Origin of the sequence: Gottfriedia sp. NPDC056225, assembly GCF_042267765.1 — a bacterium.
Classification (GTDB): Bacteria; Bacillota; Bacilli; order Bacillales; family Bacillaceae_G; genus Gottfriedia.
This window is the reverse complement of the sequence record NZ_JBHJTJ010000005.1, coordinates 57,672-171,498: the sequence shown is the minus strand read 5'-3', so window position 1 is coordinate 171,498 and position 113,827 is coordinate 57,672. Positions and strand designations below refer to the sequence as shown.

The following is a 113,827-nucleotide window of genomic DNA, read 5'->3' as shown; positions in this document are numbered from 1 at the left end:
ATATAAATTGTCATGCAATTTTTGAATAAAAATGCTTTAAATCAAATAATATGGTTAAATATTAATATTAACATCTTTAAAAATACATATTTTGGAAATGGAGTGTTTTTACTTGAAAAATAAAGGTATGTGGATTGCTTTAATTATTGTAGTAGTTCTTGTCCTTATGGGTGTTGGTAGCTATAATGGCTTTGTTACAAAAGAAGAGACTGTAACAAATAAAATGTCTCAAGTCGATAATCAACTTAAACGTCGTTCAGATTTAATACCAAACTTAGTAAATACAGTAAAAGGATATGCAACACAAGAAAAAGATGTGATTGCTTCTGTAACGGATGCACGTGCAAAATTAGCTGGCGCACAAACGACAGCTGAAAAAAGTAAAGCTGACCAAGAATTGTCTGGAGCTCTTAGTAGATTATTAGTAGTTGTAGAAAACTATCCTGATTTAAAATCAAATCAAAATTTCCAAGCTTTAATGGATAGCTTAGAAGGAACAGAAAATCGATTAGCTGTTGCTCGTAAAGACTATAATGATGCTGTAACTGATTACAATCAAAAAATTAAAAAATTCCCAGGTGTACTTGTAGCTGGAATGTTTGGTTTTGAGAAGAAGGATTACTTTGAAGTATCTGAAAAAGATAAAGCTACACCAGAAGTTGATTTTAGTGGCGATGGTAATAAATGAGAAAATTTCTCTCATCAATCTTCCTAATAGGATTTCTATTTTCCTTTGCAACTGGAGCGAGTGCTGAAATTAAAATACCCTCTCAAGTAGGTGACATTTATGTACAAGATTATGCAAATGTTCTTAACAGAGAAGATACACAAACGCTCATTCAATTAGGAAGAAAATTAGAAGATACTACTTCCGCTCAACTGGCAGTTTTAACAATTCCAAGTTTAGAGGGAAATGATATTAAAGAATATGCTAATACAGCATTTCGCAAATACGGATTAGGTAATAAAAAGAAAAACAACGGTGTTCTTCTGCTTTATGCCAAAAAAGACAGAGAAATAAGAATTGAAGTTGGGTATGGTTTAGAAGGCGTTGTAACAGATATCCGCACTGGCAAAATACTCGACCAAAGTGCCATTCCATATTTAAAAAAAGGTGAGGAGTCTCTCGCAATAACGAACACATACAAATCATTGTATACTGTTATTTTAAATGGCTCTGATCAAACTGGTCATTCTAAAACTAGTACGTTATGGGATAATTTAAAAGTTTTCATTATCATTGCGGTTGTGATCGTAATCATCATCATTGATATGATGTTTTTCAATGGAGTACTTACTTACTTCATCATAAATTTATTACCGGCTCTTTTAAATTCATCAGGCGGTGGCGGCAACAGAGGCGGTGGCGGCGGAAGTTCCGGTGGCGGTGGCTCCGACCGGAAATTTTAAGCAACAAAAAACCATTGGAAAATTTTCCAATGGTTTTTTTGCACATTAAGAAAGTATAAATTGGCAGCGGAGAAGAAAAAACGACGTAGTTTCCAATTTTAGAAATTAAGTATAAGTGCAACTACCCCTCTGTCTTCGCCTAAAGGCTCGCCAATCGGCGAGTTTTCTTTATTAATCTTCCATAGTTGATAAGTCACCTGTTGGAAGATCTAACTCCCAAGCTTTCAATACTCTTCGCATAATTTTTCCGCTTCGAGTTTTTGGTAATTTATCTCGGAATTCAATTTGTCTAGGTGCCGCATGTGCTGCTAATCCTAACTTTACAAAATTACGGATTTCTTCCTTCAGTTCGTCTGAAGCAACATAACCATCCCTTAAAGCAACAAATGCTTTAATGATTTCACCACGTACAGGGTCTGGAATGCCGATTACACCTGCTTCTGCAATTGCAGGATGCTCAACAAGCTTACTTTCTACTTCAAATGGACCTACTCGCTCACCAGAAGTCATAATTACATCATCCACTCGTCCTTGGAACCAGAAATATCCATCCTCATCCATATAAGCTGAATCACCTGAAACATACCACTCATCATTCAAGAAATACGACTGGAATTTAGCTTCATTATTCCAAATTGTATTCATCATCGATGGCCAACCTTTTTTAATCGCTAGATTCCCCATTGTATAAGGAGCAACTTCATTACCATTATTATCGACAATAGCTGCTTCAATGCCAGGGAATGGTTTACCCATTGAACCTGGGCGAATTGGCATACATGGATAGTTACAGATTAGTGAAGCTCCAGTTTCTGTCATCCACCAGTTATCATGAATGCGTAAATTAAATACTTTCGCACCCCAACGTACTACCTCAGGATTTAAAGGCTCACCAACGCTTAAAATATGACGAAGAGAGCTTAAATCATATTTCTTAATAGAATCTTCTCCTGCACCCATAAGCATGCGGAAAGCTGTAGGTGCGCTGTACCAAACCGTTACGCCAAATTCTTGAATTGTTTCATACCAAGCGTCTGGACTGAAACGACCACCTAATATGACGTTAGAAGCACCATTTAACCATGGCCCAAAAATACCATATGAAGTACCAGTTACCCAACCTGGATCCGCTGTACACCAATAAACATCATCTTTTTGTAGATCCGTCACCCATTTACCAGTTTGATAGTGTTGGATCATTGCTTGTTGAACATGAAGAACTCCCTTTGGTTTGCCAGTTGAACCAGAAGTATAATGTAAAATTAAACCATCATGACGGTTTAACCAAGTAATCTCAAAATCCGTTTTTGCCTCTTTATAACGAGTTTTGAAATCTACAAATTTACCACCTTCTTCAATATCATCACCGATAAGGAAGATTGTTTTTAAAGCAGGTAAATCATTAACTGGTACACGTGATAATAATTCAGGCGTTGTTACTAATACCTTAGCTTCACTATCTTCTAAACGATCCTTTACTGCACCTTCCATAAATGCTTCAAACAAAGGTCCAACAATAGCACCTAATTTTAAAGCTCCTAAAAGAGCAAAATATAATTCAGGTTGACGAGGCATAAAGATAAATACTCGGTCACCTTTTTCAACATCACCGAATTGCTTTAACACATTAGCAGCTTTGTTTGAATTATTTTTCATTTCTTCAAAAGTATATTTTTCATTTCTCTTATCATCTTTGTAATACAATGCAACTTTATCTTTACGATCAGAATTTGCATGACGATCAATCGCCTCGAAAGCTACATTATACTTTTGTGTTGTATACCAAGAAAACTCTTTTTCAACATCTTCCCATTTAAAATTTTTATAAGTTTCCTCATAGTTTTTTAAATTAAATTGCCCGTTTTTCACAGGAAGCGCTTCCACTTTCATATAAATCCCTCCTTGATATTCTCTACTATCATTATACATTGATAAGATTAAATTTTCAGTATTTTTAATAAATTAGACATTATTTACTATTAGACATCTACTGATTTTTTTCCTGTATGTCTTTTCTGCATTTTTTAGTATGATATAAAAAAAGGTGTATTCTACAGGGAGTGAGATACATTGGATCACCCAAAAAAATATTTTTCAAAAACGATTCAAACTGAGCATGGTGAGTTAGTTATAGAAGGACCAGTCGAGTCTGCCTTACTTAAAACATACCATTTTCATGAAAACTTAACTTCTTTTAGACAACCCGAACAACAACATAAAGCAGTTGTTGAAATTGCTAGTTTACCTGAAGCAAGAATAATCATTGCTAGACTTAATCAAACAATCGTAGGATACGTAACATATTTATATCCAGACCCACTAGAAAGATGGTCGAAAACTACATTAAAAAATTTAATTGAGCTTGGTGCAATTGAGGTAATACCTGAATTCCGAGGTTTTTCGGTTGCCAAAAACATGCTTATTCTATCGATGCTAGATGATGCAATGGAAGATTATATTATTATCACAACTGAGTATTATTGGCATTGGGATTTAAAAGGCACAGGATTAAATGTATGGGAATATCGAAAAATGATGGAAAAAATGATGAATGCGGGTGGACTGATTCAATTTGCAACTGATGATCCTGAAATCTGTTCACATCCAGCAAACTGTTTAATGGTTAGAATTGGAAAACGAGTAACAACTGAACAAATTCAAGCGTTTGACGCTTTACGCTTTTTACAAAGATATATGTACTAATTGAACTTTAATCTCGAAAGGTAGGATTTAATCGAATGCTTATTCAAGATATCATGCGCAGTTCAAACATTACGTTAAAAAAGGAAAATACAATCGGTGATGCAGTTACGATTTTTCGTACAGGAGAAGTTCGTCATATTCCAATTATTAATGACGACAAACAAGTAGTTGGAATCATTTCTGATCGTGATGTCCGAGATGCTTTACCTTCGACATTATTTCAACAAGCCAGTTCGACTGTTCTTGAAGTACAAGTTGAAAAAATTATGACGACTAATGTCATAACTTGCAGTCCAATAGACTTTGTAGAAGAGGTAGCAACCTATTTCTATCAATATAAAATAGGCTGTTTACCAGTGGTATCTAGCGGAAAATTAATAGGAGTCGTTACTGAAATCGATGTATTACATACATTAGTAACGTTAACAGGAGCATATCAGCCTAGCTCCCAAATTGAAATCTTAGTCCACGACCATCCAGGTATTTTAAGTGATGTAGTAAACGTATTTTCAAGAGAAAATATTAATATCGTAAGTGTCTTAGTTTATCCTGCAAAGGAAACTAATCATAAAGTTCTTGTATTTAGAATACAGACAATGAACCCCATCACAATCATTCAAACTTTAAAAACTGAAGGATATAAAATCCTTTGGCCAAATGAAGAGAGTGAATCATGATGAAAAAGGATGCCTATTTAGTTTATAGCGAAGAATACCATGCATATCAGTTCAACGAAAAACATCCATTTAACCCGATTCGCTCACAATTAGTTTATGAATTATTAAAATCTAGTAATCTATTAAATGAATACGATATTATTCCACCAAGATTAGCAACAGATGAAGAACTTCTTCTTTTTCATGATTTACAATTTATTGAACAAGTAAAAAAAGCAAGCCGCGAACCGGTTAATGCTAATATCGCTGAACAATTTGGATTAGGCACTGAAGATACACCAATTTTTAAAAATATGCACGAAGCTAGCTCATTAATTGTTGGTGGAACACTAACTGCCGTTGACGCAGTTTTAGAAGGTAAATCTAATCATGCTTTTAATTTGGGTGGTGGGCTCCATCACGGTTTTAAACGAAAAGCCTCTGGTTTTTGCGTTTATAACGATTGTGCCATCGCGATCAAATACATACAAAAAAAGTACGGCTTAAAAGTTCTATATGTAGATACAGACGCACACCATGGCGATGGAGTTCAATGGGCATTTTACGATGATCCAACTGTTTGCACATTGTCCATCCATGAAACCGGTAGATATTTGTTCCCTGGGACAGGTGCTGTAACCGAAAGAGGACAAGGCAAAGGATTTGGTTACTCATTTAATCTCCCAATTGACGCATTCACTGAAGACGATTCATTCCTATCAAGCTATAAAAAAGCTTTATCTGATATAGCACAATACTTTAAACCAGATGTTATTCTCACACAAAATGGCTCTGATTCACACTGTTACGATCCATTAACACATCTCTGTACAACAATGAAAACATTTGAAGAAATCCCAAAAATAGCACACGAAATCGCCCATAAATATTGCAACGGAAGATGGATTGCAGTTGCTGGCGGAGGATACGATTACTGGAGAGTAGTACCAAGAGCCTGGTCACAAGTATGGCTAGCGATGACAAATCAGCAACCAACTTCCGAACTAATACCGGATAATTGGCTTGAAAAATGGCAGAAAATTGCTAATGTTAAGTTACCCACAACATGGTCAGACGACCCATCAATCGTAAAACCCATCCCAAGAAAAAAGGAAATCGAAGAATATAACGAACAAATATTGTACCGTGCACTTGAGCCATTACACATTCAACAAAAGAAACCATTTATTTAAATGTTACACGCTGTCAGAGGGAGTAACTCGACGGCGTGTTTTGTTTTAAGAAGGATTTTTCTCCTTCATTACTAGATTTTAATTCAAATCTGGAGTGATTTTAGGTGGAATGAGAGCAAATTCGCTAGTTTTAATTTTATAAAGACCATCTTTTGGATAAAACCGTCTAGAAATGCCTTAACCGTATTCTTCTCCTTATTTACGATTCTGATCGTCATAATTGCAGTTTCTTCAATTTTATTTGCGATTCTCAGATTTTATTGCACACCTTTGTTAGATCGCAATTACTCTTCCTTTATTTCCAACCAACTTCAATTATTCCAAACTACTCTATCCTCATTAAAATAGCTCAAGCTAAATTCCCCCACCAAAATTAAGATTTCAATAAAAACAAAAAAAGCCCAGGACCATTTAATCCTAAGCTTTTCAATATTTTACTTTGTTGATTGGCGAATTTGAAGATGATGAGGAAGGATAACTGTATTGTCTTCCACCGTCTCTTTATTCATATACTTCGTCAATAATCTCATTGCAACTGCACCAATATCATACATTGGTTGTGCAACAGATGATAATTTTGGTCGAACCATTAGTGCAAGTCTTGTATTATCAAAACCGATTACCTCTAGGTTATTTGGAACTAGAATACCGTGGTCTTGAGCACTGTGGATTACACCAATTGCCATTTCATCAGATGCGACGAAAATTGCGCTTGGAATTATGTTACGTTCATGGAATGATTCAAATGCTTCACTTCCAGATTCATATGAGTTATCACCATACGTAACTAAATTCTCATCGAATTCAATTCCATTTTCTTGTAAGGCACGTTTGTATCCTTCTAACTTACTTTGTCCGATAATATTGGTTTCTGTTGGACCGTTTACGAATGCTACTTTTTGATGACCTTTTTTAATTAAATAATCTACTGCATCAAAAGCACCTTGTGCATAGTCAATATTTACTGATGGAATTTTACTCGATTCATCGAATGTAGTTGCTAATACGATTGGAACGCCAGCTTTTTCGTACTCTTCTTTATGAATATCGGTAATTGTACCACCAATAAATAAAATTCCGTCAACTTGCTTTGCTAACATATTATTGATTAATGTAATTTCTTTTTCTATATTCTCATCTGAGTTACTTAAAATAATATTGTATTTGTACATTGTTGCGATATCTTCAATACCTCGAGCAAGTTCTGCATAAAACGTATTTGAAATATCCGGAATAATTACTCCTACTGTTGTTGTTTTTTTACTTGCTAGCCCTCTTGCTACTGCATTTGGTCTATATCCTAAACGACTGATCGCTTCATTTACTTTTTTGCGTGTTGTAGGCTTAACATTTGGATTGCCATTAACTACTCGTGAAACTGTAGCCATGGAAACGTTTGCCTCACGTGCCACGTCATAAATGGTAACCGTCATTTTCATCACTCCTCTATTTTATTCTATCTATTATGTAGTTTGTTTTTATTTAAGTAAAATAGTCATAAAACGTAATATTCCACAAAAATAGTGCTTCATTCTATCTTATAGTGAAACGAATATTCGTTCAATAGACCTATTAGTAAAAAATGTAAATTATTCGTAGTTTATCACTATATACTGCTAATTTAAAACAAACGTTCACAAATTATTCAAAAAGCGCCGACTGATTTTGTTCAGCCAGCGCTTTTATGTTGATTATCGATTTATGAATGAATTAACTTCAGACATAAATTGGTCAAATTGATCAAAATTCATTTGCTGCGATGAGTCACTTAAAGCAGTAGCAGGATCAGGATGAACCTCTGCCATAATACCATCAGCACCAATCGCTAGTCCCGCTTTCGCTGCAGGTATTAGTAAGTCTCTTCTTCCAGTTGAATGAGTTACATCCACTAAAACTGGTAAATGTGTTTCTTGTTTTAAAATTGGAACAGCTGTTATATCTAATGTATTTCTAGTAGCTTTTTCATAAGTTCTTATGCCACGCTCGCATAGAATTATTTCTTGATTGCCTTCTGACATAATATACTCAGCCGCATAAATGAATTCTTCTATTGTCGCTGATAAACCTCTTTTTAATAAAATTGGTTTATTTACAGAACCTGCTGCTTTTAACAATTCAAAGTTCTGCATATTTCTTGCGCCGATTTGAATGATATCAACATAATCTAATGCCATTTCAATATGCTCTGGGCTTACTATTTCACTAATAATTGCTAAACTATGGTTTTGGCCAACCTCTTTTAAAATCTTCAGGCCCTCTTCTCCGAGTCCTTGGAAATCATAAGGAGAAGTTCGCGGTTTAAATGCTCCACCGCGCATAATTTTTATGCCTTGCTCTTTTAATACTTTAGCAACAGAATCAACTTGTTCATAGCTTTCAACTGCGCATGGACCTGCGATGATAATTGGACTTCCATCACCAATATTAACACCATTTACATTTACAATAGTGTTTTCTGATTTTCTTTTTCTTGAAACAAGTAGTACTTTTTTGTCATCTTCTTCTTGAAGCTCCAAACTACTTTTAAAAATTTCTTTAAATATGTGCTGGAGTGTTGCTGTACTAAAAGGACCCTCATTAATTTCTGCTATATGATCAAGCATTTTTCGTTCCCTAACTGGGTCATAGCGCTTAACGCCTTGATCTATTTTTGCAACTCCAATTTTCTTAGCAATTTCGCCTCTTTTATTTAATAACTCAAATATTTGATGATTAATCTCGTCGATTTCACTTCTTAATAGTTCTAAATCATTGTTATTCAATTTAAATCCTCCTTGCAAATACCAATATCTCATTTGTTATTATGACACTTTATTGAAAGCTAATCAAAACATGAGCATTATTTTGATAAAATGTTTTTTTAATGAATATTTTGTATTTTAATTGAGAATACTTGCAATCCAAATAAAAAAGGAAGAGTTATCTAGTTAACCCTTCCTAAAAGTATGTTCAAATTAATCCTTTATAATAATAGGTCCTTCTATGTTTAGCACTCTATCTAACCATTCATTGATCAATGAGTTAAATAAATTTTCTTGCTCAATTTGAAGATTATGACCAGCTTTATCTAAGACCACAAATGTTGCTCTAGGATAATTTTCTAGTATGTTCAATGCGTCTTTAAATCCAACAACTGAATCTTGTCGTCCTAATAAAAATAAACTAGGCGCATTTAACTTAAACTTATCGATTTCGTAAGAAAAACCGTAATGATTCTTTATTTTAGATAAGAATTCCTGATCCGCAATTGAACACCCACTCACAATCTCGTTTTTATAACGCTCCCAAGTTTTTTCATCTAAAACAACATTGTTTGAACGAAATTCCTCTACTTCATATTCATTTAATTGCTCTATAAAATTTTTATCTTCTACTATTATTTCATGACTAGGAAGCGACCTTTTTTCAAATTCTGGAATAATCATCGGACAAATAAATGCAGCACCTTCAATTCTTTCCGGTCTATTAGCAATAATTCCTCGCGCTAAATAGCCCCCGTAAGACTCTCCGGCTAATAAAAACGATTGACCCGGAATTATAGTGTCAATGAACTCTAATACAATGTTCAGCATATCATCTGTCGTATTAACGTTTACTCCGCCCTTTGTTTTTCCCATACCCGGAAGATTAAAGTAAATCCTTTTATAACCATTTCTTTTCGTAAAAATAGGTTCCATACAGCCTTCCATTAATCTTAAGTCTGGTGTAAACCCATGAATCATTACTATTGGTTTACCTTCTCCTTTAATTTCATAGTTAATGTCTATATTATTTATAGTACAAAAAGGCATTTTACTAACCTCCAATTTAACTATTCGTATTTTTTTATTGCAGTGATATTAATATTATGAGGTAATACGGCATGAACACCCTTCACATGATTTACAATTTGAGTAATTCTCAAATCAACACATACACTTGCTAATGCAACTGCCTCGGTCTTTTCGATTCCGTAAAGCTCTTGAATTAACATGGCCATCCCATTTAATGCTGTTACGGTTGCTTTATTTAAATCTTCATCAAATCCAAAAGTAATCCAACCTGCTGGTGTATTAGCGCGTGGCATCGTAATATTCAAATCTTCCCTAACTGTAAGAGTAAGATTTACTTTTTCAAAAGGTGCTTCGATTGCCTGGCCTGATACCTCTCCATCACCCTGTGCTGCGTGACCATCACCTGCGGAAAAAAGTGCTCCTTCTACAGCGATTGGTAAGTAAAGTGTACTTCCTTCTACCAACTCCTTGCAGTCAATATTTCCACCACAATATCTAGGTGGAATTGTTGAATGAACTCCAGTTTCAGAAGGTGCAGTGCCAAGAACACCTAAAAATGGAACTAATGGTACTGTAACTTCTAGGTCTTTAATTTTTGTCTTTGCTATATTGTTTTCATTATTAATTAACCAATTAAGTGTTACTTCGGGCACTCCAGAAATACCTAATGCATCGTTTTGCCAACTTCCTTTTCCACCGGCACAATTCCATCCGTACCAATCAGCTTTTAATTCATTTATTTTAATTTCAAGTGTCATCCCTGGCTTTGCACCTTCTACATAAAAAGGCCCAATCATAGGGTGACCCCAGTCTTTCTCATTCTCCCTTGACTCGAATCTTACTCTTTCACCATTTTGATTCGTAAACCCCCATCCGATATCAATAGTGTCAAACTCGATTGAATCAACAGAACGAATGATTTGTATAGGCTCATACTCGTTACTATAAGAAGCATGCAAAAGCTGATTAGATGATTTAAATTTATATGTTTCTGGCATCAATATTCCTTCTTTCAACTTTCTAATTAAATATGTAAAAATAATTTAACTATAACTATTTCTGCAAATAACTTAATTTCCCTTGTTTTGAATTACCTTTCTCTTTTCAATCTCATCTTTGCAATTCGTATAATCCGCTCCCTCAATTTGAATTACACATCCTTTTCATTGTATTGTATAGTTGAGATTTCCAATTTTAGGAATATCCAATTTATTATACTGGAGGAATAAAAATGGCAATTACTTTTAAACAAATGGTTTCAGAAGCACGTGAGAATGTACAAGGAATTAGTTCAGCTGATGCTCGTGAAAAAATTAATTCGAATCCAGAGACATTTGTCATTGATGTACAAGATGCTGCCGATGCAGGTGCATGTGGTTTAATTCCAAGTAGCATGAATATCTCACTTGGTATGTTACCAATCCGTGCGGACCTAGAGTTACCAGAACACTTACGCGAACCTAAATTAGCAGATCGAAATCGCCCAGTTCTTGTAACATGTGGTGCAGGAGGTCAAGCAGCATTAGGAGCATATTTACTTAAAAAAATGGGTTTCACTGATGTGGCTTATATCGATGGTGGAACTGCAGCGTGGAAAGCTGCTGGTTTTGATGTAGAGTAATTTCAAGTTATCCAATCGGTAAAAGTACTTGAGAATTTGTCTAAACTACATAGTAAGAAAGATTTATAATCTCTAGTTCTATTTATAAATAAAAACTGCACCTTAAATTAAAATTTAAGGTGCAGTTTTTTGTTATTTTTTTAATAATGCTTTTTCAATTTCATCCTTCTTAATCGAAAAATGAGATGTATTGTAAACTACTTTTCCATTTTCAAAAATAAATAATTGAGGTGACTCATGTTTTAAAGCAGTCTTCTCAGCTATATAATTTGATAGCTCTCTGTCATCTTGAACTTGTAAATAGTATAGTGGTACACTTTCATACGCTGAAGCAAATGCTAAAAATTCAGTATAAGCTGCATGACTAATCGGGCAAGTTGTACTATGCTTTAAAAACACAAATTTTTCTTCGTTGTTCACTAGCTCATCAAATTGTTGAATCGTTGATATTCGATTTACCATTTTTCTTTTTTCCCTCACGCTTCGTTTTATACTTTTCCCATAAATCCAATGCTGTTGTTCCCCAGTTCATAACTTGGGACATTTTTTCTGTACTAACTTTTACAGTATTTGATACATTATTGGCAGTATCTCGTACTCTTTCGTTCATTTCTGAAATTGTAACTCCAACTTCTTCAACTGACTTAGCTAATACATCAAGGGATTTTGCACGTTCACGCATATCTTTCGTAAGTTCATTAGAATTATTCACAAAAATTTTCGCTTTATTCGCTAAATGATTCGAAGTATGTACTAACTGAACGGCTTCTACACATACATTATGTAAATCTTTTTGTGTCTCAGCAATAGTTGATTCTACTCCTCTAAACACTTTTTCAAGTCGGAATAAAGTACGACTAATAAAAACAACTAAGATCACAAATGCAATCGCTGCAATTAATGCACTAACTGAAATTATACTCATTCGAAAAACCCCTTTCCATCATGGACTTCCATAAATTTCATCACTTATTTCGTATTATACTACAAATTTTACCAAACACTAAACTAGTCGATAAACAAGTTTTCAAATTCTTTTGTAAAAAAAGAATACTATAGTAAACAAAACTGACTAAATAGTTTACAATAGGTATATAGTTATAATTATTGGAGGGAATTTTCAATGAAAGATCCACGTATTTCAAAATTAGCTAAAAACTTAATCAATTACTCAGTAAAATTACAACCAGGAGAAAAAATCTTAATTGAAAACTTTAAGCTTGAAACTGAATTAGTTACAGCTTTAGTTAAAGAAGCATATGCTGCTGGCGGCTTTCCTTTCGTATCAATTAAAGATCATAAAGTAGATCGCGCATTATTAATGGGTGCTACTGAAGAGCACTTTAATAAAGTTGCAGAATACGAAGCAAATGTAATGAAGGATATGGATGCTTATATCGGATTACGTTCAGGTGTTAATATTAACGAACTTTCTGATGTGCCTAGTGAAAAAACTAAAATCCATGGTAAAACTGTAGGTCAAAAAGTACATAGAGAAATTCGAGTTCCAAAAACGAGATGGGTAGTACTACGTTTCCCAACTGATTCAATGGCTCAATCTGCAAAAATGAGCACTGAAGCGTTTGAAGATTTCTATTTCAACGTATGTAATTTAGATTACGGTAAAATGGACAAAGCAATGGATGCTCTAGTTGATTTAATGAACCGTACTGATAAAGTACAACTTAAAGGTCCTGGAACTGACCTTACATTCTCAATCAAAGATATCCCAGCTATTAAATGTGCTGGTGAAATGAATATTCCTGATGGTGAAGTATTTACAGCACCAGTTCGTGATTCAGTAAATGGTACACTTTCTTATAACACGCCATCTCCTCAAAATGGTTTTACATTTGAAAATGTTCAACTTAAATTCAAAGATGGTAAAATTGTTGAAGCAACAGCTAATGATACTGAGCGTATCAACAAAATCTTTGATACAGATGAAGGTGCACGTTTTATCGGTGAATTCGCAATTGGTGTAAACCCATACATCTTACACCCAATGGGAGACATTTTATTCGATGAAAAAATCGATGGAAGTTTCCACTTTACGCCAGGTCAAGCTTATGATGAAGCATACAATGGCAACAACTCAAATATCCACTGGGATATGGTTTGTATCCAACGTCCTGAATACGGCGGAGGAGAAATTTATTTCGACGACGTATTAATCCGTAAAGACGGTCTATTCGTAATCGATGAATTAAAAGGATTAAACCCTGAAAATTTAAAATAAGAATTAGCGGCGATCTTAAAAAGCCTCTTAATATGCAGAAAATCCACAAGGTTATTTACGTCCTTGTGGATTTTTGTATTTTTATTTGAATCAAATTCCTTCTAACTTATCGAAATATACACTAGACGAATAAACTTAGTAATAAAGTAAAGCCTAATCCGCATACCGAAATGATTGTTTCTAATAATGTCCACGTTGCGAACGTTTCTTTCATACTTAATCCGAAATATTCTTTAAACATCCAGAAACCTGCATCGTTAACATGTGATGCAATTAAGCTACCTGCTCCTGTAGCAAGTACAACTAACGCAAGATTTACATCAGTTGTTCCTAACATTGGAATCACTAATCCAGAAGTAGTTAATGCCGCAACAGTTGCCGATCCTAATGAAATTCGTAAAATTGCTGCAATAAGCCAAGCTAGGATAATTGGTGACAAAGATGTTCCTTTAAATAATTCAGCTACATAGTCACCTACGCCACCACTAATTAGAACTTGTTTGAAGGCACCGCCACCTCCAATAATTAAAAGCATCATACCAATATGTGAAATTGCTGTAGAACAAGAATCCATCACTTCTTTAATTGGTATTTTCCTTGCCAATCCCATTGTATAAATTGCCACTAATAATGAAATCACCATTGCAGGAGATGCATTACCAATAAAGCGAATAATTGCTAGTGCTTTATTATCTTCAAATCCAATTGTTTTTTGAAGTAAAGTAATAATTGTAGCAATTGACATTAAAATTACTGGAAGCATTGCAGTAAATACACTAATTCCGAATCCTGGAGTATCTTCAAGTTTAAAGACTTTTTGTTCACCTAAAGAAGCAATATTCCCTGTTTTCTCAAATGATGCTGGAACCAATTTTTTAGCAATTTTTGTGAATAAAGGACCAGCGATAAAAACAGTTGGAATCGAAATGATTATTCCGTAAAGTAATACTTCACCAATATTTGCTTTATATTCTCCAGCAATTACAGTCGGACCCGGGTGTGGAGGTAAAAAACCGTGCGTAACAGATAGAGCTGCAGCCATCGGTATTCCAAGATACAAAATAGAAACTTTTAATTGTTTTGAAATTGCAAATACGATTGGAATTAATAGTACTAACCCTACTTCGAAAAATAAAGCGATACCAATTATGAATGAAGCAGCAACTACTGCCCACTGAATATTTTTTTCACCAAATTTATCTACAAGAGTCATTGCAATACGTTGGGCTCCCCCAGAATCTGCAATCAACTTACCAAGCATCGCTCCTAGTCCGAAGATTAATGCTAAATGTCCAAGTGTTCCACCTAATCCAGTTTCAATTGTCGTAACAACATCATCTAACTTCATCCCAAGGGCTAGAGCTACGCCAAATGAAACAATGATTAATGAAACAAATGTATTTAATCTTAAACCCATGATTAAGATCAGTAATGCTACAATTCCTATCCCTACTATAACTAGTGGCATTGTTATTCCCCCAATTACTCTAATTTTTTTTATTAATTAATCCTCTTTGATAATTAGCAATTTTGCTATAATCTTTTTCTAACACTCTCGATAAACTAATGAAAATTGGCAATAACTCTCTATATTCTTTCACTGCATCTTCATTAGGTGTGTGTCTGTGGGTATTACCAACCATCTCAGAAACGATTTCAAATGATTCAATCTTGCCTGTTGCATATAGACCTAAAATACAAGCTCCTAGACATGAACTTTCATAGCTTTCTGGTACTAGCACTTCTAAGTCAAAAATATCGGACATCATTTGACGCCATTCATTGGACCTTGCGAATCCACCAGTTGCTTGGATTTTTGACACTGGTCCATCCATGCATTCAATTAAAGCTAAAAATACTGTGTATAAATTGTATATAACACCTTCAAGTGCCGCTCGAATCATGTGTTCCTTCTTATGTGCCATCGTTAATCCGAAGAAAGAGCCTCGAACGTCAGGATTCCATAATGGTGCACGTTCACCCGCTAAGTATGGATGGAATAACAAACCATCAGCTCCTGGCCTTACACCCTCAGCAATTTTTGTTAATACTTCATATGGATCAATGCCTAGTCTTTTCGCTGTTTCAACCTCTGAAGCCGCAAACTCATCACGAATCCAGCGTAAAACCATTCCACCATTGTTAACTGGTCCACCAATTACCCAATGTTTTTCCGTTAATGCGTAGCAAAATATTCGACCTTTTTCATCAGTTTGTGGACGATCAATAATCGTTCGAATCGCTCCACTCGTCCCAATTGTGACTGCAATTTCTCCTTTTCGAATCGCATTCACACCAAGATTCGAAAGAACTCCATCACTTGCCCCAATTACAAATGGTGTTTGTGGATCAATCCCCATTTGTTTAGCTAGATTAGGATTACAGTTTGTAAAGATCTCTGTAGTAGGTACTAGTCTAGATAATTGGTCAGGTGTGATTCCTGCGATTTGTAACGCTTCATCATCCCAATCCAGTGTTTTAAGATTCATCATTCCCATAGCTGAGGCAAGAGAATGATCTACAACATATTGGTCAAAGAATTTTTTAAATATATATTCTTTAATCCCAATATATTTTTTCGCTTTGTTAGCAATCTCTGGTCGATCATTTACAATCCACGTAATCTTGCTTAAAGGGGACATCGGATGAATTGGAGTTCCTGTTCGTTTATAAACTTCTAAACCATTTAATTCTTCATTAATTTTCCGTGTCCAAGACTCACTTCGATTATCAGCCCATGTAATACAAGCCGTTAATGGTTGATCATTTTCATCCATAGCTATTAAGCTATGCATTGCACTACTAAAAGATATAAATAAAATCTCTTTTTGAGGCTGTTGCTTCACTATTCTCGTAATCCCCTGCACGACAGCGGAAAAGATTTCTTCCGGGTCTTGTTCTGCTGTTGAAATATCAGGTGTGTAGAGTGGGTATCCTATATTCTCTTGCTGTATAACTTCGCCAGTTTCACTAAATAAAACGGCTTTTGTGCTTGTGGTACCAATATCTAAACCTAACATATAGTTTGTCATTATTCTTGTACTCCTTTTGAAAACATTTGTTGAGATTTCCAAAGATCCTCTACTTTTCCTTGAACATCATCAAAGTTTTGATGTAAGGATTGGATCATAAGATCTCTATTCTTTGTATCAATCGCATCAATATATAGCTGATGATTTTCAACGATTCGTGGAAAGTCTTCGTACTGTTCCTGGAAACGTACTCTCATTGATAATAGAATAAACGCTTCCATTACCGGTTTTGCATTATTCCAGATCATCATGATATATGAATGATTAATTGCTCGAATGATTGTTTCATGGAATATAACATCTTGAAGTGAAAACTCATCAGCATCTTGAAATTTAATGGCGATTTTCATCATTTCAAGAATTTTCCTCAGTTCCTTAACCAATTCTTTCGTATCTAATTTTACTAACCGTTCAAATACAAACGTTTCAATAAGTAAACGGACATCATAAATTTCTTCTATTTCTTTTTCAGTTAATCCAACAACAACTGCACCCATTCTTTCTAATCGAATCAAGTTTTCAGTTGCTAGTGTTTTTAAAGCTTCTCTAATTGGAGAACGGCTCACATTAAAATCAGCAGCCAATTTATTTTCCGATAACTTGGTACCGCTTTCAATCAGTCCAGAAATTATCTGCATTCTTAATTCATACGTTACACGATCACCAGCTGAAGCTTTTGATAGCCATTTTGCAGGATATAAACTTTGCTCTAAATCTTTCATTTTTTTACCCTCATTCTATACTAGTGTACTTGTATACAAGTATTATATTTTTTTTGAAATAAAAATGCAAGCGCTTTATATTATCTTGAAACTTGTTAAAACCATTTTTACCAAAATTTAGTAAAAATCTAATAAATTATTTTGGAAAAGCAAACTGTATTTAAAAGGTCACTTGCACTAATTTTTATCTTATCCAAAATAGGAATTTTGTTTTGTGAAACGAAAAAAAGCAACTCCCTATATTCAGTGAGTTGCCAAAAATAAGTTGTACCTTCTACTTCCCTTACATCCTTTGTAAATAAAGGTACACCCGTTGTTTTTCTAACCTGATAAAAAGAAAAAAAGATAATAAGGACATTAACCTTACTATCTTTTCATTGAAACATTATGCGGCTTTTTTGCCGTTAGTTAATCTCTCAATTAACATACTAACAGATAAATCACCTGTTGCATTTAACATAGTTGCAGGTGGATCAATTAGCGCACTTATTGCGGCAAGAATTGGTAAAGATTCGATTGGCAATCCAAATAATGAAAGAATTAACATTTCTCCAATCATTCCACCATTCGGGATTGCTCCCATTACCATACCAACTAATAATGCAATACCGATCGTTACAAGATAAATATTTAAGCCTGAAAAATTCATACCAAATACGCCAAAGGCAAAGGCAATTTTTACTACGCCACCCATAACTGAGCCATCTTTGTGAAGTGCACTAGCTATAGGAATGACAGCTTCACTTACATTTTTAGATACACCCATTTTTTCAGCATTTTCAAAATTTGTTGGAATCGTTGCTGCACTACTACAAGTTCCTAACGACGTAAATGTTGATGGCCATACATTTTTCCAATAAATTTTAAATCCTTTACTACCACCGGCCATATAAGCAACAATACTATAAAAAATAAAAAAGAATAGAATAGCAGTTACATAATATAAAATAAATACTCGTTTATATGAACCTAGTAATTGCTCACCATATGTTGGAACAAGATATGCAAAATATGATCCAAGTCCTAAAGGTGCAAGATACATAATGTAGTTAACCATATTCATGATCACTGTATTACCGCTTGATAATAATTTCTTTACAATATCAGCTTTATCGCCAGCTTTATTTGTAGCTAGTCCAACTAATACAGCAAATACGATAATTGCTAACATATTACTTCTTGAAAATAAACCAGAGAAATCATTAACTGTAAATGTATTTACAATTTGCTCTGCTACAGATACTTTTTCAGTTGAATCTGGCTTAACTAATGGAATATGAACACCATGTGCAGGTGGATAAATTTTCAATACTACCAGCATGATGATCGCAGCAACAATACCAGTAAATAAAAATACCCCTGACATATTACGAATAATCTTACCGAATCTTTCTCCTCCACCATTTGCAAAACTTGATGCAACTGAGAAAAATACAAGCGGTACAACGACTACGAATAGTAAGTTTAAAAAGAAATCGCCAATTGGTTTAAGGGCAACTCCTGCGCTTGGAAATTTATAACCGATGACTGAACCAATGATGATACAACTTAGTAAAATCAAAGGGAAAGCGTAATTTTTAAATGAAAATCTCATAACTTCCTCCTAAAATAATTGCTATAGCCTAGTATACCGAAAAATTGATAGTTTGTACTCCATAATTTTAATAAATCCTACAAATTATTACATAAACATACAAAAAAAGAACACTTAGTATGATTCTACAAGTGTTCTTTTTTATAGGGTTTAGGAATTTTAGCGTATTATTCCAAACGAAAAGCAATACAAAATTCACATTCATGTGAATTTAAGTAATTGCCCCCTAATCATGCCCTTATTATCTTAAAACTTCATCAAAAGCAGCAGAAACTTTTTCAAACTCTTCTTCTGTTTCAATGTCATAAAACTCTCCGTCTTCTGCAACTCTTAAAAAGTAAACGTCCATTGCCTCTTCACTTGCTTGTTCAACATCCTCTAATAATCCTACAGCTATGTATTCTGATTCCTCAATCGTAATTGAACCTAATACTTCGTAATCTTGCTCGTCTCCTTCTTCATAACTAAGTGTTAGAATTTGACCAACTTCAACTTTTTCCATAATATCTTTACCTCTCTTATTTCAAATTCATTTTGCATAAAGGAAATCTTTATGTGTCATAAGTGTATCAGAATGACGCATAACGTTAAACTTTAAATACACTTAAAGCTTTTCTAAATCCTCTCACTTTTAAACCAAGTAATTTTCTTTTACATCATTTCATTGAAAAAAACAAAAAAATTTAAGAATATTTTTACCAAAACAGTAATATGATTTAGAACAAGCTAATGTGATGTTTCTTTAAATTTTATTAAGTTGGACAAGCTCTATGTCTTCAAATAATAGATATTTTCTATATTTAGGGAGGATAACTGAATGTCAAAATTAATAATGATTCAAGAACAAAAAACAACTAAAAAAAATAATGTGAAATTGAAATCATTCTTTCAACTTTTTACGAAAAACAAATTAATTGATGAAACACCTTCTCAACTTTTACATAATGAATTACGAAGCTTACAAAGACTATTAGAACTGAAAGAAACTAATTTTATTTATGCCGAAACCGAATACATTGATGTCGCAATTATGGAATTAGAGGCTATTCGTACAAAATATAGCATTACTGTTAGACAATTAAAGGAATTAAATGCGACTAATGCAATATAAAAAAAGAGGCCGTCCTACTAGTCAGCATAACTGACAAATAGGCGGCTTTTTTTAGATCAAGAAGCAATTTTAGATGTATGTATAAGTGTCATCAATTTAAATTAGGGGTATATTAGTGGTATTTTTCAATTCGCGTTGAAGTTACGGTCACCATTTATAGAGATTTAGTAGATTGCCTCACTTTTTTAGTTGGTATAGAAAGAAATAGAGTAAATATATTAAATTCCTATATTTGTGCAGATGCTTTTGAATAATTATTTCGGCTAAATACCATAACCGGTATAGGTATTATCCCATCTAATTTCGTATTCTAGGTAATTTAATTGCAGTTTTACCAATTTTATTTGCAGACTCTCTATTTTTATTTGCAGTTCGGCCATTATTTGCAGTTTCTGACTGCTTATTTGCACGTTTTACAATCTTAATTGCACATCCATCCCCCTTATTTGCACTCCAACTTTTTTATAAACGTCTCTTCTTTCAATTACACTCTATAAAAAAAAATGAGGATGCCCAAAATTGGGACATCCTATTTTTAATCTTTTTATCAAGAACTAGCTTCATACTTAGTTTCATATGTCTTTACTTTTTTAAATAAATTGGTGAAGATCGTTAGACATGGTAAGAGCCATAAAAAGATTGCATATGGTAAATACTGATGTAATTTCATATTAATGACAGTACCGCTCATGATCGCAAGAACATTCCAAGGAATCATCGCTGGAAATAATAGAGTCGTGTCTGCCATTAGCCGTGCCAATTCTTCTTTATTATATTTATTTGACCAATGGACTAAAAAAGATCGACCCGTTAATATAATTGGCATCGTTTGGTTTCCTGCAATGACACATATGACGGCTGTTGCGCCAATCGTTTTCAGTGAATCAGATATCATTGAAGTTGAGGTTTGAAGCCATTTATCTAGCATCGGCTGAATAATATTGAGTTCCTCCAATAAAGCATTATAAACCCCTGCTATGGCAATAAATAGTAATAAACTATACATATGACTTAGTCCTCCACCAAGCCCTTCGATCCCTTGCCAAAAAGAATTTACAATTTTACTAAACGAAATTCCATTAAATAATGCTATTAAACTACCTGATAATATACTAATCACGTAAGAATAAATAATATTAATTCTAAATAAAACGAGTACAACTAATAATACTGGTGGTATAAATTGTATGAACGATACATTCTTATTGCTCACGATTGCATGATGAGCTTCTGTAATGTCTTTAGCAAATTGTAAATCCATTATGCTAAAAAATAGGATTGTGACAATCACGGCAGTAATTGATGTAAAGAGCATAGCTTTACCTTGTTTTTTTACAGTCGTTTCAAGAATATTAGCTAAAAGTTGATGTGCACTTGAAAATGGTGAAGTTCGATCACCTACAAATGCCCCTGAAATAACCGCCCCTGCAGAAATTTCAACTGGAATATGTAGTAATATCGCACTACTAATAAGTGGCACCCCTAAAGCACTTAATGTTCCAATCGATGATCCTAAAATCATTGAAAAAATCATCGTCGTTAGAAAACAAAACACAAAAAAATGATGTGGATTAATTGCTTGCAATGTAATAGAAACCATTGAAGTAATCGTCCCTGATAAATACCAAGAAGGAAGCAAAAAACTAATTAAGAATAAAATAAAAAGTACTATTTTAACTTTACCGACTCCTTGATAGCTTAACCTCATTATACGTCTAACTTTATATCCCCTTTTTAAACTTAAAATGAGTAAAAAAATTAGCCCAGGTAAAATTCCAAATACTAGAGAAATATGTAATACAACGGAACTAATAATTCCAGCTAAAGTTACTAATATTAAAAAACTTGCCTGTTTAACCGAATATTGATCCATTCTTATCCTTCTTTCAAATAAATTTAATACGCACTGTTTACATATGATTTATTAATTATATAAGCATTCGAATAATAATACACTAAAAAGCACTACTTCATTTTTAAAAGTAATGCTTCAAAACTTATTAAACTATTTAACTAAAATGAATATCCGTTCCATAATGTACTAATTTTAATTTTCTTGCGACTGCTTGTGATGCGTAATTATCCCACGATGTACTATATAATGCTGTTCGTCCCTGACTTTGAATGTCCGCAGCCCATGCTTTTGAAACGATTACCCCATATTCTTTTCCACGAAAATCCGCAAGTGTATATACACTTGCCTCGGAAGCTTCGCCAGTTTGCCTTGCACTGCAACAAATTGAAACGGCAATATTATTCTCAATAATGGCATAACAAGGTTCCTTTAATTCTAACTCTTCATATGTATAAGGGAAGTTTGGAAGTAAACATTGTTTATTTGAATTGTTAATTTTTACTGCCTTTGGTGATACTGCACTAACTCGTTCAAATACATATGCTGGCCCAATCCATAGATCGTCTATCTGATTATTTTTACTTAAAATTTGTAGGATATTTACGAAAGGTATACTTGAATTTTCATTTAAGACATTCTCCAATATACTTAGGTCCTCTTTGTTTAGACTATCTAAATACTTGATCACATTTCCTTCCCTTGTACTTCCTATATAAAATCTTGGCGCTATGTCATATGGTGGTTCATTAATATGTGTTATTTTACCTTTTTCATTGTGTTTAAATAATACTTTACTATGCATTTCCATAAGATGTAGCTCAGATTTCAATAGAATTCCCCCTAATTTATCAATTAGTTACTTTATCTGTTTAACTTTTACGAAAGTACCCTTTGCCGATTTTTCAATGGCTTTTCTATTCATTTTTGCAATTTTAATAGATAAAAGAGAGGATTGTTGGACAGTTTTCCCGTCTAGCGAAACAGATAGATCAATTATCCTTTTTTTCCCTTTTCTATGAACGTCATAATCTTGTTCATTCTCTTCAAGCTCAACTTTTGCATTTAAACGATTAATTAACGCTAAAATTTCACGATCATTGCTCCCTTGAATTAATTTTATAAACTGCATATCGTCTAATAATAAATCATCCAAACTAATAACCGCTTTATTTAATGCAAGTTTTATAATCTTTGCAAGTGAATCGTAAGAATAGATACTGATTGGACCTAAAAAATAATCGATAGCGAGCTTATAGTAAATTTCTGTAAACCACTCTGCCATTTCAATCGAGTTTACACAGATTTCTCCATTTACAATAATTAAAGAATTTAAAAATGCTTCTATTTCATTTTTAGGTGTTCCGAAATAATGATACATATCTCTTAGTGTGTAATCTATTCGATCTGCACATAGCTTTGGTAGCTCTTTTTCAAGTAGTTCCCATCTGTCTATGTCAAAAATCACTTGAATATCAATAGCATATTTTTGAAGTATGGAAGGGATTTCAGAGTTTAAAATGACTTTTTCAAAAATTGTTTCATGATAATTTTCTTCATTTATATCGAAAACAAAATCAATAACATGAGAAAATGCCGTATGGGATACGTCATGTAATAAACCAGCTATTTGTTCCTCTACAGAACCTCCTAGCCTCTTTATTAGCAGCATCACCCCGATTGAATGATCGTAACGAGTACCATTAAAACGATTATCCACTAAATAAGTAGCGCCAGCTTGATGTATATTCTTTAATCGTTGAATAGGTTTCGTATTTATTAATTCCACAAGTACTTGATCTATTTTGTATTGCCCATAAAATTCATCATTTAATAACATTCTATTCTCCCTTTCTTGGTTATATTTGAAATTGCATCTCTTTCACGTAAACAGCATCTCCAGTAATTTCTACTTCATAATTCGAATTAACTTTTTTAACTTTTACTTTTACACGTCCGTCTTTCTCGATTTCTGTACCTTGTTCAACAACTAATTCAATTTCATCATTTACACCTTTATTAATATATTTAGCATAATACGCTCCCATAATGCCAGAGGCAGTTCCTGTAACTGGATCTTCCATTGTACCTGAAAATCCCGAAGAAAAATGACGTGCATGGAAATCTGCATTTGAATCATATGTTTCTAAACAAAAAGGATGTACAGACGCTTTCGGAATTTCACTTAATATACTAGGAAATAATCGATTATTAGGCTTCATTTTATCAAACGAAGACAATTTTTTAATTGGTAAAAGTAGGTTCCAAGCACCAGTGCTTCCATATAAAACTGGTAAGCTTAAATCAATTTCCTCTACACTAATACCGATTGAAGATGCTAACTCATCTAAAGATCCATTGAATTCTTCAAACTCTGGAGCTTTTTGTTGCATTGTAATAGAAATTTCACTATTAGACTGACAAATCGTAATTGGTAAAATTCCAGCTCTTGTTTCAATTGTTAATGCATTTTTAAATTCAATTATTCCTTTTGTAACTAACGCATATATTACAGCCATTGTTCCGTGCCCACATAAATCCATTTCATGGCCCGGTGTAAAATAACGTATTTTAAAATCAGCAACATCGGATTTTAAGAGAAAAGAAGTTTCATTAAATCCTACTTGTTTTGCAATATCTTGCATTTCGCTCTCCGTCAGAAAATCTCCATCTAAAACAACCCCAGCTGGATTTCCTTTATTAGGTATTTTACTAAAGGCATCATAGTGATATACAGTAATGTTTTTCATTTTTCCACCTCAATTAATTACTATTATTCATTAATTATATATTTTCTGACATCAATCGAAAAATAGAAAGTCCTTGTAAAGAAATATTAGTTGCATGTATGACCTTCGTTTAGTTCAACAAAATTACAATTTCGTAAATCTATGATTATAAATTTTCCCAATATTTTTAATGTTAATATTTTGATAAAATGTAATTAATCTTACAACTTTTGGAGGAATATATGTCATTATTCATTACAGCTTTCGGTATAAAGTTTCTAGTATGTATTTTGTTTACGCTAATCTGCTTCTTAATTGCATGGCCTGTAGGATTGTATTTTAAATACAAAGATGCACAAAAAATGAAAGAAGTATTACGCGATCAGCCACTTAATAGACGGAAATACTGGTTAAAGCAATTTTTAAAGTTAAGTTTATCGATTTTGGCTTTTTATGTTATCTCTTTTATCATTGCAATTTATTTTAAAATGTCTTTCTCATCAACAGCACCATTTGTTGGACTTTTCTCTCTATTAATCATGCTGTATATTAAATTCGCCCCACGCACAACTGGTGAAGCGACACCTGATGTTGACGGTTGGTATAAAACATCTATTATCATCGACCCTGATGAATATTTTACTTCAACAGGTGCAACAATTATTTTTGGATCATTTATTTTTACTGCTTTTGAATTTATAAATGTTCTTTATTAAAAACTTTAAATGATTAATCTGAAAGAAGAGCATTGCTGCTCTTCTTTTTTAGATTGGTGAAAAATGAGTTTGAAATTAAAGTCCAACATTTCATAGTTAAGAAAAGTGGTTATGGTGGAATTAAATTAAGGCCTGATATGAGTGTGTAATTTTCATATTCACGCATTTTGCGATTGAATGAACCCTTCATAAGTATCTTCAATTTATTTTTAAAAATAAACTAGGTTTGATTTCAACACTCTGGAAAGAAGAGCATTACGGCTCTTCTTTTCCTTCATATAGTAGATTCATTTATTAATCGCTCTAGTTCTTCATCTATTCTGCTAATATCAATTCTTTCAAATAGAGGTTTCACATCGTTTAATTTTACTAAATTAGAAGATATTTCATTCCATTCAAAGCTTGGTATATTTAACATTTCTTTTATTTCATTACTAGAAAACGGTAGAAATGGATGTAAAATTTGCGCTAAATTGGAAATTGCATAAATACAACTTGCCATTGTATTATGACACTCTACGGGACTCTCTTTGACTTGCTTCCAAGGCTGAGCTTCATCAAAGTATTTGTTTGCAGATCGGATAAACTCAAAAATTTCCTCTAATGCTTTTTTGAAATTAGTCGCTTCAATATGTGAGCCTACAATCTTGTAAAGTCTTGTAATCCCTAAACGAATTGTTTTGTCTATTTCTCCCTCTAGGACCTCTCCATTATAGTATTTTTCAATGAACTTTAATGTGCGGTTTATAAAATTACCGTATGCTCCAAGCAATTCACTATTATGACTGTATATAAATTCCCTCCAAGAAAAATCAGTGTCACGATTTTCCGGTGCATTCATTGTTAAAAAATAACGGATTGAATCTGGGTGATATTTTTTGATTATATCCGGGACCCACACTGCCCAGTTTTTACTAGTAGATAATTTTTTCTTCTCAAGTGTTAAATATTCATTAGAAACGATATGGGTTGGAAGCGCCTCTTTCTTAAGACCAATTAAAATTGATGGCCAAATGATTGTATGGAATGGAATATTGTCTTTTCCGTGAATATAATAAGATCTTGTTTCTTTATTCCAAAAGTTTGCATCATCTTTATTGGTTATACTTGCCCATTGTTTACTTGCTGAATAATATCCAGACACTGCTTCGATCCATACATAAATTTTCTTCTGTTCATATCCTTTAACTGGTACGCTTACTCCGTTTGGTAAATCTCTCGAAACGGCTCGGTCATGGAGTCCTTCGTTTAAATAACGCTCAGTTAATTGGATCGCATTTGAACGCCAGTTTCCGTTTTCTTTAGAAAAATTATAATATTCCTTTAGTTCATCTTGTAATTTGCTTAATGAAAAATAAAAATGCTCTGTCTTTTTAACAGATGGAGGATTACCACATAGTTTACAAGTTTTATTTAATAAATCTAAAGGATCTAAAATCGCAGAACAAAAATCACACTGATCTCCACGAGCATGCTGACCACAATTTGGACATGTTCCTTCAACATATCGGTCTGGGAGAAACTGTTGATATTCTTCACAATAGCATTGTTCAATCTCCTTTTTATAAATTAATCCATTTTGCAATAAATTTAGAAAAATGTCTTGAACGGTTTTATGATGATGTTCTGCGTCCGTTCTTGTATAACAATCATAGGTAAATCCCAATGCTCTAAAATTATTTTCGAATTCATTGTGGTAACGATCTGCAATTTCTTTATAAGTCACTTTTTCTTGTTTTGCTTTAATTGCAATTGGTGTTCCATTACAATCACTTCCTGAAACATACAACACATTCGCCTTTTTTAATCGATAATATCGAGCTAGAATATCACCGGGCAATAAAGCAGCAATATGACCTAAATGCAAGGAACCATTTGCATAAGGCCAAGCTCCACCAATAAAAATATCCATATATAATTCCTCCTAATGTTTATAAAATACAAAAAAACCTCGCCCCTATCTTTAACAGATAAGGACGAGGTTTAAAATCCACGTGGTACCACCTTAGTTCACAACGTATTTGCATACAATTGTCTTTACAAGTACGAGCATGGTTGCTGATACTGTGACTTTGATAACAAGTGCCAACTCTTGTCGCAGCCTACTAATAATTAGTTTACGTTCAGTACGAAGCTCCGAGGCCATTTTTCAAATGAGTATTCATGCTTCTTTTCAGCTACCAAAGCTCTCTGTAAAAAATAACTCCATTCTACTTTTCCTCTTCATTGCCTATATTTAGATGTTAAAAAGATTTTATATAAATGATATTGGAAAGTCAAACTATTTATGAAGAATGTTAAGTTTCTATCTATATCATATTTGATGCAGATTAAAAGTTGATTCATTTACTAAGTTTTTTGTCGAAACAATCATTATTATGTGTGAAGGGATTTTAAAATGAAAGTTAAATATATTCAATAATCAATGTTTTAGGAGGAGAAATCATGTCTAACTGGAAGACTGCATTATTTGAATTACAAAAAACAGATATGTCATTTTCGACGTTTAAAGAGGTAAAAGCTGAGCACTTAGATTTCAATAATGTAAGCTTGGCTAATTCAAAATTTACAAATGCCAATATGAGAAATTTAGAATTGAATGATGTGAATTTATTTGGTACCCAAATAACTGATGTCAATTTATCTAATTCGAAAATACAAAATGGTAATTTAAGAGATTTAGTCATTGATCACGTTCATTTGGCTGGCACAAGCTTTCGTAACATTGTTGTTCCTGAAGATCTTAATCATGATAATCAATCAAATTCTATTAAATTTGAAAAATGCAATCTAACAAATACCCAGTTTACAGACTGTGATTTGAGTAATATCGAAATTAGTAATTGTAATCTGACGGGGATGAAAGTAAATGGAATCTTAATTGAAGATTTACTAAATAGTTTTAGCGAAAGAAAATAATTTTTTCTATATTAAAAGAGGCTATCTCAAAAGTTCATCAACTTTAGAGATAGCCTTTTTTTTCTTTATTTAATGGTCGTCCAGAACGACATTTCTGTTGGTATTTCCTGTTAACTGCGCCTCAAACATATCAATTATATGCATAAATCGATCCGCTTCTCTAAATACATGATCTGCAAGTAGTGGATGAATAATACTTTTAATTCGGCAAGCTTCAATTAAATCGCGAGCCGTTTTCTTAAACTCTCTAAGCGATTTTACTGAAACACGGTTTTCATTAAGGAATTGATCAAGTATCGGGACGGTTTCCGATTGCGGTCTCATTGATTCTAAGTCTACAGCCTGGTATAAAAGTTGGTCGAAATCATGGCTAAATTCTCTGGCTTGATCGACTAATTTTCTTTCTGATGGATCTAAAAGATGTCCAATAAATTTTGCATGGTCTGCCATAATTCTTAAAAAGAAAACATTCTCTTGTATAATTGCAGCTGGTAGCGGCTGAAGTTGACCATTATTCAATTCGGTTAAGCGATTTGCGAAATATGCTGCTTCTCTGCTAGTATGGTCAACTAATAAAGGAAAGTTATTACCCGTTATTTTACAAGTAAGAAGTAAATTAAGAATTTTCCTCTTATATGCCCAAATCATCGAAGCTGACTGATGTACCTCATTATTAAACTGTTTAATTTGCTGAGGATCCGTTTGTACTGAAAATGATTGTGCTTTATTTCCAATCGTATCAAACACATTATAAAAATGGTCTGCCTCTTGAATTAACTCTGTATCATCACAATTGAACCCTAGTTTAAGAAAAAGGGAATGCTCTTTCATGATCCTCGACCAGAACAGTATCTCATCCAAGGACCGCGCTACAAACGCATCTGACATCAGGACCCCTCCTAACTCTATTTCACTTCCCTTTCTAATATATTGATATTACAATTAAATATTACCTTTACATCTTATTAAAGTGGAATTGTCTACTAGATTCCTATAACGATAAAATTTCATAAAAAAAGCATTACTTCAAATCGAAGCAATGCAATATATTTCCATTCATTATGATTTCAAAATATCATGGTCAACGTAACGATTACCATTTAACTGGCTAATGACATTAATCGCAACTTTTGCTCCGTCACCTGCCGTAATAATTGTGTGCACGCTCGAGCCAGCAACAGTACCCGCTGCCCATATTCCATCAATATTTGTTTTACCTGTTGAATCAACATCAAATATAGTCTTAATGCGCGGTTCTGTACCAGACTTTGTATTTAGCCCAATTTTTTCAGCTAATTCAACACTTAAGCCTGTAGCTAAAATAACTTGCTTCCCTTCATAAGTAGCCGTTTCAGTTTCAATAGTGAATGAATTTTCTGTTGGAACTATGTTTTGCACAGTTCCCTGAATAATTTCACCACCAAATTTTCTAACTTGATTTTTTCCTGTTTCGACTAAATCTGGGCCAGTAATTTCTGATACCCCATAGTGATTTTCAATCCATGCTTTTTTCGTGATACTTTTGTCATTATCTAGGACTAAAGTTTTTTTACCAGCTTTTGCTGCAAATAAAGCAGCACTTGCTCCTGCAGGTCCGGCGCCAATAACTACGATCTCATACATTTTCAAATCGCTCCCTTTTACAGATAAGATTGATTTAGTACAGTAATACTAATTCTGCCGGCGCCTTATTTATCCCTGCAAGAATAAATAACAAATTATTTAAATCCTGGGAAATTAGAGAGATCCGAATAATTAATCCATAATAGTACAAATCCAATAATGCCTAATAATAATATTGTAAAAGTTTGTTTAAACGAATCTTTCACTCGAATATGTGCAATTATTCCACCGATTGCTACAACTCCTAATAATAATCCACCAGCTGGGATCCAACTTGCTTCCCAAAATCCAATGATTAATGAAGCTACACCAATCAATTCCACTAATCCAGTAATGACTCTAAACCACTGTGGTAATTTCAGATGATTAAAGCTTTCAACACTTGAACTAGAACCAAAAACTTTACCAAACCCAGCAATCAAAAACATAAGAGCTAATAAAATTTGTAATATAGTTGATAAAATATCCACTTTTTATCACCCCTTTGCTTAATATATATGCAATTTTAAAAAGAACATATTACTTTAAAATACTTATTTCACTTAAAATTTTGATTAGAACGTTTATTAAAATTGTAAAATATTGTTAAAACCATCGATTAAACTTGCTTTCATTTTGATAATTACAAATTGAAAAAGCTCATTTTAAGCAAAATAAAAAAGCAGTTTTACCTGCTTTGTTATTTCATTATTAAATTATTTAACTACGTTTTTAGCCTAAAAAAGTAATAAGCAAATTTAAACGCTAATACTTATCTACAATTATTTAAAGCCCAAAATGCTGTTTCGCTAATTCCTTATATCTTATTTCGTCAATATCCTCTTTTGTCACTACTCCGTTAATCCATTGAGTAAATGAGCTATTCGTTAATGTTTTATTCCCTTCAGCTGTAAGTTGAGTAATTAAAGGATTTTTATTAAATGGAGATTCCTTATGCTCAGCAATGATTGTTTGGATCTCATTAAATTCAGATACATCCGAAATTATGTCATTTGAATCAAAGGCGTAACCAATTCTCCAATTAGAATCTTTATGCTTTAGCTTTAATAACAATACATAATCCCCATATTCAGTGTCCTTTTTCTCGATTCGGAATTCACCATTACTCGAACTGATCATCTCTCCAGTTAAGGGTACTGCTCTTAAAGGGAGATTTGCGCCAAATCCTGTATCGACTAAATACGTTTCTTCATTATGCGTTAAAAGGATTGTGACATGTGTTCTTCCAAATGTAGGATATTTTTGAGTTACATTGTCATACACAACACCTCTTGATAACCTAACGTTAAAACCATTTTCTAGTAAAAATAAATATAATAAAGAATTCAATTCATAGCAAAGTCCGCCCTCATTTTTTACTAATAATTTGATTATTAAATTCTCTCGTGTAATTCCTTGAGTTTTATTTTTCATAATATAAAGATTTTCAAAAGGAATATTTTTTGCTGTCTTTTCGAGAATTAAATCTAAATGACTAAAACTAAGTTCTTCTTGAATTTGTAATCCAATTCTTTTTCGAAACAATAAGTTAAACTCATTCATTAATTGTCCCTCCATCTCATAAATCTCTTTCATTAATATTATCATTTAAGGTAACAAAAAAATAATAAGCCATTTATGCGGCTTATCATTTATAGTCTCTTTTCAAAATAATATTGATTATGTCCGTTTGGATGATCTTCAATCACTCCAAAAACTTTAAATCCATGATTCTTATAAAACTCTGGAGCTTGGAAACTAAAAGTATCTACTTTAATAAGACGGCAATCTTTTTCTATCGCAAATTCTTCCATTTGTTTGATTAACTTGCTACCAAAACCTTCGTGCCTATAATCTTCTGATACCCATAAAAATTCGATCGATAAATGATGCCAGTATATTCTACCAGTAATCCCCCCAACTATATCCTCCTGATCATTTCTAATGACAAAGCTTATATTTTCAGACAGCACATTTTTCTCATCTGGTAGGTTATTAGAATTATATTCAATTACTTTTTTTCTTATAAAATCACTATCTTCTTGCACCCATTGTTTTACTATTTTCATCATTTTTTCTCCTATTATATCTATATACTTTTTGATAAATTACTGACTTAATACTGCATAACCAAGCCATCCTACTAGAAGATAATTTGGTGAAATTAAAAGAAGCAAATATTTTGTTTTATATTTTTTATGCATCTGAAGTGCTGCCAATAAATATAAAAGCGGAAATATTATTCCCCATATAAAAAAAAGCGGTGTTGCTGCTAAATAAAGTGACATTGGTGTGAATAAAATTGTTGTAATAATTAGTAGAGAAGGTTTCTTTACTATTAATGCTACTATCGATAAAAAAATAGAGACAATTGTAAATGGCCAAAATAAGATCAGCATATTTACCTCCTAAAAAGTACTTTCTATAAAGATATCTATATTCCTTTTGAAGTTTAGTCATTCTTAATCAAGAATTGGACATAAAAAAATAAAACCTCCAAAAATTAGAAGGCTTTAATTTTCAAAACATGGTATAATCTTCCAAAAAGGAGTGGGTTAATTATGCATGGTGACGCATTTTATTCTCTTTTTGCACTCATACCACTTATTATTTACGTCGCACCAATCGTTTTTATTATTTGGTTTTTATTAAAATTCCTAAAGCTCCAGCAGGAGAAAAATCAAATTCTTAAAAGTATTTCCGATAAGCTTGATAACTTTACTAACAATCATTCAGAATCTTAAAGAGCATTTTGCTCTTTTTTTTTGCTTTGTAAAAAAAATTTCAAAATGGATGATAGCTGCTTCGGTAGTTTTTTTATGCAAGTAATTGGCATATTAGTTGAAAAAGGAAAAATAGAGGAATATATAAGTATTTCAAGTATTTGTATGTGTATGTGGTGTATTTTCACTGAATAATGGTATTGGAGGATTTTATATGAATCATATTACTACGCCTGACCTTTCATCTAGACCCTTTGGTTTAATCGTTGAACGATTAATGGAATCATCCCCAAATTTACTATATAGAGCGTGGACGAATCAGTTTGATCGTTGGTGTGCAACTCCTGGTACAGTGCTAATGACAGATAAAGTCAATACGGTTTTCTTTTTCGAGACTTATTTTGAAGGAAAACGTCATCCACATTACGGAAGATTTCTAAGACTCGTACCTGATCGTCTTGTAGAGTTGACATGGGTTACTGGAGATGGAGGAACAAAGGGTGTTGAAACTGTTGTAACAGTAGAAATTGAGCCTAATGGCAACGGTACTCGATTGCGACTCACACATAAGGGTTTTCCAGATGAAGAAACAAAAAATGGACACGAAAATGCTTGGGGCTTTGCACTTGAGCACTTGGATAAGAAGATGTTGGAAAAAATAATTTAAACTAGTACTCTTATTGGAATGAAAGGAGTTAATAGTCATGGAATTGACTAATGCACAGCTATCGGCAATAGAATACATTACTAATTATTCTAGGAACTTTAAAAGTGATGCTAAAGCAACAATTAAGCACATTCTTCAAATGTTAAATGTCTCAAGTAATTTATATGAAAATGCAGTCGAAAAGCTAAAGGCTCATGCTAAAGTTGCTCTTCATTTTCATATAGCATTTGAAGATGACAGTGGAGAAACATATTTTTTTATTTTTCATGAAGAATCAAATGAGGATTATTTAATTCATAAAGATAAACTATTATCAATCACAAATAATTAAACCTTATACAACTAATCAGTCCGTTAGTTGTATAAGGTTTAAAATGGCTGTTAATTACCTGTGAATCTTATCAAAAGGTATATAAAGAATATAATAACCACTAATATAATCATAGGAATGCAGCCTATTTTTGATATACCATTTAAGTCTTAGTTACATAAGGATTATTTATTTATTTATGGTTAATATCTAAAACTACTGCCATTTCTTTACCAAATCGGTCTCCATGATCAATGAATCCTAAACTTGAATATAAATTATGTGCTCCTAGGTTTTCAGGATGATAGCCTACAACAATTTTTTTTGCATTTGGTAGTTTAGCAATTTCATCGATCATTAACTGAGTCGCCTTTTTACCTATGCCTTCTTGTTGAAAGTTCTTATCAACCATTATTCTATATATCCAATAGCCATCAAGCTCTTCCTCAGTAGTATTAAACATTAAAAATCCAACTGTATTGCCTTCAAATTGAATAGCAAATGGCTTTAGTGAAGATTCAAATTTCGATTGAGCAATCGAGATTGCAGTTGGTTCGATGTAACTCTTTTGATCTTCAGATACCTCTAATTGACAGCATTTATACCAGTTTTCTGAATTTAACTCCACAAGTTCTATGTTTTTATCCTGCATAATTTCTCCTTCGTTTCAGTTGTTTGAGCAGGACTTGCTCTAATTATAATTTTAACAAATATTCCCAATATTTAGTTGTGACATTTATCCTAGTTCAACTAATCTGCCATATACTAAAACAAAAATAGAGTCACCGAAGCAACTCAAGTAATTGAACTACGCAGTCCTTTAGTTAAATAAGAGTTCCAAAGGTTGTCTAATTAGACAACCTTTTCTAGTTCAAAATCAACAATTTAATTTAAAGCGTCTATTTTTTCGAAATCGGAATCCATATCTCACTTTTAAAGGTTGGTGAAGTTATGTCCTTATGCTCATTCCATAAAATTTCGGGGCCTTCTACTTGTTGGTAATTTGATGAAGGAAACCATTCTGAATAAATTCTTCCCCATACTTCTTGTAATGCTTCTGGGAACTTTCCAACTGCTTCGAATACTGCCCATGTAGATGCAGTTACCTCAAGTTGTATGAATTCGTCCGGACACTTATTTGTTGTGGCAACACCAATATAATGATCAAGTTCTCCATTTTCTTCCATCCTACTTTCAGAAAAATTTGTTGATGCGCTTATAATGCCATTTGGCTCAACGTTTGCGAGTTCTTTTAATTGAGTGATTTTATCCATCGTTAAACCTTTCCACATCGAAGCAATTTCCGGATTAACTCCATTAAAAATAATCGGAACTCGCTTTTTTATACCTACGATTCGAAAAGCTTCCTTTTCTTCAATTCGATAGTTCATTTCATTTCCCCCTTTAATTGATAATTGGAAGGTCATTCGTGGAAATGCTTTAAGTGAACTGCCATTAACTTTCGCTTCTGAAGGAGTTATTCCATGTAGATTTTGAAATGCTCTCGTAAACGAATCCGGAGAATTGTATCCGTATTTTAAAGCAAGATCAATTATTTTTGTGTTATGTTCTTTCAGTTCAAATGCTGCTAGTGTAAGACGGCGACGACGAATATATTCCGACAGTGAAATTCCAGCAAGAAACGAAAACATTCTTTTAAAATGATACTCGGAACAAAAAGCCCTCCTAGAAATTTCTTTATAATCAATAGTACTTGTGAGATTTTCTTCAATATATACTAGTGCATCATTCATATTCTTAAGCAAATCCATTTCACTACCTCCTTTATCAATAGAATAACAGGAACAAAAATAACGTATCCGACATTTCATGCTAAGTTATGTAGGGTCTGAATTTACTAAAAAAGAGAGCTACCTTCCTAAAGTAGCTCCCAAAATAATGTATTACATTGATAATTTATATTCATCGTTAACATTCAACTTCTTATTTACTTTAACGTAAACCAACACTGCATTAAATAATAATAGTGCACTTGTTACAAAGAATACGTATTTTACGCCTAAATATGCTCCAATTTGGCCACCTAAAACCGATCCGACAAATACGCCTAAATAACCAGCTGACATATTTAACCCAAACACCCTACCCGTAATGGCATCTGGTGTGATTCGTTTAACTAATGTATTAACAGAAGGAGTTAACCCTGCCGTTGCTAATCCTAAAATAAATCGTAGCCCCATCAACTGCCAAGCGTTTTTTACAAAAGCTTGCGGAATAACCATCAGACCTGAAACAACCAGTGCAACAAATATAACTTTATGTGGACCAATTCGATCTGAAATCTTCCCTAATCTTGGGGCAGCTATAATACTTGCAAGCCCCGATGCTGAGAATGCCATACCTGCTAATAATGCAACATGGGTAGAATGAGCAGACAACTGAGAAATATAGACTGTAATAACTGGCTCGATTGAATAAAGAGCGATTGTTAAAACAAAAAAGGTAATAAACATTGTGATCATTAAGCCTTTATCGGGAATAATATTCCATATTTCCTTCATTTTAAGCACCTTTTTATCTTGGCGAGTAAAGGATTCTTTTACAAATAATGCTGTTGTAATGAATGCAACCATGATAAGTGCACCTGTCACAAAAAATACATTTTGTAAACCTACAGTCTCTCCAATATATCCACCAATCATAGGTCCAAGTAATGAACCTCCTATACTTGCTGTTGAAAGTGTACCTAAAGCCGATCCAGCATGCTCTTTATCTGTTTGCGTAGCAATTAAAGTAGTACAAGCTGTCCCATAACCAGTGATGACACCTTGTAAAAGTCTTAAACCAATTAATATATAGACATTATGTGCAAAACCCATACAAAAAATAATAATGGACATACCAAGGCTTGCTCTTAGTAGCATTGGTTTTCGACCAAACTTATCAGCTGCCAAACCCCAAATTGGAGAAAATATTGCAGATATAATAAAGGTTACTCCAAACGCAATACCAGAAAATTGACTAATTAAGGCAGAATTATGAACACCTAGTTTATCAATATATAGGGGTAATACTGGACCAAGCTGGCTCATTCCAATACTCGTTACGAACATCCCAAACCAACAGACAATTAGATTTCTTTTCCACAATAACATAATATCCCCCTTTCTTTTTGATAAAAATAAATCAATATAATAAGTCCCGAAAATGAGACTAATAAACAATATCTCTTTAGTTTAACGATACATATAAGACTAAACTATAATTTATAGTTTGTAAATTATATAATATAGTTTACTATTTATTAACTAAAGTGTTAAACTATTTTTAGTAAAAATAAGTGGGAGTGAAAAAATGGTTCAAAAAAGAAATTTAACTAAAGAAAAAATTATTGAAGTAGCTTTTCAATTGGCTAATGAAATTGGTCTTAATCAAGTTACTTTTCCGAAAATTGCAGAGAAACTAGATATTAAATATCCATCGTTATATAACCATTTCGCTAATATGGATGATTTAAAATTAAAGATGACAAATTCACTTTTAAATAAGTTAAATTCGAATTTAATGCAAAGATTAGTTGGTAAAAGCGGTGAACAAGCAATTCGAGAAATTGCTTATGTATACCGTGATTTTGCATTTGAAAATAGAACTGGTTATGGGCTTTTTATGAATATTCCAAGTACAGAAAATGAAGATGTCAAACAGCTTGCTAAAGAAACAACTGGAATTATTCATCAAGTATTAGAGTTTTATATTGCGGACCGCACCTTACTAATTCATCAAGGTCGAGCTTTAAGAAGCATCTTACACGGATTTGTCTCCATGAACTTCCTTGGATATTTTCAGCATCCTGTAAATGTCGATGATAGTTTTGATGTTATGATCGATGACTTTATTACTTCCGTTTCAAAAATTAAAAAATAAATTCAAGTTTTTAAATAGATATAAAAAATGTGAACACTAAGCTAAGAATCTTAAGAAATTAAGATGCCTAGTTTAGTGCTCACATAAAATCAAAGGGAGGTGCGGTAAGAGCCTAGCGCTTTTACCTTACAAATGAAAATAGATAAAGGTATTGAAACAATTGAATTAGTAATGAACTTTATGGGATCAGAAAGAATTATTCACCCAACATTACTTTCGGATGATCATGAAGTAATCTTAGTAGATACAGGAATGCCAGGACAAACTGGAGAAATTCGTGAAGCGATTGAGAAAGCTGGTTTAGAATTTAATAAACTGTCTAAAATCATTCTTACACATCAAGATATTGATCATATCGGAAGCCTTACTGCAATTTTAAAAACTGCAGACCAAAACATTGAATTGTTAGCCCATAATGAAGACAAACCTTATATTGAAGGCGACAAAACGTTTATTAAAATGAATCCTGAACGAATCGCAAAAATGATCGAATCACTTCCTGAAGAACAAGCTCAAAAAATAAAAGCGATGTTCGATATACAACTTACTGCAAAGGTTGATACTACAGTAACTGATGAAGAAGTATTACCATACGCTGGAGGAATTACTGTCATCTATACTCCTGGACATACTCCTGGTCACATTAGTTTATATCATCATCAAAGTAAAACTCTAATTGCAGGAGATGCGCTAACTTCAGAGAATGGTGTAATCATGGGTCCAAGTCCAAGTAATACACCTGATATGGAGACAGCTCTTAAGTCCATTAAGAAATTCACTAAATATGATATCGAAACTGTTATTTGTTACCATGGCGGGGTAGTAAATGAAAATGTAAATGCACAGCTTTTAGCATTAGCTAATTCTAACTAAATTAAAAAATAAAGGGCACCTGTATAGGTGCCCTTTGTCTATTTAATTAAGCTTGTTTTTACCTTTCATAAATGAACATAAAACTAATACGATTAAAATTCCTAAGCATACAAAAATACTTAATCTATTGTCTTTACTAAAAGCAAATGCTATACAACTCACACCTAATGCAAGGACTGTGAAAGAAGTTATATATGGAAATCCCCATACTTTAAAGTGTGGCATTTTAGAATACGTTTTGCGAAGCTTTAGTTGTGCTAAACAAATGCTGATCCATACTATTGATACTGTAAACCCAGGAATCGCCATTAAATAACCAAATACGCGATCTGGAGAGAAATAAGCTACGAATGTGCCTCCAATTAAAATAATTGCACTTACAATAACCGCATAAACTGGTACACCATTTTTTGAAATTTTTGCAAAAGCTTTCGGCGCTTCCCCTTCAGTTGCTAATGAATACATCATACGTGTACAGCCATAAATACCAGAATTGGCTGCAGATAAAACTGCTGTAATTAATACAAAGTTCATAATATGAGCTGAACCGTGAAATCCAACTGTTGATAATACTTGAACAAATGGACTTTCTTGATTACCGATTTCATTCCATGGAATTAAACCGCAAATTATTAAAATTGGAAGAGTGTAGAATAAAACAATTCTCCAAATAACTCCTTTAATAACTTTTGGAATTACTTTTTCAGCGTCCTTTGTTTCTGATAAAGTCAATCCAATTAGTTCTGAACCACCATAAGAAAAAATGACAATTAATAAAGCAGAAAATACACCAGACCAACCGTGTGGTAAAAATCCTTTATGTTGAACATAGTTATGAACATAATTACTATTTCCACTTGGAATTACGCCAAATAAAATTCCTGCGCCTAACGCAATAAATAAAACAATCATTGTAACTTTAATTCCAGCAAACCAGAATTCTATTTCGCCATACCGTTTCACATTCATAAAATTAACAATCACAATAAAAATTGCACTAATAAAACTTAAAGACCATAATGACATTGAAGGAAACCAATATTGTAAAAAGCTTCCAGCTGCTATTACTTCAATCACACAAACAACTAACCACATAAAGCAGTACAACCAACCGATCACAAAAGATACTCTTGTGCCAAACGCTTTATGAATAAATCCTTTCATATTTAGACCTGGAAAAGCAATAGCCATCTCCGCAATTGCACTCATTACAACAAGAAGTAATAATCCAGCAAATATATAAGAAAAAATAACCGCTGGCCCCGCTATCGATACAGTTTCTGAAGTTCCTTTAAAAATACCAGTTCCTATTGCTCCACCAAGTGCCATGAAACGTATATGCCTTGGCAATAAATTTTTTTGTAATTCCATCTCTCTATCTCCTCTTTCTAGCTATATATTTATAAAAAAAAATCGCCCCTGTCACTTATGACAGGGACGATTTACACCGTGGTACCACCCTAATTGCAGATAAATCTGCCTCTTGTTTTAGTTAACGATCAATGACCGTCTTTCTCTAATAAATGTCGACCTTTATTTCGAAAAAGATGCTCCAGGATTGTAATTCATGTTTATTTTTGTACTGATTCGCACCATCCATCAGCTCTCTTAAACAGTGAAACAAACATTACTGTATTCCCTTCATTGCAGTTCATATATTAAATTTTAAATAATAAAAAAGTCCCTACTGATTTACTCAGTAGGGACGAATTGTTCGCGGTACCACCCTAGTTGCAGAATTAATCTGCCTCTTAAAATTTGATAACGATCATAATTGACCGTTTTTCCCTCAGTAAAGATGAAACTTTACCTCGAAAAAAATAGCTCCAGGACCGTAATTCATCCTTATCTTTGTACTGATTTCCACCAACCATCAGCTCTCTATTACAGTGAGATAAGCACTACTTCAATACCCTTCATTGCTTAAAACTATATTAATCTACTATTAGTAACTTGGTTCTTTTTTTAATATGTTTTGTATTATAGAGGTTATTTAACAATTCTGTCAACACCTTTTTTTACTAGTTAATTCTACTTCAATTGAAAAACGTTGCTATATATAAATTGTAACCGTTTAACTTTATTTGGAATTAATCAGTCATTTTCATACCATTCCATAACTTCGGAAAGCTTTTCTCTTATACTTTGTAAAAGTTCTATTGGCTCTTTCACTTTAGCTTCTTTTCCAATTGAAATAAATAGTTGAGCGATAAAAGGTATTTCATTTTGACCAATCCAATCTTCAATAAAACCAGTTCCATCCTCTCGTACTTTTACTTTAAACCTCGAATCAATTATTGTCTCACATCTTTGAACGCCGTCTCTACTTAGCTCAACGTAAAACTTAATTAATCTCTTTTCTTTCATACTTACTAATTTCTTTCCAAGCGAAATGTGTGGCAAATTTAACGATTCATTTTCCACATCATGACAAACTGAAAGAATTTTATCACATCTAAATAGTCGATAATCCTCACTATTAAAACAATATGCCGGACAATACCATAATCCATTGTTCGCATAAATTCCGATTGGCTGAATTTCTCGTTTCGACCTCCCTTTATACGAATCATATTCAATGCTAATCACACTTTGACTAATAGCTGTTTCTAAAAGTATTGAAAGAAATTCGGATTTCGCTTGCTTTGTAGGGATGATAAAGTCAAAACGATTTTTCATTTCATCAATTCGATTTTTCACATCAGATGGTAAATAAGCGTAAAATTTTTTCAATGCTGATTTAGACTCTGCTTCAAATGGAAGCGTAGAAAAATGCCGCAATGCATGACTTGCAAAAAATAATGAAACTGCTTCTTCTTCAGTAAATGTAATAGGTGGCAGAACTCTTTCGTTCAACACTTGATATCCACCATGAGGACCCACTTCCGAATATAAAGGCACCCCTAATTCACTTAACTCTTGCAAATCTCTTAAAATCGTTCTTGATGACACATTAAATTCATAGGCTAATTCCTTAACCGTAAACTTGCGCTTTCGATTGACAAGCATCATTAATTCAATTAATCGTTTTGATTTTGCAGACATATTTTCACCTTTTTTGATAAATATGACAATTTTTGTCACTATTATAATCTATCATATGTCTTAAGCCAAACAAAAAAGGAGAATTAAGCTATGAAAACAATTGAACAAAGTAATAAAGAATTAGTAAAAGAATTTATTGAAGTTTTTTGGAACAAGAATAACCTAGACAGTACAGCCAATTTATTATCACCTGAATACATTGATTACTCTTATGGTTCAACAGAAGGATTAAAGCAATTCGCTAGTGTAATTTTTACAGGCTTCCCAGATAGCCATTACACAATTGAAGAAATCGTCTCTAATGAAGACACTGCTATTACAAGACTGGAATTTACAGGTACACACTCAGGATTATTTAGAGGAACCCCACCAACTGGAAATTCTGTAAAGGTTACTTTATTTAGAGAATTTAAAATCGAAAATGGCAAAATTTTATCTCACCGAGGATTATTTGATACAGCAACACTAATGAGTCAATTAATGACAAAATAATAAAGAAAACTTGCCGATTGGCGAAGACAGAGGGTAGTTGCACTTATACTTATACCTAAAATTGGCATCTACGTCGACTGCTCTTCACCGCCTTCCAATTTATACTTTCTTAATGTGAAATAAAGCTACCAATCATATTTAAATGATCGGTAGCTTTTTATAATCTTCTTTAGCCCAAAACTTTCATTACCTCTTCCGATTATACTTCTCAAAAGAAACTGACTGAACTTCGTATTTTTTTCCATTCCAATCATAAATTAACATCAAATTCCCGATTGCTCCTCCGCCATCCGTTGAAATCATGACAACAGCATCGGCAATTAATTTTTTCTTTTCAACAATATAATCAACTGGAACATGAGTATAAACACTATCGTCGGAAGAAGTATCTTTAAATCCTAACGATTTCAAATTAACTTTATACGTTTTTTTCTTAGTTGTAATCGTAACAATATCGCCTTTTTTCTCCATTTCAACGAGTCGCTTAACTGCCTCAGGTACTGATTCCACTGGTACTTCCTTATATTCTTCGTTCTGACCATCACTACTAATTTGCAATAAATGAATAGGATCATTGAAATTATCCAGCGAAATGATAATTTCATCCTGTCTGTCCTTATTCAAGTCTTCACTAAACATTTTTGTACCGTACTTCCCACTTTTCCAACTTGGAAAATGATATAAAGCTCCCTCATTACCAATTTGGACATCAAAATTTCGATATTCTTTCCAATCAATTCGATCAGCAATAAGATATATATTTTCCTGCCAAACTTCACTCGGAATACTATTCATAACTACACGCTCAGCTGCTTGTGCACTGACTGCTGAACATGAGAATAATGTAAAAATACTAGTAAAAACAATGGCTAAACGTCTGCTCATCGAAACACCACCCTTTTTAATTAAGATGTCCAGATTAGGTAAATATAACCATTTGTTTAACTTGAACACATTCCTAAAAATTGGAGTGAATACTTTTTCTTTCATCGAGGACTTTGCTTATTTTTCGTCTTAAAGTGGGGGGTATCTGTGTAAATTTTTCATAAATTGTTGAATTTATGAGTCTTAATTTATAGAATACAAGGAAATTCCATCAATTTTTGATTCGATTTAGAAAGGGTTAGGGCAAATTTGATTGTTTTAAATTTGAACGGAATACTTTTAGAGGAAAAATTCAGTAGAAATACCCTATCCGGTATGGGTATTTCCTTAACTTAATTGCGGTGCTATGGATTTTAATTGCAGATTTGCTAAATTTAATTGCACTTTCACTATTTTTATTTGCACTTCACCTTTTATTTGCAGTTTCTCACTTCTTATTTGCACACTTTACATTCATATTACTTCGACTAATCTGCAGTTACTGAGCATTCAAAATTATACAATCATAATATAAAAAGGGCTCTCAAAATGAGAACCCTCTTTTCAAATCAAGAATTCACTTCAACTGAACGCCCTTGCTCCTGTAATACTTCTCCTTTAATTCTTCTTTCTAATGCAGGTGTAATTCTTACAAACATAAGAATTCCGATTACACCTAAGCTTGTTAAAAAGATGGATGTAGAAAGTTTTGATAAATACGCGCTTAGCGAAACAGTCATTGAACATATAAACATCGCTAAATTGAACGATAAACCTGCAACTGCCATATATGAACTTCTTGTTTCATCAGCTGGTAAATTAGCCATATAATTTTGTTGTACTGGTACTCTTAAAACTTCGGCAACAGTTGCTACAAACATCGCTATAAATAAAAGCAAAATAGAATTACTATATGAAATTACTGCATAACCACTTACAAAGGCTATACAACTCCAAATTAATGTTTTTTGATCGTCCAATTTACTTACTATTTTAGAAGCAAAAAGTGCCATTACAACTACTAGAATCGTATTTTCTGTACGAAGGAAACCTGTCATCTCGATTCCACCAAATGTCCAGTCGAATAAGTGTTTCGTGTGGAAATCGTTCGCTAATCGAATACTAATATAATTTGTTAATTGAAATTCCATCGAGAGTACTAGTAAACCTGCTAGTACATAAAGGATAAACAGCTTATCTTGAAAAACGTCTCGATAATTAGAAATCATTTTATGAGCGTGATGACCAATCGTCTTCGTTTCTGTCTTTTCAGTGACCAAACTTTCTTCAACAAAAAAGGTAATTAAAATCCATGTAACTAGCGAGGCAAATGAAAGAGCTAATAGTAATTCAAAAAAATACGTTTTATATAAAAATCCGCCAAGCATTCCACCAATTGCAATTGATAAATTATTCGACCAATACATAATCGAATACATAAGCTTTCGTTCTTCCGGTTTACTTACATCAATTAACATCGCTTGATTCGCAGGACCTGCTAGTCCCCAACAGATACTATTTAAAGTCATCATCAAGAATGTAATATGAGGAGATGAATACCAAGGTGAATTACAAAACATCATCGTAATAAACGCTAATAAACGTAATGTTTCAGCAAATACCATTGTCTTTTTTCGACCAAATTGATCTGAAAAATATCCTCCAAAAAAGTTCATTATAATTCCAATAAATACATTTACAAGTAAAAGTAAACCCGCTTGTTTTATACCAAAATGCTTTGATAAATAAATCGCCATAAATGGGAAGATCATACTTCCGATCGATGAACTTAAAAAAGATTCGAGTAATCGAATTTTTATATTTTTGTGAAACTTAAGTATCCCCATACTTATTCAACCTTTCTTTCCCCAATAAAAGAGCTTTTGTTGTACTGCTTTTAGGTCTATATTCAGGCATAAAAATTATTCGCATGAAAATTCCCCCTTTTTAAACTTTTCACTAAATTAGAATATCAGTAATTTTTGAGTATGCCAATATCAAACAATCAAACTTTTCTCCTATAAAAAAAGAGAGTAAACTTCTATACCAGCTATTTATTCAAAAATTGATAGTTGAAATAATAAAGTAATTAGATTATCATCTAATTAGATAATAATAAAAGTAGGTGCTTAATAAGTGCAGTTAAATAAAATTGTAGAATTCCACAAAGCTTTAGGTGACCTTACTCGTGTACGCATTATTGCTTTATTACAACAAGGTCAATTAAACGGGCAAGAAATCGCAAGTAAATTAGGTCTTAAACCCCCAACAATAACTCACCATATGACTAAACTTAGAGAAGTTGGGCTCGTTAAAGAAAGACGTGATAAAAATACAATCTATTTCTCTTTAAATACAAAAATTTTAGAAATGAGTGCTAAAGCTATTTTTACTGTAGGAACAGGGGGAGATTCCAATATGGAAATGTCAGTTACTGAAAGTGAACGAGCAAGCATTATTAATAATTTCTTTACGAAAGAAGGAAAACTTAAAGTTTACCCTGCACAACGAAAGAAAAAACTCGTCGTTTTAGAGCATATGATTAAGGGACTAGAATTTGGAAGGGTTTATCCTGAGAAAGAAATAAACGAGTATTTAAAGGAATTTCATGAAGATTATGCTACGTTAAGACGAGAGCTTATCATGTGTCAGTTTATGTACCGTGAAAATAATCAATATGAATTAAACCCTGTTGAGTTATGGTGGTTGAAGTAAGGACAGGGAATAAAAATGCAAAAGCACCTTGCTAACATCTTAAATAGATGATAACAAAGGTGCTTTTATTTATTATTACTTATGTGATGTTTTAGAAATATATTGCTGAACTACTTCAACTACATACTCTTGGCATGCTTCAGCAGTCGTTGAATTGTATTGACCACCATTTGTTTTGTTGTTTGATAAAACACGAATTCCTAAGAATGGTACATTATAAGCTTGAGCGATTTGAGCTGCAGCAGCACCTTCCATCTCTTCTACAGAAGTACCATAATTAGTATGGAACCATTTAATGCGATCAACTTCATTATTCCATACGTCTGCAGAACCGATTGTACCTTCTACAACTTTACCTTTAGTGTATTTATTTTTCACTGCATTAGCAGCCGCTAATAAATCTTTATTACCATCGTAAAAGCGTGGTTTTTCAGCATTTGGATCTTCACCAGCGCTACCTTCTGAAGCCATTAAGTCCATTGGTTTCCAAAGAGTTGCATCAATCCCTTGGTTTTCGTCTTTCGTTTCAGTTTTTAAAGAACCTATATTAGTTGTTTTTTGACCTAATACAATATCAAAAACATTTAATTTTGGATCGTGGCCACCAGATGTACCTTGGTTAATAATTGCGATTGGTTTATATTTTTCAATAGCAATTGCAGTAGCAGCAGCTGTATTTTCCATACCTTTACCTGTCTTTGCTACGATAACTGGATATTTATCTAAAGTACCTTTGTAAAATACGAAGCTACCTGATTTTTCCACTTTTACATTTTTTAACTTACTTGCAAATTTTTCAGCTTCTATTGGCATTGGACCTTCAATTATAATTGGTCTTAATTCCTTAGTTTTTGCTTCTGCAATATTTGATTTAAAGTTATTACCTACAGATACAGAGATTAATAACGCACTAGCAATTCCTAATAAACCGTACTTTTTTAACATAATTTTTCCCCCTTGATGTATCACACTCGATGCTTTGGCCCAAAAAAAATGGTCTAGAAAATGTAGAACAATCTCTACCTTCTAGACCTACGTAAGTTAAAGTATAGGTAAGCAATTAATAAAACTTAAATGCTTGACACTAATTATCGGCTACATAAAATGATTACCAATATTACTTTAACTCGTAGTCCAGTTCTTCCATTGGGAACCAGGTAGAGACGCTCAGACCATATTACTGAGCATATACGAGTAATGTTTTATGAATGATTACACTGCTAATATATCAAACTAGAAATATATTTTCAAGATAAAATATGAACTTTTAAAACTTTTTTTAATAAATTGTTCGTATTTTAGCGAATGTATAAGGGTAAAACAGAAAAAACGGTTAAAAAAATAACAATTTTATACAATCTCTTAAAATCCACGAAATAAAATTTCACTTTATTGGAATTCGAATTTTAATGGTCTTAAAAATAATTCTTCTAAAGTTTCTTTAGCGTTTTTATGTTCAAAAATTATATCAAACAATGCGTTACAGATTGGCAGTTCAACATCATACTGATCAGAAAGTTGTTTTAGTGCATTAATTGTAGAAACTCCTTCCGCTAATTTATCAAACGGTTTTCCTTCGACAAATGCTTGCCCAAACTTTCGATTATGACTGTGCATTGAAAATAATGTTGCTTCATAATCTCCTAAATGACTTAAGCCGTAAATTGTTAAATCATTTCCTCCCATTGCTCTTATTAAACGTGAAATCTCTCTAGTCCCTCTTGCCATCAAAGAACCTTTTAAACTACTATAATTCAATCCATCAAGCATTCCTGCTGCTATTCCCATCGCATTTTTAGTTGCTGCTCCAACTTCATTACCAATTAGATCTTGCCCGTAATAAAATCGTATTAGCTCACTGTTAAATGCTTTAGTAATCTGTTTTGTGACTTCTATATTTTCAGAACCAATAACCATACAATTTGGTATATTCCTTACAAAATCTTGTACATGACCAGGTCCAACCCAAACGGCTACATTACAGTTTCTCCCCACTTCTTCGCTAAAGACTTTTGTCAGTCTTTTTCCTGTAGCAGATTCTAAACCCTTCATACAAAGTATAAAAGTTTTTCCGTGTATTTCATTATTTTGACTTAAACGCTTTGCAAATGTTCTTAGCTCTTGGGCACTAATTGAAATAATAATAATTTCTCCAAATGATATTGCACCTTCCAATGAACTCGTTAATTCAATTTCATCCGGTAAGCTTAAATAATCATTTTTTCTTGTCTGTTTTAAGCCTATATAATTACTAGAGTTTTCTCTTCCCCATATAACTACTTCGTGACCAGTACGATTAGCATACCAAGCTAAAAAACTTCCCCATCGTCCGCAGCCTAGGACAGATACATTCATACATTTCTCTTCCTTCCAAAATAAAGAGTAACAAATTGATCCACTTACGATTCTTTTATGAGTTAGATTTTTTCTTTTTGGGCTTTTTTGCTTACTCATGAACCCTCTATGTGTAACATATTTTCTCTTTTTGGCTCTATTGCTTACTCATGAACTTTTATGAGTATGAAATTTCATCTTATTATTAAAATCCTTATTTTATATAGTCCATTTAATTAGCAATCCAGCGTGTGTTAATCCACCACCAAAACCATATAATAAAACCTTATCTCCATATTTAAGCTTGCCATCATTCACTCCTTTAGTTAAAGATAAAGGAATTGTTGCTGATGATGTATTTCCGCAATCTACTAAACTATGCAATGTTTTTTCAATAGGGAATTCACTTCTTTCACAGATTGATTCAATCATTCTTAGATTGGCACTATGCGGGACAAACCAATCAACTTCATTTATTAAAGTCGAACCGTTATTAAGTACAGTTTGCATGCCTTTTGGTACAGTTGTAACGGCCCATTTATATACCTCGCGTCCATTTTGAACAATATAATTGGTGTTCATAATATCTTCACCAAACATTTGATTCGATAAGTTTGAGCAGTATAAGTGTTTACCTTTTTCACCTTCTGAACCTAAATATGAAGAAATAAAACTAGGTTGCTCTTCATCGTACTCTACTAGAGCTGCACCGGCACCATCTCCAAATAAAATGCACGTAGTTCGATCTTCGAAATCCGTTATTTTAGATAAAGTCTCTGCTCCAACAACTAAGATTTTTTTATTTAATCCAGATGTTATTAATCCATTTGCCATATACAACCCATAAGTAAATCCCGCGCAAGCAGCGTTTAAATCGATTGCCCCAGCATTTTTTATCCCTAGCTTTGCCTGAACGATTGAAGCAACACTTGGCGTTTTAAAATCTGGTGTTAATGTACAAACGATAATCATATCAACATCTTCAACTGACTTATTGTATTTTTCCATTAAGTTTTTTATTGCCAGAAAGCTTAAATCACTTGTATGCTCATCTTCTTTTGTCATTCTTCTCTCTTTAATTCCAGTACGTTTTACAATCCACTCATCATTTGTTTCTACTATTTTTTCTAAGTCCTTATTTGTTACTATTTTTTCTGGTACATAAGATCCAATTGCTGTGATACGTGCTTTCGATTTGTGCATTAATGTCACCTCATTCAAATTTATTTATAGATTACCAAGATTATAACACCAGATATTAATACTAGATACTAATTTTATTTAAAATTTTTTTATTCTTAAGGCTCTGTTAAATTAGAGAGTCGATTATCTTAATCTAAAAAGCATTGAAATTTTGGCTCGGAGGCAACCATTTTTTGAAAAAACTAAGTTGGTAGTCTTACAATAAGCCTGTCTAAAAACAGATAAAACCCTATTTTTAAAACCATTTGGGTACGGTGATTTGACGGTTTCGTTCATATCATTTGAATAACGTTAAATGGTAAAAAAAGGTAATTTTGATATTTTTGTCGAATATGAATGTAAAGTATAGGAGGCGAGATACAATGAAATATATACAAAGAGTTTCTGTAATTATATTGATTACAATATTATTATGTGGGTGTCAGTCAATGTCTGCTGGTGTTCAAATGAAGACAAAAATTTTAGAAATTCCAAATACAAGTGAATATGTAGTCTTAAGGGTTCAAGGTGTTGATAAAGGGGTAGCTTCTGAAGAAACAACAATGACCATAAAGAATAATAAAAAAATTGAAGAGTTTATCGAAAAAGTAAACAAAATGAAAGTAGTTCAACCTACAAAAGATGAATTAATGGAGAAGAACAAAGAATTAAATAATAAGGGAAATTACATCTTTGCACTGTCGGATAAAGAATCAATGGACAACAAAGTATATATAATGAATTTTTTTAAAGATGGAAGGATAATTTTTCAGAAGCCTAATGGAAAGAAAGTAAGTTCTATTGGCAAAGGTCAAAAATTGATGTATTGGTCTAAAGTAAAACATCCTGAATTACTTACTGAATTAAAAAATCTATTAAATATAAAATTTTAAAGCTGTTTTATTACATTTCATAAAGAGTTGAAAATTTAAGTCTTATGCAACAAACGTATGCATTATTACATAGGAACACAAGTCGCAAATGCGGCTTTAAAAGACAAAAATAAAGGATGGATTCCTTGGTTTCAATATCATTAAAATTGTTCAACTAACTAATGCATTAGTTACATAAGAGTTCCTAAGGTTGTCTATTTAGACAACCTTTTTTAGTTCAAAAATCAACATTTAAATTTAATTGAGCCATTTTTAAAAATACAGCACTTCCTATTAGTAGTGAGATGTTTATTTTAGGCAAAAAAAAATTGCCTTTCAAAAGCAACTTTTTTCAAAACTTACAATTCTAATGTCATAAAAACACTATTCGGATCCTCTTTATAATCAGCAAATGGACTACAATATTTAAAACCAGTTAATTCATATAATTTTTTTGCTGGATTAAATGCTTCCATAGAACCTGTTTCCAAACTTAGTCTCTTATATCCTCTATTCTTCGCCTCGGTGATAATATGTTGGAGCATTCTTCTTGCTACACCTTTTCTTAAATGTGTAGAAGATGTTCTCATTGATTTAACTTCTCCATGCAAAGAATCGAGTTCTTTTAATGCACCACAACCAACTAATTTATCTTGATCCCAAACACTCCAAAACGTAATTTCAGGCTTCTTTAATCCTTCAAGATTTAGTGCATGAATGCTTTCTGCTGGAGAGTGTTGTGTCATCCCTTGAAGATGTTCATTAATTAGTCCAGCAATTTCAGGTCCTTTTAAATCATCTACTTTAATTTCCACATAAATCCCCCCTTATCATTAATATTATACTAAATTATCAGTCTACTTCAGGCAATTTAGAACAAGATTTTATTTTTTAATCGATAAAATTGAGGAAGATGGATTTTCATAAAATAGAATTTTATGGAAAAAATAACAAAACTAGACGAATTAATTAAAGGCAAAAGAAGGAATTTAAATGAATCGTAAATTAAGTATTACTGGGTTTCAATTTTTTTGTATGATTTTTATATTTGGTGTAGGTGCTTCACCGCCAGTTGAAATATATATGAAGGCTAAGCAAGATGGATGGATTAGTTTATTAATAGGGCTTTTTTTAGCTTGTTTACTATTCGCTGTGTATATTAAGTTATATTCATTATTTCCTGACCTACTATTTACAAAATATATTCAACTTATTTTAGGTAAATATGTTGGAAAAATACTAGCATTAATTTATATATTATATTTTATTTATATTGCTGCACGTGATTTACGCGATTTTGAAGATTTACTTAAAATTACTTTATATAACGCTTCTTCTCTACTTTCACTCGGAATAGTTATGATTTTATTAATCATGTATGCAATTTCTAAAGGACTTGAAACATTCGCACGGGCAAATGAATTTATCTTTATGATGATCATGTTTCTTGTTATTATTTTTATTGGATTTGAAATCATTTCTAAATTAATTAAACTAGACAATTTAAGACCTGTCTTAGAAAACGGATGGAAACCAATATGGGAAGCTGCTTTTCCAATTTCAATGACCATTCCTTTTGGAGAAGTACTTACGTTTACGATGATCATGCCGCATTTAAATAAAAAGGATACTGCAATAAAAGTGGGAATACCAGCCTTATTATTTTCAGGTTGTATTTTAACATTATTCGCAGTCTTAAATACTTCAATATTAGGACCAACAGTTATTGAAAGAACAACTTACCCACTTCTAACAGCTGTTAGTTATATTAATATCGCTGACTTCGTGCAAAGATTAGATACTTTTATAGTTATCATTGCAATATGTAACGCCTTTGTAAAAATTACAATCTATTTTTATTGCGCAGTATCTGGGGCCGCAGATTTATTTAATATAAAGAAAAGTGATCAGCTAGTCTATCCACTTGGAATTATTACTGTCATTTTTTCATTATGGGTAGCGACTAGTATTCTTGAACAGCATAATGAGGGAATCCATTTAGTACCATATTTACTTCACATCCCACTTCAATTCGTTATTCCAGTTTGTTTATTATTCATTCTACTATTACAAGGAAAATTAAAAAGTAAAAAGACTTAAATTATAGATTAAATTTTTGCACATTATTTTGTAATATAAAAAGGCTCTAGTTTTCACCAGAGCCTTTTTGTTTTATTTTATACTTTGCAAATTTGATATTATTGTGTAACTGTTATAGTTTTAGGTGTTGTTGTAACTTTAAAACCATCTTTCGTAACAACATCTACTGTAACATAATATGTGCCATTTGGTAGATTTTTTTCTGGAGCCCATTGTGTACTAAACGTATGCTCATTTTCGAATGTTGATGAATCTACAAGGTTTCCTTTAGCATCTTTAATATTAATCGTCCAGTTTACTCTGTTATAGCCATATAGAGAAATTCTCGCAGGTTTAGATGCGCTTACACCAGTAGATGGAGAGATTCCCCAAGTTACCATCGCCATACTTTGTTTGTTATAACTTTGGTCTCCCCATGTTGTCCAAGCCATATTTCCTGCATAATCAATATATCTGAATACCATACCTTTTGGCTCTGTATTAACCGTTAGAGTCGTTACCCCTGGATTTAGTTCATAAAATGTTCCATTTACATAAATATCAGCATAGTTAAAGTCAGTTGCATTATCTGCCGCATCAAATGTAATGACATATTTCCCATCTTTTGGAGTTACCTTAATATTAGAAATTTTTGGTTCAACTGAATCGACAATCATTGGCATTTTAACTGTTTGTGGTTTAGCGTTTGGATACGCCAATGTTGTTTTAATTACATAGTAGTAAGTACCATCTGGAACGAAATTTCCTGATGTGTCTTTCATATCCCATTGATATAAGTTATATCCGTAATCTTGATTAAACATCATGTTTTTATTAAATTTCCAAGGCTCTCCGGTTCCTGTATATTCACTAAAGTTACCTAAGTATCTAAGTTGTTTGCCTTTTGAATTTTCAATAGATATCTCAGCTTTATCTAAATTACGTAAAACAGCCATTCCACCTACAATTCCCTTATCAATATAATTTGGAGAGAAAGCAATATGGTTTAAATCAAAATTTACTCCATTGTATCCTAATGGTGCCCCTCCTTCTGTACTATCATTCCAAAGAGCAGTGTATCCTGCAAACGCATCTTTTTCCCATGCAGGAGCATCAATATTTCTTGGTGCATCCCATTTCCCATTAAAGCCCATATAAGGAATTGATAAAGGTACCGCTTTCGTTGGATCCTTTGGAACAAGTCGAACAAATCCTTCAACGAACGCATTATCTCTTAAATTTCTAGGCAGGCGAATTTCTACATTTAGATTTTTCTCCTGACCTGGTTTAATTTTAAATGAAGTACCATCTGTACTAGAAACCTTTTCCCCGTTAACATAAATTGAAGCATCTTCAATTTGTTTACTGCTTAATGTTAAATAATCTTTCGAATCTAGCGTTCCATCACCATCTAAGTCAAACTGCTTCGTTTGTGTTCCATCTGTTAATAAGTCAACATTAACATTATATTCGTATTCTTCTTTTCCTTTCTTTGCTTCAAGAGACTGTACATTTAAATTAAAAATAGCTCGGTCATTTTTAATTTCTTTTAATGCAACTGCTCCAGCTTGCTCAAGTGGAGTATCTTTTCTTGTTACGATAACAGGCGTATTAATCGCATTTTGAATTTGCATTAAACCAGAACCTTGAACACGTGGTGAATAAGGAACTTCACTATTTGTTCTTGGATCCATAATGACTTTAGATGTATTCATTAATGCAACTTTAGCTTTTAATACTGTATCTTCTGAATGCTGTAATCCTTTTTCATAAAGTGACTGTAATACTAAAGCCGAGCCACCAGCAACGTGAGGTGTAGCCATCGATGTACCGCTCATCACTTCATAGCCATTACCAGGTATAGTTGAATAAATATTTCCACCAGGTGCCGAAATTTCAGGTTTAAAATCTAATGTTGGTGTTGTACCCATTGATGAAAAATAAGACATCGTTCCTTTATCAGGGTTATCTACCCAATAATCGCCTACATTTTTCATACTTAAATATTGGCCACTCGGCATCTTGCTCATTTTATCTAGTAATGCATCACCAATTACTTTACTAGTTTCTGCAGTTGGTGCTGCAGTTGGTGTTACTGGTTGAGATGCATAATCTGGCATATTTGCTGGAGGAATCATAATAATTGCTTTCGCTCCTGCTGCCTTTGCAGCAAACTGAATAGATGAAACAGTACTATATGAATTTAAAAGTTTAACAACTGCAATATAGTTCGTTTTACCCTTTGGATAATTAGCAGCTATTTTTCCTTCACCAACAAATACTAAATCATAGTTAGTATTTGGTAATAAGTTTTTAGATACTTCAAAATTATATGTTGGCCCAAATTGAGAATGATCTTTGAATGGTACAGTTAGACTACCATCAGAAATTGCATTCATATGAATTTTAGTATTTTCATAGGAAGCTACAGATATTGCGTATGGACTTACCCCTGGTGAACCTACTGTTCCAATATCTGGATCTTCCGCATATGGTCGTACTGTTGAAGGAACTAGTAAAGCCTCTGAACTATACGCAGAATTTCCAGCTGCTACAACTACTAAAGTACCCTGCTCTGTCGCCATACGAATCGCCTTTTGAATTGGATCATAATTTTCGTCTACATAACCTGCGTCAGAGCCTAAACTCATATTAATAACGTCTGCGCCCATAGTAACAGCGTGCTCAATCCCTGCGATAATATCGTCTTCCATAGCCCCGCCGCCATTATCAGAAAATACTTTTTCTGCTAAAAGCTGTACTCCAGGTGCAATTCCTTCAACTCCACCGCTTGAATCATCACCATTTGCTCCAATTGTTCCAGAAACGTGTGTACCGTGAGGACTACCTTTTGCACCAGGTATAACATTTGTATCGTTGTCTGCCCAGTCGTAACCAGATGGTACTTTATCTGAATACCAAGTTTCATTTACAGCTGTCGTCTCAGCAAACCTTTGAAATTTATCCTTTGTCCATTTTTCTTTCGCTTTAGCTTCATCTGGCAGTGTCATATCTTTATGAGTCCAATCAATACCGGAATCTACAACACCTACTAATAGACCTTCCCCTTTATAACCATATTGCTCCCAAACCTTTTGAGCTTGTACTAATTCTTTACTTGCTGCCATCGTTTCGTGGAATGTTCTAGCTACTTCTATATGTGTAACTCCTTGTAGTGACTCAACATCCTTCAAGTTCTTAAATTTTGTCTCGACACTGAATCCGTTAAATCCTTCAAAATAACGGTGTTTTAGCTTAAACGTTTCATTAGATTTAGTAGTTTTTAATTTTGAAATTTTTTCGATTACTTTGTCTTGTTTTTCTTTAAATAAAGTTCTTTTATTTTGTTTTGTTACTTCGTCATTATTTGGTTGATCAACTTCTACAATTAAATGAACAAGATCATCTGGTTTATGGTTGCCTAATTCTTCATTCTTTTTAGCAGCATCATAAATCGAGTCTTTTTGAGCTGGTTCAGCTCTCTTAACTAACATTGGTTGAACTTGTTCGTCCGCAGAAGAAAATGTAATATTATTTTTTTCAGCATAAGCTGTAAAAGATGTGAAAAGTAATGATGTTAATGCCGCAGTTGACAAAACTTTAAACGCTTTCATTTTTTCATTTTTCATTAACAACTCTCCTAAATTTATTCTAGTATTTATATAAATCCACTTTGCTTCCAAAGAGATTAATAGTTAAATAAAATGACAAACTAAAGATTTACTATTCACCTTTTTCGTGGCCATTAATAAATACAGTTAAATTTTACATCCCAAATAATTGAACGTATATTGGGGGAATTCTAATTAATTCATCTACAATATTTTTCGTCAATTAGTACTTAAATTTGTCAAATAAACTTGATAAATCTGTTTTTCTTGGAAGAATGTTAAGAATTTTGGCGAATAATTTATTTTTAGCTAACAATATAAAACTGAAAATTGGGAAAAATCTAATAAAACTAATGATAAATCAATCTAATTTTATCCGAGTTTGACGAAAAAACAGGACAAAACACCTATGAAAAACTAAAAAAAATCTCGAAAAAGCGATTCAATCGATCAAATGCACATACGAAAATCTGTACATATTTTTATAAATTTATAAAAAGTTTTAAATAAAAAAGACGTGTGAACTGATCTAACTCAGTTCATACGTCTTAATCATACTTACCTTAAATATCAATTTGTTTTTTACAATTTTCCTAATGAAAAACCTTCAAATAACTGCCCACCAAAAGGACGCAATATGTCATTAACTAATTCAATAATACGATTTTTGTTCCCAGTCGTGTAAAATAGATCAAAAGCTTCTATAAAACTATTCGCAAAATCTTCGTCATAATGCTTTAATGCGCGTACAATCCACTTTGAAGAGCCAATCCATTTACAGTGTGTTCTTAAAACGAATTCACTTACTAATTCAGCTAGTGTATTTGCAATAAATAATTCTTCTCCTCTAATAGATGAGCCAACAAAATCATTTAATGCATCTGTAATAAAATACCGCTTTAGTTTTATTGTTTCTTCTGACCATTTTGCTGGTCCATTATTTAAGAGATCATTTGCTTCTTTCTTAATATCATTCATTATATCTTCGTCTTTTAAAACAATTCCCTCAGACACCATTCTTGGCAATGAAGGCCTAGCTCTTTCATTGTCACTTTCAAAAAAGTCTTTATAAGATGTTAAATTATGCACAAAAACTTCAATATCCCATCCAAATTTAATTAATGACTCTCTATATGATGACAAGAGATTTCGATCGAAAATCACAATATCAAGATCTGATGTTTCCGTTGCCTCCCCTCTGACTACACTCCCAGCTAATAACGCACCTTGACAGTTTGGAAAATGTTTATTAATAAAAAGATGTGCTGCTTCAATTGGATTTAGTTTATTTAAATATTCCATCCTCAGTTCCTTTCTTTACTTCTTTACCTACCAACATATTATTAAATTTATAAACTCGGATAAGAAATTTTATACTTTTTTGACACCTCGATCAACTTTTGAATTTTTTCAGTTGATGGTGGATTTTCAGGCTTAATAAATGCTTTTTGAAACGGTATAGATAATTCTTTTACAAATTCATCAAAACCGGATGGATATGCAGTTACAATGAACTTAGTTTCTTCTGAGAGCACCTTAAATGTATGAGGAATACTTCGTGGGGCAAATACATAGTCTCCAGCTTTTGCAGAAATTTTTTGATCACCTATGAAAAAAGCAATCTCTCCTTCTAATACATAAAACGTTTCATCTTCTAATTCATGAATATGAAGTGGTGGTCCGCCATCTTTTTTTCCATTACAATGTAAAACACAAAAAGCCCCGTTTGTATCCTCTCCATTTACTAATATGGAAGTAAAATCATTTAAAAAGAAGTAGGTATTTTCTTCTGTAATTTTACGATGCATGAAACCTGCAATACCTTTTTGTTCAAAAGTCATTTTTTCAATCTCCTTTTGAATAGTTTAAAAGTCTATAAGTAAATCACAGTTAAACATATATTCCATAAGTATCCTAATTTATTCGTTTTAATTTAATTTAAAGCTTAACCTATTTGAATTGACCAATAAAAAAAGGCTAGCACTGCTTGCTAACCTTTCTCTTTAGTAAAATTTTATTAAGTCAATTAGTCGGGTAGAGAATTTCATCAATGATTCCATATTCTTTCGCTTCTTCCGCACTCATGAAATAGTCTCGATCTGTATCTTTTGAAACTTTTTCAACAGATTGCCCTGTTCGGTCGGCAATTATATGATTAATATGTTCACGTAGTTTTAAAATTCTGCGAGCAGATATTTCAATTTCTGTTGCTTGACCTTTTGCCCCTCCTAACGGTTGGTGAATCATGATTTCGCTGTTTGGAAGTGCCAAACGCTTACCTTTAGTTCCTGCTAGCAAAAGCATTGCGCCAAAGGACGCTGCCATTCCTGTACAAATTGTTCTAATATCGGGTTTAATATATTGCATTGTATCATATATAGCAAAGCCAGCTGAAGTCGACCCACCTGGACTATTTATATAAAGTGAAATTTCTTTATCGGGCGCATCCGCTGCCAAAAATAATAATTGTGCAACTACACTGTTTGCTACTTGATCATTAATCTCATCACCAATAATAATAATTCGATCCTTTAACAAACGAGAGTATATATCATATGAACGTTCACCACGATTAGATTGTTCTATTACATATGGAATTGTCGTCATTTAAAAATCCTCCTTAAAAGCGTTAATTGGCTATGCCGCCATGCAGAGAGTGCTTGAAGGAGATTGTTTTAGAATTGATTGGAAATTACAGAACACCATTTTAGGACTGTCAGCAATACTATCTATAGAAGGAATAGCGTGAATAAGGATAGAAGGGTCCTGAACTTCTAAAGCTATATTAAATAGTTCCTCAAGTTCTTTCCTCTCCTCTTCATTCCAATAATGTTCAACTGAATTAGATTCTTCCTCTATGTTTTTATTATCTAGGCGCTTTTTTGCCCGGTGGTGGCTAGATTTTATCGCTATTTCAGTTGATCCAATCATTTCGGCAATTTCTTTAAATTTGTATTGAAATGCTTCTTTTAGAAAAAAGATAACCGCTTGTTTTGGAGTAAAATGCTTTAGTAAGAGCTCTACACTGTTGATTTTATGATCAACTGAATGATTAACTGTAATCTGGAAAAGGTCTATATCGGGACAAACTGTTTCTTCTTTTCTTTTTCGTAAAGTATCAATCCAAAGGTTGTAAGCTATTTTACTTAATAAAGCAGAGCTCCATTTTTCATTACTATAGTATTTTACTGCCTTAAAAAAGGCTTCCTGAGCAAGATCGTCGCCATCCCATTCATTTTGGGATAGAAAATGACAATAGCGTTGTAACTTCGGATAATACTCCTTCCAATAAAATTCATCTGACCTCTGTTCCTGATTTTCTTGTTCTATACTGTGCAGTCTAAGCTTACTAGTCATTTGTGTTCACTCCTTTAATAACACTCTCTACCTTATAAACGTAATAGAAGTTTAAAAAGATACGGGGTCAAAAAGTTTTTTTATTTAATTTATGTAATAGTAAACAAAACTCTTCTATATTTATCTTTATTTTTTACTTTAAAGCATTTTAACACAATTAAGATCAGTTTTAATAACGCAAAAAAAAGCGTGAGCCATTTATCTCCGCTTTTGACTATAATTTCATGCAGGAATTAGTTGAACTTGATAAAAGACGACCGCCCTCGATAAATTAAAGTGAAAGTTCTGCTTACTTTCAGCTTAATAAGTCGCAGATTCTTCTTTTATTGCTCCAATCACTGAAATTACAGAACCAACCGCTTGGATCCAACTACCCGTTGCAACCAATAATTCAGATTGATCATTGCTGCTTTCAAGTTGGTCATCATAAAAGTAACCGAACTTTTTTTGCTTATTTTCATTCTTTTTAATACTATCTAATGCTTCTGACCATCCTATTGCTTGCATTGTATTTCCTATGATTTGTGTCAAGCCTCCTACAATGTTTTCTGACTGTCCTGGAAATGGAGCGAGTTCAACCGCTTCCCCAACATTAACACCTAACCCTAAAGCCTGTAACAAATTACCTGCAATGAATAATTTATAAGATGCTTCTTTTCGAATATCAAAAATAACGCCTGCAAAAACAGTAACATTCCCACTTGCTGTGATCTCTTTTCCAACTGCTCTAAGTATTGTCCCATCCGCTTCAGCATCAATACCATTACCGGTAGCCTGCAAAACATTTCCGATTAAAGTTAAGTCATCTCGTACACTACTTTTTAAATATTTGGACGGCGTAGAACCAATTGCAGCTGTAATTGTTCCAATCGATACAATCACTGATCCCACTATTGCTTTTGATTCGCCTCCCATTTTAACCACCAACCTGCTAAAAGAAACTTTTATAAGTAGTATTATGAGTTAAAGCCAATTTATGTGCTTATTTATATAATCTAGATTTCTACTAATAACGCTTTTTAGATGGCAATATTTTTATGTAAACTTGCTTATTCCATATGTTGAATGATTACGCTATATTTGGTTAAAAATTCCTTAAAATTAATTTAGATTCATATAAAAATAATTAATCTTTTCCCAGTTTCCCCCAAACATGAAACTACTAAACAATGTTTTTTCATCATTTCCCAACAAAATCCATTAAAACAATGTACTTAGTTGACTAATCCCTACCTGAAAATTGTCTTTTTTTGTCTGATAACTATATATATTAATTAATCTGAATATTCCTAATTAAACTAATTTACTAAAAAATATACGAGTTATATATTTAATAGTATTGTTTTAATCACTCTTATAAGAGTTAGTTTATCGTATCCGCTATTCCCTTTTTAAAACTAGCAATCTCTTTATAACGTGTTTAAGAAATACAAGTGTTACATAATTTTTAAAAAAACAAAGAGAATCTCGTTCGTTAATATTTAAAGAAAAAAATCGGTAACGATCATTGATCGTCACCGATTAAACAATACTATTATTCTATTACTCTAAACCAAGATCTGTTAAAACATCATCTATCGTTTCACCTTTGGTTTTCTTAACTGCCTTAGGCGAATTGTCAACAAATGGGTTTTGCATTAAATAGTTATTAATTACATACTGCATATCCTTCTCATCAACTACACCATCATAGTTGATATCTGCATCACGTTTATTTGTACCCCAATATGTTTGAATATATATAGCATCTTTAATGTCAATTACGTTATCCTTATTCACATCTCCACCAGGGATATAGCTATATTCAACTGGTTTAGATCCAGCTGTCACTTTACCGTCTTCTTTCAAACCAACTGTAAAGTCCTTCTTGAATGTGAAATGTCCCGGTACATCGATTGATAATGTAAATGTTTTATCTGTAATAGGTAATCTAGATGTAAAACCTGCTGGAGCTGTTGCGCTATATCCTAACGGATCAGCTACTCCGTATTCTTTACCATCGGAATCTTTCACACTAATTTTTGAACCAGCTTTATTATAGTCAAGATTTTTCATATTAATATTCCCTGCACTGTCAATTCCTGTTGCCAATCCTTCTGCTTGAACCTCACCCCTCATAAGAGAATAAGTAGGAGTAATATAGAAATAAGGTTGAATTCCTTGCGTCGTTACCTTACTATCATCTACATTCGTATAAACTGCGTTAAAGAATCTAGATGTACCAGTTGGATCATCAAATGTCATTGGACCCTTGTAGTATATATCTTTTGTTTTAAACGTCAAGTCAACTAAAGAAGTATCTCCAGTAATTCCTGTAGTCGCAAGGTCACCAAGTGCTGTTGCTGTAATCGTCATTTTAGTGTAACTAGCGTTAAAAGGTGTAGTTGTAGAAGTAACATCTAAATTTCCTTTATATGTTCCATGTGGCTTAACACTCACTACATCTAGGAACTTATTTGGATATAGGAAAGAGTATTCAGCTTTTTTCACCTTTGTTGTAACATTTTTCGATGAGAATGTTACTGTTGTTGTATCTCCCATGTTAACTCTTTGTTTATCTGCAATTGCTGAAGTATAGGCAGTTCCTTTTTTTACAAAGTAAACATCTCTAGTACTTCCATAATTTTCAACAGTTGATTTATCTCTGTCGTAGAAATCATATTGTGTAATTGGCAATGAGACTGGCCCTGCTGTTGACAATGGTATTTCTGAATTAAAGTTTCCATTTCCATCTACAGGAATATTAATTTCATTCGAATTATTTGGGTTGTAATAATACATTTTATTTTCGCCTTGTGAAGCATCAATACCTGCTGCTTGCATTTCAGCTATGTTTTTATCAAACGCATTACCTGTTACTGTAACTGTTTTGTCAGTTGCATTAGCAGTTTCAACGATTTGACCTGCTCCATAATTCATTGTAACCTTTGGTTCTTTCTCTCCATAATAAACAGGAGCGTCACTAGAGAAGGTTGCACCATTATCATTTGTACCAACCATTCGTATTTTCCATAATCCTGGGTCAATTTCCTTATAATCAAATGCAACTGGGCTATCCGGGTTTCCTGTTAACGGGTAATATTGTCCACCGTTCAATACACCTCGGAAATAATATTGAATACCCTCATCTGCAGCCATTCCATCAGCTGAGCCAAGATAACCAATTTCTTCGTTTGTTTTTGGATCAACAAGGAAGAAATCAAAATTACGCATGTGAGATTTCAGCTTGAAGTCCACGCCAATTGACCACCTTGTTGCATTACTACCCGCTTCATAAGGTACAGTGAATGCAGCTGGATCTCCTTTTACATAATCAAATCCTTCATCAACTGTATGAATAGCAAACGGTACTTTATACGTTTCATCAGGATTCTTTTGATTTGTGTACACTACATACCCTTCATAAGTACCAAGTTTAGCACTTTTAGGAACGTTGATTGTCGCATCCATATTCGCACTGCTGTATCGTTTCACTTTTATAGACGATTTCACATCTAATGTAACGCCATTAGCAGCAGCATCTTGGTCCGCTCTAGAGTCATTTGTAAAGCGTGCATCCAATGTTTGGAACTGAACTTTTACATCATATGTTTTATCTTCAGAGCTTTTATTAAATATAGTCATTGAACGTTGATCTGTAATAGCCTTACCATTAGCAGCTTGTTCGCCAAAGCTTAAAGCTCCAGTAATGTTTTTAATTGTTTTGATTCCTTTACTTGCAAGAGTAATCGTGCCTGAATCATTAGCATTACTGTTTAGTGTTTTTGTTTTGTCTTTCACTTGAATTTCAGTCCCAGCATGAACAGCTTTGTAAGGATCAACTAAACCTGCACCCACTTCATAGACACTATATTTATCATTTAATGGATCTGCAGTATTCATTAGTGTCGCCTTAATATCTGCAGGCGTCATATCTGGATGAGCTTGTTTTAATAATGCTGCTACTCCTGAGACATTCGGTGTAGCCATCGATGTACCAGATAAGCGTTCATACGCATATTGATAATCAGTTAATGGATTTCCATTGTCATCCTTATGCATATAAGAAGGTACAGTTGAGAATACAGCTACACCTGGTGCTGTTACTTCTGGTTTAATATCATATAACACACGAGATGGACCACGAGAACTAAAGTCCGCTAATTTATTACCTTGTGTAACTGTTTGGCTCATGTTACCAAATGTAAAGTCGACTGTATTTCCTTTCGCCGCTTCAGTTAAAGGTATTTTAATTTGAATATTAGTACCTTGCGCGCTGTTTATTAAAAATGTTGGAATATATCCATATACATTACCTAAGTATACATCTGATAATGTATCTCCAGATGCATTCACTAAAACAACAGCCTTTGCTCCATGTGATTTAGCTCGTTTAACAATTTCTTCAATACCTAAACTACCACGTTGAGCAATAACAATTTTTCCAGTTACATCGATTGGTATTGTATAGTTTCCATCTGAATCTCTTTTAAAGTAAGAAGTTTCTTGCCCTTGTCCTATATTTACCATTTTATACGTTTTCCCTTGAAATTCCGCTACATTATCAGTAAGTCCTTGAGCAGCAAATTTCAAGTCAGCTGGTAAATCACCAGTTGAAGATTTCGCTGTTGCTGAATAATTTGGAATCGTATTAGCAGTATCACTTGCTCCAACTGTGATTGCCAAAGGTGAATTTCCTGGAGAACCTAATGTATACATTTTATTTCCTGCATTCCCTGCTGCAACAACAGCTGTAACTCCTGAAAGTACGGCATTATTTACCGCAATTGCCGTAGGATATAGTGGATCATTATAGTCTGCTCCAAGTGACATACTAATGATGTCCATTCCGTCTGAAACTGCTCTGTCAACTCCGGCTAAAATTGCTGATGTTTGACCAGATCCATAGGGGCCAAGAACTCGATAAGCATAAAGATCAGCGTCTGGTGCTACGCCTTTTACTGCAAAGTCTGCATTGTTTTTACCTTGTCCTGCAATAGTTCCAGCTACATGCGTTCCATGCTCTGTATAATATGCTCCACCATTTGTTTCCGGTTGTCCCGATTTCTGCCAATCCGCATATGTTGTTTCCATCGGATCGTTGTCATTATCTACGAAATCATATCCGCCTTTATAAGCATCTTTTAAATCTGGATGATTATAGTCGATGCCCGTATCAATAACACCAACTTTTACTCCTTTTCCTGTATAGCCTTCTTCATGAAGCTTTTCAATACCAGGGAATGTTACCATCGTATGAGTTGAAGATTGTTGTTCAGTAGTGCTAAGTTCTTTAGTAGTTGGATCATCTAGCTTAACTTGTAAATCACTCCATACTGCTTGTACTGAACTAGATTTAAGTAATGATTTTACTTTATTTGCAGGGAGTGTCATTGCAACTCCGTTAAATGCTTTTTTATAAGAACGTTTAATTTTATAAGGATTCTTCTTTTCTTTTAACTCTTTACTAAAAATCGTTTTTAAATCTTGTTGGAATGTGTCATGTGAAGCGTCTACTTTATCTTGTGCATCTGCTTCTGAAAGAGTTGTTCCATCCGCTTGTGCAACCATGACTGCTGTATTTGCTGGCTTGTCTTTAAATTCAACAATTACAGAAGTTGACTTTTCACTTGTTAAGTCCAAATCAGGAGAAACTTGAAGCCCTTCTTTATCACTGATTTTTAATTGCTTAATAGCCTCACGTTGAGCTGGTGTAAGAGCTGATAAAACTTGTTCAACTTTTGACGTTGATTGTGCATGAACACTGTGATGAATAGAAATTGGATTAAATACGCTTGCTACAAGCCCTGTTGTTACCGCTAGGGTCGTAACATTTTTTTTGATTCTCTTTTTCATTTTCCCCCATCTTCCTCTCTCTCTCTTGATAGTTTTTATTATATTGAGATTTGACAGGATTTTAGGTTTTACAAATTTTATCAAATACAAATTTTTTTATAATTCGAATATTTTCAACAAAAAAGGATAAGAAAACAGAATGAATAAGTATGAAACTATCATTTTTTGTCAAAAAATGCATTTTTTTCTAATGCACAATTCTAATTACCTAGTTGATTTAATCCCCCCTAGCCTTTTGTATCATCTTACAATGTTGCTTTCACATTACTATTCTCAGTTTATCAACGAAAACAGGCAATTTATGAACAAAGTTTCTGTTATATCAACAAAAATAAGTACTTTATCAATAAAGTTCACCACTTTATCAACAAAGTACACATTTTGTTCGTTTCATTTAACAAGTTCAGCCAAGCTTTTTAATAACCTTTTCAACTCGTTTTCTTTTAGACTCTTTTTCAATATCACCTAGTCTAGAAGTTATTGTTTCAATAAATAAATTTTTATTTTCTTCATAAATAATAGACATAGATTTCTCAGCATACATCGGTAGCTGATTAATTGGACTTTTAACTAATTGTTCAATCAGTAGCTTAAAGGCCACTTCTTCATACGCCTTAAAAGAACATAGTTTAATAAGGATATTTACAACTTGATCCTTCGTAATGACTGAACCTTTGTCACCCGCTTGAATGATTTGTTCGATATGAGAAAATATTATATCAGGGACATCATTTGTAATACTATTTATAGCGGTCATTGTTCCCCATTGAAGTCTATTGTTTTTACTATTTAATAGTGAAAACAATTCATTTGTATAATCACTTAATAAAGAAGGTTTACGATCACCGATTTCATATAAAACTTTTATACAATCATTTTGGATGTTTTTATTTTTATTAAAAAGGTGTTCAATCAACTCTTTTACTGCCTCTTTATCATTATGCTCCACAACTTGCGTTGCTAACTCGATGTTTGGCTCTTCGTCTCTACGGTCTAAAGCACTTGCTAATTTCTCTATTACTGTCATTCATCTTCCACCTTTCAAGTTGAACTTTTTCTATTAGTATTTATCAGTATGTACCGTGGCTCAGGCTAGTACACGACTTATGCAATTTAATTAAGTCTATTGATTAAAATACTAAATACATAATTTCTAATGAAGAAACCATCCTATTGTGAGGAGGTGTTTAAAAATGTCCGAACCAATACAACCAGGGAATAAAAAACTTCCCGATTTCGACGAATTAAATGATCGAATTATTGCTGAGCATGGTACAACTGGACCGACATTAGTCATAAAAACGAATTTGGATCCAAAAGATTCTACTGAAGATAATCCTTATTATCGAAACGAAACGCATACACCTAAAAAACCATTTAAAAATTATTTTGAAGAGTAATTCGAAAAGTGAGTCGGTTTGAAACGACTCATTTTTTTTTGCACATACCATCGCTTGAATGATTTTAACTCTTCCGTACATACTAAGAAAAATATGGCAATTTCTAGAGGGAAAATGTTTCTACTTCTCAAAGTACTAGGAGGAATAAGATTTTGAGTCCAACAAAAAGTATGCTATCAGTCTTTGCCCTGGGCGGTATCAATGAAATTGGAAAGAATATGTATGCCATTCAATATTTAAAAGAAATCATTCTAATAGACTGTGGTTCGAAATTTCCGGACGAGAGTTTATTGGGTGTTGACTTGATCATTCCAGATATAACTTACCTAAAAGAAAACCAAGAGAAAATTAAAGGCTTATTTGTTACGCACGGTCACGAGGATCATATCGGAGGAATCCCATACCTTTTAAAGCAACTAAATATTCCAGTTTATGCTTCTAGATTAACACTAGGATTAATCGAACTAAAATTGAAGGAACATGGACTCCTTGGTGAAACAGAACTAATTTTAATAGATTCTGATTCAATTATTAAATTTGAACACTTTTCAACTTCATTTTTTAAAACGAATCATAGTATACCCGATTGCTTAGGGATTGTATTTGAAACGCCTGAAGGTACAGTTGTACACACCGGGGATTTTAAGTTTGATTTAACTCCTGTAAATAATCAATATCCAGATATTCATAAAATGGCTGAAATCGGTAGTAAAGGTGTTTTATTACTATTATCAGAGAGCACAAACGCTGAAAGGCCAGGCTCAACACCATCTGAACGGATTGTTGGTGAACATATAATTGATGCTTTTATGAAAGCAAAACAGCGTGTGATTATTTCAACATTCGCTTCGAATGTACATAGAGTTCAGCAAATTGTTGATGCATCGGTTATCACAAATCGAAAGTTAGCTTTACTCGGAAGAAGTATGATTAACGTAGTTCAAGTTGCTATGGAGCAAGGCTACTTAACCGTTCCAGAGGGTCTTTTGATTGATACTGATGAAATTAATAATTTTGCACCTGAAGCCATTACAATTTTATGTACAGGTAGCCAAGGAGAACCTCTTGCCGCTCTTGCTCGATTAGCTAGCTCTAGCTTTAGAGGTGTTGATGTTTATCCTGGTGATACTGTGATTTTAGCTGCTTCTCCAATACCAGGTAATGAGCGAAGCGTTTCGCGAATTATCGATAATTTTTACAATCTCGGAGCAAATGTTATATATGGCTCAGGAAGTTCAACAGGTATGCATGTATCCGGACATGCATACCAAGAAGAGCTTAAACTCATGTTAACATTAATGAAACCAAAATACTTTATTCCAATTCATGGCGAATATAGAATGCTTCATCATCATCGTGCACTTGCCGAATCTGTTGGAGTAGAACGCAAAAATATCTTTATCATTAAAAACGGCGATGTTGTCGATATTTTACAATCAGAGGCAATTCAAAGTCGAAGAATACCAGCAGGAAATATTTACGTAGACGGAATGGGAATTGGTGATGTTGGTAACATCGTATTAAGAGATCGAAAACAACTTGCTGAAGATGGCATGCTTGTAATCGTCATTACGATTAATAAGGCTGAACGAAAAATAATCTCTGGCCCTGATACAATTTCAAGAGGATTTGTTTATGCTCGTGATTCTGAAAGCTTACTAAAGGAAGTAAATAAAATCGCCATATCTTCTGTAAAAGAATTACTTGATGAAAACAAACTCCAATGGGGCGTTATGAAGCAAAATATTAAAAAATCCCTTGGGCAATTTTTATTTACTAAAACAAAGAGAAAACCAATGATTTTGCCGATTATTATTGAAATATAAAATCAAAAAAACTCCCTTCGCATTTTATTTAGGGAGTTTTTACTTTAATTGGCTTTCTTTAATTTTAGAAATTAAATTCACTAATGAAATATTTTCTTGCTCAAAATAGTCTTCCATTGGGCAAGGACTATTTTCTAAGCGATTTAAGACAAAAGGAATTGTAAAAGTTTCAATTTTTAATTCATCATTTACCTCATCCCAAAAAAGAGGAGTTGCAACTGTCGGTTTCTCCTTCCCCCTCGTTGAATATGGGCAAATAATTGTTTTTCCTTTTGCATGCTGTACATAATCAATATAAAGACGGTTGTTTCGATTTTTCTTTAATCTTTCTATTGTAAAATCATCTGGAAATTTCTCAATTAAATAATGTGCAATAAAAGAAGTAAATACTCTTGTATCATCATAGGTTAGTGAATTTTCTTTAATCGGAATATGAACTTGAATCCCCTTACTTCCTGACACTTTAGGATAGCTTTTTATTTGAAACGAATCAAAGATTAATTTCATTTCTAATGCGGCTTTTATTGCTAATGAAAAAGCATCTGTACTCGGTGGATCCAAATCAAATACGATTTCAATTGGATTGTCCGCTTCATATGTTTGAAAAGGGATATGGTACTCAATTGCCAATTGATTCCCTAACCAGAGTAAGGTTGATACATCATTACAAATAATAAAATTGTTTCCTTCTTGTTCTTCCGTTTTAATAAAACTTGGGGCATAATCTGGACAATTTTTTTGAAAAAAAGATTCACCTTCTATTCCATCAGGGAAACGAATCGTTGTTAATAACCGATTTTTCAGAAATGGAAGCATGTAAATAGCTATTTGTGCTAAATAGGATAAAAAACTCTCCTTATTTATATAAGGACTTTTCCAAATTACCTTTTCCGGACTTGTGAGTGTTAGTTCTTGCTCTACAATTAGATTAGTTAACAGCAGGCCATCCCAAGTACATTCTTTCCATGCTTGCTGTAACTGAAATGATAAAAATTTTGCATTTTTTAATTTTTCATTTACAATGCTTTGAAACTCCAATTCAATACAAATCCCAGGATCCACATTAATTAAATTATTATCGGTCCCCTTTTTATTAGCTTCTATAGCTTGAATCAAAATGCGCTTTTCATCTTCACTAATTCCTTTGTAGAAAGAGCCAATTTGTACAATATCATTTCCTTTTATGACCCCAACTAAGAATTTCTCTAGCTTTAAATCAAATCCTAAAATAAAGAAAAGACCTATATAATTTCGATCTCGTTTACTAAATACGGATTTATTCATTCCTTGCCCTCTAATCTGAAAAAGTACAATCTTTAGGATCTTTATCAACAAACGCTTGAATACTTGGTTGTCTTAATGAATGTCCTTCAGTCCATTCAATAAATTGAACTTTAACCGTTAACAATGGCTGGATCCATTGAATTTCTTTTATTCTTTTTGGCTGATTACTAAACGAATTTTTTTCAATTTTGAATGATTCAATTACCGTCGTAAGATCTTTCCAGTCTGAATTCGTTAATTTTCCTGTTCCAACATGTCCAATATAGACGAATTCATTTTTCTCATTATAAAGCCCAACTAAAACTGAGTTAACAACACCTGACCGATATGTTACCCCGCCAATTACAGCTATAATATCCTTATAATTTTTTACTTTTTGCCAAGCATCGTTCTTGCCGTTAATTAAATATTTGCTAGTGAGTTTTTTACATACAATTCCTTCTAAACCATGTTGTTTCGCGACATCAAATAATGCAACTCCATCTGTATTGCTTGGAACTACTTGTATGTGCTTGTTTGGCTTAATTACATCTGATAATAGTCCCTGTCTTTCTTGTAATGGCAAATCAGTTACCCATTCACCATTGTAAAAAAGAATATCAAATATCATATAGAAAATTGGTACGGCTTCAATAGCTGAATCGATTCGGTCCAGACGTCGAATTCCATCTCTACGCATAACCTCATGAAAAGATGGATTGCCGTTTTGATCTAAAGCAATGACTTCTCCATCTAAAATGATTGACTGAGCAGCAGTATAAGATTTTAGATTCGTTAGTTCTGGAAATATGTTTGTACGATCATTTAATTTGCGATTAAATAATTTAACTTCCGTCCCATCAAAATATGTTAGGATCCTTACTCCATCCCATTTTATTTGTGAGATCCATTCGGGACCAATAGGAACTGAATTAGTGGCAATTGGTTCAAAAGGAAAAATTGGATTTAGCTCCATTACTGCCTCCTATTTAACTCGTTGCCTTTTTTGGAGCTCTTGTCTTAGGCTTTTTCTCAAGGGTTGCTTGACCCTTTGTTCGATCAATACTAGCTTGTAATGCCGACATTAAATCAACAACATTTTTTTGTTCAGCTGGTTGCTCCTGGCCTGTTGCTATATAATCATTTTTATTTACTTTTTCAGAGATTAATTGCTCCAACGCCGTACGATAAGTATCAGTATAGTTTTCAGGGCTAAAAGTCGTCGTTAATTGTTCAACTAGCATCATTCCTGCCTGTAACTCGCGCTCTGCCAATCCGGCTTTTTCAGGAACACCGCCTGGAAGGCTTTCAATTGCTCTAATCTCATCTGGAAAATGTAAAGTTTCAAGTATAATTGCGTTTTTATAAGGTCTAATAGCAGCTAAATGCTGTTTGCTTCGAATTGTTATTTTAGCAAGGCCGATTTTTTTACTTTTCTTCAATATTTCTGAAAGCAACGCATATGCCTTTGTTCCCCCAGCATCTGGACCAATATAATATGTTTTATCGAAATACACAGGATCGATTTCTACAAGCTTAACAAAATCAATTATTGATACAGTTTTCAGCTCAAATTCTTCCTTTAACTTATTAATTTCCTCTTCAGTTATTTCTACTACCCGACCATTCGGTGTTTCAAAAACTTTAATAATTTCTTCTTGAGTTACCTCTTCATCACAACTAGCCACTTTTTTATATGAAATCGGTGTTTTACAATCCTTATGGTATTGGCGAAACTTAATATCCTTATCCTCAACAGCAGAAAATAATTTAACAGGAATCGTTACTAAACCCATACTGATCGTACCCTTCCAAACTGTATGCATACGTTCACTACCTTTATCATTTTTAAGAATAGCTTTTGTTAAAAGAAAAGGTTTAATTCAATTAGCTCTATTTAGCAATTTTTTTAAACTCGATAAAAGTAGAATTAAAAATATCACTATAAATTAGTGAACTTACTTATGAAACCTCTATGAGTAACTTCAATTTTCAATATTGAATTTTATCTCAATACAAAAGAAAAAGTTCACTATAAATTAGTGAACTCTACTTGTTACCTTGTGTCGCTGGTTCTTGTTCTTGTTCTTGTTTTGGTTTAATAAATTTTATCGCTAAAATAACGCCAATTACAGCTAAAATAATTGATAAAAATAACATATAGTTGTCTGGCTTTTTCATTAAAAATGCAAAGGTTGGCGGTCCTGCAGCTACACCTACGAATCGTAAAGAACTATATAAAGATGTAATCGTTCCTCTTTCTTCTTTTTCAATTCCCTCTGTTATTAATGCATCTAAGCTTGGTAGTGACAATCCAATTCCCACTCCACTTATTAATAAGCTCGTAATAATCATATAAATACTTTTCATGAAAATAGGAATTACAAAAGAAAGGCTAATAAGAATGAAGCCAATGACGATACACTTTTTCATTGCCTCTTTTTGGTTTCCAATTTTTTTACCTGTCTTATATGATGTGTATGATAATGCTGCCAAAGGAATTGCCAATACGCAGCCTTTTAAAATACCAATAATTTGATAACGCTTCTCTAAAATTGAAGATAGATAAAAAAGCATTCCAAATAAAACGAACATTATGATGGCACCTAAAATAAATGTTGTATAAAGCCATTTACCATTATTACGAAATATTCTCCGGATTGATCTTATAAATAATTTTAATTTTTTCTTATCTTTCTTTCCTTTTGGTTGTTGTTTTGGAGGTTTTACAAATAATAAAATTAAAATAATTGAAATAAGGCATAGCAACGGAATTGTTAAAAATGGCAAAAACCAAATGACTGCTGCTAATACTGACCCAAGTATTGGACTTAGTACTTTCCCAAAAGTATTGGATGTCTCAACTAAACCTAGTCCTTTACTAACTTCTTTTTCATCTTTAAACATATCCCCTACACATGGAATAACTACTGGCATTGCCCCTGCTGAGCCGATTCCTTGAACAATTCTACCAACAATCAACCACATATATGGATTTTCTAATTTCCAACATACCCATCCGGCAATAGTTCCACCAATTCCAGCAATTATTAAACTTGGAATAATAACTTTTTTCCGTCCAAAAAGATCTGATAAATAACCTGCTATAGGAATAAGAATAATCGCGAAGACTGAATAAACAGTAATAATCATCGATACTTTGAATCCTGATATATTTAATTGTTGTTCTAATTTTGGTAGTACGGGAATCAACATTGAATTACCTAAAGTCATTACTAGAGGTACTGTAGATAGAGCCCATAAACTCACTTTCTGTGTTTTATTCATACAACCTCCGCATTAAAGAAACTAAAAACAATCACAATCTTCATTTTCCCCAAGTATTGTATTTCGTTCGATTGTAATTTTTACTAATTACGATTTGATAAGTAAATGAAAGGGTAAAATGTAAAAAATACCATTTTAGAAAGTGAGCAATTATTTATGACAATTCAAACTAATACCTCAAATCATTATTTACATCTAAATCTATATTCAGGCGTTTTATTCGGACTTGGGTTGGTGGCATTTTTTGATGAGGTGGTTTTTCATCAACTTCTTCACTGGCACCACTTTTACGATAAGTCAACTACTAGTGTAGGGCTAGTTTCAGATGGGCTATTTCATGCTTTTAGTTGGTTTGCAACAATTGCATCTTTATTTTTGTTTGCAAATTTAAGAAGAAAAAAAGCGCTCTATCTTAAAAGATGGTTTGGAGGTTTGTTACTTGGAGCAGGAATTTTCCAGCTTTATGATGGAACCGTTCAGCATAAATGGTTTAAACTTCATCAAATCAGGTATAATGTTGATCCTCTTCCTTACGATTTAACTTGGAATATTACTGCCACTGTTATGACTTTGATCGGTATCATTCTACTATTTAAAACGCGAAACAGAAGTGGTCAAATTGAATAATAAATTTTTTCATTACTTTCATTTGAATTCATTTGAATTCCTTATTACCTTGCTAATAACACTTTTAATTTTTAGTTATTTATTGGCTGCAACGAATAATAAAAAAAATGAATGGCCAAAAACTCGTTCAATATTATGGGTAACAGGAATGCTTTGTATATTAGTTTCTGTTACTGGGCCAATTGCAGACTTAAGTCATCATCTGTTTGTTTTCCATATGATTATGCACTTATTGCTAGGAATGTTGGCACCTTTTTTTATAGCTTTATCTCGACCAATCACTTTATTACTGATATCACTACAAATTAAACATGCTAGACGTTTATCGCGAGTTTTGAGAAGTACCCCAGTCCAACTATTAACTAATCCTGTTAGTACTTTGATTTTAAACATTGGAGGACTCTGGGTTCTTTACACTTCTCAAGCTTTTTATTTATTTCATAACAATCTAACTCTGTTAATACTTTTACATATTCATTTGTTTTTAGCGGGATATTTGTTTACAACTTCAATTATTTCAATCGAACCAACCTCCCATAAATACAGTTTTATTTTTCGTTCATTTATTATGGTCATTGCACTAGCTGGTCATGATATTTTATCGAAATTACTTTTTTCGAACGGGCTAGATCATTCTTTTAATGATGTTCAATCTGGAGCAGTGTTAATGTACTATGGAGGGGACTTTATCGACTTGTTAATAATCATTGTACTTTGTTTTAATTGGTATAAAGCAACTGCTTTTACTAAACAAATGCGTTAACTAAATGGACTTGATTACCACCCATACGTTTAAAATAATTGCACAAAATAATAGTGCATTAAAAAGGAGTATCATTTTTAATTACTGCAAATGCTAACGCAGCATCTGACTCTACGGAGCTAGAACCAAGCTACGAACATAATAATAAACATATAAAACGTGATTTTAAAAATAATTTTAAAGATCCGAACCACGTTATGCATAATACAAAAAATACAGTAAAAGAAGATTATTATAAAGCGAAAAATAATATCAAAAATACAACAAATGACATGTTAAATACCAACAATAATGGAGTAACTAATACCTAAAATGATGGTAATTATTATTGAAACCATACTCCTACACCTGTTGCTAATAACTTAAACACGACAACTACTGACTTATTCAAATTATGGATGGTTTGGACTTCTTGGCTTAAGAAAACGAGAAAATGCGTAATAAAAATAAAACCTTATTGATACCGATCAATAAGGTTTTATTTTTTTGCTGCTATTCTTTTGAATTAATTCTTTATATGAATAGATTTTTTGCTCTAGCATTTGGTTCGTTTCATTTAACGTTTTTAACTGATTTTCGATTGACTGTTTATGCTCCACTAATAATTCTAATCTAGCTAGCGAGGTGTGATCACCTTCTGTATATAAATGTGCATATTCTTTAATTTTATTAATGGGCATTTGTGTTTCTTTTAACTTTAGGACAAATCTTAACCACTTAATATGTGATTCAGAATATAATCGTTCACCATTAGTAGTTCGATCTGGAAGTATGATATTTTCTTTTTCATAATATCGTAATGTATGAGTGCTTATTCCTAACGCCTTAGCAACTTCTCCAATTGAGTACATAGTGACCTCCATTTATAGCAATAATATTTAAGTAAAAAACAGTTTGACTTAGAGTTTACTCTAACCAGTATAATGAATCTGTAAATGTTACACAACTAATTTAATTTTAGTATAAACAAGTTTATGAGGAGGAATTAAAATGAAAAAATATACTGTTATTACAGGAGCGAGTTCAGGAATTGGATATGAATCGGCACTTGCATTCGCTGCTCGTGGTAAAAATTTAATCGTTGTTGCACGTAGAACGGAAGAGCTTGAAAAGTTAAAATCTGAAATCGTAAAATTAAATGCTGATCTCGATGTTGTCATTAAAACCGCTGATTTGTCTGTTGTTAAAAACGCGTATGAGTTATATGCAGGGCTTAAAGAATATCAAATTGAAACTTGGATTAATAACGCAGGCTTTGGGAATTTTGCTTCAGTTGGAGAACAAAATTTATCAAAGATTGAGAACATGCTTAATTTGAATATTGAATCTTTAACGATTTTAACTTCACTATATGTACGTGATTATTCAACAGTAGAAGGCACACAAGTAATTAATATTTCATCAGGTGGTGGATACACGATTATTGGAAATGCCATCACATATTGCGCAACTAAATTTTATGTTAGTGCTTTTACAGAAGGACTTGCCCATGAATTAAAAGAGCAAGGTGCAAAAATGAAAGCAAAAGTTTTAGCACCTGCAGCCACTGAAACGGAATTTGCGAAAGTATCATATGATTTAGAAGAAAATATCAAATTTGAGGGAGTTCTACCAAAATATCATACTGCCAAAGAAATGGCTGGTTTCATGTTGGACCTGTATGACAGTGAAAAGGTAGTAGGAAAGGTTGATGGAATTACATATGAATTCCAATTATTAGATCCACTCTACCCTTATGCTTCAAGACTAGAAAGACAGGACTAATCGGGAAGGGCAATCTCTTTGCCCTCATGTATCCCCTACGCCCTGTCCTAATAAATGTGGATATTTAGTAGCCCTGTATTCTGTAGGGCTACTTTTTATATATTTTTTAAATATACGACTAAAGTAATTTGAATCTTGAAAACCAATTCGGGTCGCAATTTCTTGCATGTTTAAATCAGTCATTTCTAAATAAAAAATCGATTTTTCGATTCTAAGTCTATTTAAGAAATCGATTACACTTGTTCCAATTTCTTTTTTGAACAGATGACTGAAATGATACTTACTTAAACAACAATATTGTGCAATTTCCTCAAGCGTGATACTTGATTGATGATTTTCCATAATATATTTTGTTGCTTTTTTAATGATCGGTGTCATTTGATTATTAAAGGAGTTAAATATTTGGACTGTTAACCAATACGCATATTCACAAACCTTTTTCACGAATTTATCATAACGAATAATATGATACAGCTCTTGAATTATTTGTGCATTTTTGGACATTATGAGTGTTGCACTCACCCCGGACTCTACAACAACTCTTGAAATTAACATGATTAAATCGACTACTTCAGTCTTAAATACATCTTCATTTAATCTACATGCATTCGCTACTTTATCAAGAAATGTATTTAACTGTTTTACGACCCCATCTTCGTCACCCATTCGAACAAGTGCTAGTAATTCAATTCGGTCTTCGGTTGAAAGTGACCTTAATCTATTTTCCTCCACAGGTCTAATTCCACTATGAAAAATCAGCTTGTTCCCTTGGAAAAAACGACCTGACATCGATTTTCTTGCCTCTTCAAATGAATGGAATAAAAGATGCGGATCACTGTATTTTTTACCAATACCAATAGAAACCGTAATCTGAATAGATTCTAACGAATTTTGAATAGCTTCTGCCATACTAAAAATCTTTTTATTGAATTCTAACTCACTATCATTCTCTTCAAGTTCAATTAAAAGAGCAATTACCCCTTCTTCTATCCAATTCCATAAATAAGGAACTTCTATCGTTTTCTCAAGTTGATTAATGAGCTTATGGCCAATATCTTTTTTCCATTGCACTGGGCTTTCTAATACTAAATCAGGATAACGATCGATAGAAATCACCATTACAACATTCGGACAAGTATTAACGCCACATCTTTTTTGAACCTCATCAAAAGTTCCTACATGGACAAGTGTGCCAGAGAGTAACAAATTTGAAAAAGCTGATTGTGTGGCATTTCGATTCATCTTAATTCTCCTTTTTTAACTATTTTTTAGTGTCTTAGTTGAGTGATTGTTAGTAAATTTAAACTTTGAATAAATCAAAAAAAAGAAGCAGTTGTACTCTAGAGTATAACTGCTTCTTTAACATTTTCATAATTCCATGACGCCTATTCTCTCTTCAACAAGTGAAATAATTTCACCTTCATGAATCAGATGACAAATTGTCTCGATATCCGAATAAAAATATCGGTCCTCTTCGACTGTTGGAACTTGATTTCTAATTAACTCGTGAATACTTGCCGTTACTGGTGATGGTTTAAATGCATCATGGAAATCTAGAGCCTGAGACGCAACCATCAACTCGATTGCTAAAATATGCTCAAGTTTTTTAGAAATCTGATATGCTTTTCTAGCAGCATAATAAGCAAAGCTAACAACATCTTCTTGGTTAGCACATGTAGGTGTATTATCAATTGTTGCAGGATGCGAAAGAACTCTTATTTCATTAAGTAGCCCCGCCACAGTATATTGCGGAATCATATAGCCACTGTTTAAACCCGGATTGGCAACTAAAAAACTTGGAAGTTCACTTACATGATAATTTACTAGTCGATCGATACGACGCTCTGTAATTTTGGCTAGATTTGCCATTGCTATACACATCGTATCTGCATCAATCCCAATATAAGAGGCGTCAAAATTCCCGCCCATTAATGCAATGCCGTCTTCTTCCTCCGGCCATATAATCGGATTATCACTTGAAGAAATCATTTCATTTTTTATATTTTCCAAAGTATTTTTAAATACTTTTTTAACTGCACCATGAACTTGTGGTATACATCTTAAACTAAGTGCATCTTGTAATCGATAGTCTTTATACTGCTCCGCAATCTCACTATCATTTAAAATCATAGAAATGATTCGAGCAGTATTTGCTTGTTCTTTATGTTTTTTTACCGAGTGAAGACGCGGATCTAAAGCATTTATCGTACCTTTAAGTGCTTCTAATGACAAGGCTCCCGCGACATCTGCTGTTTTTACAGCTTGAATTGCATTATAGTTAGATAGTATTGCAAATGCCGTTACTGAAGTAGTACCACTTAAAAGTGCTAATCCTTCTTTGCATTCAAAAGTTACTGGCTTTAGTTCAGCCCGCTCTAATGCCTCAGTGCCACTTAGTAGCTCGCCTTTATACCATGCTTTTCCTTCACCCATTAAAACTAATGCCATATGTGCCTCAGGAGATAAGTATGCAACTGAACCATCACCAGGAACAAAAGGCAATATATCATTGTTCAGCAGTGAAGCAATTAACTCTAAAACTTCTATTCGAACTCCTGAATAGCCATGTCCTATATTATTTAAAATCATTAATTGAATAGCTCTTACTACTTCTTTTTCAAGTGGCTCCCCTACAGAAACAGCATGAGATCGGACGATATTACGCTGAAGAGTATGTGCATCTTCCTTAGAAATCACTTCTGTAACATTGCTTCCAAAGCCAGTAGTTACTCCATAAACTGCTCGTTCTTCTTCAAGAAACTTTTCAATTAAATTACGAGAATGATTTATTCTAAGAATGTAGTTTTCTGTGAATGATACTTTTGCTCCATATCTTGCAACTGCAATCACTTCGTTTATCGACAACTCATGATCTCCAAGAATAACCTCTTTAATATTTTTTGGATGAATAAAATCGTTCTTGGCCATCACTTACACCTCTTAATAATGAATATCTTTGTTTAATGGATCGATACTGATTGTTTATTCGTTTCAATTAAATCCTCTTCAAGTAAAGGATTACTAGCTTCATTTAATGATAGTGATTTTGTTTCTGGAGCCCAAGCTATTGAAACAATCGTACCTATAAATAAAATGATAGACATACCAATCATTGAAGGTGCCATTCCCATTGAACTAACACTTATAGGTAATAAGAAAGTCCCAATAGCTGACCCAATTCGACTAACTGCTGTTGTCAATCCAACTCCAGTTCCACGAACCTCTGTAGGAAATAATTCAGCAGGATAAACTAACGTTAAATTAGATGCTGCAGACATTACAAAAGTAAAGATTGCAAAGACAATGATTGCGATTGTATGTAGTCCTGGCGGTAATACTGTTAAAGCAAATAATGAAATCGTTAAAATAATAAATGTATTAATTGTAAATCCTCTACGAGTTAATTTTTCAGTGCACCAAACACCAGCAACCGCCCCTACTAAAAGGAACAAGTTCAGTACCATATCCACACCAAATGTTTCTTCAAATCCCAGTTTACTTAAAATAGTTGGTAGGAACGTATAAATTGCAAAATAAGGAACTACTTGACACATATAAAAAAGCGATCCGAATGTCGTACGTTTCCAAAGTTGTTTATTGAATAAATCCGAAACTTTGTATGCTTGTTTAGAATGAGTACCAACTGTTTCATCCATTATAGCATTTTCACCAATATACTTCCGAACGATGGCACGTGCTTCTTCAACACGACCCATTTTTAATAACCAAAGTGGTGACTCCGGAGTACCAAATCGTAACAGTAAGACAATCAAACCAGGGAGTGCAGCACTTACTAGCATCCAACGCCATGCGTCTGGACCCGTTTTTTCTAAGTAATAGCCTACTAGATTTGAGGCTACATATCCTACTGTCCATAATACGTTTAATGAAGATAATAACATCCCTCTATACTTTCTAGGTGCAAACTCCGCTAGTAAAGTTGATCCTACAGCATAATCCCCACCAAGTGCTACACCTATTAATATCCTTAATGCAAATAGCGTATATGGATCGTGAACAAAAAACTGCAGGGCTGATGCGATTGTAATAATCACAAAGTTTGCTAAATATATTTTCTGCCTACCAATGCGATCTGATAATCCGCCTAAAAACAAACTACCGAAAAAAAGTCCGATTAAAGCAGAACTACCGATTAACCCTTCCCAAACTGAATTTAACTTCATTTGTGGGCCAAGTAGCGAAAGTGCCATGCCTATAATTCCTAACGCATAGCCGTCTGAAAAATTCGATCCAAACGTAAGCGCAGTAATCCGAATATGAAATTTATTAAGCGGTGCATCATCCATCATAAATGTTTTTTCCTTCAAAAAAATACCCCCTTATTTAGCTATTTAGATAAAATTTAAGTTTAAAAAAATAGTAAGTAATACATAACTACTTACTTTATGTTCATAAAGCGCTTACAAAATATTCTTTATATTTAATAAATTATAATAATTACTCATAAAATTATCTCTAGATAAAGTTTCGGATTACTAGCACAATATTGCTGAAATTGGCTTATGGGTCTGTTTACGTAGCTGGATAAAGGCTATGGGCATAGGGGAAATTTAATAGATTGATATTTCGTGTACAATCAGAACTATGAAACAGCATTCTTAGTTCTGATCGTGTTGAAATATAGCTTAGTCAATTTTAGAAAATACGAACACTTTTTGAACTTTGTTGATAAGGTTGTGAAATTTGTTGATATAGTTGGATTTTTTGTTGATATAATTGGATTTTTTGTTGATATATCGTGAGTTTTTGTTGATATAGAGGAGTTCTTCGTTCATATTGCGGAATTCTTCGTTGATCTAACGTGGACCTTTGTTGATATTGCGGAGTTCTTCGTTGATCTTACGTGGAGCTTTGTTCATATTGCGGAGTTCTTCGTTGATCTTACGTGGAGCTTTGTTCATATTGCGGAGTTCTTCGTTGATCTTACGTGGAGCTTTGATCATATTGCGGAGTTCTTCGTTTATCTTACGTGGACCTTTGTTGATATAGCGGAGTTCTTTGTCATTAAAATATGTTAGCAATAATGATTTAAAGGATAGATCATTTTTTGTTGATTAATCAGCAGACTTTTTGAGATTTTTACGATTTTATTAGTATTTACATTGTTAAGGTTGCTGATCAATTAGCTTTATTGCCTTTCTCTCACTCCTTTTCAACGTGATTCATAGACTTATTTGCCGTTTTGCAATTTTTTATTGCAGTTTTGCCATATTTATTTGCACTTCCCCCCGACCTCGTAATATTAACCTGTTCAATATATAAAGAGATAGCCCATTAGCTATCTCAAAAACGATTTAAAGAAAACATGCTCAAATCAAAGGCAGATTTTTGTTTTGTTACTAGGTCAGCGATGATTTCTCCTACGCCGCTTGCAAATTTAAAGCCGTGTCCAGAGAAGCCTGTCGCAATGATTATATTTTTATTTTCAGGATGCTGATCAATGATAAAATGCTCGTCTGGAGTCATTGTGTATAAGCATGTTTTCCCTTTTAATAGTTTGCCATTGGCTTTTGGAATATACTGACTTAAAAAACTTCGTAAGTCAGCCTCATCTTCTTTGTATTCCCCGAATTCCCTGTTAAATTTATTTGGATCCACACTATGCCCTCCATCATGTCGTCCAATTTTCAGTCCGCTGTTATGAAGATTCGGGAAACCGTAGTAGTGCTCATCAATTAGATCAATCGTGAATGCTGGTAGCGAATTAGAATCATAAAGCATTTTATCGCATTCAAACCAACCAACTGTTTTACGGATAGGCTTTAGCGGAATATGTACGCCAGTCTTTTCAAGTATTTTCCCAGACCAAGCACCTGCACAGACGACAAGTTTATCTGCTGTGTATATAGCATCCTCTGTACGTACAATGGCTATATTTGAATCGATTTCAATATCCATAACAGGCGTGTTTGTTTTAAGCGAATTTCCTTCCTGGATATATAACTCCTTATATGCTCTAATACAATCCTCACTAAAAAGAATTCCTGACGATGTTTCTAAGCAGCCTATAAACCCTTCTGGCAAATTCATACCAGGCCATCTAGCATTTATCTCACTGCCATCTAGTATTTCTAGTGGCAACGAAAATTCTTCTGCACTTTTTTTTACTTCTTGTGTAAAGGTAGAACCGGGTGCTCCTGCGCATAAAACTCCTGTTTTGGAAAATAATTTTCTTCCTGAAATTTGTTCTAACTCTTCCCATAACTTTTGTGCCCGTAATGCTAATGGTACGTATTCTCTACTTTCACCGTATGCATGGCGAATGATTCTTGTATCTCCATGGTGGCTACCGAAGCTATGTGGTGGATCAAAAGCATCTATTAATAGTGTATTTTGATTTCTTTTTGATAAATAGTATCCTGCTGCCATTCCCATCGAACCTGCTCCAACAATGATTACTTCATAGTGTTTATTCATTATTTTACTCCTCTACTTGTTTCGCTCGTTTGACATATTCTTTTTATAATTATGATATACCTTCTTTTTAGGAGGAGGAGTTTGGGTATGATATCGATTTTTACTGAATTCCAAATAAAAAACCCGTCTATGAATACCTCATAAACGGGTTTACAGTTTTTTAAAGTTTTTCGTAAGCTGCTTGATATTTTTGAATATCACCAGCACCCATAAAAATTAGAACACTATTTTTATGGTTTTGTAAATTGCTGATATTGTCATCAGTTAATAATTCTGCACCTGCGATTTTACAAGAAAGGTCACTAATTGTTAATGTTCCCTTTTCTTCTCTTGCAGAACCAAAAATATCACATAAGTAAACTTTATCTGCTTTTTCTAATGTACTAGCAAACTCATCTAAAAATTTACTTGTTCGTGTAAATGTATGCGGTTGGAAAACAGCTACAATTTCACGTTCAGGATATTTTTGACGTGCAGCTTGAATCGTAGCTTGGATTTCAGTTGGATGATGAGCATAGTCATCGATTAACACCTGATCTCCAAAGCGCTTCTCACTGAAACGACGTTTAACGCCACCATATGTTAATAATCTTGCTTTAATAATCTCTGCATCGATTTCTTCATAATGGCAAAGCGCAATTACTGCTAAAGCATTTAAAATACTATGATCACCATATCCTGTAATTTCAAAAGTAGCATAATACGTATTACGGACGAATACATCAAATGTTGTACCATTTGTATGCTTTTCGATATTACGAGCTTGGAAATCATTGTCCTCGTTAAATCCATAATACATTACAGGTACTTTTGCATAAATACGTTGAAGATGTTCGTCATCTCCACATGCAATGATACCCTTTTTAACTTGATCAGCCATTTGTTGGAAAGCATCGAATACATCGTCTACACTCTTATAATAATCCGGGTGATCAAAATCAATATTTGTCATGATGCAATAGTCTGGAAAGTATGATAGAAAATGACGACGGTATTCACAAGCTTCAAATACAAAATACTCGCTGTCTTTTTCGCCTTTACCAGTACCATCCCCAATTAAAAAAGAAGTTGGACGCGCACCTGAAACGACATGAGCAAGTAAACCTGTAGTTGAGGTTTTGCCATGTGCTCCAGTAATAGCAACGCTAGTAAATTTATTCATATATTCACCTAAGAATTTATGATAGCGTGCCATCGGGATTCCTTTTTCAATAGCAGCTGCAATTTCTTCATGAGTGTCAGGAAATGCATTACCTGCTATTACAAATTGGCCTTCTTTAATATTTTCTTTATCAAATGGTAAAATCGTAATATTTTTTTTTCGTAATTCATTTTCAGTGAAAAAGTGCTTTTCATAATCTGATCCCTGAACGGTTAAACCAGAATCATGTAAAATTTGTGCCAAAGCACTCATTCCAGTACCTTTGATTCCTACAAAATGGTAAACTGTCATATTAAAAGAACCTCCAAAATCGATCACTAATACAACGGCCTATCTCTTAGACAGTATATGTGTGAATAAAAGAAATGGCATCAATATTTTATAATTTTGATGCGTTATTACTTTGCCGAGTCTAGTTATTATTTAAATGATAACTAACTTAAATTTTTACGCAATTAGTATTATATCACTTTAACCCTCACAGGACTAATTATTTTAAGTCGCACAATAAGGAAATAGATGGAAAGTTAATCACTTTAAGCCATCTATTTATATTGAAATATCATAAGTTTTTAATTTAAACTACTTACCCCTTCATAATCTAGGGCTCATTTCTACTTTTTCTAGTCGCGGGTTTTCACGAAGCTTTCTTCCGGCTTTTGCTTGCATAATGCCATTTAGCGCAACATTATCGCCTGTAAAGCCTATGTTAACCTTTAATAAACTTCCGCCGACACCATATAAATCTACTGGTACACCTTGTTTTTCAAATGCTAGAATTCGTTCAACTGTAAATCCACCGCTTACAACAATCTGTACATGATGATAACCTTCTTGATCAAGAGCATTTCGTAAAGCGAAAATTAAAGGTGGATTTACCCCTCTCGGATCGAAGCTTCCTAACAAATCAGGATTACCAATAAAATATTGATCAATCATTGTTCTAGAAGTATCTACACGAACGGCTTTTAATTTACTACCAAATTCACGCGCGACTTTTAGTGCATCATTTATCACATCATTATTATAATCTACTAGGACAATTAAATCATCTTGTGGATACACCTCTGTATAAGCACGAGCAGCCTCCACAATATCACCATTATACATTTGAATTAGAGCATGAGGCATTGTACCCATACCTTCATTGCCCCACCACTCATTCATTGCATGGGTTGCTTGCGCAGTAGATCCACCAATAAATGCCGCATAACCGTCACCTGCTTGGGTCGTAAAATGATCATCGCGATCACCCATAAAAATAATAGGCTTTTTAATGCCTGCAGATTTAGCTGAATGTTTTACGTTGTATACATTTGTTGCTACAGATGTACGGCGAGCCAAAATCCCATCAATTATTCCTTCTAAATACCCGAAATCAGCATATTTACCGGTAATTGTTAATACAGTCTCAAACGGTTCAATCTTATCTCCATCCTTTAATGAATGGACAATAAGTTTTTCCGGATTGTCTGCAAAAGTTTGTAAAATAGCAATTGCCTCATCAGTTCCACAAAGTACTGCACTTTCTCTCTGGAAAAATTGCATCGTTACTTCAGTGTCTGGCTTTTTATGTCGAATAATTTCTCTAGTTTTTAAAAAGTATACAGCTGAAAACCAGCCTTCACCGATTCGATCGTCAAATTTAAACGTTTGGTTCGTTAATCGGTTTATTTTACCTTGTAATTTTAAATCTAATTCTTTTTCCATGAATCTTCACCTGCTGAAAAGTATCGTTCTTTTTTTCTAGTATGGGTTAAAAAAACTTTAACATTCGTTACTTAAATTTTACCGCTTTTCTAATGATTTACTCGGAACGAAACTCCTCTAGTGTAATAAGCACATCACGTGGTTTACTACCATTTTGACTTGATACAATTCCATGATCAAACATTAGGTCAATTAATCTAGCTGCACGGTTATACCCAATTCGGTAACGTCTTTGTAGCATTGAAACAGAAGCACCTTTTTGATCAATTACAAACTCAACTGCTTCATCAAAAAGTTCATCATCGACATCCTGTGCGTCTGCCTTTGCAACAAGCTCCTCTTGGTTAAATAAGTAATTCGGTTTTTGTTGGTCTTTTACAATCTCTACAACATGTTCGATTTCATCATCTGATACATAAACTCCTTGTAATCGAATTGCTTGAGATTTTCCATTATCTAAGAATAACATATCTCCTCGCCCAAGTAACTTTTCAGCTCCGCCAATATCTATAATTGTTCTAGAATCTACTTGTGAGGATACCGTGAATGCAATACGTGTCGGTATATTCGATTTAATAATCCCTGTAATAACGTCAACTGAAGGACGTTGAGTCGCAACTAGCAAATGAATTCCGCAAGCTCTCGCTTTTTGAGCAATACGGCAAATATAAGTTTCTACATCTCCAGGAGATACCATCATTAAATCTGCTAGCTCGTCTATAATAATGACTAAGTACGGTAACTCATCATTATAAGCACTTTTTTTCTTCGCCAAATCGTTGAATCGTTTTATATCCCTTGCGCCAGCATGAGCAAATAAATCATAACGGCGATCCATTTCATCACAAGCCCACTTTAAAGCTGCAGTCGCTGCTCTAGCATCAGTAATGACTGGAGAAATTAAATGTGGAATATGATTGTATGGTGCAAGCTCAACCATTTTTGGGTCAATTAATATTAATTTCACTTCATGAGGTTTCGCCTTATATAAAATGCTTACTAGAATTGAATTAATACATACACTCTTTCCTGAACCAGTGGCACCAGCAATTAGACCATGTGGCATTTTTGAAATATCGGCATAAACAGGATCTCCACCTATATCAAGTCCAAGAGCAACAGTTAAAGGCGATTCGCTTTGCAAAAATTTCTCCTGACTTACCAATTCCCTTAAATACACAGGCTTGCTCTCTTTATTTGGTACTTCTATTCCAATAGCACTTCGCCCAGGAATTGGCGCCTCAATTCGAATATCCCTAGCCGCTAAGCTTAATTTAATATCATCTTGTAAGTTTGTTATTTTATTAACTTTTACACCAGGTTCGGGCTGTACTTCGAATCGGGTTACTGTTGGACCTTGAGTTGCAGCAATTACTCTAGCTCCTACATTAAAATTGTGTAATGTTTCTTGTAGTAACTGTTTTTGTTCTTCAACCCAATCTCCATCATTAAATTGTTCCATTGGAGGTTCGATTAATAAATCTAACTCTGGTAATTCGTATAGTACAGGAGGCATACTTGGTAACTCTTCAATTAATACTTGTTGTTCATTATTTTCTACAGTCTCTACTTTTAAGTTTATTTCGATTTCACTTTTTTCGCTGCTAACTTCAAGTTCTTGCCTAGGCTGAACTTCTTCATTAGTATTTACTTCAACAATTTCTTCACTTTGTTGAACTTCAGTATCTGAAGGTAAAATTTCAGTTTGGTCATTTGTGCTAGCATTCTCAATCACTTGGTCATTTTGCTTTGAATCGACTTCTTCACTAATCTTTTCGATCGTTGCAGCTGATTCAGTCTGTAACTCACGAAGCTTTCTCATTATATTTGCTTTTCTCGAAGCTTCAACATCGCTACGAAGCATCATGACATTAAAAGGAAAATGACGTTTTTTCTCACGTTTTTCAACTGGACTAGCTTTAACTTCAGCTGTTTCTTCATCAGTTGAATGCGAAATAGAACTTTGATTTTCAACTGGATTCCCTACATCGCTTGAAAGTACTTCATATGAAGTTTCTTGATGTACTACCTCTTCTTTGACATCATCAAATTCAAGATTCGATTCAACTGCTTCTTGAGATTCGTTTACCATATCTTCAATGACTTGGGTAGTAACTACATTTTCTATCTTCTGCTCATTTACATCAGACATGCTATTTTCGATCGTAATCTCTTCAGTATGTTGATCTAATTCAATGACTTGGGTAGTAACTACGTTTTCTGTCTTCTGCTCATTTACATCAGACATGCTATTTTCGATCGTAATCTCTTCAGTATGTTGATTTAATTCAATGACTTGGGTAGTAGCTACATTTTCTGTCTTCTGCTCATTTACATCAGACATGCTATTTTCGATCGTAAACTCTTCAGTATATTGATTTAATTCAATGTTTTCAACTTCATTTTCATCAATCTTGACCATACTTTCGATTTCTTGTTCGTTTGAATCATCCACTTCATCAAAAAGTAGACTAGTAGTATCTTGATGTACTATTTCATTCTCATTAGAAGTTAGGACTGCCTCTTTTATCTCTTTATCCTCTATTTCAAAAGTAGGTGAATTAGATTGTATTTCCATCGGTTCAATTTGTAGTGTGTCAATCAGTTTAACTTTTTCTTTATTTACTATTTCATTTTGCAGTGACTCAATTTGTACCACTTCATTTTGATGAGTTTCAGTTATTTCGCCTTTAACTTCATCTGTATATTCAATTTCACTTTGAAGTATATCAAGTGGTTCCTCTTCGTTTTTCACTTCTAGTACATTTTCAATTGTTTCTAGTTGTTCCTCTTTAATTTCTTCTTTTTCAGCAACGTTTAACGTTTCATTTATATCTTCTGTTTTCCCACTTAAATCACTATTTTGACTATTAAAGGAATCACTAAGTTCTTCCATAATCATATTATTTTGTACTACTTCTTCTTTTTCTGTCGAAGTTTCATTTACTGTTTCTTTCTCTTCTTTTATGGTTGGTTTTTGATACCCATAAATTGGTGAAATATATTCACTTGGACGAAAGGGTGTTTTTCTTTTCGGTTTAAAGACAATATCAACCTTTTCTTCTTTTTCTTCTTTTGATGCTTCTTCTTTGTTAATTACAGTTGATTTTTTATTAAGTCGACTAGTTAAATTACTATGGTTATATTGACTACTGTCAAAACTATTCTTTTGATTATATGTAGGTTGATTATTTTCTCGTTTTATTGTGTTTGTCGTTTGCTGTAATTTTTGCCAAAAATCATCTTGTCTTTCTTGTCGAGATACTGAAGCTGGCTCAACTTTTGTTTCTTTTATAGGATTTGTCTTCGGTAATTCTTCATCTAATTCAATTGGAAATCTAAATTTCGGACGCTCAAGAAAAGCGTTTCTATTTTTTTCGATAGAGTGTGATTGATATACTTTCTCCTCAACAGGCTCATCTTTAATCTCTTCTTCAATCTCATTAAGGCTATTTGCCTTAAAAAGGCTTTTTAACCAATTTTTCATTTTTCTCACTCTCTCTATTTCTATTCGTACCTTTTATTTTACCATGTGACATAGTGACAAAAAACACATTATTATTACATTTTGTGCTATTACAAACATATTTCGATATCTAGTATGTCAGACAATTGACAAATGCTCGCTTTCATCATTCAATCACTTGTTTTATTACTGTATGACATTAAGTAGAGTGAGCAATGCCTATCTAGAAACTTAAAACATTTCAATGCTTTATTAAACATAGCTCCAATAAAATAAAAAATGCTAGAACCAATTTATGGTCTAGCATTTATTTGTTATTTAATTAGTTAAAAAAAGCTTTCCCAATTTCAGCATCGGCTTCTAAAACTAAAATGCCTTTTTCTTGTGGTGCGTTTGGTAAGTCAAGCTCACGTGCAGAACAGATCATTCCGAATGAATCAACTCCACGTAAATTAGCATCTTTAATGACTAAACCTGATGGCATTACTGCACCAACTTTTGCAACGACAACTTTTTGTCCTTGATCAACATTCGGTGCGCCACAAACAATTTGTAATTCTTCAGTACCAACATCTACTTTACAAATGTTTAATTTATCAGCATTTGGATGTTTTTCTTTTTCGATTACATATCCGATGACAAATTTAGGAGAAAGGTCTAATACTAGTTTATCTTCAAACCCTTCTTTTTCTAATAATTCATTTATTGTATTTACAATATGTTCAGTGATTGTCACAACACCATTTTCTTGAACATCTACATATGTTGACGCTTCAAACACGTTAATTGCAACAGTTTCATTTGTAACTACACTATAAACACGTGCAATATTCCCTTTACGTTCAACTTGGCGATCTTCTGATGGAATTTGTTTTAATGTAATTAAAAGCGTATCACCAATTCCTTCTTTGTTATAAAAAATATTCACAGATTTCTTCCTCTCTATTGCTTCTTTTGTTTCCCTAAAATAAATACTGGCATTAATTTCTCGTTTTCATAAGCAAACGATAAAGATGTAATTGGTATTTTCCCACTTGCAAAGAAACTCATATTCATTTGCGCCATTATATCATAACCTATGTTATTTCGAATGTCAGCAAGGATTAGCACGTCTCCATGAGGGATTCCTAATAATAATTCGCCTTTAATTTTCGATTGAATTTCTTTAATAAATAAACTGTTCAATACTCTGCTTGCATCGTATCCATCATTTGATCGGATAAAATAAAAAGTATTATCTGCAACAACGTCTTCTTTCACTTGAACGGGCATCTTTTGTAAATTAACAATAGCAATCGAATGAATCTGCTCTTTTGTATAGCCAGATTTGACTAATAAATTTTCATCGATTAATTGATATGTTTTATCTGAATCAATAGCATAGTAGATTCTAGTTTCTGCTGTATGTTCGGTTGTTACGAAAGAGTTGCCTTCTTCCTTTTCAGTTGGGAATGAAGTAGCTCGAATAACAGGTCGAATCTGCTCTTTGAGGAATGCAGCTTGAGAATGCATAGCCAAAAGAGCTTCTTTTATATAGTAAATTAATTCATTAAATGCTGCTTCACCATCTGCTTCATACTTTGCTACAGCACTGTTTAAAGAGACACTCATTCCTTTTTTACTTTCAATCCCTTCAATTCGAAGGTCTTCTTTTTCACGATCGTATATAAAACGCCACTCTGCATTTCCAAGGCGATTTTCTATCATTTTTTTTATGTCTAGCGTTGTTTTTTTAGCCAATTGTTTTCCCTACCTTATTTCCCTCTTAATCCTTCAAGAAACTCTTCTACTTGTTCCTTTGTTTTACGGTCTTTATTTACATATCGTCCAATTTCTTCACCTTTATTAAATGCTACAAAGCTTGGTATTCCAAAGATATCTAGATTTTGACATACCTCAATGAATTGATCACGGTCTACATAATAAAACGTAAAATCTTTATTTTCATCAATGATTTCTTGGAAGAACATATCTAAAAATCTGCAGTCTGGGCACCAATTTGCTGAAAATTGGAATACAACTTTTTCCCCTTGTTTTGCTTGTTCGAATTGCTCAAATGAAGTAATTTTTTCCATTCTGTTTCCCTCGCTTAATTCGTTTTCTTTTATTTTACTTTATTTTTATCGATATGCAAAAAGGACGGCTTTCAAATCGTTTTTTCCTTAAGTTTTTTGAATTCATACTGTCCTAATAGTAGCTCACAAATATGTTCAAAAATTTGCGTTCTTGTAATTCGACCATTTGTAAAAATACCTACTGCCCCTTCTTTACTACGAATATCTTTTTCATTCGTATAACGTTCCATTAAAACAGCCAGTTCAGTGCCGTTTTGCAAATCGCTTATAAATTCGCTTGGTAGCAAAATCTTTGCACCGCTTGCTAAAACAACATCATTTTCATAAACAAGTGCTCCCCAGTTACAAAGGAACAGTTTATCGTTTTCAATAATCACTCCACCTTCTAATCCTATACCAATATCAGATCCACGTGCCAATCGAGCGTTATGCGCTCTGTTTACAGCGCCATTCATCGTTTCCAGATCTGTCAAAGGCTGATCCGAAACATTTGATGGAACCTTGATCCCTGATACTGAAAAATCTTTAAATACATTTTGTACTGCTCCTACTTTTGTAGGATTAAGTGAGCCGATCGTTATTTTCATTACTATTACCTCGCTCATTTGAATTTCTTATATCACATTCTCTTAATGAGTATCGCCTCATTCAATTTAGACTAATCTCTTTTATTGCTCAAAAAAGAAAAGAAGCCCCAATGCTGAGGCTCCTTAGCTTAATAATTACGCAGTGTTTCAACAGTTGTTTTATCAGTTGCTTTAACTAGTTTAACAAGTAATTCTTTCGCAGCTAAGTAATCATCAACATGAATAATTGAAGCCGCTGTGTGAATGTAGCGTGAACAAATACCAATTACAGCAGAAGGTACACCATCGTTTGAAACATGTACTCGTCCAGCATCTGTTCCACCTTGTGATACAAAGTATTGATAAGGTATATTATTCGTTTCTGCAGTATCTAAAATAAATTCACGTATTCCTTTATGTGTAACCATCGTACGGTCTAAAATTCGTAGTAAAACACCTTTACCTAATTGACCAAATTCAGATTTCGCACCCGACATATCATTTGCTGGGCTCGCATCAAGTGCATAAAAAATATCTGGTTTAATCATATTTGCTGCAGTTTGTGCTCCTCTAAGTCCAACTTCTTCTTGAACAGTAGCACCTGAATATAAAATATTAGGTAATGTTTCATTTTGAACTTCTTTTAATAATTCAATCGCAAGTCCACATCCGTAACGGTTATCCCAAGCTTTAGCCATAATTTTTTTCTCATTTGCCATAGGCGTAAAAGGACATACAGGTACAATTTGTTGCCCTGGACGAATACCAATATTTAAGGCATCCTCTTTGTTATCTGCACCGATATCAATTAACATATTTTTTATATCCATTGGTCTAGCTCTTAGCTCATCGCTTAATAAATGCGGAGGAATCGAACCAATTACTCCGATAACCGGACCTTGATCTGTCATAATTTGAACTCTTTGAGCAAGCAATACTTGACTCCACCAGCCTCCTAGTGGTTGAAATCTTAACATACCGTTTTCCGTAATTTGAGTAACCATGAATCCAACTTCATCCATATGTCCCGCTACCATTACAGTAGGTCCATCTTCAGTTCCACGTTTAACTCCAAAAATACTTCCTAGGCGATCTTGTACTATTTCATTCGTATATTTCTCAAGTTCTTTTCTCATAAAATGACGAACTTCATGTTCAAATCCTGATGCACCTTGTAATTCTGTTAAAAACTTAAAAAGCTGTAGAGTATCTTGATTCATATTTTCGTTCCTCTCTATACAAAACATATCTTCCATTTTTTATTTTATCTAAAAATAACATATAATACCAATGCTAAACGTTGAAAAGTTGCCTCTATTTGACTAAGATAAGTAGTAGAATATTTATTCAAGCGCATAATACTTAAATAGAGGTGGTACAAATGAAACTTAAACGCGTCCTAATTGGCTTAGGTTTAGGTGTTGCTGGTGGTCTATATTTACAAAAAAAATTATCTTCACAATATATTCCAGCAGAAAAAGCATTAAAAACAATTAAACCAGTGTTTCTTTCATATGGCAATGTAACTGGAACTTGGATTCACTCAGAACCAAAGTGGGCTGACTTACCAGATTATGAAGGTGATGTTTATGAAGGTGGTTTTACAGTAGTAGAGTCAGACAATGATACTACTAACTATTCATTCATCATTAATGCTGTAAATGGTGAGCTAATTTCAGCTCAAATTGTTTAAAAACGATATACAAATTATTTGGAGCGTTCGATCGACTGTAATACTTGTCCTTCAGCGCTCCATTTTATTGCTCTATACACATTATCGTGATAAAACGTAAACCAAGAATTTTTTTGCATTCCAAAATTGACCCATTTTTCTTTTGCATAAATTGACGTCATTGGATAATCATCATATGCCATCACCCATAACGGAGATTGATGCGCATGTGTAGGCATTAAATCCCCCATATGCAATAATAGTTCATTCTCAGTTTCTATTTTAATAATGCTATGTCCATCGCTATGGCCACCTGTATGGATAATCGTTATTTCATCTGATAGAACATATTCATTTTCAAATGTAATAATTTGATCTTGAATCGCTTCCCAATTTTCTTTCCAATATGTATTATTTGAACGGATATTAGGATTTCTCATCTCATCCCATTCGATCCTGGAAGTAATAATTTTTGCCTTTGAAAACACAGGATTAAATTCACCGTTTTCAAATTTCGTTAATCCACTCGCATGATCAAAATGCAAATGAGTCATTATGACATAATCGATATCATCTAGCTTTAATCCATGCTTCGCTAATGATTCTTCGATTGCAGAATCCTCTGTTACCCCAAAATTTCTTTTTTGCTTCTCATTTAATTTGTTCACACCAATTCCGCTATCAATGATAATATTTAAACCGTTTGTTTGAATAAATACTGGATCAGTTCGTAATGGAATTTGGTTCTTTTCATTAACAACATACTTTTTAGACCAAAGTGCTTTTGGAACAACTCCAAACATAGCTCCACCATCTAATTGGGTGTTTCCTCCAGTAAGCCACTGAATTGTACAAGTTCCAATCTTTAATAGCTCCATACTTATCCCCCTTCTTTTTTACTAGACGTAAATATTATACCACTTTTTGAAATTTACTGAATATTATAAGCCTGGGTTAAGGAAAAGATAAGTGAATTCAATAAAGAAAGAGTTTGCTTTCTGTTTATTTAGCTAAAAATATTTCTGAACTCGATCGCTTTATTGTCGCAAATTGAGTTAATAGACTCATTTGTAAATTTTTCTGATGATAAATATACTACCTTGGCATGCGGATTATGCTCTAGCACATAATGTCCAATTGCGTGCATTAGGTGGGTCTTTCCTAATCCTACCCCATTGTTAATACACGAGCTTTTTAGCTGCAACACGCGCTCTAGCCGCCATTAAACCTTTTTCAACGATTTCAAAATCCTTATTTTAAAAATGGAAATTTCAGTAAAATGAAAAATAGTAAATCATAAGAATTACTTATCAACATTCATAAAAAAATGGTAATTTCCTTATTGTTTAAGGTGGATTAAGATGGATTTGAGTAACCATAATTAACGTACAAAATGAGAGGAGAAATGAGAATGGCAGACAAAGATTTCATCAAACAGCGTGTTCAAGGTCAATTTGGTAAAAATGCAGAAAAATACGTTTTAAGTGAAGGTCATGCGAATGGTGAGGATCTTGCCACTGCAGTCACTTTCTTGCAACCCACGCCAGAAGACGCTGTACTTGATATTGCTACTGGTGGTGGACATGTAGCAAAGACATTGGCACCACTTGTGAAAAATGTAACTGCAACAGACTTAACAGAGAAAATGCTTGAAACTACACGTATCCACTTGACCGAAAAGGGCATACAGAATGTAACCTATGTATTGGCTGATGCAGAGGAACTTCCATTTTTAAAGAATTCATTTGACATTGTCACTTGTCGTATCGCACCCCACCATTTTCCAAACCCAGATGTATTTATTCGGGAAGTCTCACGCGTATTGCGACCAAATGGACGATTCCTATTAATTGACAATATCGTGCCCGATGACAAGACATTGTCCGATTTTATCAATCTTGCAGAAGCAATTAGGGACCCAAGTCACGTCAAGTGTCTTACTAAAGCTCGGTGGAGAACATTATTTGAGGAAAATGGGCTCAAAGTAGAGCAAGACATTCTAAGAAAGAAAAAACATCCTTTTAATTCTTGGCTAGACAGAATGGCCCCAACTGAAGCTCATAAATTGGCGGTTACATCTATGCTCCTACAGGCTCCAGAAAATATTCAATCTTATTTTAATATCATTATAGAAGACGAGACGATCATTAGTTTTGAAACAGATCAATGGAGCGCACTCGCACTCAAACAGTAGAAGATAAAAAAGCAGGATAACAGGTCAAGAAAGTCTTATAAAGCCTTTCTCTAACCCTTATCCTGCTTTTTCTTATCCTTACTTTCTATACGCAGCTTCTACTCGATATATGCGGTTACCTTTTGACGAGAATTTTTCTTCATATTCTGTCATGATATTGCCTTCGAAATCACTGTTATGAAGGTCTAAACTTAAGAAATGCATCGTCATTCCATAGTTAGCCATACTCATAATTGAAAATTCAAATAAACTTTGATTATCTGTTTTAAAATGAATTTCCCCATCATTTTTTAAAATTTGTTGATACATACTTAAAAACGTTTTGTATGTTAATCGACGCTTTTCATGACGAACCTTTGGCCATGGATCAGAGAAATTTAAATAAACTCGATCTATCTCTCCGTCTGCAAAGAAATCCGTTAATTTTTGTGCATCTACATTTAAAAGCTTTAAATTTGGAACTTCCGCTTCAATTAATTTATCTAAAGCATCTGAAACTACACTTGTATACTTCTCAATTCCAATATAGTTAATATGAGGATTGGCTTTTGCCATACCTACCATAAAACGGCCTCTTCCAGTACCTACTTCGATATGAATCGGTTGGTCATTTTGGAATACGTCTTTCCAATTTCCTTTTTGCTCGCTCGGATTTGGAATTACATAATGAGCATATTGCTTTATTTGATCTGCCGCGCCGGGCTTATGTCTTAATCTCATAAGTTTTTTTACTCCCTCTCGATTTTGCAATTTGTATCTTCTCATTGAAAAAACCAAGCACTAAAATGGCACTCGGTTATTTACGTAAAGTATAAAATCATATCGTGTAACACAAACTATTTCAAGTGTACTTATTAAAAAAAGGATGTGAATTTATGCCTTTAAATCATGAGCATCAATTAACAATTTTACGCGATATTTTAATGAATCACCAATCAGATTGCTGTGGAACTGTATCAGAATGTGAGCAACTTGAAAGACTTGTACAATCTTTACTAACAAACGATCAAGTAACAGATGATGTAAAAGCTATGCTAAATGATGTTTACTATTATAGTCAGTCTGGGAAGTACTCTTCTGATTTAGACCAGCACATTAACAACCATCAAAATCAACTCTCTCAATGGGTGTCAGATTTCAATACGTATTCTTAATCTATGACAATTTCCGAGGAAATTTTTATTTAAAGTCTAATATTTTCTCAAGCAGGCTCTTCATTTTTTGAGTCTGCTTTTCATTTTCACGCAAAGTATACCATTTGATCCAGATGATTGTTTGAGCAACAACATACCAAGTCATTCGGTTCAATAGTTCATCTGTTAATTTTATTCCATAATTACGTAGCCATTTTTCCCAATCGTTTTGGTCTACATAAGTAAATAAAAACATACCTAGATCAAATGCTTTATCAGCAATAATTGCTTCATCCCAATCGATTAAATATAAATTATTCGCCTCAGTTAATAACCAATTATGATGATTTAAATCACTATGACAAACAACTAAGTCTTCTGGGTCAAAAGATGGCATATTTTCTTCTAAATATTCAATGCCTTTTACGATAATCTGGCTTTGTGTAAATTCCTCAGTTAAATTTCCTACAATTGTTTGAAGTAAATCTTGAGGTTCTAATGGATTAATCCCGAGCTTCGTTAACATATATAACAATTCTTTGGAAGAGTGGATACGATATAAGAATTGTGCAACCCCTTTCGCTGACAGCTCGAAAGGTTCAAGACTACGTGCGATTACCCACTCTTGAGCAGTAAGTACATCACCATTTTCTAGTCTTCTAGTCCAAACTAATTTTGGAACAAAACCAGCTGCTGATAAAACTGCTAAAAAAGGAGAAGAATTTCGTTTAAGAAATAATCTCTTATCATTGTTTTCAGCTATATACGCTTCACCAGTAAAACCACCGGCTGGCGAGATTGTCCATTCTTTTCCGAGTATTTCTTGTATATGATTATCCATTGATATCCGTTCCTTGTTGTTATATATGTTTGTATTTTAAAATTATTTTATTACAAAAAGAAAGATAGCCTATTACAATTAGCTGTAATAAGCCACCTTTTACAAGTTTACATCGTTTAATTAGAATCTGCAAGTAGTTGCTAGTATTTTACTAATACAACAGTAGAAAGTAATGGTATTGGTAATTTATTACATTCAGCTTTTATACCTTTTTCAACATAATGTTTATTACCATCCCATACATATTCCCAATTGTCTTCAATTCCGAGATCAATAGTAGTATCCTTTAGACCGTTATGAAATAACACCATTATTTCTTTAACACCGTCAATCTCTTCTATTCCAATAATGCGGTAGCCAATTATATTTTGATGGACCTTGACTGACTTTATATGCCTTAGTATTTCTTCTTTTAAAGAAAAACGGAGGCAATTAAAGCGCTTTCGAATCGCAATAAACTCTTTTACTATATTTATATAACTCGATTCACGTTCTGCTCTGGCCCAATCAATGCTATTAACAGTGTCCCCTGAATTATAACTGTTCTCAATACCTTCTTTTGTTCGAAAGAACTCCTGCCCGCTATGAATAAACGGAACTCCAAATGAAAACAGGACAATACTGGTGCCAAGTATGTGTCTCTTCTTTAGTAATTCTTCACTATCTTTTCCATTTGAAAGCTTCAATCGGTCCCACATAGTGTGATTATCATGCGATTCAACATAGTTTATTGATTGATAAGGCTCTTGAAATAAAGATACCTGGTTATTAATCCCGACGCTACCCAAAAGTAGATCGGACAAATAATCATGATTAAGATTCCCTTGGATAAATCCTATTTCTTGAACCGAAAATGTACTTCCTTTTATACCATCCCTGAATTTATCGTTAAAAAATCCAATCTTTGGTAATTGATGACTTTGGTTGATTGTTGCTTTTCGAGATGAAGGACTTAATGATGTGTTCAAATCCCAGCCTTCTCCAAAAATAATTATTTCTGGTTTTAAGATTGTCAATTCAGTTACAATCTGATTCATTGTATCCGTATCTAAAATTCCCATTAAATCAAACCTAAACCCATCGATGTCATATTCTTCAGTCCAATACTTGAGCGATTGAAGAATAAAACGTCTTGCCATCAGTCTTTCAGATGCAAAATCATTCCCTACCCCAGTGCCATTCGAAGGTAAACCTCGTTCATCTTGTCTAAAATAATATCCAGGTACAATTTTTTCAAAATTACTAGTTTGTAATTCGTAAACATGATTATAAACAACATCCATAATAATCCGTAATCCATGCTCATGATAAACTGAAATAAGTTTTTTTAGTTCAGTGATCCTTGTCATCGGTTCTTCCGGTTTTAAACTATAACTACCTTCTGGTGCATTAAAGTTTAACGGGTTATAGCCCCAATTATAGCTTTGGAATGGGTTATTTTCTTCTATCCCCTCAAAATCAAAGAATGGCAGAAGTTCAATATGTGTAACACCTAATTGACATAAGTAATCCAACCCTGTTGATAATTCATTGTAAGTAGTTCCTTTTTCATGAAATCCTTCGAAGGATCCTTTTTTATGAACTCCACTTAATGGATGTGAAGTAAAATCTCTAATACTAGCTTCATAAATAATACAATCCGTATACTTACTTTGTGGAGGATTATTTACCTTACTAACATGGCTAGCCTTTGACAAGTCAATTACAACACTATTTTTACCATTTAAAGTCACTGCTTTAGCGTAAGGGTCAACAGCTTCTCTCCAAATAAGATTTACACATACTAAATAGTTATAAACTAACCCATCACAATCTTGATCGATTACTACTTTCCATGTCCCTTTTCCGTCACGTTCCATTAACTTTTCAGTAAATTTTTCTTCATCACCATGATGTTGATAAATTCTTAATTTAACCTTCGATGCAGTTGGTGCCCATAGCTTAAATTGCGTGGAATGACTTGAATAACCCGCACCTAAATCTTCCCCGTCATAAGCATATTTTTCATCAAAATCATTTGAACGTATGACACCGCCAACTTGTAAATCTGTACGCACCCCAAATTCATCTTCAATCTCATACTTGTTTTCTAATAAAAGAACCTCAGGTGTGAAAACAGTATATTTTATAAACCTTTCAAACTCTATTCGTGTAACAATAGGAAGCTTAGTTTTCCGATTATCCTCATAAATTAGTTCAAAATAAGAATGCACTGTATGTTTGTTCGATTTGGGAATAATCATTGTTATTTCTTGAAATCCATCTATATAAGCTTCGTAAGCCCTTTTAATATGAAACAACGCTATTCACCATCCAGACTGTAAATTTAAAACTTTACTATAAAAAACGACTGATTAATATTTTCGTTATTTCCATCGATATGATTAGTATATTCACAAATAGGTAAAATGGATTCAAATCCATCAATTAACGAAGCAAGGTCTTACTCTTATTTCACCAATTCCCTCAAGATTTTGCCAATTTGTTTACTTCAACTTAATTGACGCTACACTCTGATAACTTGGTTTCTTAGTAGGTAGAATCTTATATAAAATGATTTCATCCGCTTCAAATTTTAGTGGGTCTTCCTCCCAGGTAAATGGGACCTTAAATTCTTTATCGAATATATCATTATATTTTTTTGCGATTGTAATATGCGGATTATAAGTACGTTTTTCAACTGAAAATCCAATTTTTTCACATATATTACTTATTCTATGTTGTAGATTGATTAATTCAATGCTATTTTCAAGACCAAACCACCATACACGTGGCTTTGCATCATTCCCAAATATCCCTAAATGTTGGACGGTCAAGTTGAAGCTTTTGAAATCATCAAGCTCTTCTTTTAATTGATCCATTAGTTCTACACTTTTGGTATATGTAACAGGGCCTAAAAATGATAAAGTAATATGAAAATCATCTTTAAAAGTCCATTTTTTAAATGGTAATTTTCCGACCCACTTTTGTGAAAAATCATCTAATTTTTCTTTAATTTGTAATGGCAAAGGAACAGCAAGAAAATAATGTTCACTCAACTCATGCAATCTCCTTTTTATGATTAATATTTGAATCCTTTTTTAAGTATTGCATGATACCAACTGCAACTACACTAAGCGTTCCAAATAAAATATAAATTGCTTTAATTGAAAATGCCTCTGATATAAACCCACTTACAAAAGTACAGAACCATTCTCCCATTCCTAAGCCTAAACCAGAATAAATCGTAACGGCTGTTGCCTTTAAAGAATCTGGTGCTTGTTCTCTTACAAATTGGAGAGCCGCAGGAATAAATAATCCAACTGATAATCCTTGTGTAAGACAAGATAAAAATAAGATAGGCATCGGAGGATTGGTAAAATAAAAATACCATCTGAAAGCCGATACTAAAGCAGTTGCAATTAATATATTATATATCCCAAAACGATTAATTAATCGTTTAGCTACTTGTAAAAACGGCGCTTCGCTTCCTGCAGAAATTAGAAAAGCAATACCAACACCTGTTAATGTTCCACCTAAGGATTGAATATATAAACCGAAGTAAGTATTATTTGCACTAATTGGTCCAAAAACTAAAAAGGCACAAATTAAAAATAGCAAAAATCTTTTATTAGATAGCAAAATTGGGACACCCTTTAAGATTGGCTCCCTTTTACTAATGGTCGTAGCATTTGGAATAAAGATTGAAATGCCTAAACCAACTAAAACACAAAATGCAAATATGAAAAATATAATTGCTAAACCAAATAACTCAGCTAATCTTCCCGAAACTAATACAGCAATAGCAAATCCAATTGAGCCATATAATCGAATAGCTCCGTAATTCCCACCAATTTTTTGGACATAATTCAGTGCAATACTATCTGAAAGAGGAATTAAAGCACTTTGTGTCATTGATAACAAGACGACAACAAATAAAAGCATGCCATACGAAGTGATTGTAGAATAGAAAAGTGCAATTACAATTGTGGAGACTTGCGCTATAAGCAACATTTTTTTAGGATTTAGCGTCATGTCACTAAGCATTCCCCATAGAGGCTGTGAAAAAATTGCAACGATCGGCGTAAGCGACATTAAGATACCAATTTGTGAAGTTGACAAATCCAACACATTTTTAAAGTAAGATGAAAGTAACGGTCCTAGTGATCCTATTGCAAAAAATAAACAAAAATAATAGCCCTTAAAAATTAGTAAGATACTATTTTTACGTGCTTGTAATGTGTTCAAAATAATCTTCAACTCCTAAAAACCTACATAAAAAAGGGGAGGAAATTTTCTCCCCTTATTTTTACTATTTTATTTAACTAATTCAGCAATCGCCTGAGCATAAATTGCAATCGCTTTTAATAAATCATCAATTTCAGCATATTCATCTTTTTGATGAGCTACTTCTGGTTTACCTAAGAATAACGGTCCGAAAGCTACGCCTGCACTTAATGAGCGTGCATATGTGCCTCCACCGATTGTTAATAATGTCGCTTCTTCACCTGTTTGCTCTTCATATACTTTTTGTAAAGTTTGAATTAAAGGATGATCCTTAGGTACATGGTGAGGGGTTGAATTTTTAATTTCATTATACTCAAAGCTAAACTTATTTCCACGTTCAGTAAGTGTTGAAATAACAAAGTCTATATCAGTTGTCACTGGGTAACGTAAAGTTAACCCAAATGTACCACCTTTATTTTCTTCGTATTGCATGATCCCTAAATTAATTGTTAAATCTCCAGTAATATCATCATTAAACGCAACACCCATGTTTTTACCACGAGAATCACCTTTGAAGTTTTCAACGATAAAGTTTAAGAAACGATCAGCATTTACATTAAAACCAAATTGGTTTAAGAAGCTTGCTAATGCAATACCAGCATTTTTACCTTTATCTGGCTCCATACCATGAACTGATACGCCTTCTACAACTAAAACTTGTTTGCCGTTTTCTTCAGATATTTGAGCTTTACAACCTAATTCACTAATGTGTTTTGTAAAAGCTTCTTGATCAAAGCTTGGTCCTGAAACGATTGCTTTTGCATGATCAGGTACCATGTTTACTCTTCTACCTGAAGAGAATGACACTAATTTATACTCACTCTCATTATCTTCAGTTAATTGTACTTGGTTGAAGTTAATATCTAATATTCCCTTTTCAGCGTAAATAATCGGGAAATCTGCATCTGGAGCAAAGCCCATCGTAGGCATTTCTTCATTTTCAAAGTAATGATCTACACAACGCCATTGACTTTCTTCATCTGTTCCAAGGATCATTCGTACACGTTTATTAATAGGCAGCCCTAATTCTTTTACAATCTTCATCGCATAATATGCAGCCATTGTAGGACCTTTATCGTCAATTGCACCTCGTGCATAAATATTTCCATCTTTAATAATTGCATCAAATGGATCATGAGACCAGCCATCACCAGCAGGTACTACATCTAAGTGACAAAGAATACCTACTAATTCTTCACCGCTTCCCATTTCTAAGTGGCCAGCAAATCCATCAACATTTTTTGGAATAAAACCGTCTTTTTCACCTAAATTTAACATGTATGTAAGTGCTTCATTAATCCCTTTGCCCATCGGTGCTTCTTTTGAAATTGTTGACTCATCATATACACTTTCAATATTCAGAAGCTCCATCGTTTGCTTAAGGTAGTCTTCTTTACGTTTTAATACTTCTTCCATCCAATTAATTTGTGTCATAGAAATACCTCCTTTAATATAAATAGTTTAACATCTTTTAAAATTTAAACATAATTTATTCATAAATGGAACGAAAAAAGAAGGAATATGACACTCTTTGTAGAATATATTACCTTAAACTTGCAAAATGATTACGTTTGCGCAAATTTTCATTAAATTTTTGTATTATTTTCATAAATTTCGTTATGAAACTACCGAAAAAGAGTAAAATGAAAATATAAGCTTTCTAGTAAAATACTTAACTAACCTGTTATGAAACAATGCGGTAGGTAAAGGAGTGGTTTTTTGAATTCTGGAACTTCTCGAATGCTGACTCGAATTAAAGCCATTTACATGTATATTAGTGAAAATGGCACCGTTTCTACAAAAGACCTAGTGGAGGAGTTTGGTATAACACCTAGAACAATCCAACGAGATTTAAACATTTTAGAGTTTAATAATCTAGTTTATAGTCCAAGTAGGGGAAAATGGGCCGTAACAGGGAAAAAAGTAAAAGCTTCTTCTTAAAAAGAAAAACAAAAACCCATGATGTCTTGTCTGACGTCTTATCAAGGGTTTTTGTTTTTCTTTTGGCTCTCGTCTTCATTACATTAATTCATATGCACAAATTTAGGAATTGTAAAAATCAAAGCTCACATTCCCTACATCTATTATTTTTCTTCGTTAACAGACTTTAACATGTCGATCTCTTCATCAGTTAATTCTCTATATTCACCTAACTCTAAATCCTCATCTAATTTTAAAGGACCCATCTCAAGTCTTTTTAAATAAGTAACTGTCTTTCCGACTGCTTCAAACATTCTTTTTACTTGATGGAACTTACCTTCCATAATAACTAATTCTATTTCTGATTCCGCTCCAGATTTAAGAATTGTTAAATAACCTGGTTTCGTCAAATAACCATCTTCTAAAGTTACACCTTTTTCAAATGCTTTAATGTCGTCTTCCGTTACAATTCCATCAATCGTTGCGTAATACTTCTTTGGTACATGTTTTTTGGGAGAAAGTAATTGATGCGCCAAATGACCATCATTCGTTATTAATAACAAACCTTCTGTATCCTTATCTAAACGACCAACTGGGAATGGTTCGAAAATTATATCTTCATATTCTAATAATCCGATAACTGTTTCATGTTCTGAATCTTCTGTAGCAGATATAACACCTGGAGGCTTGTTCATCATTAAATACACAAATTCTTTATACTCTACTACTTCACCGTTTACCGTTACTACTTGTTGTTCAATATCTACATGCTCTTTTGGGCTTTTGACAATATTGTCCCCTACTTTTACAACACCTTGTTTTAGTAAAGATTTAACTTCTTTCCTACTTCCATATCCCATATTGGATAAAATTTTATCAATTCTCATTAACTAACACCTTTTCTTTCTAATTAAAAATTAAAGAAAACCCACCGATTGGCAAGACTTTTGTAACGATGAAAGCTTTGATGCACCTATTACTATTCATCTGCCGGTATTTTTTCTTTCTTAATGTGTAAAAAAGGTGAACCACTCCTAAAAGACGGTTCACCATATGTTTTATCCTCTTTTTCCGAACTTAAAACGATTCTGCAAGCGAGTACCTAATATAATTTCAAATAAATTAAATTTATATGCAACTCCTAGATAAACTACCGCTCCGATCACTGCACCGATGATAATTAGGAACATTGAAATAATTCGACCATCTTTATAAGTCCAAAAGAAGCCTAATAAATATTCAACGCCAAAAACTGCTGCAGCCATTAATAATGATAAAATAATCATAAAGAATATTCGTCTAAACACTCTATTGAATGAGAAATTAGCGTGTTTACGGATATAATAGAAATTATATACGATTGAAAATAAATAGCCTAATGCTGTCGCTAATACTGCACCATATGTCTCAAATGCATAAATTAGTGGTACATTCAACACTATTTTTATTATTACTCCGCCAACTAAACCAATAATCGCATATTTTTGTTTATCTAAACCTTGTAATATTGCCACATTTACTGTGAAAAGTGAGTAAAGTAAAGCTACTGGCGCATAAAAACCTAAAATACTTCCACCAAGTGTACTTTTTTGATAAAAAGCACTATAAATTGGTTCAGCCAATACCGAAATACCTACTACAGCAGGGAGAGTTAAGAAAAACACAACCTGGTAGGTCTGGGTAATTTGACTTTGTAGTTTTTTATGATTGTTATTTACGAATGCTTCAGTGATTGCAGGTACAAGTGTTAAACCGAATGCTGTTGCTAGTGAAACTGGAATCATAACTAGTTTGTGACTCGTGTATGAAAACATTACATAAGTATTCTCTGCAATATCTTTTAATCCAATGGCTTCCATTGCCCTATTGTAAGTAAATTGATCAACTAATTGATATAACGGGATTGCAAGTCCAACAAATACATACGGAATTGAATATGAAAATAATTCTTTAAACATTACTATTTTAGTCGGATAAATTAATCCTTTTGATTTCGGGAGAAGTTCATCTAAATGTACTTTTCGTTTTTTCCAATACCAAAGTAAGTTTAAAATTCCACCTACAGCACCGATCGTAGCTGCAAATGTTGATAAACCAACTGCTTGAGTAATTGTTCCACCAAATACTTTTAGGATTAAATAACTTCCAACTAAAGTAAATACAATACGAACAATTTGTTCAATTAACTGAGAAACAGTAGTTGGACCTGTTGATTGATGTCCCTGGAAAAAACCCCTATATAAACTTTGAGAAGGTACTAAAATTAATGCAGTACTAACTATTCGCATAACTGATACTACATCTTCTACACTATTACCTTTCGAATCCTTTGGAATCATAAGCGGTGCTATATAAGGTGCAATAATATACAGTGTTAAAAATGACAGAATACCTGTACAAATTAGGAGCAACTGACTTGCGTGGAACAGCCTCCTACTTGTTTCATATTCTTCGATTGCATTGTATTTTGAAACGAACTTTGCTACAGCTAACGGAACACCTGCAGTAGCTATACTGATAAATAATGTATATGGAACGTAACCATAATTATATAATGCAGACCCCTTTGAACCAACTAACGCATAAAAAGGGAATGTATAAATCATTCCGAGAAATTTTATTAAAAATGTACCAGCAGTTAATATGAAGGTACCTCTTAGCAATTTTGAATCTGACATAAACTGCCTCCTACTATTTCGATCAAACCAACTAATCTATCTTACCATATCATATAAAAAGAAAAAATTAAAAATTAGTAACAAGTTGGAGCTTACATGAAATAATGTTAAAATTTAAAAACAGATAAAGCAGGAAAATAAAGATATACAGGAAAATCAAAACATGGATATTATAACCTTTTAGATTTCTCTTGCTCATATAATAATAGATACAAAAATTAACGAAAGTAGTGAAATAATGAATTATGATGTAATAGTAATAGGTGGCGGAACTTCTGGTCTGATGGCTGCAATTAGCGCTGCTGAAAACAAAGCTAAAGTACTTTTACTTGAAAAAGGAAATAAATTAGGGCAAAAACTACTTATTTCAGGTGGTGGACGCTGTAATGTAACGAATCGATTACCAGTAGAAGAAGTTATTAAACATATACCTGGAAATGGCCGTTTTTTATATAGCGCATTCTCTATTTATAATAACGAGGATATCATACAGTTTTTCGAAAAGATGGGGGTCGCTTTAAAAGAAGAAGATCACGGAAGAATGTTTCCTGTTTCGAATGATTCAAAATCAGTATTAAATGCATTAATTCAAAAACTAAAAAAACATCATGTCGATATACAAATTAATCGAAAAGTTAAAGAAGTACTCTATGAAGAAGGAAAAGTAGTAGGCATCTTACTTGATGACCAAACTGTTATACACACCAAAAGTGTTGTTCTTGCAGTTGGCGGAAAGTCTGTACCTCATACAGGTTCAACAGGCGACGGTTATGCATGGGCAAGAAAAGCTGGGCATACAATTACAGAGCTATTTCCAACAGAAGTACCGATCACTTCAAGCGAAGACTTTATTCAAAATAAATCATTACAAGGTCTTGCTTTAAGAGATATAGAATTAAGTGTACTGAACCCAAAAGGGAAAAAAGTTATAGCACATAAAATGGACATGCTATTTACTCATTTTGGAATTTCTGGCCCTGCTGCTTTAAGATGTAGCCAATTTGTATATAAAGTCCAACAAAAATTTAAAACAAAAAATGTCATGATGGCTATTGATTGTTTCCCTGACCAAAATGAAGAAACACTATTTCAAGAAATGAACTATATCCTAAAAGAGGAACCTAAAAAATCCATTAAAAATGTACTAAAAGGATTTGTTCCAGAAAGATATTTATTATTTTTACTATCAAAATGCGGTATTGATGAAGCCACTCCTTGTAATGAAATTGCCGCTATAAAATTAAGAGAGCTTGTCCAATCCTTTAAGAGCTTTACATTTGCAGTAAACGGAACTCTTTCAATTGAGAAAGCATTCGTCACAGGCGGAGGAGTCTCTACAAAGGAAATACATCCAAAAGAAATGTCATCAAAAATAATGAACGGCCTATATTTTTGTGGCGAAATTCTAGATGTACATGGATATACTGGTGGATACAACATTACTGCTGCGTTTGTAACGGGTAGACTAGCAGGAGCTTCAGCTGCCGAGTATTCAAAAACAAATTTCTAATATAAACAAAGGACCGAACGAATACTTTTTTTCGCTAGGTCCTATTTTCATTCCATATAGAAAAGCATAAGATTTGTTTATTAATAAACTTATTAAATACAAAACTGTTATTTCTAAAACGAATGATCATGCCCCTATTCAAAAAGCGATCCAACTGTTTTTCTAAATTTTTCTTATGCTTTTCGTCTAATATATTTTTCTTTGGCACAAATCCACCGTCCCTAATTTAAGGTCAAAGGCGAGCACTCGATTGTTCGTGTTGCAAATTCACTAATAAATAAAATCGTCCATCCTCTTCAACATAACCATCTGCCAATTGAAAAGATTGGTTTAAATCTTTAAAGAAAAACTTACCTATTAAATACTTTGATGAATACAATTCCATATGCCCATCTTTAAATTTACCTATTACTTTATCAGTAATATCAATTTTCAATGTTTTAGGCAAATCAACCCCCTCCTTTCTAACAAGCAAGGCCTCAATGAAAAAATATATGAGGTTCTACTTTAATATATGTCACAACTACATGGTTAATATACCTAACTCAAAAAAACATTAGCCCATTTAATCATGACAAAAAAAAAAACCAACGAAATCGTTGGTTTTTAGTGCAGTAGACAAAGTAAAAAAATTATTTATTCTACTTCGCCTTCCCAGGCCATCATACCGCCTTCCATATTAATCGCCTTATAACCTAGCTCATTTAAATACTCACAAACATTCTCACTACGAACGCCTGCCTTACAAATGAAAATGTATTCAAACTCTTTATTAAAGACATCTAATTTATTAGGAATTTGCCCCATTGGAATATGTACTGCTTCCGGAATTTTACCGTACTCAACCTCATAATCCTCACGTACATCAACTAAAAATAGCGTTTCACCTGCGTCTAAACGCTCTTTAACTTCATTTGCTGTAATTGAATTCATAATTGCACATCCTCTCTATATAGCAACATCTTAACAACTAATTAAGATCTATGCAAAAAGTACGTCTAATTGGAAAATCCTGTAGAAAAGGCGTAATTTGCAAGACTTTTTTCAAACCCTTCTTACAGATCGCAAATGCTTCTGGAATACCTAATTGTAAGGGGTATCTTAACAGAGTTTTTCACTTGAAGCCTAACTTATCAATCTATTTTATTGATAAATAGCTAATTTTAATCTTATTTCGCATCATTTGAGACAGTATTATCGTTATTTGCAATTATGCTGGATTCAATTGCGATTTCCTAATTTTAATTCCGTTTCTCCCCTTGGTTTACGATGCTCTACTTTTATTACAAAGTAGCTTTTCAATTTTTGCCTACGAAAAAAGAGGGTCCCTATAGAAAGTTATACTTTCGGGACCCTCACATTTTGTTTATTTAGTTAGCAACAATATTAACTAATTTACCTGGTACAGCAATAATTTTACGAACAGTTTTTCCTTCAACTTGTTCCTTAACTGCATCGTCTGATAATGCAATTTGCTCCATTTGCTCACGAGAAGCATCTTTGGCTACAAGTAATTTTGCTTTTACTTTACCGTTAATTTGTACTACGATTTCAATCTCATCTTCTACAAGCTTAGCTTCATCGTATGCTGGCCATGTAGCATATGAAATTGAATCGCTATGACCTAATTTACTCCAAAGTTCTTCACCAATATGCGGAGCTACTGGTGCTAATAGTTTAGCGAAACCTTCAACCATTTCTTTTGGTAATTGATCAGCTTTATATGCTTCATTGATAAACACCATCATTTGTGAAATAGCAGTATTAAAGCGTAGACCTTCAAAGTCCTCTGTTACTTTTTTCACTGTTTGGTGGTATGTTTTATCAAGACTGCTTGAAGTAACACCTTCAACAATTTTATCTGATAGCTCTTCGTTATCCGTGATAAACAAACGCCATACTCGGTCTAAGAAACGACGAGAACCGTCTAATCCATTTTCTGACCAAGCGATTGATGCATCTAATGGGCCCATGAACATTTCGTATAAGCGTAAAGTATCGGCACCATGGCTCGCTACGATATCATCAGGATTTACAACATTCCCTTTTGACTTAGACATTTTTTCATTATTTTCCCCTAAGATCATTCCTTGGTTGAAAAGTTTTTGGAATGGCTCTTTAGTAGGAACTACTCCTAAATCGTAAAGGAATTTATGCCAGAAACGAGCGTAAAGTAAGTGAAGAACTGCATGCTCTGCTCCACCAATATATACATCAACTGGTAGCCAATGCTTTAGTAATTCTGTATCTGCGATTGCTTCGTTATTAGTTGGATCAATATAACGTAAGTAATACCAGCAGCTTCCGCCCCATTGTGGCATTGTATTTGTTTCACGTCTTCCTTTTTTACCTGTTACTGGATCTACTACATTAACCCAATCAGCAATATTTGCTAATGGTGACTCACCAGTACCACTTGGACGGATGTCTTCAGTTTTCGGAAGAATTAATGGTAGCTCTTCATCAGGAACAACTGTCATCGTACCATCTTCCCAGAAAATTACTGGAATCGGTTCTCCCCAATATCTTTGACGAGAGAATAACCAATCACGTAGACGATAAGTAACTTTTTTCTCCCCTGCTTTTGAAGAATCTAACCACTCGATCACTTTTGTAAGTGCTTCTTCTTTATTTAATCCATTTAAGAAATCAGAGTTAACATGTTTGCCATCGCCAGCGTAAGCTTCTTTTTGAACGTCTCCACCTTCAACAACTTCAACGATTGGTAATTTAAATTTAACTGCGAATTCGTGATCGCGCTCGTCATGTCCGGGTACTGCCATAACTGCACCAGTTCCATAACTTGCAAGTACGTAATCAGCAATCCAAATTGGAAGTTTTTCGTTATTTACAGGATTAACTGCATAAGCTCCTGTGAAAACACCTGATTTATCTTTCGCTAAATCAGTACGCTCTAAATCACTTTTCGATTTAACTGAATCGATATATGCTTCAACAGATTCTTTTTGATCAGCAGTAGTAATTTTACTTACTAAATCATGTTCTGGAGCTAATACAACATAAGTTGCACCAAATAATGTATCAGGACGAGTTGTAAATACAGTTACCTTTTCATCGAATCCATCAACATTAAAGTAAACTTCAGCACCTTCAGAACGTCCAATCCAGTTACGTTGCATTTCTTTTAAGCTTTCAGGCCAATCTAATTCTTCTAGATCTTCTAATAAACGGTCAGCATATGCTGTGATTTTTAAGATCCATTGTTTCATTGGACGACGCTCAACCGGATGTCCCCCACGCTCACTTTTTCCATTGATTACTTCTTCGTTAGCTAAAACTGTACCAAGTGCTGGGCACCAGTTAACTGGAATTTCATCAACATAAGCTAATCCTTTTTCAACCATTCTTAGGAAAATCCATTGAGTCCATTTGTAATAGTCAGGATCAGTAGTATTAATTTCACGATCCCAATCATATGAGAATCCTAGTGCCTGAATTTGGTTACGGAACGTATTAATATTCTTTTCAGTAAACTCAGCTGGATCATTACCTGTATCTAAAGCATATTGTTCTGCAGGTAGACCAAACGCATCCCAACCCATTGGATGAAGTACATTATAGCCTTGCATTCTTTTCATTCTTGAAAGGATATCTGTAGCTGTATAACCTTCAGGGTGACCAACATGTAATCCCGCTCCAGATGGATAAGGGAACATATCAAGTGCATAAAATTTCGGCTTGCTTGTATCGTCAGTTGTTTTAAACGTTTTATTTTCTAACCAATACGATTGCCATTTTTGTTCAATAGAACGATGATTAAAACTCATATTATAGCCTCCTTATTTCATATAAATGGCTCGGCTGTGGCTCGCGCTTTAAAAAATAAAAAAATCCCCCCATCCCAAAAGGGACGAGAGGATTTCCCGCGGTACCACCCAAATTAATGTAAAAATACATTCACCTGTTTCCGTAACGTGGAACACGACATTTATTACTTGGTAATAACCGTTCACAAATGTGGCTTATGGGCGAGTTCATGAATAGAATGGATTGACTTTCACCAGCCGTCAACTCTCTAAACCTCTTCACATTCACTACTATTCCCAATCATTGCCGATCATTTAGATTTAATTTATACCATTTTATTATAACCAAAGAAAAAGGTCAATTATACATCGCCTATTTTTAAGAAGCCAAAGTTTGATTTTCAACTTTTACTACCTTTTTTGCTTGTCTTTCATAAAGAACAGAGAAAATCATACTAATACCTAAAAAGACAACTAATACAATAAATAATACTCTCATATTAAATGTATCAACAACTGCTCCACCTATTACAGGTCCTAACATTCTCCCTACAGTCGCTGCGCTATTCACAATCCCTTGGTACATTCCAACACGATCTTTTGGTGCAAGCATGTTAGCGATTGTTGGAACCGCTGGCCAAACAAACATTTCCCCAATTGTTAAAATAATCATACCAGTCATAAACATTGAGAACTGCTGAGCTGTGCTCACAAAAATCGTTGATGCAATAAAGAATCCAATCCCAAATAGCATTTGCTTTCTCATACTTAACTTATATTTACGAATAGTACTTGAAATAATTGGTTGAGCTAATACAATAAGCGCACCATTTATAGTCCATAATAGACTATATTTTTTTAATCCTATGTGGAGGTTTTGCATTTCAGAAGCAATAGTAGTTTGCCATTGAACATAAACTAACCAACATAATACGTACGCACAACAAACAATCATTAAAGCCTTCATTGAAGGAGTAAATGAAAATCTTTGTTTTTTGGACTGATCAACTTGGATTTCATTTACGACTTTAGGAACTCCAATATCTCTAAATCCAAATAGAGCGACTAGAAAGAAAACAATATATAATAGCAAATTAGCGGAGAAAATATAATTAATATTAAAGTCTGCAACAATTCCACCTAAAGCCGTCCCAATCGCAACACCAAGATTTTGAGCTACATAGATTGCATTAAAAGCTTTACGACCACCTTCTGGCCATGCTGCTCCAACCATCGCGTACATTGAAGGAAATACAATTCCGATTCCAAACCCTAATACTACAAAGAAACAACTATAAAATGTCCAAGAATGATTAATAACCAAACCTAAGATTGACAAAAATGTAATACTAATACCAGTTAGGATTGACCTATATCCCCCAAATTTATCAAATAGCCAGCCACCGAGCATATTTCCAAATACACCAGCCAATGAATTAAACATTAAAATAAGCCCTGCAACAGACAAGGACTTTCCTAAATACGTATGGATATATACTGTATTGAATGGCCATAAGAAAGAATTACCTGTTACATTTAAAATCATACCGATTAACAAAAACCATAGTTTTTTTGGCATCCCTTACTCCCCTCAAAGCTGTCCCTTTTTATCTATTTTTATCTCGTTAACTCATTAATTGTAGAGGAGAATCTACCTAGTTTCAAGAGGCATGCTTCAAGTGTAGAAATTGGTAAAAGAAAATAGCAAAGAAATTATAGGAAATGCACTAAAAAAACCTATTTAAAAAAGAAAGATGCACCAATTTTGGCACACCCTCTCTTTTCTTACTCGTCCTATTCCCTTTACCTTCTAATACTCTCTTAGCCCTGCTGGGATCTCTGTGGTTGACCTTTTTTAGCGTTGTTTATTTTTACTTGATCTACTGCTGAAAGGTCATTCGAGAATTCTGTATTTGTTTTGTTCTTTGTTGTTTGTTCAGGATTATTACTTTTTGATTTCTTTTTTACCACTATTGGTTTCCTCCCAAGGATTGCATATTCTTGAACGTATTCTTGCATATTTTCGATCTCCTTTAGTGCGGAGTAATAATCATTTGATGTTGTAATTGTGTTAATTGTCGGCGTAAGCGATAGAACTCATCTTTATTTTCAGCATTTGCAAGATTTGCAACTTTTTCTAGTTCCAAAAGTGCTTCTTCAATCCCAGCTTGCGCTTGTGAATATTCAATATCATTATAATGCTCTTGTCTCATACCAATTTCTAATTGTGCGACTGCGTAATCATACGCCTCTTTTGCTTTTTGTACTTGGTCTTGTCCGAATGCGCGATCTGTTATTCCCAAGAAAATACCTCCTTCAGACTTTAATGAAGTATCCGATATGTAGGCTACCTCAAGGATAGTATTTCCGAACCTCCACCTGAAAGTACTTTTATTTCTTTACAAATAAGAAAGGTTTTTCCATTTGGTTTTCTTTATATTGCATGATAAAATCGAGAATAGTGACTTAAATTAAGGGAGGGATGAGGAATGACGAAAAACAATCCTTTTCCATATACAATAGATCATAAAAGATATCATTCGTGGAATTACCACTTAAGACAAGAATTCGGCGGGAAAGTTTTTAAAGTTTCAATTGATGCTGGATTTGATTGTCCTAATCGAGATGGTACAGTTGCGTTTGGAGGATGTACTTTTTGTAGCGCTTCTGGTTCAGGTGATTTTGCTGGCGACCGTGCTGAGGATGTTGTAACTCAGTTTCACAAAATAAAAGATAAAATGCATGAGAAATGGCAAAACGGAAAGTACTTAGGTTATTTTCA

General features: G+C 33.3%; 103 protein-coding genes, 1 pseudogene, 1 riboswitch and 4 other annotated features (1 of these 109 running past the window's edge). Of the genes and pseudogenes, 29 read left to right on the top strand and 75 right to left on the bottom strand.

Features of this window, described 5'->3' with window-relative positions:
* The first annotated feature begins 112 nt into the window (after window positions 1–112).
* Both ACFCYN_RS06240 and ACFCYN_RS06235 read left to right on the top strand, forming a co-directional pair.
* The gene (locus tag ACFCYN_RS06240) at window positions 113–688 is read left to right on the top strand and encodes a LemA family protein (protein ID WP_172447230.1); all 576 of its coding nucleotides are present in this window, start codon (window positions 113–115) and stop codon (window positions 686–688) included.
* A complete protein-coding gene (locus tag ACFCYN_RS06235) occupies window positions 685–1,410 on the top strand; it encodes a TPM domain-containing protein (protein ID WP_172447229.1) in 726 nt (241 codons plus the stop codon). Before ACFCYN_RS06240 ends, ACFCYN_RS06235 begins: the two co-directional genes overlap by 4 nt.
* A 171-nt stretch (window positions 1,411–1,581) precedes the next feature.
* Here the strand turns inward: ACFCYN_RS06235 and acsA are convergent, their stop codons facing one another.
* Window positions 1,582–3,300 carry an acetate--CoA ligase gene (acsA, locus tag ACFCYN_RS06230; RefSeq protein WP_172447228.1) on the bottom strand — a complete coding sequence of 573 codons (1,719 nt, stop codon included), beginning with the start codon at window positions 3,298–3,300 and terminating at the stop codon, window positions 1,582–1,584.
* A gap of 180 nt (window positions 3,301–3,480) precedes the next feature.
* Here acsA and ACFCYN_RS06225 point away from each other — a divergent pair, with 180 nt between their 5' ends.
* Genes ACFCYN_RS06225 through ACFCYN_RS06215 form a run of 3 tightly spaced genes read left to right on the top strand, consistent with a single transcriptional unit; the run spans window position 3,481 to window position 5,962 of the window.
* Window positions 3,481–4,113: a GNAT family N-acetyltransferase gene (locus tag ACFCYN_RS06225; protein ID WP_172447227.1), complete on the top strand. Its 633-nt coding sequence runs from the start codon at window positions 3,481–3,483 to the stop codon at window positions 4,111–4,113.
* 35 nt (window positions 4,114–4,148) lie between these two features.
* On the top strand, window positions 4,149–4,790 hold the full coding sequence (locus ACFCYN_RS06220) for an acetoin utilization AcuB family protein (RefSeq protein WP_375948212.1): 642 nt from the start codon (window positions 4,149–4,151) through the stop codon (window positions 4,788–4,790).
* Entirely contained in the window at window positions 4,790–5,962 is a 1,173-nt protein-coding gene (locus ACFCYN_RS06215; protein WP_172447800.1) for an acetoin utilization protein AcuC, read from the top strand. Before ACFCYN_RS06220 ends, ACFCYN_RS06215 begins: the two co-directional genes overlap by 1 nt.
* A gap of 434 nt (window positions 5,963–6,396) precedes the next feature.
* Here ACFCYN_RS06215 and ccpA read toward each other — a convergent pair whose 3' ends face one another.
* The 4 genes from ccpA to ACFCYN_RS06195 all read right to left on the bottom strand — a co-directional run bounded on the left by ccpA (window position 6,397) and on the right by ACFCYN_RS06195 (window position 10,733).
* Window positions 6,397–7,395 (bottom strand): catabolite control protein A, encoded by a 999-nt coding sequence (gene ccpA, locus ACFCYN_RS06210; RefSeq protein ID WP_375948210.1) that lies wholly within the window; start codon window positions 7,393–7,395, stop codon window positions 6,397–6,399.
* A gap of 258 nt (window positions 7,396–7,653) precedes the next feature.
* Window positions 7,654–8,724, bottom strand: coding sequence for a bifunctional 3-deoxy-7-phosphoheptulonate synthase/chorismate mutase (locus ACFCYN_RS06205; protein WP_375948209.1), 1,071 nt, complete (start codon window positions 8,722–8,724; stop codon window positions 7,654–7,656).
* 192 nt (window positions 8,725–8,916) lie between these two features.
* Window positions 8,917–9,753 (bottom strand): alpha/beta fold hydrolase, encoded by an 837-nt coding sequence (locus ACFCYN_RS06200; protein WP_375948207.1) that lies wholly within the window; start codon window positions 9,751–9,753, stop codon window positions 8,917–8,919.
* Between the two features lie 20 nt (window positions 9,754–9,773).
* A complete protein-coding gene (locus ACFCYN_RS06195; RefSeq protein ID WP_375948205.1) occupies window positions 9,774–10,733 on the bottom strand; it encodes an acetamidase/formamidase family protein in 960 nt (319 codons plus the stop codon).
* Window positions 10,734–10,966: 233 nt separating this feature from the next.
* On the opposite strand from ACFCYN_RS06195, the gene ACFCYN_RS06190 reads away from it, so the two are divergent.
* Window positions 10,967–11,356 carry a rhodanese-like domain-containing protein gene (locus tag ACFCYN_RS06190; RefSeq protein ID WP_172447221.1) on the top strand — a complete coding sequence of 130 codons (390 nt, stop codon included), beginning with the start codon at window positions 10,967–10,969 and terminating at the stop codon, window positions 11,354–11,356.
* A gap of 132 nt (window positions 11,357–11,488) precedes the next feature.
* Here ACFCYN_RS06190 and ytxJ read toward each other — a convergent pair whose 3' ends face one another.
* Window positions 11,489–11,818, bottom strand: a complete 330-nt coding sequence (gene ytxJ / locus ACFCYN_RS06185) for a bacillithiol system redox-active protein YtxJ (protein ID WP_172447220.1) — start codon at window positions 11,816–11,818, stop codon at window positions 11,489–11,491.
* A complete protein-coding gene (locus tag ACFCYN_RS06180) occupies window positions 11,784–12,281 on the bottom strand; it encodes a DUF948 domain-containing protein (RefSeq protein WP_375948204.1) in 498 nt (165 codons plus the stop codon). Before ACFCYN_RS06180 ends, ytxJ begins: the two co-directional genes overlap by 35 nt.
* Window positions 12,282–12,479: 198 nt before the next feature.
* On the opposite strand from ACFCYN_RS06180, the gene ACFCYN_RS06175 reads away from it, so the two are divergent.
* Window positions 12,480–13,595, top strand: coding sequence for an aminopeptidase (locus ACFCYN_RS06175; protein WP_172447218.1), 1,116 nt, complete (start codon window positions 12,480–12,482; stop codon window positions 13,593–13,595).
* 121 nt (window positions 13,596–13,716) lie between these two features.
* Here the strand turns inward: ACFCYN_RS06175 and ACFCYN_RS06170 are convergent, their stop codons facing one another.
* The 5 genes from ACFCYN_RS06170 to ACFCYN_RS06150 all read right to left on the bottom strand — a co-directional run bounded on the left by ACFCYN_RS06170 (window position 13,717) and on the right by ACFCYN_RS06150 (window position 19,445).
* Window positions 13,717–15,063 carry a GntP family permease gene (locus ACFCYN_RS06170; RefSeq protein ID WP_172447217.1) on the bottom strand — a complete coding sequence of 449 codons (1,347 nt, stop codon included), beginning with the start codon at window positions 15,061–15,063 and terminating at the stop codon, window positions 13,717–13,719.
* Between the two features lie 19 nt (window positions 15,064–15,082).
* A complete protein-coding gene (gene gntK, locus ACFCYN_RS06165) occupies window positions 15,083–16,627 on the bottom strand; it encodes a gluconokinase (RefSeq protein WP_375948201.1) in 1,545 nt (514 codons plus the stop codon).
* The gene (locus ACFCYN_RS06160; RefSeq protein ID WP_172447215.1) at window positions 16,627–17,349 is read right to left on the bottom strand and encodes a GntR family transcriptional regulator; all 723 of its coding nucleotides are present in this window, start codon (window positions 17,347–17,349) and stop codon (window positions 16,627–16,629) included. The genes gntK and ACFCYN_RS06160 overlap by 1 nt, the downstream gene beginning before the upstream one ends.
* A gap of 385 nt (window positions 17,350–17,734) precedes the next feature.
* Window positions 17,735–18,943, bottom strand: a complete 1,209-nt coding sequence (locus tag ACFCYN_RS06155; protein WP_375948198.1) for a dicarboxylate/amino acid:cation symporter — start codon at window positions 18,941–18,943, stop codon at window positions 17,735–17,737.
* Window positions 18,944–19,184: 241 nt separating this feature from the next.
* The gene (locus ACFCYN_RS06150; protein WP_375948196.1) at window positions 19,185–19,445 is read right to left on the bottom strand and encodes a DUF1292 domain-containing protein; all 261 of its coding nucleotides are present in this window, start codon (window positions 19,443–19,445) and stop codon (window positions 19,185–19,187) included.
* A gap of 315 nt (window positions 19,446–19,760) precedes the next feature.
* Here ACFCYN_RS06150 and ACFCYN_RS06145 point away from each other — a divergent pair, with 315 nt between their 5' ends.
* Complete coding sequence (locus tag ACFCYN_RS06145; protein WP_172447212.1) at window positions 19,761–20,054, top strand: hypothetical protein; 294 nt, start codon at window positions 19,761–19,763, stop codon at window positions 20,052–20,054.
* Between the two features lie 547 nt (window positions 20,055–20,601).
* Here the strand turns inward: ACFCYN_RS06145 and ACFCYN_RS06140 are convergent.
* The 4 genes from ACFCYN_RS06140 to ACFCYN_RS06125 all read right to left on the bottom strand — a co-directional run bounded on the left by ACFCYN_RS06140 (window position 20,602) and on the right by ACFCYN_RS06125 (window position 24,656).
* Window positions 20,602–21,927, bottom strand: coding sequence for a Na+/H+ antiporter NhaC family protein (locus ACFCYN_RS06140; protein ID WP_375948194.1), 1,326 nt, complete (start codon window positions 21,925–21,927; stop codon window positions 20,602–20,604).
* A 136-nt stretch (window positions 21,928–22,063) separates the two neighbouring features.
* Window positions 22,064–22,738 carry a GNAT family N-acetyltransferase gene (locus ACFCYN_RS06135; protein ID WP_375948192.1) on the bottom strand — a complete coding sequence of 225 codons (675 nt, stop codon included), beginning with the start codon at window positions 22,736–22,738 and terminating at the stop codon, window positions 22,064–22,066.
* A gap of 27 nt (window positions 22,739–22,765) precedes the next feature.
* On the bottom strand, window positions 22,766–23,746 hold the full coding sequence (locus ACFCYN_RS06130) for an HD domain-containing protein (RefSeq protein ID WP_375948190.1): 981 nt from the start codon (window positions 23,744–23,746) through the stop codon (window positions 22,766–22,768).
* Between the two features lie 19 nt (window positions 23,747–23,765).
* On the bottom strand, window positions 23,766–24,656 hold the full coding sequence (locus ACFCYN_RS06125; protein ID WP_375948188.1) for a PhzF family phenazine biosynthesis protein: 891 nt from the start codon (window positions 24,654–24,656) through the stop codon (window positions 23,766–23,768).
* 221 nt (window positions 24,657–24,877) lie between these two features.
* Between ACFCYN_RS06125 and ACFCYN_RS06120 the strand changes: the two genes are divergently transcribed.
* Window positions 24,878–25,351, top strand: coding sequence for a hypothetical protein (locus tag ACFCYN_RS06120; RefSeq protein WP_375948186.1), 474 nt, complete (start codon window positions 24,878–24,880; stop codon window positions 25,349–25,351).
* Between the two features lie 274 nt (window positions 25,352–25,625).
* Here ACFCYN_RS06120 and metG read toward each other — a convergent pair whose 3' ends face one another.
* The gene (metG, locus tag ACFCYN_RS06115; RefSeq protein WP_375948184.1) at window positions 25,626–27,263 is read right to left on the bottom strand and encodes a methionine--tRNA ligase; all 1,638 of its coding nucleotides are present in this window, start codon (window positions 27,261–27,263) and stop codon (window positions 25,626–25,628) included.
* 57 nt (window positions 27,264–27,320) lie between these two features.
* Window positions 27,321–27,587, bottom strand: a binding site (T-box leader).
* Between the two features lie 209 nt (window positions 27,588–27,796).
* Between metG and ACFCYN_RS06110 the strand changes: the two genes are divergently transcribed.
* Window positions 27,797–28,270 carry a pentapeptide repeat-containing protein gene (locus ACFCYN_RS06110; RefSeq protein ID WP_172447205.1) on the top strand — a complete coding sequence of 158 codons (474 nt, stop codon included), beginning with the start codon at window positions 27,797–27,799 and terminating at the stop codon, window positions 28,268–28,270.
* A 69-nt stretch (window positions 28,271–28,339) separates the two neighbouring features.
* Here ACFCYN_RS06110 and ACFCYN_RS06105 read toward each other — a convergent pair whose 3' ends face one another.
* The 6 genes from ACFCYN_RS06105 to ACFCYN_RS06080 all read right to left on the bottom strand — a co-directional run bounded on the left by ACFCYN_RS06105 (window position 28,340) and on the right by ACFCYN_RS06080 (window position 32,271).
* On the bottom strand, window positions 28,340–29,158 hold the full coding sequence (locus tag ACFCYN_RS06105; RefSeq protein ID WP_098119472.1) for a DUF2935 domain-containing protein: 819 nt from the start codon (window positions 29,156–29,158) through the stop codon (window positions 28,340–28,342).
* A 171-nt stretch (window positions 29,159–29,329) separates the two neighbouring features.
* On the bottom strand, window positions 29,330–29,893 hold the full coding sequence (locus ACFCYN_RS06100) for an FAD-dependent oxidoreductase (RefSeq protein WP_375948182.1): 564 nt from the start codon (window positions 29,891–29,893) through the stop codon (window positions 29,330–29,332).
* Between the two features lie 95 nt (window positions 29,894–29,988).
* Window positions 29,989–30,363, bottom strand: coding sequence for a DoxX family protein (locus ACFCYN_RS06095; RefSeq protein ID WP_172447202.1), 375 nt, complete (start codon window positions 30,361–30,363; stop codon window positions 29,989–29,991).
* A 295-nt stretch (window positions 30,364–30,658) separates the two neighbouring features.
* On the bottom strand, window positions 30,659–31,435 hold the full coding sequence (locus ACFCYN_RS06090) for an arylamine N-acetyltransferase family protein (RefSeq protein WP_375948180.1): 777 nt from the start codon (window positions 31,433–31,435) through the stop codon (window positions 30,659–30,661).
* Window positions 31,436–31,524: 89 nt separating this feature from the next.
* Window positions 31,525–31,941, bottom strand: coding sequence for a GNAT family N-acetyltransferase (locus ACFCYN_RS06085; protein ID WP_375948178.1), 417 nt, complete (start codon window positions 31,939–31,941; stop codon window positions 31,525–31,527).
* Window positions 31,942–31,980: 39 nt separating this feature from the next.
* The gene (locus tag ACFCYN_RS06080; RefSeq protein WP_375948176.1) at window positions 31,981–32,271 is read right to left on the bottom strand and encodes a hypothetical protein; all 291 of its coding nucleotides are present in this window, start codon (window positions 32,269–32,271) and stop codon (window positions 31,981–31,983) included.
* Window positions 32,272–32,809: 538 nt separating this feature from the next.
* Here ACFCYN_RS06080 and ACFCYN_RS06075 point away from each other — a divergent pair.
* On the top strand, window positions 32,810–33,262 hold the full coding sequence (locus ACFCYN_RS06075; protein ID WP_375948174.1) for an SRPBCC family protein: 453 nt from the start codon (window positions 32,810–32,812) through the stop codon (window positions 33,260–33,262).
* A 37-nt stretch (window positions 33,263–33,299) separates the two neighbouring features.
* A complete protein-coding gene (locus tag ACFCYN_RS06070) occupies window positions 33,300–33,593 on the top strand; it encodes a hypothetical protein (RefSeq protein WP_375948172.1) in 294 nt (97 codons plus the stop codon).
* Window positions 33,594–33,765: 172 nt separating this feature from the next.
* On the opposite strand, the gene ACFCYN_RS06065 is transcribed toward ACFCYN_RS06070, so the two are convergent.
* The 3 genes from ACFCYN_RS06065 to ACFCYN_RS06055 form a co-directional block, all read right to left on the bottom strand.
* Window positions 33,766–34,224 (bottom strand): GNAT family N-acetyltransferase, encoded by a 459-nt coding sequence (locus ACFCYN_RS06065; protein WP_375948171.1) that lies wholly within the window; start codon window positions 34,222–34,224, stop codon window positions 33,766–33,768.
* Window positions 34,225–34,471: 247 nt separating this feature from the next.
* Window positions 34,472–35,344: an AraC family transcriptional regulator gene (locus tag ACFCYN_RS06060; protein ID WP_375948169.1), complete on the bottom strand. Its 873-nt coding sequence runs from the start codon at window positions 35,342–35,344 to the stop codon at window positions 34,472–34,474.
* A gap of 132 nt (window positions 35,345–35,476) precedes the next feature.
* Window positions 35,477–36,688 (bottom strand): multidrug efflux MFS transporter, encoded by a 1,212-nt coding sequence (locus tag ACFCYN_RS06055; RefSeq protein WP_098119486.1) that lies wholly within the window; start codon window positions 36,686–36,688, stop codon window positions 35,477–35,479.
* 199 nt (window positions 36,689–36,887) lie between these two features.
* Between ACFCYN_RS06055 and ACFCYN_RS06050 the strand changes: the two genes are divergently transcribed.
* Window positions 36,888–37,457 carry a TetR/AcrR family transcriptional regulator gene (locus ACFCYN_RS06050; protein ID WP_375948166.1) on the top strand — a complete coding sequence of 190 codons (570 nt, stop codon included), beginning with the start codon at window positions 36,888–36,890 and terminating at the stop codon, window positions 37,455–37,457.
* 132 nt (window positions 37,458–37,589) lie between these two features.
* Window positions 37,590–38,330, top strand: coding sequence for an MBL fold metallo-hydrolase (locus ACFCYN_RS06045; RefSeq protein ID WP_375948165.1), 741 nt, complete (start codon window positions 37,590–37,592; stop codon window positions 38,328–38,330).
* A 42-nt stretch (window positions 38,331–38,372) separates the two neighbouring features.
* Here ACFCYN_RS06045 and ACFCYN_RS06040 read toward each other — a convergent pair whose 3' ends face one another.
* On the bottom strand, window positions 38,373–39,701 hold the full coding sequence (locus ACFCYN_RS06040; RefSeq protein ID WP_375948163.1) for an amino acid permease: 1,329 nt from the start codon (window positions 39,699–39,701) through the stop codon (window positions 38,373–38,375).
* A gap of 59 nt (window positions 39,702–39,760) precedes the next feature.
* Window positions 39,761–39,984, bottom strand: a binding site (T-box leader).
* 44 nt (window positions 39,985–40,028) lie between these two features.
* Window positions 40,029–40,259 (bottom strand) — a binding site (T-box leader).
* A gap of 165 nt (window positions 40,260–40,424) precedes the next feature.
* Window positions 40,425–41,375: a helix-turn-helix transcriptional regulator gene (locus ACFCYN_RS06035; protein ID WP_375948161.1), complete on the bottom strand. Its 951-nt coding sequence runs from the start codon at window positions 41,373–41,375 to the stop codon at window positions 40,425–40,427.
* A 90-nt stretch (window positions 41,376–41,465) separates the two neighbouring features.
* On the opposite strand from ACFCYN_RS06035, the gene ACFCYN_RS06030 reads away from it, so the two are divergent.
* Window positions 41,466–41,867 (top strand): ester cyclase, encoded by a 402-nt coding sequence (locus ACFCYN_RS06030; RefSeq protein ID WP_172447191.1) that lies wholly within the window; start codon window positions 41,466–41,468, stop codon window positions 41,865–41,867.
* Window positions 41,868–42,053: 186 nt separating this feature from the next.
* Here ACFCYN_RS06030 and ACFCYN_RS06025 read toward each other — a convergent pair whose 3' ends face one another.
* Window positions 42,054–42,752, bottom strand: coding sequence for a hypothetical protein (locus tag ACFCYN_RS06025; RefSeq protein WP_375948159.1), 699 nt, complete (start codon window positions 42,750–42,752; stop codon window positions 42,054–42,056).
* 548 nt (window positions 42,753–43,300) lie between these two features.
* The gene (locus ACFCYN_RS06020) at window positions 43,301–44,578 is read right to left on the bottom strand and encodes an MDR family MFS transporter (protein ID WP_375948158.1); all 1,278 of its coding nucleotides are present in this window, start codon (window positions 44,576–44,578) and stop codon (window positions 43,301–43,303) included.
* A gap of 289 nt (window positions 44,579–44,867) precedes the next feature.
* Between ACFCYN_RS06020 and ACFCYN_RS06015 the strand changes: the two genes are divergently transcribed.
* Entirely contained in the window at window positions 44,868–45,446 is a 579-nt protein-coding gene (locus ACFCYN_RS06015; protein WP_375948156.1) for a DUF2087 domain-containing protein, read from the top strand.
* Window positions 45,447–45,521: 75 nt separating this feature from the next.
* Here the strand turns inward: ACFCYN_RS06015 and ACFCYN_RS06010 are convergent, their stop codons facing one another.
* The 3 genes from ACFCYN_RS06010 to ACFCYN_RS06000 all read right to left on the bottom strand — a co-directional run bounded on the left by ACFCYN_RS06010 (window position 45,522) and on the right by ACFCYN_RS06000 (window position 48,983).
* Window positions 45,522–46,391, bottom strand: a complete 870-nt coding sequence (locus ACFCYN_RS06010) for a 5'-methylthioadenosine/S-adenosylhomocysteine nucleosidase (RefSeq protein ID WP_375948154.1) — start codon at window positions 46,389–46,391, stop codon at window positions 45,522–45,524.
* 165 nt (window positions 46,392–46,556) lie between these two features.
* Window positions 46,557–46,660: riboswitch (purine riboswitch) on the bottom strand.
* A 175-nt stretch (window positions 46,661–46,835) separates the two neighbouring features.
* On the bottom strand, window positions 46,836–47,900 hold the full coding sequence (locus ACFCYN_RS06005) for an NAD(P)H-dependent glycerol-3-phosphate dehydrogenase (RefSeq protein WP_375948152.1): 1,065 nt from the start codon (window positions 47,898–47,900) through the stop codon (window positions 46,836–46,838).
* A 99-nt stretch (window positions 47,901–47,999) separates the two neighbouring features.
* Entirely contained in the window at window positions 48,000–48,983 is a 984-nt protein-coding gene (locus tag ACFCYN_RS06000; RefSeq protein ID WP_172447185.1) for a ketoacyl-ACP synthase III, read from the bottom strand.
* A 362-nt stretch (window positions 48,984–49,345) separates the two neighbouring features.
* Between ACFCYN_RS06000 and ACFCYN_RS05995 the strand changes: the two genes are divergently transcribed.
* The gene (locus tag ACFCYN_RS05995; protein WP_375948150.1) at window positions 49,346–49,855 is read left to right on the top strand and encodes a hypothetical protein; all 510 of its coding nucleotides are present in this window, start codon (window positions 49,346–49,348) and stop codon (window positions 49,853–49,855) included.
* A gap of 338 nt (window positions 49,856–50,193) precedes the next feature.
* Here the strand turns inward: ACFCYN_RS05995 and ACFCYN_RS05990 are convergent, their stop codons facing one another.
* A complete protein-coding gene (locus ACFCYN_RS05990; protein WP_375948148.1) occupies window positions 50,194–50,649 on the bottom strand; it encodes a GNAT family N-acetyltransferase in 456 nt (151 codons plus the stop codon).
* A 178-nt stretch (window positions 50,650–50,827) separates the two neighbouring features.
* On the opposite strand from ACFCYN_RS05990, the gene ACFCYN_RS05985 reads away from it, so the two are divergent.
* On the top strand, window positions 50,828–51,934 hold the full coding sequence (locus tag ACFCYN_RS05985) for a GerAB/ArcD/ProY family transporter (protein WP_172447182.1): 1,107 nt from the start codon (window positions 50,828–50,830) through the stop codon (window positions 51,932–51,934).
* A 98-nt stretch (window positions 51,935–52,032) separates the two neighbouring features.
* Here ACFCYN_RS05985 and ACFCYN_RS05980 read toward each other — a convergent pair whose 3' ends face one another.
* The 8 genes from ACFCYN_RS05980 to ACFCYN_RS05945 form a co-directional block, all read right to left on the bottom strand.
* Entirely contained in the window at window positions 52,033–55,542 is a 3,510-nt protein-coding gene (locus tag ACFCYN_RS05980) for a S8 family serine peptidase (protein ID WP_375948145.1), read from the bottom strand.
* A 564-nt stretch (window positions 55,543–56,106) separates the two neighbouring features.
* Window positions 56,107–56,826 (bottom strand): nucleotidyltransferase domain-containing protein, encoded by a 720-nt coding sequence (locus ACFCYN_RS05975; RefSeq protein ID WP_375948143.1) that lies wholly within the window; start codon window positions 56,824–56,826, stop codon window positions 56,107–56,109.
* Between the two features lie 47 nt (window positions 56,827–56,873).
* The gene (locus ACFCYN_RS05970) at window positions 56,874–57,365 is read right to left on the bottom strand and encodes a quercetin 2,3-dioxygenase (protein ID WP_375948141.1); all 492 of its coding nucleotides are present in this window, start codon (window positions 57,363–57,365) and stop codon (window positions 56,874–56,876) included.
* A gap of 181 nt (window positions 57,366–57,546) precedes the next feature.
* Window positions 57,547–58,131: an ATP-dependent Clp endopeptidase proteolytic subunit ClpP gene (gene clpP, locus ACFCYN_RS05965; RefSeq protein WP_172447178.1), complete on the bottom strand. Its 585-nt coding sequence runs from the start codon at window positions 58,129–58,131 to the stop codon at window positions 57,547–57,549.
* Between the two features lie 30 nt (window positions 58,132–58,161).
* Window positions 58,162–58,881: a sigma-70 family RNA polymerase sigma factor gene (locus tag ACFCYN_RS05960; RefSeq protein ID WP_375948139.1), complete on the bottom strand. Its 720-nt coding sequence runs from the start codon at window positions 58,879–58,881 to the stop codon at window positions 58,162–58,164.
* Between the two features lie 300 nt (window positions 58,882–59,181).
* Window positions 59,182–59,796, bottom strand: coding sequence for a DUF6944 family repetitive protein (locus ACFCYN_RS05955; RefSeq protein WP_375948137.1), 615 nt, complete (start codon window positions 59,794–59,796; stop codon window positions 59,182–59,184).
* Window positions 59,797–60,423: 627 nt separating this feature from the next.
* A complete protein-coding gene (locus tag ACFCYN_RS05950) occupies window positions 60,424–64,716 on the bottom strand; it encodes a S8 family serine peptidase (protein WP_375948135.1) in 4,293 nt (1,430 codons plus the stop codon).
* A 403-nt stretch (window positions 64,717–65,119) separates the two neighbouring features.
* Window positions 65,120–65,743: a HEAT repeat domain-containing protein gene (locus ACFCYN_RS05945; RefSeq protein ID WP_375948133.1), complete on the bottom strand. Its 624-nt coding sequence runs from the start codon at window positions 65,741–65,743 to the stop codon at window positions 65,120–65,122.
* 166 nt (window positions 65,744–65,909) lie between these two features.
* Here ACFCYN_RS05945 and ACFCYN_RS05940 point away from each other — a divergent pair, with 166 nt between their 5' ends.
* Together ACFCYN_RS05940 and ACFCYN_RS05935 are read left to right on the top strand one after the other, a co-directional pair.
* Window positions 65,910–66,116, top strand: a complete 207-nt coding sequence (locus ACFCYN_RS05940) for a hypothetical protein (RefSeq protein WP_172447173.1) — start codon at window positions 65,910–65,912, stop codon at window positions 66,114–66,116.
* Window positions 66,117–66,286: 170 nt separating this feature from the next.
* Window positions 66,287–67,942 (top strand): ribonuclease J, encoded by a 1,656-nt coding sequence (locus tag ACFCYN_RS05935; protein ID WP_216854288.1) that lies wholly within the window; start codon window positions 66,287–66,289, stop codon window positions 67,940–67,942.
* A gap of 39 nt (window positions 67,943–67,981) precedes the next feature.
* Here the strand turns inward: ACFCYN_RS05935 and ligD (ACFCYN_RS05930) are convergent, their stop codons facing one another.
* The 4 genes from ligD (ACFCYN_RS05930) to ACFCYN_RS05915 all read right to left on the bottom strand — a co-directional run bounded on the left by ligD (ACFCYN_RS05930) (window position 67,982) and on the right by ACFCYN_RS05915 (window position 72,493).
* Window positions 67,982–69,226, bottom strand: coding sequence for a DNA ligase D (ligD, locus tag ACFCYN_RS05930; RefSeq protein WP_375948131.1), 1,245 nt, complete (start codon window positions 69,224–69,226; stop codon window positions 67,982–67,984).
* Window positions 69,227–69,236: 10 nt separating this feature from the next.
* Window positions 69,237–70,181 (bottom strand): non-homologous end-joining DNA ligase, encoded by a 945-nt coding sequence (gene ligD, locus ACFCYN_RS05925; protein ID WP_375948129.1) that lies wholly within the window; start codon window positions 70,179–70,181, stop codon window positions 69,237–69,239.
* A gap of 13 nt (window positions 70,182–70,194) precedes the next feature.
* Window positions 70,195–71,031 carry a non-homologous end joining protein Ku gene (gene ku, locus ACFCYN_RS05920; RefSeq protein WP_172447169.1) on the bottom strand — a complete coding sequence of 279 codons (837 nt, stop codon included), beginning with the start codon at window positions 71,029–71,031 and terminating at the stop codon, window positions 70,195–70,197.
* 223 nt (window positions 71,032–71,254) lie between these two features.
* The gene (locus ACFCYN_RS05915; protein WP_375948126.1) at window positions 71,255–72,493 is read right to left on the bottom strand and encodes an MFS transporter; all 1,239 of its coding nucleotides are present in this window, start codon (window positions 72,491–72,493) and stop codon (window positions 71,255–71,257) included.
* 156 nt (window positions 72,494–72,649) lie between these two features.
* Here ACFCYN_RS05915 and ACFCYN_RS05910 point away from each other — a divergent pair, with 156 nt between their 5' ends.
* Both ACFCYN_RS05910 and ACFCYN_RS05905 read left to right on the top strand, forming a co-directional pair.
* Complete coding sequence (locus ACFCYN_RS05910) at window positions 72,650–73,120, top strand: DUF2243 domain-containing protein (protein WP_375948124.1); 471 nt, start codon at window positions 72,650–72,652, stop codon at window positions 73,118–73,120.
* Window positions 73,113–73,883, top strand: a complete 771-nt coding sequence (locus ACFCYN_RS05905; RefSeq protein WP_375948122.1) for a cytochrome c oxidase assembly protein — start codon at window positions 73,113–73,115, stop codon at window positions 73,881–73,883. The genes ACFCYN_RS05910 and ACFCYN_RS05905 overlap by 8 nt, the downstream gene beginning before the upstream one ends.
* A 467-nt stretch (window positions 73,884–74,350) precedes the next feature.
* Here the strand turns inward: ACFCYN_RS05905 and ACFCYN_RS05900 are convergent, their stop codons facing one another.
* Entirely contained in the window at window positions 74,351–74,734 is a 384-nt protein-coding gene (locus ACFCYN_RS05900; protein WP_375948120.1) for a MerR family transcriptional regulator, read from the bottom strand.
* A 139-nt stretch (window positions 74,735–74,873) separates the two neighbouring features.
* Here ACFCYN_RS05900 and ACFCYN_RS05895 point away from each other — a divergent pair, with 139 nt between their 5' ends.
* Window positions 74,874–75,647, top strand: coding sequence for an SDR family NAD(P)-dependent oxidoreductase (locus tag ACFCYN_RS05895; protein WP_375948118.1), 774 nt, complete (start codon window positions 74,874–74,876; stop codon window positions 75,645–75,647).
* Window positions 75,648–75,671: 24 nt separating this feature from the next.
* On the opposite strand, the gene ACFCYN_RS05890 is transcribed toward ACFCYN_RS05895, so the two are convergent.
* The 12 genes from ACFCYN_RS05890 to ACFCYN_RS05835 all read right to left on the bottom strand — a co-directional run bounded on the left by ACFCYN_RS05890 (window position 75,672) and on the right by ACFCYN_RS05835 (window position 92,284).
* The gene (locus ACFCYN_RS05890) at window positions 75,672–76,889 is read right to left on the bottom strand and encodes a helix-turn-helix domain-containing protein (protein ID WP_172447164.1); all 1,218 of its coding nucleotides are present in this window, start codon (window positions 76,887–76,889) and stop codon (window positions 75,672–75,674) included.
* A 126-nt stretch (window positions 76,890–77,015) separates the two neighbouring features.
* Window positions 77,016–78,575 carry a histidine ammonia-lyase gene (hutH, locus tag ACFCYN_RS05885; RefSeq protein WP_375948115.1) on the bottom strand — a complete coding sequence of 520 codons (1,560 nt, stop codon included), beginning with the start codon at window positions 78,573–78,575 and terminating at the stop codon, window positions 77,016–77,018.
* A gap of 32 nt (window positions 78,576–78,607) precedes the next feature.
* Window positions 78,608–79,975, bottom strand: a complete 1,368-nt coding sequence (locus ACFCYN_RS05880) for an MFS transporter (RefSeq protein WP_375948113.1) — start codon at window positions 79,973–79,975, stop codon at window positions 78,608–78,610.
* A gap of 976 nt (window positions 79,976–80,951) precedes the next feature.
* Window positions 80,952–82,085 carry an N-methyl-L-tryptophan oxidase gene (gene solA / locus ACFCYN_RS05875; protein WP_375948111.1) on the bottom strand — a complete coding sequence of 378 codons (1,134 nt, stop codon included), beginning with the start codon at window positions 82,083–82,085 and terminating at the stop codon, window positions 80,952–80,954.
* Window positions 82,086–82,245: 160 nt separating this feature from the next.
* A complete protein-coding gene (murC, locus tag ACFCYN_RS05870) occupies window positions 82,246–83,538 on the bottom strand; it encodes a UDP-N-acetylmuramate--L-alanine ligase (protein WP_098119524.1) in 1,293 nt (430 codons plus the stop codon).
* Between the two features lie 303 nt (window positions 83,539–83,841).
* Complete coding sequence (locus ACFCYN_RS05865; protein WP_172447161.1) at window positions 83,842–84,957, bottom strand: nicotinate phosphoribosyltransferase; 1,116 nt, start codon at window positions 84,955–84,957, stop codon at window positions 83,842–83,844.
* Window positions 84,958–85,054: 97 nt separating this feature from the next.
* Window positions 85,055–88,444 (bottom strand): DNA translocase FtsK, encoded by a 3,390-nt coding sequence (locus ACFCYN_RS05860; protein WP_375948109.1) that lies wholly within the window; start codon window positions 88,442–88,444, stop codon window positions 85,055–85,057.
* A 301-nt stretch (window positions 88,445–88,745) separates the two neighbouring features.
* On the bottom strand, window positions 88,746–89,351 hold the full coding sequence (ytpR, locus tag ACFCYN_RS05855; RefSeq protein ID WP_172447160.1) for a YtpR family tRNA-binding protein: 606 nt from the start codon (window positions 89,349–89,351) through the stop codon (window positions 88,746–88,748).
* 14 nt (window positions 89,352–89,365) lie between these two features.
* Window positions 89,366–90,163, bottom strand: coding sequence for a DUF1444 family protein (locus ACFCYN_RS05850; RefSeq protein WP_375948107.1), 798 nt, complete (start codon window positions 90,161–90,163; stop codon window positions 89,366–89,368).
* Between the two features lie 14 nt (window positions 90,164–90,177).
* Window positions 90,178–90,498, bottom strand: coding sequence for a thioredoxin family protein (locus ACFCYN_RS05845; RefSeq protein WP_375948105.1), 321 nt, complete (start codon window positions 90,496–90,498; stop codon window positions 90,178–90,180).
* A gap of 71 nt (window positions 90,499–90,569) precedes the next feature.
* Window positions 90,570–91,085 carry a DUF84 family protein gene (locus ACFCYN_RS05840; protein ID WP_375948104.1) on the bottom strand — a complete coding sequence of 172 codons (516 nt, stop codon included), beginning with the start codon at window positions 91,083–91,085 and terminating at the stop codon, window positions 90,570–90,572.
* A 128-nt stretch (window positions 91,086–91,213) separates the two neighbouring features.
* Window positions 91,214–92,284, bottom strand: a complete 1,071-nt coding sequence (locus tag ACFCYN_RS05835) for a M42 family metallopeptidase (RefSeq protein ID WP_098119530.1) — start codon at window positions 92,282–92,284, stop codon at window positions 91,214–91,216.
* Between the two features lie 161 nt (window positions 92,285–92,445).
* On the opposite strand from ACFCYN_RS05835, the gene ACFCYN_RS05830 reads away from it, so the two are divergent.
* Window positions 92,446–92,757 carry a PepSY domain-containing protein gene (locus tag ACFCYN_RS05830; RefSeq protein ID WP_056473349.1) on the top strand — a complete coding sequence of 104 codons (312 nt, stop codon included), beginning with the start codon at window positions 92,446–92,448 and terminating at the stop codon, window positions 92,755–92,757.
* A 14-nt stretch (window positions 92,758–92,771) separates the two neighbouring features.
* On the opposite strand, the gene ACFCYN_RS05825 is transcribed toward ACFCYN_RS05830, so the two are convergent.
* Together ACFCYN_RS05825 and ACFCYN_RS05820 are read right to left on the bottom strand one after the other, a co-directional pair.
* Window positions 92,772–93,614 (bottom strand): YtnP family quorum-quenching lactonase, encoded by an 843-nt coding sequence (locus tag ACFCYN_RS05825; RefSeq protein ID WP_375948102.1) that lies wholly within the window; start codon window positions 93,612–93,614, stop codon window positions 92,772–92,774.
* 140 nt (window positions 93,615–93,754) lie between these two features.
* Window positions 93,755–93,919, bottom strand: a pseudogene (locus ACFCYN_RS05820) (DnaA ATPase domain-containing protein); the annotation flags it as partial.
* Window positions 93,920–94,147: 228 nt separating this feature from the next.
* Here ACFCYN_RS05820 and ACFCYN_RS05815 point away from each other — a divergent pair.
* Complete coding sequence (locus ACFCYN_RS05815; protein WP_375948100.1) at window positions 94,148–94,930, top strand: class I SAM-dependent methyltransferase; 783 nt, start codon at window positions 94,148–94,150, stop codon at window positions 94,928–94,930.
* A gap of 78 nt (window positions 94,931–95,008) precedes the next feature.
* Here ACFCYN_RS05815 and trmB read toward each other — a convergent pair whose 3' ends face one another.
* Window positions 95,009–95,650, bottom strand: coding sequence for a tRNA (guanosine(46)-N7)-methyltransferase TrmB (gene trmB / locus ACFCYN_RS05810; RefSeq protein WP_172447155.1), 642 nt, complete (start codon window positions 95,648–95,650; stop codon window positions 95,009–95,011).
* Window positions 95,651–95,805: 155 nt separating this feature from the next.
* On the opposite strand from trmB, the gene ACFCYN_RS05805 reads away from it, so the two are divergent.
* Window positions 95,806–96,084 carry a YtzH-like family protein gene (locus ACFCYN_RS05805; protein WP_098119534.1) on the top strand — a complete coding sequence of 93 codons (279 nt, stop codon included), beginning with the start codon at window positions 95,806–95,808 and terminating at the stop codon, window positions 96,082–96,084.
* Between the two features lie 25 nt (window positions 96,085–96,109).
* Here ACFCYN_RS05805 and ACFCYN_RS05800 read toward each other — a convergent pair whose 3' ends face one another.
* The 5 genes from ACFCYN_RS05800 to pepV form a co-directional block, all read right to left on the bottom strand.
* Entirely contained in the window at window positions 96,110–96,904 is a 795-nt protein-coding gene (locus ACFCYN_RS05800) for a phosphotransferase family protein (RefSeq protein WP_172447153.1), read from the bottom strand.
* Between the two features lie 140 nt (window positions 96,905–97,044).
* Window positions 97,045–99,204 (bottom strand): type I pullulanase, encoded by a 2,160-nt coding sequence (pulA, locus tag ACFCYN_RS05795; protein ID WP_375948097.1) that lies wholly within the window; start codon window positions 99,202–99,204, stop codon window positions 97,045–97,047.
* Window positions 99,205–99,390: 186 nt separating this feature from the next.
* Window positions 99,391–99,942 (bottom strand): RNA 2',3'-cyclic phosphodiesterase, encoded by a 552-nt coding sequence (thpR, locus tag ACFCYN_RS05790; RefSeq protein WP_375948095.1) that lies wholly within the window; start codon window positions 99,940–99,942, stop codon window positions 99,391–99,393.
* Between the two features lies 1 nt (window position 99,943).
* Window positions 99,944–101,131, bottom strand: a complete 1,188-nt coding sequence (locus ACFCYN_RS05785) for an MFS transporter (RefSeq protein ID WP_172447150.1) — start codon at window positions 101,129–101,131, stop codon at window positions 99,944–99,946.
* Window positions 101,132–101,200: 69 nt separating this feature from the next.
* Window positions 101,201–102,604 carry a dipeptidase PepV gene (gene pepV, locus ACFCYN_RS05780; protein ID WP_375948093.1) on the bottom strand — a complete coding sequence of 468 codons (1,404 nt, stop codon included), beginning with the start codon at window positions 102,602–102,604 and terminating at the stop codon, window positions 101,201–101,203.
* Between the two features lie 306 nt (window positions 102,605–102,910).
* Here pepV and ACFCYN_RS05775 point away from each other — a divergent pair, with 306 nt between their 5' ends.
* Complete coding sequence (locus ACFCYN_RS05775; protein WP_056473526.1) at window positions 102,911–103,111, top strand: DeoR family transcriptional regulator; 201 nt, start codon at window positions 102,911–102,913, stop codon at window positions 103,109–103,111.
* A gap of 143 nt (window positions 103,112–103,254) precedes the next feature.
* Here the strand turns inward: ACFCYN_RS05775 and ACFCYN_RS05770 are convergent, their stop codons facing one another.
* Together ACFCYN_RS05770 and ACFCYN_RS05765 are read right to left on the bottom strand one after the other, a co-directional pair.
* Entirely contained in the window at window positions 103,255–103,977 is a 723-nt protein-coding gene (locus ACFCYN_RS05770) for a pseudouridine synthase (RefSeq protein WP_375948091.1), read from the bottom strand.
* A gap of 171 nt (window positions 103,978–104,148) precedes the next feature.
* Window positions 104,149–105,768, bottom strand: a complete 1,620-nt coding sequence (locus ACFCYN_RS05765) for a putative polysaccharide biosynthesis protein (RefSeq protein WP_375948089.1) — start codon at window positions 105,766–105,768, stop codon at window positions 104,149–104,151.
* Between the two features lie 238 nt (window positions 105,769–106,006).
* On the opposite strand from ACFCYN_RS05765, the gene ACFCYN_RS05760 reads away from it, so the two are divergent.
* The gene (locus ACFCYN_RS05760; RefSeq protein WP_375948087.1) at window positions 106,007–107,278 is read left to right on the top strand and encodes a BaiN/RdsA family NAD(P)/FAD-dependent oxidoreductase; all 1,272 of its coding nucleotides are present in this window, start codon (window positions 106,007–106,009) and stop codon (window positions 107,276–107,278) included.
* A 232-nt stretch (window positions 107,279–107,510) separates the two neighbouring features.
* Here the strand turns inward: ACFCYN_RS05760 and ACFCYN_RS05755 are convergent, their stop codons facing one another.
* From ACFCYN_RS05755 to ACFCYN_RS05730, 6 genes are all read right to left on the bottom strand, one after another.
* Window positions 107,511–107,726 (bottom strand): DUF2553 family protein, encoded by a 216-nt coding sequence (locus tag ACFCYN_RS05755; protein WP_172447145.1) that lies wholly within the window; start codon window positions 107,724–107,726, stop codon window positions 107,511–107,513.
* A 188-nt stretch (window positions 107,727–107,914) separates the two neighbouring features.
* Window positions 107,915–108,211, bottom strand: coding sequence for a rhodanese-like domain-containing protein (locus ACFCYN_RS05750; RefSeq protein ID WP_375948085.1), 297 nt, complete (start codon window positions 108,209–108,211; stop codon window positions 107,915–107,917).
* 437 nt (window positions 108,212–108,648) lie between these two features.
* Window positions 108,649–111,066, bottom strand: coding sequence for a leucine--tRNA ligase (gene leuS / locus ACFCYN_RS05745; protein WP_375948083.1), 2,418 nt, complete (start codon window positions 111,064–111,066; stop codon window positions 108,649–108,651).
* A gap of 76 nt (window positions 111,067–111,142) precedes the next feature.
* Window positions 111,143–111,359 (bottom strand) — a binding site (T-box leader).
* Between the two features lie 65 nt (window positions 111,360–111,424).
* A complete protein-coding gene (locus ACFCYN_RS05740; RefSeq protein ID WP_172447142.1) occupies window positions 111,425–112,624 on the bottom strand; it encodes an MDR family MFS transporter in 1,200 nt (399 codons plus the stop codon).
* Between the two features lie 242 nt (window positions 112,625–112,866).
* Window positions 112,867–113,064, bottom strand: coding sequence for a glycogen biosynthesis protein GlgD (locus ACFCYN_RS05735; protein ID WP_172447141.1), 198 nt, complete (start codon window positions 113,062–113,064; stop codon window positions 112,867–112,869).
* Window positions 113,065–113,078: 14 nt separating this feature from the next.
* On the bottom strand, window positions 113,079–113,348 hold the full coding sequence (locus tag ACFCYN_RS05730) for a DUF2524 family protein (RefSeq protein ID WP_216853998.1): 270 nt from the start codon (window positions 113,346–113,348) through the stop codon (window positions 113,079–113,081).
* A 186-nt stretch (window positions 113,349–113,534) separates the two neighbouring features.
* On the opposite strand from ACFCYN_RS05730, the gene mnmL reads away from it, so the two are divergent.
* Window positions 113,535–113,827: the 5' portion of a tRNA modification radical SAM protein MnmL/YtqA gene (gene mnmL, locus ACFCYN_RS05725; protein ID WP_098170626.1), read on the top strand. It continues 670 nt past the right edge of the window; 293 of the gene's 963 nt are visible here — the first part of the coding sequence; its start codon is at window positions 113,535–113,537; its stop codon lies beyond the right edge, outside the window.

Excerpts from the sequence above, each read along its gene's own strand:
- ACFCYN_RS06140 (WP_375948194.1), bottom strand. The coding sequence starts at position 21,927 with ATGGATCAATATTCGGTTAAACAGGCAAGTTTTTTAATATTAGTAACT.
- ACFCYN_RS05840 (WP_375948104.1), bottom strand. The coding sequence starts at position 91,085 with ATGAAAATAACGATCGGCTCACTTAATCCTACAAAAGTAGGAGCAGTA.
- ACFCYN_RS06155 (WP_375948198.1), bottom strand. The coding sequence starts at position 18,943 with ATGAGATTTTCATTTAAAAATTACGCTTTCCCTTTGATTTTACTAAGT.
- ACFCYN_RS06010 (WP_375948154.1), bottom strand. The coding sequence starts at position 46,391 with ATGTTAAAAAAGTACGGTTTATTAGGAATTGCTAGTGCGTTATTAATC.
- ACFCYN_RS05835 (WP_098119530.1), bottom strand. The coding sequence starts at position 92,284 with ATGAATCAAGATACTCTACAGCTTTTTAAGTTTTTAACAGAATTACAA.
- ACFCYN_RS05805 (WP_098119534.1), top strand. The coding sequence starts at position 95,806 with ATGCCTTTAAATCATGAGCATCAATTAACAATTTTACGCGATATTTTA.
- ACFCYN_RS05890 (WP_172447164.1), bottom strand. The coding sequence starts at position 76,889 with ATGAATCGAAATGCCACACAATCAGCTTTTTCAAATTTGTTACTCTCT.
- ACFCYN_RS06235 (WP_172447229.1), top strand. The coding sequence starts at position 685 with ATGAGAAAATTTCTCTCATCAATCTTCCTAATAGGATTTCTATTTTCC.
- ACFCYN_RS06200 (WP_375948207.1), bottom strand. The coding sequence starts at position 9,753 with ATGCCTTTTTGTACTATAAATAATATAGACATTAACTATGAAATTAAA.
- ACFCYN_RS05915 (WP_375948126.1), bottom strand. The coding sequence starts at position 72,493 with ATGAATAAAACACAGAAAGTGAGTTTATGGGCTCTATCTACAGTACCT.
- acsA (WP_172447228.1), bottom strand. The coding sequence starts at position 3,300 with ATGAAAGTGGAAGCGCTTCCTGTGAAAAACGGGCAATTTAATTTAAAA.
- ku (WP_172447169.1), bottom strand. The coding sequence starts at position 71,031 with ATGCATACAGTTTGGAAGGGTACGATCAGTATGGGTTTAGTAACGATT.
- pepV (WP_375948093.1), bottom strand. The coding sequence starts at position 102,604 with ATGACACAAATTAATTGGATGGAAGAAGTATTAAAACGTAAAGAAGAC.
- ACFCYN_RS06145 (WP_172447212.1), top strand. The coding sequence starts at position 19,761 with ATGTCAAAATTAATAATGATTCAAGAACAAAAAACAACTAAAAAAAAT.
- ccpA (WP_375948210.1), bottom strand. The coding sequence starts at position 7,395 with ATGACGGTTACCATTTATGACGTGGCACGTGAGGCAAACGTTTCCATG.
- ACFCYN_RS06125 (WP_375948188.1), bottom strand. The coding sequence starts at position 24,656 with ATGAAAAACATTACTGTATATCACTATGATGCCTTTAGTAAAATACCT.
- leuS (WP_375948083.1), bottom strand. The coding sequence starts at position 111,066 with ATGAGTTTTAATCATCGTTCTATTGAACAAAAATGGCAATCGTATTGG.
- ACFCYN_RS05935 (WP_216854288.1), top strand. The coding sequence starts at position 66,287 with ATGCTATCAGTCTTTGCCCTGGGCGGTATCAATGAAATTGGAAAGAAT.
- ACFCYN_RS06170 (WP_172447217.1), bottom strand. The coding sequence starts at position 15,063 with ATGCCACTAGTTATAGTAGGGATAGGAATTGTAGCATTACTGATCTTA.
- ACFCYN_RS05740 (WP_172447142.1), bottom strand. The coding sequence starts at position 112,624 with ATGCCAAAAAAACTATGGTTTTTGTTAATCGGTATGATTTTAAATGTA.
- ACFCYN_RS06070 (WP_375948172.1), top strand. The coding sequence starts at position 33,300 with ATGGAATTGACTAATGCACAGCTATCGGCAATAGAATACATTACTAAT.
- ligD (WP_375948131.1), bottom strand. The coding sequence starts at position 69,226 with ATGAATAAATCCGTATTTAGTAAACGAGATCGAAATTATATAGGTCTT.
- ACFCYN_RS06180 (WP_375948204.1), bottom strand. The coding sequence starts at position 12,281 with ATGAGTATAATTTCAGTTAGTGCATTAATTGCAGCGATTGCATTTGTG.
- ACFCYN_RS05950 (WP_375948135.1), bottom strand. The coding sequence starts at position 64,716 with ATGAAAAAGAGAATCAAAAAAAATGTTACGACCCTAGCGGTAACAACA.
- ACFCYN_RS06075 (WP_375948174.1), top strand. The coding sequence starts at position 32,810 with ATGAATCATATTACTACGCCTGACCTTTCATCTAGACCCTTTGGTTTA.
- ACFCYN_RS06030 (WP_172447191.1), top strand. The coding sequence starts at position 41,466 with ATGAAAACAATTGAACAAAGTAATAAAGAATTAGTAAAAGAATTTATT.
- ACFCYN_RS05775 (WP_056473526.1), top strand. The coding sequence starts at position 102,911 with ATGCTGACTCGAATTAAAGCCATTTACATGTATATTAGTGAAAATGGC.
- clpP (WP_172447178.1), bottom strand. The coding sequence starts at position 58,131 with ATGACGACAATTCCATATGTAATAGAACAATCTAATCGTGGTGAACGT.
- ACFCYN_RS05735 (WP_172447141.1), bottom strand. The coding sequence starts at position 113,064 with ATGCAAGAATACGTTCAAGAATATGCAATCCTTGGGAGGAAACCAATA.
- ACFCYN_RS06025 (WP_375948159.1), bottom strand. The coding sequence starts at position 42,752 with ATGAGCAGACGTTTAGCCATTGTTTTTACTAGTATTTTTACATTATTC.
- ACFCYN_RS05845 (WP_375948105.1), bottom strand. The coding sequence starts at position 90,498 with ATGGAAAAAATTACTTCATTTGAGCAATTCGAACAAGCAAAACAAGGG.
- ACFCYN_RS06105 (WP_098119472.1), bottom strand. The coding sequence starts at position 29,158 with ATGTCAGATGCGTTTGTAGCGCGGTCCTTGGATGAGATACTGTTCTGG.
- ACFCYN_RS05750 (WP_375948085.1), bottom strand. The coding sequence starts at position 108,211 with ATGAATTCAATTACAGCAAATGAAGTTAAAGAGCGTTTAGACGCAGGT.
- ACFCYN_RS06100 (WP_375948182.1), bottom strand. The coding sequence starts at position 29,893 with ATGTATGAGATCGTAGTTATTGGCGCCGGACCTGCAGGAGCAAGTGCT.
- ACFCYN_RS06090 (WP_375948180.1), bottom strand. The coding sequence starts at position 31,435 with ATGAATGAGTTTAACTTATTGTTTCGAAAAAGAATTGGATTACAAATT.
- ACFCYN_RS05760 (WP_375948087.1), top strand. The coding sequence starts at position 106,007 with ATGAATTATGATGTAATAGTAATAGGTGGCGGAACTTCTGGTCTGATG.
- ACFCYN_RS06035 (WP_375948161.1), bottom strand. The coding sequence starts at position 41,375 with ATGTCTGCAAAATCAAAACGATTAATTGAATTAATGATGCTTGTCAAT.
- ACFCYN_RS06055 (WP_098119486.1), bottom strand. The coding sequence starts at position 36,688 with ATGTTATTGTGGAAAAGAAATCTAATTGTCTGTTGGTTTGGGATGTTC.
- ytxJ (WP_172447220.1), bottom strand. The coding sequence starts at position 11,818 with ATGGTAAATCGAATATCAACGATTCAACAATTTGATGAGCTAGTGAAC.
- ACFCYN_RS05830 (WP_056473349.1), top strand. The coding sequence starts at position 92,446 with ATGAAACTTAAACGCGTCCTAATTGGCTTAGGTTTAGGTGTTGCTGGT.
- ACFCYN_RS05800 (WP_172447153.1), bottom strand. The coding sequence starts at position 96,904 with ATGGATAATCATATACAAGAAATACTCGGAAAAGAATGGACAATCTCG.
- ACFCYN_RS05940 (WP_172447173.1), top strand. The coding sequence starts at position 65,910 with ATGTCCGAACCAATACAACCAGGGAATAAAAAACTTCCCGATTTCGAC.
- ACFCYN_RS06220 (WP_375948212.1), top strand. The coding sequence starts at position 4,149 with ATGCTTATTCAAGATATCATGCGCAGTTCAAACATTACGTTAAAAAAG.
- ACFCYN_RS05995 (WP_375948150.1), top strand. The coding sequence starts at position 49,346 with ATGAAATATATACAAAGAGTTTCTGTAATTATATTGATTACAATATTA.
- ACFCYN_RS05970 (WP_375948141.1), bottom strand. The coding sequence starts at position 57,365 with ATGACTTTTGAACAAAAAGGTATTGCAGGTTTCATGCATCGTAAAATT.
- ACFCYN_RS06065 (WP_375948171.1), bottom strand. The coding sequence starts at position 34,224 with ATGCAGGATAAAAACATAGAACTTGTGGAGTTAAATTCAGAAAACTGG.
- ACFCYN_RS06190 (WP_172447221.1), top strand. The coding sequence starts at position 10,967 with ATGGCAATTACTTTTAAACAAATGGTTTCAGAAGCACGTGAGAATGTA.
- ACFCYN_RS05910 (WP_375948124.1), top strand. The coding sequence starts at position 72,650 with ATGACAATTCAAACTAATACCTCAAATCATTATTTACATCTAAATCTA.
- trmB (WP_172447155.1), bottom strand. The coding sequence starts at position 95,650 with ATGAGATTAAGACATAAGCCCGGCGCGGCAGATCAAATAAAGCAATAT.
- ACFCYN_RS05770 (WP_375948091.1), bottom strand. The coding sequence starts at position 103,977 with ATGAGAATTGATAAAATTTTATCCAATATGGGATATGGAAGTAGGAAA.
- ACFCYN_RS05945 (WP_375948133.1), bottom strand. The coding sequence starts at position 65,743 with ATGACAGTAATAGAGAAATTAGCAAGTGCTTTAGACCGTAGAGACGAA.
- ACFCYN_RS06110 (WP_172447205.1), top strand. The coding sequence starts at position 27,797 with ATGTCTAACTGGAAGACTGCATTATTTGAATTACAAAAAACAGATATG.
- ACFCYN_RS06050 (WP_375948166.1), top strand. The coding sequence starts at position 36,888 with ATGGTTCAAAAAAGAAATTTAACTAAAGAAAAAATTATTGAAGTAGCT.
- solA (WP_375948111.1), bottom strand. The coding sequence starts at position 82,085 with ATGAATAAACACTATGAAGTAATCATTGTTGGAGCAGGTTCGATGGGA.
- ACFCYN_RS06150 (WP_375948196.1), bottom strand. The coding sequence starts at position 19,445 with ATGGAAAAAGTTGAAGTTGGTCAAATTCTAACACTTAGTTATGAAGAA.
- murC (WP_098119524.1), bottom strand. The coding sequence starts at position 83,538 with ATGACAGTTTACCATTTTGTAGGAATCAAAGGTACTGGAATGAGTGCT.
- ACFCYN_RS05825 (WP_375948102.1), bottom strand. The coding sequence starts at position 93,614 with ATGGAGCTATTAAAGATTGGAACTTGTACAATTCAGTGGCTTACTGGA.
- ACFCYN_RS06020 (WP_375948158.1), bottom strand. The coding sequence starts at position 44,578 with ATGGGGATACTTAAGTTTCACAAAAATATAAAAATTCGATTACTCGAA.
- ACFCYN_RS06005 (WP_375948152.1), bottom strand. The coding sequence starts at position 47,900 with ATGAGTAAGCAAAAAAGCCCAAAAAGAAAAAATCTAACTCATAAAAGA.
- ACFCYN_RS06120 (WP_375948186.1), top strand. The coding sequence starts at position 24,878 with ATGTCATTATTCATTACAGCTTTCGGTATAAAGTTTCTAGTATGTATT.
- ACFCYN_RS05900 (WP_375948120.1), bottom strand. The coding sequence starts at position 74,734 with ATGTACTCAATTGGAGAAGTTGCTAAGGCGTTAGGAATAAGCACTCAT.
- ACFCYN_RS06040 (WP_375948163.1), bottom strand. The coding sequence starts at position 39,701 with ATGGAATTACAAAAAAATTTATTGCCAAGGCATATACGTTTCATGGCA.
- ACFCYN_RS05960 (WP_375948139.1), bottom strand. The coding sequence starts at position 58,881 with ATGACTAGTAAGCTTAGACTGCACAGTATAGAACAAGAAAATCAGGAA.
- ACFCYN_RS05980 (WP_375948145.1), bottom strand. The coding sequence starts at position 55,542 with ATGAAAAATGAAAAAATGAAAGCGTTTAAAGTTTTGTCAACTGCGGCA.
- ligD (WP_375948129.1), bottom strand. The coding sequence starts at position 70,181 with ATGGAGCTAAATCCAATTTTTCCTTTTGAACCAATTGCCACTAATTCA.
- ACFCYN_RS06215 (WP_172447800.1), top strand. The coding sequence starts at position 4,790 with ATGAAAAAGGATGCCTATTTAGTTTATAGCGAAGAATACCATGCATAT.
- gntK (WP_375948201.1), bottom strand. The coding sequence starts at position 16,627 with ATGACAAACTATATGTTAGGTTTAGATATTGGTACCACAAGCACAAAA.
- ACFCYN_RS06080 (WP_375948176.1), bottom strand. The coding sequence starts at position 32,271 with ATGCTGATCTTATTTTGGCCATTTACAATTGTCTCTATTTTTTTATCG.
- ACFCYN_RS05895 (WP_375948118.1), top strand. The coding sequence starts at position 74,874 with ATGAAAAAATATACTGTTATTACAGGAGCGAGTTCAGGAATTGGATAT.
- ACFCYN_RS06195 (WP_375948205.1), bottom strand. The coding sequence starts at position 10,733 with ATGCCAGAAACATATAAATTTAAATCATCTAATCAGCTTTTGCATGCT.
- ACFCYN_RS06045 (WP_375948165.1), top strand. The coding sequence starts at position 37,590 with ATGAAAATAGATAAAGGTATTGAAACAATTGAATTAGTAATGAACTTT.
- ACFCYN_RS05860 (WP_375948109.1), bottom strand. The coding sequence starts at position 88,444 with ATGAAAAATTGGTTAAAAAGCCTTTTTAAGGCAAATAGCCTTAATGAG.
- ACFCYN_RS05815 (WP_375948100.1), top strand. The coding sequence starts at position 94,148 with ATGGCAGACAAAGATTTCATCAAACAGCGTGTTCAAGGTCAATTTGGT.
- ACFCYN_RS05865 (WP_172447161.1), bottom strand. The coding sequence starts at position 84,957 with ATGGAAAAAGAATTAGATTTAAAATTACAAGGTAAAATAAACCGATTA.
- ACFCYN_RS06130 (WP_375948190.1), bottom strand. The coding sequence starts at position 23,746 with ATGTTATTAAATGATGAATTTTATGGGCAATACAAAATAGATCAAGTA.
- metG (WP_375948184.1), bottom strand. The coding sequence starts at position 27,263 with ATGGATATTTTTATTGGTGGAGCTTGGCCTTATGCAAATGGTTCCTTG.
- ACFCYN_RS06085 (WP_375948178.1), bottom strand. The coding sequence starts at position 31,941 with ATGAAAATAGTAAAACAATGGGTGCAAGAAGATAGTGATTTTATAAGA.
- ACFCYN_RS05765 (WP_375948089.1), bottom strand. The coding sequence starts at position 105,768 with ATGTCAGATTCAAAATTGCTAAGAGGTACCTTCATATTAACTGCTGGT.
- ACFCYN_RS06175 (WP_172447218.1), top strand. The coding sequence starts at position 12,480 with ATGAAAGATCCACGTATTTCAAAATTAGCTAAAAACTTAATCAATTAC.
- ACFCYN_RS06160 (WP_172447215.1), bottom strand. The coding sequence starts at position 17,349 with ATGAAAGATTTAGAGCAAAGTTTATATCCTGCAAAATGGCTATCAAAA.
- ACFCYN_RS05985 (WP_172447182.1), top strand. The coding sequence starts at position 50,828 with ATGAATCGTAAATTAAGTATTACTGGGTTTCAATTTTTTTGTATGATT.
- ACFCYN_RS05975 (WP_375948143.1), bottom strand. The coding sequence starts at position 56,826 with ATGGAATATTTAAATAAACTAAATCCAATTGAAGCAGCACATCTTTTT.
- ACFCYN_RS06060 (WP_375948169.1), bottom strand. The coding sequence starts at position 35,344 with ATGGATTTGCTTAAGAATATGAATGATGCACTAGTATATATTGAAGAA.
- ACFCYN_RS05955 (WP_375948137.1), bottom strand. The coding sequence starts at position 59,796 with ATGGGAGGCGAATCAAAAGCAATAGTGGGATCAGTGATTGTATCGATT.
- hutH (WP_375948115.1), bottom strand. The coding sequence starts at position 78,575 with ATGGCCAAGAACGATTTTATTCATCCAAAAAATATTAAAGAGGTTATT.
- ACFCYN_RS06000 (WP_172447185.1), bottom strand. The coding sequence starts at position 48,983 with ATGCACAAATCGAAAGCACGTATCACAGCAATTGGATCTTATGTACCA.